Below are 113,029 nucleotides of genomic sequence, written 5' to 3'. Positions count from 1 at the left end.
CGTTCGCAGGCGCCGACTACTACGCGGCGCCGTACGTCTCGCCCTTCTACTCGCCCTGCCTGGCCGAGAACTGCGAACCGATGCGGTCGGGCCCCAACTGGGAGATCTTCGGCAGCTGGTGGGGCCTGTCGCCCGCGCTGCTCATCCTGATCTTCCCGCTCGGCTTCCGGCTGACCTGCTACTACTACCGCAAGGCCTACTACCGGGGCTTCTGGGCCTCTCCCCCGGCCTGCGCCGTCGCCGAGCCGCACAAGAAGTACTCCGGCGAGACCCGCTTCCCGCTGATCATGCAGAACATCCACCGGTACTTCTTCTACGCCGCCGTGCCGGTCGCCGGGATCCTCACGTACGACACGGTGCTCGCCTTCCGCGACGAGCACTACGAGTGGGGCCACATGGGCCTCGGCACGCTCGTTTTCCTGGTCAACATCGTGCTGATCTGGGCGTACACCATCTCGTGCCACTCGTGCCGGCACATCATCGGCGGCCGGCTGCGGCACTTCTCCAAGCATCCCGTGCGCTACCGCCTCTGGGGCTGGGTCGGCAAGCTGAACGCCCGTCATATGCAGCTCGCGTGGGCGTCGCTGTTCAGCGTCGCGCTCGCCGACTTCTACGTCTACCTCGTCGCGTCCGGCGCCTTCGACGATCCGAGGCTGTTCTGATGGAAGGTGCTTGATGACCGAGCTCGAACGGCAGCAGTGGGACGTCGTGGTGGTGGGTGCGGGCGGCGCGGGCCTGCGCGCCGCCATCGAGGCGCGTGAGCGGGGCGCGCGTACGGCGGTGATCTGCAAGTCCCTGTTCGGCAAGGCCCACACGGTCATGGCGGAGGGCGGCATCGCCGCCTCCATGGGCAACGCGAACCCGGGCGACAACTGGCAGGTGCACTTCCGCGACACCATGCGCGGCGGGAAGTTCCTGAACCAGTGGCGGATGGCCGAGCTGCACGCCCGCGAGGCGCCCGACCGGGTCTGGGAGCTGGAGACCTGGGGCGCGCTCTTCGACCGCACCGCCGACGGCAGGATCTCGCAGCGCAACTTCGGCGGCCACGAGTACCCGCGCCTCGCCCACGTCGGCGACCGCACCGGGCTGGAACTGATCCGCACCCTCCAGCAGAAGATCGTCTCCCTCCAGCAGGAGGACAAACGGGAGCTCGGTGACTACGAGGCCGGGCTGAAGGTCTTCCAGGAGTGCACGGTGACCCGCGTCCTGAAGAAGGACGGCAGGGTCTGCGGAGTCTTCTGCTACGAGCGGGAGTCCGGCCGCTTCTTCGTCCTCGAGGCCCCCTCCGTCATCCTGGCCACGGGCGGCATCGGCAAGTCCTTCAAGGTGACCTCCAACTCCTGGGAGTACACCGGGGACGGGCACGCCCTCGCGCTGCTGGCCGGTGCCCCGCTGGTGAACATGGAGTTCGTCCAGTTCCATCCCACGGGGATGGTCTGGCCGCCCTCGGTGAAGGGCATCCTCGTCACCGAGTCGGTGCGCGGCGACGGCGGGGTGCTGCGGAACTCCGAGGGCAAGCGGTTCATGTTCGACTACGTGCCCGACGTCTTCAAGGAGAAGTACGCGCAGTCCGAGGAAGAGGGCGACCGCTGGTACGAGGACCCTGACAACAACCGGCGTCCCCCCGAGCTGCTGCCGCGCGACGAGGTCGCGCGGGCGATCAACTCCGAGGTCAAGGCCGGCCGCGGCTCCCCGCACGGCGGCGTGTTCCTCGACGTGTCCACCCGGATGCCGGCGGACGTGATCCGGCGCAGGCTGCCTTCGATGTACCACCAGTTCAAGGAACTCGCGGACGTGGACATCACGGCGGAGGCCATGGAGGTCGGGCCCACCTGCCACTACGTGATGGGCGGCATCGCCGTCGAGTCCGACACCGCGGGCGCGCTCGGCGTCCCCGGGCTGTTCGCCGCCGGAGAGGTGGCGGGCGGTATGCACGGCTCCAACCGCCTCGGCGGCAACTCCCTCTCCGACCTCCTCGTCTTCGGACGCCGGGCCGGGCTCCACGCGGCCGAGTACGCCCAGCGGCTCCCCGCACGGCCGGCGGTCGAAGAGGCACAGATCGACGCCGCGGCGGCGGAGGCGCTGCGCCCCTTCAGCGCCGAGGGTCCGGAGGCTGGGACGACGCCCGAGAACCCGTACACGCTCCACCAGGAGCTTCAGCAGACGATGAACGACCTGGTCGGCATCATCCGCCGGGCCGGCGAGATGGAACAGGCCCTGACGAAGCTCGCCGAACTGCGCGAACGGGCGAGCCGCGCCGGGGTCGAGGGGCACCGGCAGTTCAACCCCGGCTGGCACCTGTCCCTGGACCTGCGGAACATGCTGCTGGTCAGCGAGTGCATCGCGCGGGCCGCCCTGGAGCGGACCGAGAGCCGCGGCGGCCACACCCGGGAGGACTGCCCCGGCATGGACCGCGAATGGCGCCGGGTGAACCTGGTGTGCCGGCTCCGGCAGGAGGCCGACGCCACCCCGGCCGCCGGAGCCACCGGCAGGATCCGGCTCGAGCGGAGGACGACCGAGCCCATCCGTGCCGACCTGCTCGCCCTGTTCGAGAAGGAAGAGCTGATCAAGTACCTCGCCGAGGAGGAGCTGACCGAGTGAGCGCCTACCAAGCCCGCTTCAAGGTCTGGCGGGGCGACCGGAGCGGCGGCGGCCTCGAGGACTTCACCGTCGAGGTCAACGACGGAGAGGTCGTCCTCGACATCATCCACCGCCTCCAGGCCACCCAGGCGTCCGACCTCGCGGTCCGCTGGAACTGCAAGGCCGGCAAGTGCGGTTCCTGCAGCGCCGAGATCAACGGCCGGCCCCGGCTGATGTGCATGACCCGGATGTCCGTCTTCACGAGGGACGAGACGATCACGGTCACACCGCTGCGGGCGTTCCCCGTGGTGCGGGACCTGGTCACCGACGTCTCGTTCAACTACGAGAAGGCCAGGGAGATCCCGTCGTTCGTGCCGCCCCCGGGTGTCGCGGCCGGCGAGTACCGGATGCAGCAGATGGACGTGGAGCGGTCGCAGGAGTTCCGCAAGTGCATCGAGTGCTTCCTGTGCCAGGACACCTGCCATGTGGTGCGCGACCACGAGGAGAACAAGGAGGCGTTCGCCGGCCCGCGGTTCCTGATGCGCATCGCCGAACTGGACATGCATCCGCTGGACTCGGCCGCCGGGACGGGACTGGACCGCAGGACGACGGCACAGGACGAACACGGACTGGGCTACTGCAACATCACCAAGTGCTGCACGGAGGTCTGCCCCGAAGGCATCAAGATCACGGACAACGCGCTGATCCCGATGAAGGAACGGGCCGCGGACCGCAAGTACGACCCGCTGGTGTGGCTGGGGAACAAGATCAGGCGCCGGGAGGGCTGACGTCCGCGCGGCGCGGGAGCCGGCGCGGGTCCCGCGCCGGCTCCCTGGCTGTCAGCACCACCCTTCGCGGTAGGCCTTCCAGTCGCCCTCCTCCGCCGCGAAGTCCACATACAGCGCGACACCGAAAGCCTTCCTGTCGCGGTCCGTGCGCCCGAGCCCCAGCCGGGTGCCGCGCACCGCGGCCGCGACCGTCTCGGCGTTCTCGTGGTGGCCGAGATCGTCCTCGTGGAAGAACGGCAGCCCCATCAGCAGGTCGGTGCCCGGGGGCGTCACCTCGAGCGCGAGGGCGGTCTGCTGCGCGACGTAACCGCCGTACATGCCCTCCAGCGGCATCCACGTGTCGTACGACATGACGGCTATCTGGTCGACCCGCCACGCGACCTCACCGAAGAACTTCTGCGACCACCACTTCTCCCGGCCGGTGACCGCCGCGTTCACACGGTGCGCGGCGGGCAGGGGGTCGATCTGGTGGGCCGCTACCGACAACTGCGCCTTGCGGTCGCGCGTCAGCTCGCGCAGCGCGTCGAGCAGGGACAGGTAGTCGCGGTCGCCCGAGAGCAGCGGCTCCAGGTCGAAGTGGACCCCCTCGAACCCGGCGTCGAGGATCTGCCGGGCGGAGCCCACCACCGCGTCGCGGGACCGTTCGTCCAGGCGCAGTCCGTCGGGTCCGTCGTTGGCGAGCACGTCGCCCAGCCACGCCTGGACCCGGATGCCCGGCATCTCGCGGTGCACGGCGTCCATGAGCCACCGGGCACGGGGGTAGCGGTCGGCGGGCAGGGTGCCGTCGTGCTCGAGGGGGCCGGCGTGCACGTACAGGTCCTTGATGCCGGTGCCGCGGATCCGCTCGGCGAAGGCCCTGACGTCGGCGTCCTTACGGCCGTCCACCCAGGCGTGGCCGAGCCAGATCGCGTCCTTGCCGCGGGTGCGGGTGCCGTCCTGGAGGTCCCCCGCGTAGTTGATGCGCAGAGCCACCGCACCGGCGAGCGGCGGGACGAGCAGGACCAGCGCCAGGGCGAGGGCGATCCTCCTCGGCCACTTCAGCCGCGGACTCCGCCATGCCCGTACGAACGCGCCCGCCCTGTGCTTCGACCGTGCGGCCGTTCCCGTTCCCTCGTTGAAGCCCATGGGATGCAGGACTGATCACCGGGTACCCGCGGTTCCTGACGGCGTCCGGTCGCGGCGGAACAGGGGCGGACTTAGCCTCCGAAATGTGATGCGAACAGCCGCCCGGATCCTCGTCGCCGTGCTCACGGCGGCATGGTGGCTGGTCACGCCCGCCGCCGGAGGAGCCACGGCGGACGACCCCGTCGACCTCTCCCGGCAGGGACAGATCACCGACCGCACAGAGGCCCTGGGCGACCGCGAGGGACAGGTGTCCCGGGCGCTCGACCGCCTGTACGACGAACAGCGGCTCCAGTTGTTCGTCGTCTACGTCAGCGACTTCTCCGGCCGCTCCGCGCAGGACTGGACGGCGCAGACCGCCGCGAAGAACGGGCTGGGCACGAGCGACGTCCTGCTGGCCGTCGCCACCCGCGACCGGCAGTACGCCTACTGGGTCGACGCCGCCTCCCGCCTCACCGACGCACAGCTCGCCGAGGTCGCCCGGACGGCGGTGGAGCCCGCGCTGCGGGAGAACGACTGGGCGGGCGCCGCGATCGGCGCGGCCGACGGCTACGGTGCGGTGCTGTCCGGCGAACCCGTCCCCACGGTGAACATCACGCCCGGCGAGGCCGAGCCCGGCGGCGGGGGCGCGGGTACCGGCGCGGGCGACCTCGTGCTCCCGATCGCGGTCGTCGGCGGCGCCGCCGCCCTCGCCGCGTACACCTACACGAAACGCAAGCGGCGCACGGCCACCCGCACCACTCCGCGGGGCGGCCAGGAGGGCTGGGGCACGCCGGAGCAGCCACCGCTCCCTGAGCTGGACGCCAGGGCCAAGGCGGCGCTGGTGGAGACCGACGACGCGGTGCGCACCAGCCAGGAGGAACTCGGGTTCGCCACGGCCCAGTTCGGCGAGGAGGCGGCGAAGCCGTTCCAGGAGGCCGTGGCGCACGCACGGCAGGAGCTGACCGCCGCGTTCAGGCTGCGCCAGCAGCTGGACGACGCCTACCCGGAGGACGACCCCACCCGCCGCAGGATGCTCGAAGAGATCCTCGCCCGCTGCTCGGAGGCCGATCGCCGGCTCGACGCCGAGGCCGAGGACTTCGACCGGCTGCGCGCCCTGGAACGCAACGCGCCGCAGGCGCTGGACACGGCGGAGGCCGCCTACCAGGACGTGAACGGCCGTGTCGTCAGCGCGGAGGCCACGCTGGGCGTGATGCGCGAGCGGTACGCGCCGACGGCGGCGGCCCCCGTCACGAACGACGTGGAACAGGCGAAGGACCGGCTCGAGTTCGCGGCGACCGCCCTGGACCGGGCCCGGCAGGCCGTCGGGGCAGACGACAACGGGTCCGCCGCGGTCCAGGTGCGGGCCGCGGAAGGAGCCGTTGCCCAGGCCGCCCGCCTGATCGAGGCCGTCGACCGCCGGGCGCGGGATCTGGCGGAAGCGGCCGGAAAGCTGCCGAGCGCGCTGACCGAGACGGAAACCGATCTGGCGGAGGCACGCGGACTGCTCAAGGGGACGGAGGAGGGCACGTCGACCGCCGGGCTCCAGGGGCGGATCGCCCGCGCGGAGACGGTCGCCGCGGAGGTGCGCACGGCGACGGAGTCCGGGCGGTACGACCCCATCGACGCACTGCGCCGGGTCGAGGAGGCCGACGCCGCCCTGGACGAGGCGCTGGCCGGGATCCGGGAACAGGAGCAGGGGACGCGGCGCGCGCGGGCGCTGCTGGAGCGGGCCCTGCTCGGCGCGCGCTCCGGTATCGGGGCCGCCGCCGACTACATCACCACGCACCGCGGCGCCGTCGGCAGCGAGGCCAGGACCCGGCTGGCGGAGGCCCAGCGCCGGCTGGAGCGGGCGGAGACCCTGGCCGACGCGGACGGTACGGGCGGGAACGGCATCGGCGGTGATCCCCAGGCGGCCCTGGCCGAGGCACAGCGGGCGGACTGGCTGGCGCAGCAGGCGCAGAGCCTCGCGGAGAACGACGTGCGCGACTTCCGGAACCCGTTCGGGCCGGGCGGTATGCCAGGGACCCGGGGCCCCGGAGGCGGGCTCGGGGGCGCGGTGCTCGGCGGGATCCTTCTCGGCGGGATGCTCGGCGGGGGAAGGGGCGGCGGCCCGGGGGGAGGGTTCGGCGGGGGCTTCGGCGGGGGGCCCGGCAGCTTCGGCGGTGGTGGCACGCGGGGCCGGATGGGCGGTGGCCGTTTCTGAGGTCGGCCGGCCGGAGGCGTGTACGCCGGCCCGTATTCCGTTTGGCGTTCAAGGAGCCGTTCAAGGAGCAGTGGCATGACCAAGCAGACCGTTCTCGGGCGGGTCACCCAGCTGGCCAGGGCGAACATCAACGCACTGCTGGACCAGGCGGAGGACCCGCAGAAGATGCTCGACCAGCTGATCCGCGACTACACGAACAACATCGTGGAGGCGGAGCAGGCGGTGGCGAGCACCATCGGCAACCTGCGCCTCATGGAACAGGACCACCAGGAGGACGTCGAGGCCGCCCGGGAATGGGGCACCAAGGCGCTGGCGGCCAGCAGGAAGGCGGACGAGCTCCGCGGGGCGGGACGGACGGCGGACGCCGACAAGTTCGACAACCTCGCGAAGGTCGCCCTCGGCAGACAACTCCGGTCCGAGCAGGAGGCGAAGACCGCGGAGCCGACGATCGCCTCCCAGACGGCGGTCGTCGACAAACTCAAGTCGGGCCTGGAACAGATGAAGGCGAAGCTGGAGCAGCTCCGGGCGAAGCGGGACGAGCTGGTGGCCAGGGCGAAGTCCGCGGAAGCGCAGAACCGGATGATGGACGCCGTGAAGAGCATCGACGTGCTCGACCCGACGAGCGAACTCCACCGCTTCGAGGACAAGGTCCGACGGGAGGAGGCGAGGGCGCTCGGGAAGCAGGAACTGGCGGCGTCGTCGCTGGACGCGCAGTTCGAGCAGCTGGAGAGCGTGGGGGAGGAAGCGGAGATCGAGGCGAGGTTGGCGGCGCTGAAGTCCGCGTAGGGGGTGGGCGGGGGGTGGCCGCCGCGCGGGGCCGTTTCCCCACCCCGCCCCTTCCCGGAACCGGGGGGCTCTGCCCCCGGACCCCCGCGCCTCAATCGCCGGCGGGGCTGACTTCGCGGAGCGAAATCCAGCCCGCCTGGGGGCACCTCCCACGGCCGCCAGGCCGTAGGGGGAGCTTGAGGGCACCGCGCGCACGCCTCCTCAGAACATGCTCAGCAACTGCTCCACCGTCGGCTCCGCCGACCCCTCGCCGTCCGGGAGGGCCAGTTCGAACCACACCGTCTTGCCGCGCGGCGTCCGCCGGGAGCCCCACGCCGCGCTCAGGAGTCCGACGAGTTGGAGGCCGCGGCCGCCCTCGTCGGTGTCGCGGGCACGGCGGCGGCGGGGCTGGACGAGGCCGGCGTCCCAGACCTCGCAGACCAGGGTCCGGTCCCTGAGCAGCCGCAGCCGGATCTCGCCCTCGCCGTAGCGCAGGGCGTTGGTGACCAGTTCGCTGACGAGGAGTTCGACCGTGTCGACGAGGGCCTCGAGGTCCCACGCGGTCAGCTGGGCGCGGGCCAGCTCCCGGGCCCGGCCCACGGAACGGGGTTCGCGGGGCAGTCGCCAGTCGCCCACGGCCTCCGTCGGCAGACCCTGTATACGGGCCATCAGCAGGGCGATGTCGTCCTCGCCGTGCCGGGTGTCGAGGGCGCCGAGCACGTGGTCGCAGACGTCCTCGAGGGGGCGTACGGGATCGGCGAGGGCGGCTCGGAAGGCGCGCAGGCCTTCTTCGAGCGGGTGGTCGCGGGACTCGACCAGACCGTCGGTGTAGAGGGCGAGGAGGGATCCCTCCGGTACTTCGATCTCGACCTCCTCGAAGGGTTCGCCCCCCACGCCGAGCGGCATGCCCGGCGGCACGTCGAGCAGCAGGGCCTCTTCGCCCGGTTCGACCAGAACGGGCGGCAGATGGCCCGCGTTGGCGAAGGTGCAGCGTCGCGTGACCGGGTCGTACACGGCGTACACACAGGTCGCGAGGTACACCTCGGAAAGGTCCGCGTCGCGGGAGGTGTGGGCCACGCGGGAGGGGACCTGGGCTCCGCCCGAGGTGCGGCCGCCCTTGGCGGGGCTGCCGAGCCCGCGGGCGATCTCGTCGAGCGCGGAGAGCACTTCGGCGGGCTCCAGATCGAGCAGTGCCAAGGTCCTTACGGCGGTGCGCAGTTCACCCATGGCGACGGCGGCCCGCAGTCCGCGGCCCATCACGTCCCCGACGACCAGGGCGGTGCGGTGGCCGGGGAGTTCTATGACGTCGAACCAGTCGCCGCCGACTTCGGTGGCGGTGGTGCCGGGCAGATAACGGCACGCGATGTCGAGACCGGCCGCCTCCGGGTCGCCGGGGGGCAGCAGACTGCGCTGGAGGATGAGGGCGCGTTCGTGCTCCCTGCGGTACAGGCGGGCGTTGTCGATGCAGACGGCGGCTCGGGCCGCGAGTTCGACCGCGAGGGCCCGGTCCCGCTCCCCGAAGGGCTCGCTGCCCTTGGTGCGGGAGAACTGCACCAGTCCGACGACGGTGTCGTGCGCCACCATCGGTACGGCCAGCGTCGACTGGACGAGGCTGCCCTCCTCGCCGGGGATCGACCGGACGGCGGCCGTGCGCAGGGCGCCGGCGCACGGCGAGTTGAACGGGTAGCGGTGGACCTCGCCGACCGCCGCGGAGGCGCTGCCTTCGGGCGCGCAGCCCGGGGTGGTCATCAGCGGGGCGTCGGACACCGCGCTGGCGAAGGCGACCCTGCGCAGTTCGGCGCTGCCTCCTCCGAAACCTTCGGACCGGGCGGAGCCCCACTGGCCGGGCGGGGCCTCGTCGCCGGTGAGCAGTCCTTGGTACAGGTCGACGGAGGCGAGGTCGCAGAAACCGGGGACGGCGACGTCGAGGAGTTCGCGGGCGGTGGTCTCCAGGTCGAGGGAGTTGCCGATCCGGGCGCTCGCCTCGTTGAGGAGGGCGAGGTTCCGGCGGGCGTTCGCCGCTTCGCGGGCCGCGATGTGACGTCGTGTGACATCCGTGCCGACCCCGGCGACCCCGACGGGCCGGCCCGATCCGCCGTGCACCCGGTAGAGGTTGATCGACCAGTGCCGGCGGTCGGTGCTGCCGGGAGCCGTGCCGACGATCTGGAGGTCGGTGACCGGTTCGCCCGTCTCCAGGACCCTGCGCAGGGAGGCGTTCATCCGCTCCGCCTCGGGGCGGGAGAGGTAGTCGTGGACGGTGCGGCCGCGGTGGTCCTCCGCGGCGCCGCCGAAGACGGTGGCGAAACGCTGGTTGGCGCGCTGCACGGTGAGGTCGGTACCGAAGAGCAGGAACCCGAAAGGAGATTGGCCGAAAATGGCCTGCGACGCGGCGAGGTCCGTCTCTATCCGGCGCAGCGCGCGGACGTCGAGGACGATACAGAGCGCGCCCTGTTCGCCCTGGGCCGTCTCACTGGGCATCACATAGACCTCGGCGAGACCGTGCGCCCGGCTGCCCCCCGGCATCCGGAAGGGGACGAGTCCGGTCCACTCCTTGCCGTCGAGGATCTCGGCCAGTCTGCGGCGTCCTCGGGGCCGGAGCTCCGCGGGCATGAAGACCTCGACCGGGTCCTTGCCCCTGGCCTCGTCGGCAGTGATGCCGAACAGGTCCACGGCCCGGTCGCTCCACTGCTCGACCAGACCGTCGTGGCCGATCGAGAAGGAGGCCACCTTGATGTAGTCATAGATCGAGCCAGGCGGGCTGCTCTGCCATACGACATCGCTCGCCGTCTCAGGTATTTCGCTCACGCGACCGTCCCCTCCAGCTCACCGCACCGGACCGGCCATGACCGCAGTATTCAGCACTACGGCTCCCACCGACACGGCGTTCACGATCACAGAGCGGTCTCGTTCGTTTTGAGCCGACTCCGGCGTGATCGTCGTCCCTGAAGACTTCTAACCAGTGAGAGCCAGCTCGAACCACACGGTCTTACCGGTCCTGCCCCGGCGGGTGCCCCAGCGAACGGCGGAACAGGCCACTAGTTGCAGCCCCCGTCCGCTCTCGTCCTCACTGCGCGCCGGCCTTTTCACGGGCGGATCCGGAAGGGGATCGGAGACCTCCACCAGCAGGACCGGGGCCGCGCCGGACGGGTCCCGGCGGCTCATGCGAAGGTTGATCGGGCCAGGGGTGTAGCGCTGGGAATTGGTCACCAGCTCACTGACCAGGAGCACCGTCAGATCGCCGACGGCGGCGTCGATTCCCCACAGCCGGAGGGTGTCGCGGACCGCGTGCCGGGCCGCGCGCACCACGTTCGGTTCGGCCGGAAAAGTCCACTCGGCGCATTCGCCTCGGGTGCCGATCACGCCGATCACTTCCCCGGATCACCAGCGGAACCACGTCCTGTTTCAGGGGGTTAATCAGCCCATACCCTATTTGTCGCTCTCATTACCGCCCAGGGACCGCAATGGCCGCACCCGTTGCACCGGGGCGGCGGGCCCTTCAGCGGTGCGCGCCTCCCCCGGTCCCCCGGTCCGGGCGCGCCGGTGGCGGGCGCAGGCGGCGACCGCGGGCACGTCCTGGTCGAGCCAGTCGACGGCGTCGAGCTCGTCGGGCGCGAGCCAGCGCAGGGCGTCGTGGTCCTGGAGCGGCCTGGGGTCACCGGACAGCAGCCGGACCGTCCACACCTGGAGCACATAACCCGCTCGCAGCGGCCACTCGCCGGGGACCCGGTCCACCGGCTCCGTCTCGATGCCCAGCTCCTCGCGCAGTTCTCGCACGAGTGCCTGCTCGGGACTCTCCCCCGGCTCCAGCTTGCCGCCGGGCAGCTCCCAGCGGCCGGCCAGTTCGGCGGGAGCGCTGCGCCGCGCGGCGAGGAGCCGCCCCTCGTCGTACACGGCTCCGGCCACGACCACCACGCGATCAGTCATGCGGCGGAGCGTACTGGGCCCGAGCACCAAGGTGTGCGCTCCGGCGGCGCCGTCAGCGAGCTGTCCGGCCGACCCGTTCGACCCAGTAGAGCCGCTGGTGGCCGCGTCCGTCGAGCGCGTCCGCGATCTTCTGCGCCTCCGCCTCGGTCGCGTACCGGCCGACGCGGTAGCAGTTGCCGTTGCCGTCCTGCCGTATGACGAGCCAGGGCAGGACAGCACCGCTGTCGGTCATCGCGCCCCTCCCTCGGTCGGCCCGCTTGTCCGTAACGATCGCCAGGAAACCGCAGTACGCATATGCCCAACCCTACGCCTGACGTTCACTGAGCGGATACGGGTTTTCACAAAGAGACAGGAAGAGGGGCGCATCCGACTGGATACGCCCCTCCGCCTCCGCACCGGAGTCGATGCGGCGCCCGGGCGGGCGCCGCAGAAAGGTCACCTCACAGGCAGGTGATACGCGATGCGGTAGCGGTCCGCGGGCACGACGACGTCGGCGGTCTCCACCGCACGGCCCGAGGCGTAATACGTGCGTTCGACGACCATCACCACATGACCGGGGACGCCGCCGAGGGCCAGCAACTCCTCAGCGAGGCCGGGCCGGGCGCCGACCTCTTCCACCACGTTGTCCACCACGATGTCGATGGCGGCCATCCGCTCGACCACTCCGCAGCCGCCGAGCGGGCCCTCCTCGGGCAGCATGACCGGCGTGCGGCCGGTGACCTCGAGCGGCTCCCAGGAGGTGGAGAGCATCATCGCCTCCCCCGCGTCCCGGAAGACATAGCGCGTGCGCATGACGCGGGCGCCGAGCTCGATGCCCAGCCGCGCGGCCACCTCCGGAGTCGCCGCCTCCTGCTCGCTGCTGGACTCCCAGGTCCCCCGGGCGCCCTCCTCCGCCTGCTCCTGACGGAACGGGCTGGCTCCCGACGGCGGCCGGAATCCGGAGCGGGCGACCCGGCGCGGCACGGGCCGCTCCCGCACATAGGTCCCCGAGCCCGAGCGGCCCTCCACGAGCCCCTCCGCCATCAGCACCTTGCGCGCCTCGAGGGCGACCGTGTCCGAGACGCCGTACTCCTCGCGGATGCGGGCCTGCGAGGGGAGACGGGTGTGCGGCGGCAGCGAGCCGTTCACGATCTTCTCGCGGAGATCGCTCGCAACGCGCAGGTAGGCGGGCTGCTCACCGAATGTCACTGGCCACTCCCCAACAGGTTGACAGACCGCAACAGAGTCGCAACCGTCGGTTGCCGACCGCAAGCATGGGCCAACGTTTCACCCGAAGTGATGATTTGCGGCTGAGCAGAGGTTTACCGCGAGTACGAGCCGTTCGGCGGCGGTACCCCTTGACCGCAATGGTCCATACCAATACGTTCCTGCGCACACGACACCGTTCTCGGAACCCGTTTCCGGCACGCGCACAGGAATGAGCCCGATGCGTCGAAGAACCTTTGTCCGGACGGCCGTTGCCGTCTGCTCGCTCTCGCTCGTCGCCACCCTCGCCCCCGCCGCCGTCGCCGGCCCGCCCGGGAGCGAGGACAGGGGCAGCGGCCACAGCCACCACAAGCAGTCGTACAAACGTGTCGGCTACTTCACCCAATGGGGCGTCTACGGCCGGGACTTCCAGGTCAAGGACATGGACACCAGCGGCCAGGCCGCCAGACTCACCCACATCAACTACGCCTTCGGCAACGTGAACGCCGAAGGCAGATGCTTCACCGGGAACGTCCCCGGCGAGGCCGACGCCTGGGCGGACTACGTCAGGCCGCTGGAGGCCCAGGACTCGGTCGACGGCGTCGCCGACACCGCGGAGCAGCCGCTCGCCGGCAACTTCAACCAGCTGCGCGAGCTCAAGGCCGAACACCCCGGCCTCAAAGTGATGATCTCGCTGGGCGGCTGGAGCTGGTCCACCCACTTCTCCGACGCTGCCCGGACGCCCGAGTCGCGCAAGGCGCTCGTCTCCTCCTGCATCGACCTCTACATCAAGGGCAATCTGCCGGCCGACGGAGCACGCGGCGGCGAAGGCGCGGCGGCCGGCCTGTTCGACGGCATCGACCTCGACTGGGAGTGGCCCGGCTCCGAGGGCGACGCCGACACCGTGTACCGGCCGGAGGACAAGCAGAACTTCACGGCGCTGGTGCACGAGTTCCGCACCCAGCTGGACGCGTACGCCAAGTCCCGGCACCAGGCCGAGGGCGGCAGGCGCAAGCACTACGAGCTGTCGGCCTTCGTGCCGACCGCGCCGGCCAAGATCGACGCCGGCTTCGAGGTCCGCAAGATCATGCGGGACTTCGACTTCGTCAATCTCCAGGGCTACGACTTCCACGTCTCGGGCGAGAAGACCACCGCCCAGCAGTCGGCGCTGTACGCCCGCGGGGACTTCAGCGTCGACCAGACGGTCCGCGACTGGCTGCGGCGCGGCGCGCCGGCACGCAAGCTGGTGGTCGGCATGCCCTTCTACGGGCAGGGGTGGACCGGAGTGACCGGCGGAGGCGACGGCATGGGCCGTCCGGCGGCCGCACCGGCCCCGGCGACCTGGGCGGCCGGCTACGAGGACTACAAGGCCCTCAAGAAGCTCGCGGACTCCGGTGCCTACAAGGTCCACCGCGACCGGCGCAACGGGCACGCGTGGCTCTTCGACGGCACGACCCTGTGGACGTACGACGATCCCGCCGTGCTGCGCGCCAAGACCTCGTACATCCGCGACCGCGGCCTCGGCGGCGCGATGTTCTGGTCGCTCGACGGTGACACCGCCGACGGCGAACTGACGGCCGCGGTCGACGGCGGGCTGAGCCGCCGCTGATCCGGGCGGCCCCGTACGGATCCGGGTCCGTACGGGGCCGCACCCGGCCCGGGACAGGCGCCGCGGGGCGGGTCGGGGCGCTCACGCGCCGGTCGCGTACTCCTCCTCCGGCGGCGGGGTGGTGCTCAGGCCGAGGGCGTCCCGGGCGGCGATCCGCGCCTCGGTGGTCAGCGCCCCCTCCGCGGCCGTCACATGCGCCCAGAAGGCGTCCTCGTCCGCGGCCTTCGCGGCCGCGGCCCATTCTTTGCCGGACGCCTCGAACTGCCTGGCTCTCGCCGACAGCGAAGGTGACGCCCCCTCGGGCCAGGAGCGGCCGCGCAGCGCCGTCGCCTGCTCGGCCAGGACGGTGGACATCTCCTGGGCCCAACTCCGGTACGGCGTCGGGTCGTCGGCGAACTCCGCGTCCGGCTCCTCGTGGGCCGCGCTCTCCACGGCGTGCTCGGCGTTGATGTAGGAAAGCTGGTCGGGGTCGTGGGTCTCGGGGCCCACGCGGAGCGACCTGGTCAGCCCGTCGCCCGTGAGCGCGCAGGTGACCTCGCGGTCGCCGCGCGCCCAGCTCTCCCTGGTGGGGATGTAGTAGTACATCTCCACGTCGTCCGGGAACGCCCAGGAGTCCGGGACGTACGCGTCGTTGAGATCGAGGCAGCGATCCTCCGCGAACGCCTCCCCCGCCGGGCTGCCGGGTGCCGGGTCGGACCGCTGGAACCGGTAGGTCCCGGTCACCTCGGCGTCGTGCCGCTCGCCGCAGGGCACGACGTCGATGTTCACGACCTCCCGCTCCAGGTCGCCTCCCGGCACGTTGAAGCACTCGCCCTTGCGCAGGTTCTGGGTGCTCTTGGAGCGGGAGGCGCCCTCGACGCCGTCGCGGAACCCGTTCCAGGCATCGCCTGCCGCACCCGTCACCACCATGAGCAGGACGAGCAGCGTGCTGATCGACGACAGGACGATGCCGGCGATCGCCATCCCCTTGCCGCGGCCGCCCTTGCGGCTGATCTGCCCCAGCGCGACGGCGCCGAGGACCAGTCCGAGCGGCGGCAGACAGCAGACGACGCCGACGACCAGCGAGGTGATGGCGAGGCCGTTCACGGGCTCTGGCCGCGGGGGCGGCGGGTACGGCAACGGCTGCTGGTACGACGGGTGTTGCGGGTAGGGCGGCCCGCCCTGGGCGGATGGCTCCACGGTGCGGGTGCTCCTCGTCGGTCGGGTGTTCGCGCACACCGATGTGAACAGGCGCGCGAATGATACGACGCGGCACCGACACCGCCGTGAATGGCCGTGACACGGCGAAGGGGCGGCCGCTCACGCGACCGCCCCTCGACTGCTCAGCCTGTTACCGGCTCATGGCCTCGCGGCGCATGAGCTGTTCGGGCTCGATTCACTCAGAACTGGAGCGCCCAGGAGTCGATCTTCCCGGTGTCGTACGACGCGTTGTCGCTGACCCGCAGCTTCCAGGTGCCGTTGGCCACCTCGGACGACGCGTTCACCGTGTAGGTGGTGATCACGTTGTCCAGGCTGCCGCCGGACCCGTACGCCTTGAGGTTGTACACGGAACCGTCGGGAGCGACCAGGTCGATCCGCAGGTCACCGATGTAGGTGTGCTTGATGTCGACCGGCACGCGAAGGCTGGTCGGCGCGTTGCCGGCGACACCGCTGACGGTGATCGGCGACTCGACGGTGGAGCGGTCGCTGATCGTGTAGTCCGTGAGGTTCTCGAACCGGTCGCCGGTGGGCGGCTCGGTGCTGCCGCCGTCGCCGACGAAGAGAAGACGGTTCGGCGAGCCGGTGCCCGGGCTGGTCACGACACCGCTGGTGGCGGCGGTGGTCAGGGCCGTGGACACCTGGGCCGGGGTCGCGGTCTTGTTCTGCGCCAGGTACAGCGCCGCGGCGCCGGCGACGTGCGGGGTGGCCATCGACGTGCCGGAGATGGTGTTCGTCGCCGTGTCACCGGTGTTCCACGCCGACTTGATCGACGAGCCGGGGGCGAAGATGTCCAGCACGCTGCCGTAGTTGGAGAAGCTGGAGCGGGCGTCGGAGCTGGTGGTGGAGCCGACGGTGATGGCCTCCGCGACGCGCGCGGGCGAGTAGTTGGAGGCGTTGGAACCGTCGTTGCCCGCCGCCACCGCGTAAGTGACCCCGGAGGCGATGGAGTTGCGCACGGCGGTGTCGAGGGCCGTGTCGATGCCGCCGCCGAGGCTCATGTTGGCCACAGCCGGCTTGACGGCGTTCCGCGTCACCCAGTCGATACCGGCGACGACCTGAGCGGTGGTGCCGGAGCCGGCGTTGTTGAGCACGCGGACGCCGACGATCTTGGCCTTCTTGGCCACACCGTAGGAGGAGCCCGCGACGGTACCGGCGACGTGGGTGCCGTGGCCGTTGCCGTCCTGCGCCGTGTTGTCGTTGTCGATGGCGTCGTAGCCGTTGAAGGCGCGGCCACCGAAATCGCTGTGGGTGATGCGCACACCGGTGTCGATGATGTACGCGGTGACCCCCTCACCGGCGGTGTCGGGGTAGGTGTAGCTCTGGTTGAGCGGCAGCGCCTTCTGGTCGATCCGGTCGAGGCCCCACGAGGGCGGGCTCGGCTGGGTGCCGGAGATCGTGAAGACACGGTTCTGCACGACGGACTCGACGGCCGGGTCCGCGGCGAACTTCTTCGCCTGCGCCTCGGAGACCTTGACGGCGTAACCGTTCAGTGCGGCGTTGTACGTCTTCTCGATCTTCGCGCCGTACTTCGCCGCAAGGCGCTTGCCCGCCCTGGAACCGGCGTCACCCGCGGACTCCTCGAGGGTGACGATGTAGCTGCCCTCGATGGCACCCGGCGCCCCCGCGTTCTCGATGACGCCCGTGGGCGCCGGCAGGGCGGCGGAGGCCGGAAGGGCGGAGACCGTGCCGAGTGCGAGCGCGGCGACGGATATGGCGCTGGCCGCGGCGAGTCTTCGCCGCGAGTCACGCATCACAGACATGTGAGGGGTCCTCCTCATTGGTGGTGCGTTGCTTGTGGGGGATTGCGACAGGAGCATGCCAACGACGTGGCCCCAAATCCGCGTCATGTGCGTACGCCTGCCGAGCGAAAGATTGACCGATCCATAGGAATCCCACAAGAGGCCCGACCGCCAGGTAACAAGCGCGCCACACAACTGACATGCTGGCGAACCATGACGATGTACCGCTGCCCCCACTGCGGAATCAGTTCGCCGGTCGATTCTGCCACCTGGTGCTGCCCGGACTGCCGCGGGCCCTGGGACCTGGACTTCCTTGCCGCGCCGGTCCCCCTCACCGAGCTCTCCGGCCGGGTGAACTCACTGTGGCGTTACGCGGAGGCGCTGCCGCTGACCGCCCCCGTCATCTCCCTCGGGGAGGGCCGCACCCCGCTCGTCCCACTCACCGCCACCGTCTCGGTGAAGCTCGACTTCCTCACGCCGACCCTGTCCTTCAAGGACCGCGGCGCGGTGATCCTGGCCGAGCTCGCCCGGCGCCTGCCCGGAGAGCCGCGCCGCGTGATCGCCGACAGCAGCGGCAACGCGGGGACGGCCGTCGCCGCGTACTGCGCGCGGGCCGGACTGGACTGCACGGTCTTCGTCCCCGAGGACACCTCCGCCAAGAAGGTCGAGCAGATCCGGGCACACGGCGCACGGCTGGAACTCGTCCCCGGCGACCGGGAGGCCACGGCCGAGGCGGCCCGCGCGGCGGCGGGCGGCGAAGGGGTCTTCTACGCGAGCCATGTGTACAACCCCTACTTCCTGCACGGCACCAAGACGTACGTGTACGAGCTGTGGGAGGACCTCGGCGGCCGGCTGCCGGAGGCGATCGTCGTCCCCGTCGGCAACGGCACGCTGCTGCTGGGCGCGGCCCAGGCGCTGACCGAGCTCCACTCGCACGGCCTGATCGACTCCCGCCCGGCGCTGATCGCCGTTCAGGCGGAGGCCGTCTCGCCGCTGGCCGCGGCGTTCCACGCGGGCGCCGACGACCTGTTGGAGCGCTCCCCCGCCCGCCCGACGCTCGCCGAGGGCATCGCCATCCCGAACCCGCCGCGGGCACGGCAGATCCTGCGGGCGGTACGGGAGTGGGGCGGGACGTTCCTGACCGTCACGGAGGACGAGATCCGGCAGGCCCAACGCGACCTCGCGGGGCGGGGTCTGTTCGTCGAGTCGACGGGTGTGGCCTGCTGGGCGGCGGCCGGCGGCTGGACCGATCGCACGGCGGTCGTGCCGCTGTGCGGAGCGGGGCTGAAGACGGGGACGGCCCCGGCCTGAAGCGGTCCGTGACCGGTTGACATCGAGCGCGCTCCAAGTGATGCAATCCGGGCGCTGGAGCGATACACGACCGGACCGGGGGACCCCATGAACGAGAAGACCACGCACGGCGGCGCCACTCACGTCACGCTCATCACCGGCGGCGGCAGCGGGATCGGCGCCGCGGCGGCCCGCCTGCTCCTCGGCCGCGGCCACCGCGTGGCGGTCACCGGCCGGAACCCGGAGCGGCTGCGGCAGTTCGCCGACGAACTGGACTCGCCCGGGGGACTGCTCCTGCTGCCGGGCGACGCGTCCGACCACAAGTCGGTCCAGGCCGCCGTGGACGCGACCGTCGAGAGGTTCGGCCGGCTCGACGCCGTCGTGGCGAACGCGGGCTTCGCCACGCACGACACGCTCGCGGACGGCGATCCGGAGGGGTGGCGGGAAATGGTGCTCACCAACGTCCTCGGACCGGCGCTGCTGATCCGGGCCTCGCTGCCCGCGCTGAAGGAGACACGCGGCCGGATCGTCCTGATCGGCAGCGTGGCGGGCTTCCAGAACACCCCGGGCAACATCTACGGCGCGACGAAGTGGGCCGTCACCGGCCTCGCGGAGAACACTCGCCGGATGGTGACGGCCGACGGTGTGGGCGTCACCCTCGTCGCGCCCGGTCGTGTCGAGACCCCGTTCTGGGACGGTCTCGGCGCCCTGCCTGAAGGGCACCTGCTGACGGCCGGCCAGATCGCGGACTCCATCGTGTGGGCGATCGGGCAGCCGGAGGGCGTCGACATCAACACCGTGATCATTCGCCCTGTCGGGCAACCGGTCTGACCTACGGGCCTCCGGGCCGGCCGCTGGTCATCGAGCTCCCGGCCCGCCGTACGGCGCTACGATCGGCCGGTCGGCGAAGGGGGCGGGAATGCGCGGCATTTCACGGCGGGCCGTGCTGGTTCTGGGGATGGGGGCTGTCGCCTCCGCCTGCTCAGGACCGGACCCGCAGGACGGTGTGGACGAGGGGCCGCTGCGTACGGAGACGGAGCCGCTGGAGAAGAGGTTCGCGCTCCTCGGGCCGTTGAGCGACGCGCACTGGCTCGGCTACGACCGGGTGAAGAACAACGACGGCAGGTCGGTGCCCGGTCCGTCCGACATCCGGCTCGTCGGCTTCGCCCGGCTCGCGGACGGCAAGGCGGCCGAGCTGACGTCGGTCGCGGAGCGCGGGTTCGGGCCGGAGCCGCTGGGTGAACTGCCGGAGCGGCTGGCCGCGTTCGTGCCGAAGGACGCCCGGTGGCAGCACAGCGATGCCTTCGACGACGAGATGACCGGCGGCACGTACTCCGGCCGTTTCCTGCTGTCGCCGGCCACGGGCACGGTCTGTTTCGACGTGCTGAACGTGCCGTAGGCGGCGGCCCCGCGCCACGGAGGAGTGGCGTGGCCGGGCCGTGGGCCGGGCGCCGGTCAGTCCGAAGGCTTCCCGAGCGGCACGCCTGCCGGCTCGGCGTCACCAGCCGGCTCGGCCCTACTCCCCGGCTCGGCCTCACCCGGCGGCAGGCCCGCGAGACGTCGCTGCTCGTCCTCCACGATCCGGCGCGCCAGCGATCCGACCGAAATGTCGACCGCGTCCGGCGTGGCCTCCGCGACGTCGCTGCGACGGGCGTAGGCGTCGAACAGGCGGGACTTGCTCTCCAGGATGTCCAGCATCCGCTGGTCGACGCTGTCCGCGGCGAGCAGCCGGTGGACCTGTACGGCGCGGACCTGGCCCATCCGGTGGGCGCGGGCGACCGCCTGATGCTCCATCGTGGGTTTGACCTGCGGTTCGCAGATGATGACGACCGATGCCGCCTGGAGGTTGAGCCCCACACCACCGGCCTCGATCTGCGCGAGCAGCACCGCGTGGCCGGGCGCGGCCGTGAATTCGTCCACGAGTTGCTGACGGCGGGCGGCGGGCACGCTTCCCGAGACGGGGCCGAACACGCCGCCGTCCAGAGCCGCCTCCACCGTGGCGAGCACATCGCGGAAGTACGAGAAGACCACCACTTTGAGTCCGTTGACCGCGGCGTCGTCCACCAGCTCGCGCAGCCGCTCCAGCTTCGCCGACCTCTCGGGACGCGCGTACGCGGCCCTTCGCATCGCCATGAAGTTGCCGCTCGCCACGGCCTCCCGGTACGCCTCCGCGTCGTCCGCGCTGAACTCCTCCCACTCCTCCACCTGGAGCAGCGAGGGCAGTTCGGTGAGCACGTCCTGCTGGTTGCGGCGCAGATAGGCCGGGGCCACCGCCCGGCGGAAGGCCTGGGAGCCGGCGACCGCGTCGCTGCCCTGGATCTCGGGCAGCAGCGCCGGCTGGAGGTGGCGGACGAGGTTGCGGAACTCCTCGACCCGGTTCTCCATCGGCGTGCCGGTGAGGAACAGGACCCGCTCGCACCGCTCCGCCCAGCGGGCGACGGCCTTCGACCTGCGGGCGTCCGGGTTCTTCACGTAGTGGGCCTCGTCGACGACGAGCATGCCCGGCGCGGAGCCGTCGGGTACGGCCATGCCGTGCAGGGCGTCGAAGGTCGTGACGGCGATACCACCCCGCTCCTGCCAGTCGGCGTACGCGTCGGCGCGGTCCGGCCCGTGCACCGTCACGGGGCGCAGTGTGCTGCGCGACCTGATCTCGCGTGCCCAGTTGATGAGGACGCTCGCCGGGCACACCACCACGAAGTGCGTCTGCCCCTGGGCGGCGAGGTGGGCGAGTGCGGCGATGGCCTGGACGGTCTTGCCGAGTCCCATCTCGTCGCCGAGGATCACGCGGCGCTGGGCGAGCGCGAAGCGGGCGCCGAAAGCCTGGTAGCCGCGGAGCGACACGCGGCGGTGGGTGTCGTCGAGTCGCTGCCCGCGTACCCGCTCCGCGAGTTCGGCGGGCAGGAAGCCCTCCGCGGTCTCCGGGTCGGTTCCCCGGCCGGAGACCTCTGCGAGCAGGCTGTAGTACTCCGCCGACCTGAGCTCGAAGTCGACCCAGGCGGCGGCCTCCGACGCGGGGTCCCTGAGCAGATCGACCGACGCCTGCCCGAGCAGCAGTGGCACGCCGGCGCCCACCGCCTCCGCGGTCAGCTCCTGCACGCGGGCCAGCGCGGCGAGCGCCCGCTCCCGCCGGTCCCGGCCGGTGAGCATCATGCGCAGCCGCCCGCCGGCCGGCCGAGCCGCTGACAGCGGCTCGGCCAGCTGCTTCTCCAGCCGCTCCGCGGCGTCCAGGGCACGTCGCAGTCCCGGTCCGGCCTCCACCAGGCGGTGCAGGGCGACGACGAGTGCGGTGGTGCGCGGTTCCGGCCGGTCCACGTCGATCCGTACGGCGACGGTCTCCGCCACGGCGTCCGCGATCTGCCCCGCGGCGGCGATGGCCTGGTCGGCGGTCTGCGCGCCGACGCCGGAGACCTGGCGCAGCTCGTACCGTCCCGCCGCGTGCACCTGACGCACCGTGCCGTATCCGGCCGCTTCGAGGGCGCCGAGCCGCAGCCGTCCTTCGGTGACGTCCTTGAGCCGGCTCACGGGAATGGAGCCGAGCTCCTTGTCCACCAGCTCGGTGCGGATCGGGTCGAGTGCCCCGGTCACGTCCGCCAGCGCGCGGCGGTGGTCCGAGCGGACCGCCCGTGCCGCGTCGAGCAGCCGGCCGGCCTCCGCGAGCAGTTCCCTGGCGTCCCGTCCGGCGCGCGCCACCGGCGTCCCCCGACCTTCACCGCGTGCTGCCATGACGCCCCTCATGTGCCTGCCGCCCCGACGTGCGAACTCTCCCGCGCGTCGCCTGCCCTCCGCCACTCACAGTGGCCAAGCGGCCAGCAAATCACCCGGGCCGTAGGCGGCGTCGAGCCCCGGACAGTCGACTCCGCTGCGCGAGACCGCCGCGACCGGAACAGGCTCGCCGGTGAGGGCGGCCCGGTGTCGATGGAGAGCTGCCAGGTCGTGCCGGTCGAAGGGCGACTGCTCCAGCCACTTGATGGAGCCGACGAAGAGCAGATCCTTGGCGATGGGAGCGCGGTCCGCCCCGACGATGTCGATCTCGACGTCATTGGTGCGGGTCCAGTAGCCGCCCACTGCGGGGGCAGCGGGCAGCCGGTCGTCGGGCAGTATCCGCGCCAGGGCCTCGCGGACAAGGGGCTCGACGGCTCGGCCGCGCCAGCTGGTCCAGTTCTCCCGGATGCGCGCCAGGGTCAGATCGCCCCGCCCCCTCTCGATCTCCTCCATGGACGGACCGAGCAGGTGCAGCCAGAACCGCAGGTAGGGATCTGTCACCCGGTAGCGACGGTCCTTCGACGGACGCAGCGATACGGGCAGCTCCGCGGCGACGATCCGCTTGTCCGTGAGCAGTTCCAACGCCCGCTGCAGCGGCGTGGCCCCGATCCCGCCGGCCGCGCGGGCGATGTTGGTGAAGGTCCGCTCGCCACTGCCGATCGCCGCGAGCACCGTACGCGCCTGAGCCTGCGGCGGGAACTCCGCGGCGAGCGAGCGTTCGGCCGATACCAGCAGGGCGGAGACCGGATCGTTCAGCGCCTCGCCCAGGAAGTCCCACAGCCCTGCGCCGTGCGGCCACTCCGCGCAGATCAGCGGCAGCCCGCCGGTGACCAGCGCGGCGTCGAAGGCTTCGGCCGGATCCAGTCCCAGCATCCGCCCGACCTCGGCGGGATTCAGCGGCCCGAGCACCATCTCCCGGCCGCGCTGGTGGAAGGGGCGTCCATAGCTGTTCAGCGCCTCCATCATCGACAGATCCGAGCCGATGAGGACCAGCAGCACGGGCTTGGTCTCCAGCACACGGTCCCAGGCCCGCTGCAGCATGCCCTCGAATGCCCCGCCGGTATCCATCAGATACGGGACCTCGTCGATGACCAGCACACTCGCCCGGTCGGCGGGCAGCGCCGCGGCCAGCACATCGAACGCCGCGTCCCAGCTCTCCGGCCGCGCGGCGGCCACCAGGTGCGCCAGCGGCAGCGTCGACGCCTGGGCGTCCCGGGCCAGCCGGGCCAGATCATCCGCCGGGGACGCACCGGTCGCCGCGTAGAACAAGAACGGGGCTCCGGAGCGCTCCGCGAACCGCTCGACGAGTCGCGACTTGCCCACCCGGCGCCGCCCGCGCAGCATCACGCACCGACCGGGCCGCTCCCCTCCGACCTGCGTCGCCACTTTCTGCAGCTCGCGCTCCAACGTCGCGAGCTCCTGCCGACGGCCTACGAAATCCGCCACGGCTGTCGACCTCCACGCATGACACTAACATCGATGTTACTAACATTAAGATTAGCAGGGGCCCGTCACGCTGCGGGCTCGGTTGGGTCGGGGGCCGCCGCGTGGACGGGCCGGTCCGGGCCCTACGGAAGACGGCACGGGCATCCCGTGTGAGGCGGCGGCCCGCCGGACCCAGCACGGGAAACGGCGAGTGGCCGGCTCCCGGAGGAGCCGGCCACTCGCAAATCACGTTGCCTCAGACGTTGAAGCGGAACTCCACCACGTCGCCGTCCTGCATCACGTAGTCCTTGCCCTCCATGCGCGCCTTGCCCTTCGCGCGGGCCTCGGCGACCGAGCCGGTCTCGACCAGGTCGGCGAACGAGATGACCTCGGCCTTGATGAAGCCCTTCTGGAAGTCGGTGTGGATCACGCCGGCCGCCTCGGGGGCCGTGGCGCCCTTCTTGATGGTCCAGGCGCGGGTCTCCTTGGGGCCTGCCGTGAGGTAGGTCTGCAGGCCCAGGGTGTCGAAGCCGACGCGGCCGAGGGTCGCGAGGCCCGGCTCCTCCTGGCCCATGGACTGGAGGAGCTCGAGCGCCTCGTCGTCTTCCAGTTCGATCAGCTCGGACTCGATCTTCGCGTTGAGGAAGATCGCCTCCGCCGGGGCGACCAGGGCGCGCTGCTCGTTCTTGAAGTCCTCGTCCACGAGCTCGTCCTCGTCGACGTTGAAGACGTAGAGGAAGGGCTTCGTGGTCAGCAGGTGCAGCTCGTGGAGCAGGTCGCCCTGCTCGGTGCCCTTGGTGATGCCCGCGGAGAACAGCGTCTGGCCGGACTCGAGGATCTTCTGCGCGGACTCGACCGCGGCGAGGACGGCGACCTTGTCCTTCTGGAGGCGGGACTCCTTCGTCAGGCGCGGGACCGCCTTCTCCACCGACTGGAGGTCCGCGAGGATCAGCTCGGTGTTGATCGTCTCGATGTCGTCCTTCGGCGAGACCTTGCCGTCGACGTGCACGACGTTCTCGTCCTTGAAGGCACGGATGACCTGGCAGATCGCGTCCGACTCGCGGATGTTCGCCAGGAACTTGTTGCCCAGGCCCTCGCCCTCGCTCGCGCCGCGCACGATGCCCGCGATGTCGACGAAGTCGACCGTCGCGGGGAGGACGCGCTGCGAACCGAAGATCTCCGCGAGCACGGCGAGGCGGGAGTCGGGGACGCCGACGACGCCCACGTTCGGCTCGATGGTGGCGAACGGGTAGTTGGCCGCCAGCACGTCGTTCTTGGTCAGGGCGTTGAACAGGGTCGACTTGCCGACATTCGGCAGACCGACGATTCCGATCGTGAGCGACACGTTGGCGACTTCCTGACGTGGAGGGTGATGACTGGCGGGGCCTTGCGGCCCGCGGTGAGTGGGGCCGATCCACCAGTTTACGGGCGCGGCGGACGGACCAGCGACGGCCTTCCGCGGTCCTCGGGGGCCCACCCGGAGTCGAACGCAGCCCCAAGGTCGTCCAAAGGGCGTGTCTAGTGACGGTTTCGTACCTCTTGGCGACCTAGTTTGTGCGGGTGGAGCAGCACAGGACAGGTCGCCCCCAGCCGCGGCAGCAGCCGCCGGCTCCCCTCCCGGCACCGGGCACGCTCGCCGACGCCACCGTGTATCCGGTGCCGGCCCGCCCGCCGCGCCCGGTTCCTCCCCTGGTGCTCGCGCTGCGCCGGCTGCCGAACCCCCGGCTGACCGGTCTCGGCGCGGGCCTGTTCGCCGCCGCCACATTGCTGGCGCTGGGCGCTCTCGACGAGTTGCTGTTCGACGGTTCCGCGATCTTCTACGGGCTGCTGTTCCTGCCCGTGAGCGCGCTCACCGCGCTGTGGGTACGGGAGGCCGACCTGGTCAGCGCGCCGATCATCGTGCCGATCGCGTTCACCGTCGGGATCGTGCCGCTCTCCGGCGGCAGCGGCGGGTTCGGCGGGCAGACGATGGCGGTGGTGACGGCGCTCGCCGTGCACGCGGGATGGCTGTACGGCGGAACGCTGGTCGCCGGGGTGATCACCTGCGTACGGAAGGTGCGGACCATGACGCGGCGGCACCGCCGCGGGCGCGGGCCCAAGGGCCCGACGGGCCCCGCCCGCCGCGGCTGAGGCCCGCTCGCACGTTCCTCACCACGGCCGGGGCCCGGCCCCGGGTACGGCTCACTTGCCGGCGGCCGCCATCGCCGCGCCCACGATTCCCGCGTTGTTCTGCAGTTCCGCCGGAACCATCTCGGCGCGCACGCCCTCGATCAGCGGCAGGAACTTGTCGGCCTTGCGGCTCACCCCGCCGCCGATGATGAACAGCTCCGGGGAGAACAGCATCTCCACGTGTGCCAGATACTTCTGCACCCGCCGCGCCCAGTGCTGCCAGGTGAGGTCGGCGTCCTCCTTGGCCTTCGTCGAGGCGCGCTTCTCCGCGTCGTGGCCGCCCAGCTCGAGGTGGCCCAGCTCGGTGTTCGGGACCAGCCGGCCGTCGACGAAGAGCGCGCTGCCAATGCCGGTGCCGAACGTGAGCATGATGACGGTGCCCTTACGGCCGCGCCCGGCCCCGAAGGTCATCTCCGCCACACCGGCCGCGTCCGCGTCGTTCAGGATCGTGACGGGCAGACCGCCGAGGCGGCCGCTGAGGAGCGAGGCCGCGTCCTTGTCGACCCAGCCCTTGTCCACGTTGGCCGCGGTGCGTGTGACGCCGCTGGTGACCACGCCGGGGAAGGTGATGCCGACCGGGCCGGTCCAGCCGAAGTGGCCGACCACCTCCGCGACGCCGTCGGCGACGGCGTCCGGCGTCGACGGGTGCGGTGTCAGGACCTTGTGGCGCTCCTGCGCCAGATCGCCGCGGTCCAGATCCACGGGAGCGCCCTTGATCCCGGACCCGCCGATGTCAACTCCGAAGACGTTCATGGACACAACGTTAAGGGGCGGAGCTGACGGTCACTGCCCTGACGGGTCGGCCGACATCGCGGCGGCCTCGGCGCGCAGGTCCCTGCGGAGCTCCTTCGGCAGCGAGAAGGTGATCGACTCCTCGGCCGCCTTCACGATCTCGACGTCCTCGAAGCCGCGCTGCGACAGCCACTCCAGCACGCCCTCGACCAGCACCTCCGGCACGGACGCGCCCGAGGTGACACCGACGGTGGAGACACCGTCCAGCCAGGCCTCGTCGATCTCGTCGGCGAAGTCGACGAGATGAGCGTCGCGGGCGCCGGCGCCGAGGGCGACCTCGACGAGGCGGACCGAGTTCGACGAGTTCTTCGAGCCGACGACGATGACCAGGTCGGCCTCCGCGCCCATCTGCTTGACGGCGATCTGGCGGTTCTGCGTGGCGTAGCAGATGTCGTCGCTGGGCGGCGAGATCAGACCGGGGAACTTGGTCTTCAGGGCGTCGACCGTCTCCATCGTCTCGTCGACGGAGAGGGTGGTCTGGGACAGCCAGACGACCTTGTCGGGGTTGCGGACCTCGACGTTCGCCACGTCTTCCGGGCCGTCGACCAGGGTGATGTGGTCGGGCGCCTCACCGGACGTGCCGATGACCTCTTCATGGCCCTCGTGGCCGATCAGGAGGATGTCGTAGTCCTCCTGGGCGAACCGCACGGCCTCCTTGTGGACCTTGGTGACCAGCGGGCACGTCGCGTCGATCGTCGCGAGCTTGCGCTCCGCCGCCTCCTCGTGGACGGTCGGGGCCACTCCGTGCGCCGAGAACATCACGATGGATCCCTCGGGAACCTCCGCCGTCTCGTCGACGAAGATCGCACCCTTCTTCTCGAGCGTCTGTACGACGTACTTGTTGTGGACGATCTCGTGGCGGACGTAGATGGGCGACCCGTACTGCTCCAGGGCCTTCTCCACGGCGATCACGGCACGGTCCACACCTGCGCAGTAGCCGCGGGGAGCGGCGAGGAGGACGCGTCGGGCAGGAGGCGTAGCAGTCATGTGCCCCATCGTAAGGGCCACGCGGTGAAGGCTCGGATCGGACACCGGCAGCAGACCGCCGGTACCCGCGTGGGTGTTTTCCACTCCTGCGGTGAACGCGCACGGGAGTTCAGTCGGTGACATCGGGAACGTCCAGGCGGTCCGGGAGTGTCAGGGGCGGCGCGGGAGCGGGGGCGGGTGCGGTGGTGGTCACGTCAGGCCTTCCTGTTCGGATGAGCGGAAGCGGGCAAGGAGCGCCGGGGTTCAACCCCGATCGGAAGTGGGTTCAACCCCGATCGGAAGTGAGGGAGTGGTCCGTGTGCGGTGATGGAGTCGCTGCCGCGCCGACGCGACCGCGCAGCAGGTGGATGCCGGTTCCGGCGGCGGCGAGCAGAGCGATGAGGGCCGCAGCGACGAGGGCGCGGCGGTAACCGTGGGCCAGGGCGGCGGGTCCAGGGGTGGCCCGGTCGACGGCGGGGTTCGCGAGGGTGGTGAGGACCGCGAGCCCGAGGCCGCCTCCGACCTGCCGCGAGGTGTTGATCAGTCCGCCCGCGATGCCGGCGTGCCGGGGCTCCACCTCGGCGATGCCCAGCGCCGTCAGGGGCACGAAGGCAAGGCCCAGGCCCGCGCCGATCAGTACGGACGGGCCGAGCAGGTCGGTGAGGAGAGCGCCGTCGACCGGCAGCCGCGCGAGCCAGAGCAGCCCGGTCGCGAGCGTGATCAGGCCGGGCAGGAGCGTGCCCCGCAGCCGCCCCGCACCCCAGGACGCCGCCATGAGGGCCGCGGCGAGCGGGACTTGGGTGAGACCTGCTTCGAGGGGCGAGTAGCCGAGGACCTTCTGCTGGTAGAGCGGGAGGAAGAAGAACGTGGCGACCCACACCGCTCCGAGCAGCAGCATCAGGAGGTTGCCCGTCACCGCCGAACGGTTGCGCAGCAGCGCCGGGGGCAGCAGCGGGTCCCTCGCGCGTCGCTCGATCGGCATCAGCGCGAGAAGCAGCAGCACTCCTGCTGCCGGAACGACGAAGTCCGGCAACGGCGTCTCGCCCCTGGCGCCCAGGCCGTGGACGAGGAGAGTCAGGCCGGCCGTCACGACGAGCGCGCCGGGCACATCGAGGCGTGCGGTGCGCCGCCGTTCGCTCCGGGCCAGGAGAAGAGGGGTGGCCACGAGGCCGGGAAGGGCGACGAGGGCACTGACGGCGAAGACCGCCCACCAGCCCAGGGCACTGGTGAGCACTCCCCCGAGCAGGACACCTGCGGCTCCGCCCGCTGCGGAGGCTGCTCCCCAGATACCCAGGGCCCTTCCACGGCCGGGCCCCGCAGGCCGGTGGGCCAGCAGGATCGCCAGGCCGGCCGGTGACAGCAGGGCTGCTCCGATGCCCTGGACCGCACGGGCCGCGACGAGCGGTCCGGCACCAGAGGGAACGCTCGCGGCGACGGAGCCGGCCGCGAAGACGAGAAGACCCGCCAGGAAGGCGGTGCGGTGGCCGAGCACATCGGTCAGGCGGCCGCCGACGGGCAGGAGGGCCCCGAAGGCGATGAGGTAGGCGTTGACGATCCAGGCCATACCTGTCGGCGTCAGGCGGAGGTCCTGCCCGAGAGCGGGCAGTGCGACGTTCACGATGGAGGTGTTGAGCACGACGAGGAACTGCGCACCGGCCAGCAGGAAGAGGACGGCGCCCGGGCGGTGCGGGGGCGGTGCGGGCGTCTGGATGGACATGATGCCTTTCGGGGCTGGTTCGGGCGGGTCACGGCCCCGACGGGGGCATGGCGCTACGGGCCGTCCGGGGTGACGGCCGGGCCGCCGGCGGGCGGCGGGCGGCGGGCGGCGGGCGAGGCGGCCCTTGAGGCCGGTGGCGAGGGCCTGCGGCACGGGCCGAGGGCGGACACCGATGGCGGGGGGCGCTGTTCACCAGGTGCTCACTGCCGCTGCCGGGCCGCTCGCATCGGGCAGGGCACGGCCCGCCGGGGGCGGGCCGAGGGCCGGGCCGGCAGCCAGGAGCCCGGTCGCGCCCGCGGTCAGGGGCGCGTGCCGCCCTTGGCGGGCTCGGGGTGGCGCCGCTCCTCGGCCCGCTGCTTGAGGTTGTGCAGCCAGTGGTCCAGAGAGGCGTCCAGCGCTCCCTGGAGGTAGGCGGTATCGGCCGTGACGGGGTCGCCGGTCCAGGATTCCTCGGTGTGGACGTGGACTCCGTCCTCGGTCCGGGTGAAGGTCCACACATGGACGGCCGTGATGCCGTGGGCGGGCCCGCCCCAGACGATCCGGCGCCCGGGCTGCACCTGCTTGACCGTCGAGGTGATGTTGTCGAGGCCCTCGGTGGACCACACCCACGAGGAACCCGGACGCAACGGTCCCGGGGTCTGCTTGACCGAGGAGCTGACACCCGGCTGCCAGTCGGGCCACCCCTCGACGTCCGTCTGGATGCGCCACACGCGGTCCAGCGGCGCGTGGATGACGATGTCGTCACGGGTGATCACCGGGGCCGTCTCGTCGATCCCGACCGGCGCGGGTCCGCCGCTCCCGAGGGCCAGAGGCAGCGCGGCAAGGAGCGCGGTGGCGAAGGCAAGCATGATGGTTCCTCCAACAGGTCAAGGGATGAGGCCGGGCATGAGCCCGGACACGGTGTGGTCGATCACTCACTTGTCACGCCTGCGAGCGCGTCGACTGAAGAGCGCCGAAGCAGAACGCGGGAAACGCCTGGAGAATAACGAGGGGCACCGATAGCCAGCCGCCCCTTCGGATGTGAGTAGTCAACCACTCCCTTTCTCGTGACGTCAACCACTCCCCCACCAAGGCGCCGGCGCACGCCACCACGGCCGACGATTGACACGGAAAAGCATGAGTGATTGAGTACTCACATGAAGACGGAGCGGCGCCAACTGTCCACAGCCGAAGAACGCCGGGAGACGGTGCTGCGCACCGCCATCGGGGCCTTCGCGGCCCGGGGGTACTTCGGGACCACCACCACGGAGGTGGGCAAGGCCGCCGGCATCTCGCAGGCCTACGTCTACCGCCTCTTCCCGAACAAGGAAGCCCTGTTCACCGCGGTCGTCGAGCACTGCTTCGTCAAGGTCCGCGCAGCGCTTGAAGGCGGCGCAGCGAACGCGGGGAGCAGCTCACCCGAAGCCGTACTCACCTCGATGGGTGACGCCTACGCCCGGCTGATCAGCGACAACGACCTCATGCTCGTTCAGCTGCACGCCCAGGCCGCCGCGGTCTCCGAGCCGGCGATCAGGGAGGCGGTCCGGGCCGGTTACGCCCGCACGGTCGAGTACGTCCGCAGCGCGTCGGGAGGCAGCGAGCAGCAGGTGCAGCAGTTCTTCGCCACCGGCATGCTCTGCCACCTCCTGGTCTCCATCGACGCCGAGGCGATCTCCGCACCCTGGACCCGCACCCTGACCGCCGGGATCACGCACTACTGACACGCCCCCTCGACAGGCGGCCGCATGCCGGCAGACCCAGCGGCCGCCCATTTTTTTCGCCCCACCTAGTGAGTGTTCAACCACACACATCAGCCTGCCTCTACAGGCCCTCCTCCGAGATCGAGGTTCAATCATGGCTGCCAAGCCCTATCTGACCGGTCACTACGCCCCCGTCGCCGACGAGATCACCGCCACCGAACTGACCGTGGAAGGCACACTGCCGCCCGAACTGACCGGTCGCCTGATCCGCAACAGCCACAACCCCAAGCCGGGTATCACCCCCACCCACTGGTTCAAGGGCAGCGGCATGGTGCACGGCGTCCGGCTGAACCGGGGCCGCGCCGAGTGGTACCGCAACCGGTGGGTCCACACCCCCGCCCTGGACGGTGCCCCCTACATGACGGACCGGGGACCCGACCTGACGGCCAGTACGGCCGGAACGCACGTCATCGAACACGGCGGACGGCTCCTCGCCCTCTCGGAGGCGGCGCTGCCCTTCGAGTTGACGGCGGACCTGGAGACGGTGGGCGCCTACGACTTCGGCGGCAGGCTCACCTCCGCCATGACCGCCCATCCCAAGGAGGACCCGGCCACCGGCGAGCTGCACTTCTTCGCCTCCTCCCCGTTCCCTCCGTTCCTGATCCACCATGTCGCCTCCGCCGACGGCCAGGTGCTGGACAGTCAGGAGGTGCCCGGCGCGAGCGCCGCGCTGAAGCACGACTTCGCGATCACCGAGCACCACGTGGTCTTCCTGGAGGGTTCGGTCACCTTCGACCCCGCCGAACACTCCGGAATTCCGTACAGCTGGAGCGACGCGCACGCCTCGCGGATCGGGGTCATGCCGCGCGGGGCGGGCGGCGCACGGCAGATCCGCTGGTTCGAGATCGACCAGGGGTACGGCATGCACTTCGCCAACGCCTACGAGGACGCCCGCGGGCACATCGTCGTCGAAGGCCCCACGGTGGGTCGCGAGGGCTGGCAGCGCTCCTGGAACTGGTGGGTCGGCGCCGCCGACCGCGGCGCCGAGCCGAACTCCGGCTCCCGCAGCCGCCGGTGGACCATCGATCTGGCCGCCGGCACCGTCGAGGAGCAGCAGACCGACGACCTGACGGTGGAGTTCCCCACCATCAACGACAACTTCACCGGAAGCGAGCACCGCTTCCAGTACGCGCTGTCGTTCCCCGACGACCTCGGGATCGGCAACCACACCCTGGTGAAGTACGACCGCACCACCGGCGCCCGTCAGCTGCTGCCGTTCGGCACCGGTCAACTGCCCAGCGAGGCGGTGTTCGTGCAGGCGGAAGGCACCGAGGGTGAGGACGAGGGGTACCTGCTGACCGTCGTGAGCGACCTGAACGCCGACGCGTCCAAGATGATCGTCCTCGACGCCTCCGACCTCACTGTGCCCCCGGTCGCCACGATCCATCTCCCACGGCGGGTGCCGGCGATGATCCACGGCTCGTGGATCCCCGACACCGCCCTCTGACGGGCGCCCGGACGTCCGGCACCACCACCGCCACTCCCCTGCCTTCCCGTCTCGCCGCACCACAACAAGCCATCAGCCACCGTTCATTCGTGATGAGGAGCATTTCCATGACCGACTCCCAAGGCCGCACCACCGCCGCGCTTTCCCGGCCCCGGGCAACAGCGGTCTCCCCGCTCGCGCCGTCGACCGTCAACGAAGCGGTGCTGCCCGGGGTCGTCGACCCGGACGGCATCCAGGTGCGTACCCGGCCCGCCCGGCCGGCCGGCCCCGGGCAGGTGGTGCTGGCGATGGAGGCCGCCGGGGTCTCCTTCGCCGAGCAGCAGATGCGCCGCGGCAAGTACTACGACCAGCCGCCCTTCCCCTTCGTCCCCGGCTACGACCTCGTCGGGCGGGCCGTCGACGCGGGAGAGGGCGTACCGGGCGACCTGCTGGGGCGGCGCTTCGCGGTCCTGACCAAGACCGGTGCCTGGGCCAGCCACGTCACCGTCGACGCCGGTGACGTGATCGAGGTACCCGAGTCGGTCGCCTCCGCCGATGCGGAGACCTTCGTGGTCAACGGCATCACCGCCTGGCAGATGCTCCACCGCCTCGCGGGGATCCGGACCGGACAGACCGTCCTCGTGCACGGCGCGAACGGCGGCGTCGGCTCCACCCTCGTGCAACTCGCCCGCATCGCCGGCGTCCGGGTCGTCGGCACGGCCTCGGCCAAGCACCACGACGCCGTGCGGGCGCTGGGCGCCACTCCGGTCGACTACCGGGCGCCCGACCTGGACGAACAGCTGCGCGCACACGCTCCGCGGGGGTACGACGCGGTGTTCGACCACGTGGGCGGCGAGGGCATCGTCGCTTCCTACCGCCTGCTCGCCGCCAAGGGCACCCTCGTCTCCTACGGCACCGCCTCGACCCGCGACGTCCAAGGCTCCTCGAAGGCCCCGGTCCTCAAGCTGTTCGCCCGCCTGATGCTCTGGAACGCGCTGCCCAACGGCAAGAGCGCCCACTTCTACAACATCTGGGCCGGCCGGCGCAGGCTCGACACCTTCCGCGCCGCGCTGCGCGGCGACCTGACCCAGGTCTTCCAGCTGCTCGCCGACGGCGCTCTCACCCCGCAGGTCGCCGCCCGCGTCCCGCTCGCCGAGGTCGGCGAAGCGGTGCGGCTGGCCGAATCCGGCACCGTGGTCGGCAAGGTCGTCCTGGTGCCGTAGGCGGCCGGCGGCGAAGAACGGGGCGGCACCGGCATCCAGCGTGCTTCGGACCGGTCCCCGCTCGCGGAGTGTGACGTACGTCTCGGGAACCCCGCTCGATGGATCGACAGCTGACTGAGGTGACAACAACCATGCGCGCGCGCATTCGAGCGGGGGATCCACAGGCCTTCGCGGAGCTCTTCGACCAATACGCGAAAACCGTCTACAACCACGCCTACCGGCTGACCGCCGACTGGTCGGCCGCCGAGGACATCGTCTCGGCGACGTTCATGGAAGCCTGGCGCGGCCGCGGGCGCCTCGAGGCGGAAGGCGGGAGCGTACGCCCGTGGCTGCTGGGCATCGCCACCAACCTCGTGCGCGCACAGTCGCGCAGCAACCGGCGTTACAAGGCGGCCGCCACCGCGGCCGCCCGCGCCACGGGCGCCGGGCAAGAGGCGGCGGTGGCCGATCACGCCGAGGAAGTCGCCGGCCGCCTGGACGACCGTCACCGCCTGGCCGCCACCGCGAGCGCACTCGCCGAACTGCGGCGCACCGAACGGGAAGTGCTGAGCCTGTGCCTGTGGCAGGGCCTGGACTACGCCACCGCGGCACAGGTCCTCGGCGTCCCGGTGGGCACGGTGCGCTCCCGGCTCTCCCGGGCCCGCAAGAAGCTGCGGAAACTCGCCGACGCACAACTCCCCGGCGCCTTTCGGGAACCCCGGCCGGTGAATCGACAGACAAGAGGGGACCGCACGATCGCGGCCCGGCCCGCACAGGAAGGAACCCGGTGAACATGCGTCAGTCCCGTCCGAGTCACTCCCGCCTCACGCCTGATGAATGGCTCGAGAGCGAGCAGCTGCTCTCCCCCGAGGAAGCCGACCTCCCCGCAGGCCGCCATGCCTTTCACAAGGAAGCTCTCATGGCCTTCATCCAGCAGGACGCCCGATCCACGACCGCCGCCTCCGCCGCTCCCCCGTCCGCGGCGCCGGTGCGCCGCAGGCTTCTGCGCCCTCTGATCGTCCTGCCCGTCGCCGCGTGCTCGCTGGCCCTCGTGGCCGCGGGCGTCCTCACCTTCACCGCAGGCGGCGAGGCCGGCGACGGATCGGCCGCCGGGCCGGCGCTCACCGCCACGGTCGGTGCGGGCACGAGCGCGGGCGTCCCGCAGCTCCTGGACCGGATCTCCCTCGCCTCCGCCGAGAGCCCGCAGGTCGAGGTCCGGGCGGGCCAGTACGTGTACGTCGAGAGCAAGGTCGCCACCACCTACGAGAAGACGGTCGGCGACAAGACGACTCTCGCCAGCGACGGGATCCACCGCCGCCAGGTGTGGAACTCCACCGACGGCACCAAGGGCTGGCTGATCGACCCGGCCGTCTCCCCGCCCGGCGGCGAGAAGCTCGACCGGACCAACGAGAAGGGCGAGAGCGAACCGGCCCGCCTCAACGCGCCCACCTACGACTACCTCGCCACCCTGCCCACCGACCCCGACACTCTCCTGGCGAAGATCTACAAGGAGACCAAGGGCATGGGCAACAGCCCCGACCAGCAAGCCTTCACCACCATCGGCGATCTGCTGCACGAGTCCCTGCCGCCCGCCGAGCTGAACACCGCCCTGTACAAGGCAGCCGCCAAGATCCCCGGCGTCGTCCACGTCGAGGACGCCGCCGACGCGATCGGCCGCCGCGGGGTTGCCGTCGCGCGCCTGGACGAGACGTCCGGCGCCCGCACCGAATGGATCTTCGACGCCAAGACCTTCACCTACCTCGGCGAGCGCACGATCCAGGTCCGCCCCGACGGCGGCGACTCCGGCCTCATCAAGCCCGGCACCGTGATCTACACCGAGGCCGTCACACTCCGCCAGGTCGTCGACGAGCTCAAGGAGACCCCCTCCTCCGGCGCGTGAAAGGTGTTCTTGATCCCCGGCCGTGACGCGGGTGCGGCCGGGGATCCGGTCGTGCTCGAAGGCTGCGGGTGACCGGCTTCTCGTACGGCGCACGGTAAGCGGGTCAGGAACACGACCGACGCGAACGCCCCTGCCGTCGGGGGCTTCTCCACCGGCACCGCGCTGCCGATGACAGCGGGGAGGAACAAGAACGCCGGCCGAGCGGGAGAGAACCCCATGAGACGAGCCACCACCCAGGAACCCCGCCCCGGAAAGGTGCCCGGCGGCAGCGAGCTGCGGCGCACACTCGGGTTCCGCGACCTGGTCGTCTACGGGCTCCTGTTCATAGCGCCCATGGCGCCCGTCGGCGTGTTCGGCACCCTCGACGCCAAGTCGGGCGGCGCGGTCGCCCTCGTCTACGCCGTCGCCACCCTCGCCATGGCCTTCACCGCCGTGAGCTACGCGCAGCTGCACGCGAGCGTGGTGGGCTGGTTCGTGGTCCGGCGGCAGGACGGCCCCCGGACCGGCTGCGGCATCTGCTGGTGCCGGTGCTGGGCGCGGGCGTGCTGATCGCGGTGATCGTGGAGGCGGCGGCGTCGGCGCAGGTCGTGGGCGTCGTGTGGCTGGCGATCGGGCTGGTCGTGCTGGCGTTGCAGCGGCGGCGGCGCGAAACGCTGTCCGGCGGGCAGCGCTAGGGCTCCGGGCGCGGCGCCCCCGGCGCAGGAGCAGGAGCCCGACGGTCCGGTCCGGGGGCGCCGGAGTTGTCCGACGCGGCCGTTACGCTCGGCGCATGGCTATCGACACGTCCGCGGAATCCCCTCTGCCGGTCGGCGAGGTGTCACGGCTCATCGGCGGCTGGATCGACCGGCTCGGGGCGGTCTGGGTGGAGGGACAGATCACCCAGCTGTCGCGGCGTCCGGGCGCCGGTGTCGTCTTCCTGACTCTGCGCGACCCGTCGTACGACATCTCGGTGGGCGTCACCTGCTTCCGGCAGGTCTTCGACGCCGTCGCCGACGTGGTGGCCGAGGGCGCCCGGGTCGTCGTGCACGCCAAGCCGGAGTGGTACGCGCCGAGGGGGCAGCTGTCGCTGCGGGCGGTCGAGATAAGGCCGGTCGGCATCGGTGAACTGCTGGCCAGGCTGGAGCAGTTGAAGCGGTCGCTCGGCGCGGAGGGGCTGTTCGCGCCGGACCGCAAGAAGGCCCTGCCGTTCCTGCCGCACCGGGTGGGACTGGTCTGCGGCCGGGCGTCCGCCGCCGAGCGGGACGTGCTGGAGAACGCGCGCAGGCGCTGGCCGCACGTCCAATTCGAGGTGCGCAACGTGGCCGTGCAGGGGGTGCACGCCGTGGCGCAGGTGGTCCAGGCAGTGAAGGAGCTGGACGCGCTGGACGACGTGGACGTGATCATCGTGGCGCGCGGCGGGGGCAGCGTGGAGGACCTGCTGCCCTTCTCCGACGAGCAGTTGGTGCGCGCGGTGGCGGCGTGCTCGACGCCGGTCGTGTCGGCGATCGGTCACGAGCCCGACTCACCGCTGCTCGACCTGGTCGCCGACCTGCGCGCCTCCACGCCGACCGACGCGGCGAAGAAGGTCGTCCCGGACGTGGGCGAGGAGCTGGTCCGGGTGCGGCAGCTGCGGGACCGGGCGCTGCGCACCGTGCAGGGGCTGCTGGACAGGGAGGAGCGCGGTCTCGCGCACGCGCTGGCCAGGCCGTGCATGGAGCATCCGCAGCGGATGGTGGACGAGCGCGCGGCCGAGGTCGACGCCCTGGTCGCCCGGAGCCGGCGCGTCCTCGGCCATCTGCTGGACCGCGCGGACTCGGAGCTGTCCCACACCCGGGCGCGGGTCGTCTCGCTGTCGCCCGCCGCGACGCTGGAGCGGGGTTACGCGGTGCTCCAGCGCGCCGACGGGGCGGTGGTGCGCTCGCCGGACGAGGTGACCGCGGGGGACCCGCTGCGGGCGCGCGTCGCGGAGGGCGAGTTCCCGGTGCGGGTCGGCGAGTGACGCCCGCGGTGTGCGCCGGTTCTGTTGTCGTAACTCCTACATAGGGTGGATCGCATGGCTGCCAAGACGGAAGAGGCCGCGCTCGGTTACGAGCAGGCCCGTGACGAGCTGATCGAGGTCGTGCGCCGGCTGGAGGCCGGCGGCACCACGCTCGAGGAGTCGCTGGCGCTGTGGGAGCGCGGCGAGGAGCTGGCGAAGGTGTGCCGTCACTGGCTCGAAGGCGCTCGGGCGCGCCTGGACGCGGCGCTGGCGAAGCCGGAGGAGGACGGGGCGGCCGACGGCGGGTGAGCGCGCCGCCGGCGGTGCGTGGGCGTGCCGGGGAGACGGACGCGGGCCGCCGACGTTGCGTGACCGTGCCGGGGAGACCGACACGGGGCCGCCCTGGGCGCGTGGGCGCCACCGGGAGACGGACGCGGGGCCGCCGTCGGCGCGTGGGCGGACGCGCATGCGCCCTCGGCGCGTTTCGGCTTCGCCGGGGAGACGGAACGCAGGGCCGCCGGGACCGCGGGCGGGTGAGCGGTCGCCGAGGCGGCATGGGACGGCGGAGACCGACGCAGGGCTGCCGTCAGCGTGCCGGCGCCACAGGGAGACGGACGGACGGCCGCTCTCGGCGCGTCGGCTTCGCCGGGAGGCCGAGGCAGGGCCGCCGGGACCGCGGGCGGATGAGGGGCCGCTGGGGCGCGCCGTCGCAGACGGGCGCGGGTCGGGGGAAGCGCGCGGCGGCGGGTGTGAGGGCCGCCGAGGCAGCGCAGGACGGCAGAGGCGGACGCCGGGCCCCCCTCGGCGGGTGGCGGACGCAGTGCCGCCCGGGTCGAGGCGAGGTGCCGCCGTGCCAGTGTGAGGACGGTCACATTCCGCATGTAGTTGAAATTTAATTCAACCCGGCGCGGTTGGCAGCCCCCGTAAGGCTTTTTCACGCACGCGGAAGGTACGCCCCATGTCCCTCGTTCTTGACCCCGTCGCCCAGGACCTCCTCTTCCGTGAGGCCCGTACGGCCAACACGTTCACCGACGAGCCGGTGACCGAGGAGCAGGTCCAGGCGATCTACGACCTGGTCAAGTTCGGCCCGACCGCCTTCAACCAGAGCCCGCTGCGCGTGGTGCTGGTCCGCTCCGCCGAGGCCCGTGAACGCCTCGTCGGCCACATGGCGGAGGGCAACCAGGCGAAGACCGCTTCCGCCCCGCTGGTCGCGATCCTGGCGGCCGACAACGAGTTCCACGAGGAGCTTCCGTCGCTGCTGCCGCACTTCCCGCAGGCCAAGGACATGTTCTTCAGCGAGCGCCCGGTCCGTGAGCAGGCCGCCGGCCTGAACGCCGCCCTCCAGGCCGCGTACTTCATCGTCGGCGTCCGCGCCGCCGGCCTGGCCGCCGGCCCGATGACGGGCTACGACGCCGCCGGCATCCAGAAGGAGTTCCTGGACGACGACCACACCCCGCTGATGGTCGTGAACATCGGCAAGCCGGGTGACGACGCCTGGTTCCCGCGCTCCCCGCGCCTGTCGTACGAGGACGTCGTCACCACCGTCTGAGCGACGCGTCCCACGGGCCCGCAGCGGCACACGCGGCCCCGCACGCACACGAAGGCCGCCGCACCCACACGGGTGCGGCGGCCTTCGCCGTACGGGACGGGCCCGCGGCGCGGGTTCCCAGGTGTCAGGAGCCGGCGGAGGGCTTGGCCGACGGGGTGGGCGACGCCGTGCCGGCGGGCTCCCCGGCCTTGAGGGCCGCGGCCATCTCGGCGAGCCGCTCGGGCCCCGCCGTGCCGGTGACAACGGTCGTCGCGCGGTCGTCGGTCAGCACCAGGGCGTCGTACTTCGGACCGTCCCAGAACTGCCAGGTCCGTCCGGCCACCTGCTGGGTCCGCTCCGTCTTGACGGCCTCGTGCGTGACCTCACGGACGTACTTGTCGGCAGGCCGGGCCGTGGACTGCTCCACCGCCACATACTGGTCCCGGGGGTCGAGGAAGCCGAGGTGCCAGGCGTGGGCCTTGTCCCGCTCGAACGTCACCGAGGTGGCCCGCCACCCCTTGTCCAGCCCGTCGGGCGCCGCCACCGGGTACGGGGCCGCGCGCTGCGCCGTCACCAGTTCGACGCGGTAGTCGACCGTCCTGATCGGGTCGGCGTTCTCGTCGTGGGGAACGAGCATGTAGATGCCCGCCACGACGACACCGATCACCGCCATGGACTGGAACATGCCCCGGATCGTCTGCTTGCCTCGCATACCTGCCACGTCCACCATGTTCGCATCCGGCAGGTCTGCTCATCCGTGGGCCCCTCTGCTCAATATGTCGACGTACCGATAGAGTCGCCCCACCCTCTTTATTTACGGCCGTCGTCGTACAGAAAGGTGCGCTCCGATGACCGAGAATCATCTGCCGTCCCAGCTCGAGGTCTCCCCCGAGGCCCCCGACCGCAACCTCGCCCTGGAGCTCGTCCGGGTCACCGAGGCCGCCGCCATGGCCGCCGGCCGCTGGGTCGGGCGTGGTGAGAAGAACGGCGCCGACGGCGCCGCGGTCAAGGCCATGCGGACCCTCGTCTCCACCGTCTCGATGAACGGCGTCGTCGTCATCGGAGAAGGCGAGAAGGACGAGGCCCCGATGCTGTTCAACGGCGAGCGGATCGGCGACGGGACCGGCGCCGAGTGCGACATCGCCGTCGACCCGATCGACGGCACCACGCTGACGGCCAAGGGCATGCCCAACGCCATCGCCGTCCTCGCCGCCGCCGATCGCGGCACCATGTTCGACCCGTCCGCCGTCTTCTACATGGACAAGCTGGTCACCGGCCCCGAGGCCGCCGACTACGTCGACATCAACGCCCCCGTGTCCGTCAACATCCGGCGGGTCGCCAAGGCGAAGCACTCCTCGCCCGAGGACGTCACGGTCGTCATCCTCGACCGTCCCCGGCACGAGGGGATCGTCAGGGAGATCCGCGAGACCGGCGCGCGGATCAAGTTCATCTCGGACGGCGACGTCGCCGGTTCGATCATGGCCGTCAAGGAGGGCACCGGCGTCGACCTGCTGCTGGGCATCGGCGGTACGCCCGAGGGCATCATCTCGGCGTGTGCCATCAAGTGCCTGGGCGGCGTGATCCAGGGCAAGCTGTGGCCGAAGGACGACGACGAGCGCCGGCGCGCGATCGACGCGGGCCACGACCTGGACCGCGTCCTGAGCACCGACGACCTGGTCTCCGGCGAGAACGTGTTCTTCGTCGCCACCGGCATCACGGACGGCGAGCTGCTGCGCGGCGTCCGCTACCGCGCGGAGACCGCGATCACCCAGTCCCTGGTGATGCGTTCCAAGTCGGGCACCATCCGGCAGATCGACTCCACCCACCGGCTGTCGAAGCTCCGGGCGTACAGCCAGATCGACTTCGACCGCGCGCAGTAGCCCCCAGGGCCGGCAGCGCCGGCCCGGGTGCGGAGCAGCAAACGGAAGGGGCGCCCTATGTGCGGGGGCGCCCCGTTTCCGTGCCGTCTTCCAGGTCAGGCCGCTGAGGCCGACTTCTTCACCTCGACGTCGCGGCGCCTGCGACGGGCCAGCACCACGCGGCGCTCCGCCGCGGTGAGGCCGCCCCACACGCCGTACGGCTCGGGCTGGAGCAGTGCGTGCTCCCGGCACTCCACCATCACCGGGCAGCGGGCGCAGACCCTCTTCGCCGCCTCCTCACGCGACAGCCGCTCGGCCGTCGGCTCCTTGGAGGGCGCGAAGAACAGTCCCGCCTCGTCCCGGCGGCACACCGCCTCCGCGTGCCAGGGACCTGCCTGGTCCTCCCGGGCAGGAATGCGCTGGTGCGGCACGGCGGCCACCTGCAGGGACTGATGCGGCAGTTGCAGCACGGTCTACTCCTGACGACGGGATTCGCGAGCGAGAGACGATGCAGCAGTCCCTACCCGCTGTGCGCACGCCTATGCACTGAGTGGCACTGAGTTCCGACGCACGGAATTGCGGATCGGCGCGTGAGGCGCGAAAGCGCCCCCGGCGCCGGGCCGCGCCCGGCCGTGTCCGCCCGTCGTGCGCGGCCCCGTCAGTGCAGGTGCTTGCGGAGCCGGTCGTGGAGGTCGGAGATCCGCCGGCCGCGCTTCGGCTTCGCCTCGACGTTGCCGAAAATCGTGTAGCCGTTGACGACGACCACCGGCGCCTCGGGATCGGCGGCCTCCAGCGTCACGACCTCGAAGTTCCCGAAGATGCCGGTCCCGCTGCCGCGCAGGGAGATGTTCTCGGGGACGCGCACCTCGACGTTGCCGAAGATCGAGGTCGCGTTGATCACCGACAGGCGCTGTCCGTAGAGCGCCTCGGTGAGGTCGATCTCGATGTTCCCGAAGAGCGAGAAGGCGTTCGTCCTGCGGCCCACGCGCCAACGGCCCTTGCGGGTCGAGCTGGAGAAGACGGCGACGAGGTTCTCGGCCGGGCCGCCCGGGTCCTCCGAGTCGTCGTGGACGTGAGCGGCGGCCGCGTCGGGCCGCCGGCCGGCGGCGGGCAGGTCCCGGACGATCGGTTCCAGCTCGCCCACGGTCTTGGCCCGGTAGACCGCGTCGATGCGCTCCGAATGCTCCTCGGCGTCCAGCCGGCCCTCGGCCAGGGCGTCGCGGAGGATGTCCGCGATCCGGTCGCGGTCGGCGTCGGAGGCACGGATGGCGCCGCCCGGGTCCGGCGGGACGGCCGGCTTCTGGGGCTGCCCGCGGCCGGAGGCCGCTGAATCATGCTTGTCGAGGTCCACGGCACCAGCCTAGCGAAACGCGATAGATCGCGACTAGTGGCCCACGCCGTTCCGGCCTAGGCGGCCACCCGCCCGGACGCGAGCCGTCACGGGAGCCGACGCCGGAGGTCTGGCGGAAACCGGCCTGGCGGGAACCCGCCGCGCGTTCCGGAGTTTCCGCCGGATCCGCCTCTGGCAGTGTCCCGGACGGAGCCCGCCGTACACAGGACCGCCGGATGCCGGCGTGCGAGGGGGCGAGCCGTCGGGCCCCTCGGTGTGAGCACCGGGCAGGGCGGGTCACGAGGAGGCGGGGCGATGCTCGAAAGTCTGGGACTCGACGCCGTGCAGGAGCAGGTCTACGTCTGCCTGCTCAGAGCTCCGGCAGCCGACGCCACGGCCGTGGCGGCCCGCACCGGGATCGCCGCCGACAAGGTGGTCCCGGCACTCGCCCGGCTGGAGGCGGAGGGGCTGGTGACCCGGCGCCCGGGCCGGCCCGACGGCTACCACGCGGCGCCGCCCGACGTCACGTTGAACCTGATGGTGCTTCAACGTATGGACGAGGTGCGCCGGGTGCAGCTCGCCGTCGAACGCCTCGCCGCCGAGCACCGCGCACACGGACAGGGCGGCTCGGGCGCCGAGCCGGTGGAGGCCCTGGAAGGGGCCGCCGCCATAGCGGACCGCTACCGCCAGATCCAGCGCGGCGCCAAGGAGGTGTCCAGCCTGGTCGCCGGCCCGGCCGTGGTGGTGACCGCCTCGGACAACACCGGGCAACGGGACGCGCTGCGGGCCGGGGTGCGTTACCGGGCGGCGTACGAGCGGGCCACGCTCGAACTCGACAGCGCGGACAACCCGTTGCTGCTGGAGGAGTGGGCCGCCCTGGGCGAGGAGATGCGCGTCACGCCGGCGGTCCCGCTGAAGCTGGTCATCGCCGACCGGCGGATCGCCCTGGCGCTCCCTCGCCGGCAGGCGCCGGGGGCGCCGGTCGGGCTCGTGGTGCGCACCGGCATCATCCTGGAGGCCCTCAACTGGCTCTTCGACCGGATCTGGGAGACGGCCCTGCCGGTGCCCGCGGCCATGGCAGCCGTGCCGGAAGGGCCGCTGTCGGCGTCCGACCGGCGACTGCTGTCACTGCTGCTGACGGGCTGCACCGACCAGGCCATCGCCTCCCAGTGGGGCGTGAGCATGCGCACGGTGCAGCGGCGCGTACAGCGCCTCATCGCTCTGGCAGGGGTGCAGACACGCCTCCAACTGGGCTGGCAGGCCGCCCGTCTTGGCTGGATCGAGCCGTAGGCCCGGGACGCCGGAGAGGGGGCGCGCGACGGCGTGCGACCCGGCCCCACGAGGCGGTGGGGACGACGCCGGACGGGCTGTCGCATTTGCGACAGGACGCCAACGCGACAGCCGCGAGGGCTGATGAAAGGCAGTCATCACCTGCCAGTGTGACGGCCGTTCACAGCCCTCGAGTGCTGAAGGATGCCCATGTCCCGTCCCCGCTCCACCGCCACGAACCACAGAGCCGGGCGCAGCGCCGTCGCGATCGCGACGGCGCTGCTCGCCGCCGGGAGCTTCGCCCTGACCGCTCTGCCCGCGCAGGCGACCCCTGCCGCCGCCGAGCCCGACGTGTCCGCCGCCGCGACGCGGTCCGCCGACAAGCTCGGCAGCCACGACCGCGCGCTCCTCGCGACCTACCGCAAGCAGCACCTCGCCCGCACCACCATGAAGAACGCCGACCGGGCGGTCCCGGACTTCGCGACACTGCTGATCGCCGTCCGGGACGGCCGGACCGCCGAGGCGGAGGGAGCGCTCGCGGCCCTCGGGATCGAGAGCGCCCGTACCGAGTCGGCCGTCGGCTACATCAAGGCCAACGTGCCGTTCGGCATGGTGGACCGGGTCGCCGCGATCGAGGACGTCGTCGCCGTCGACGTGGACGAGCTGCTGAGGATCGACGAGGTCCGCCCGGACGGGTCGGACGCCGTGGCCACCGCGGCCGGGCAGGGTCCGGAGGCGCCCTCCGCGAAGACCCCCGACAGCAACGCCTACATGCCCACCCGGGAGACCGGCTCCGCTCAGTTCAAGGAGGGCAACCCCTCCTACGACGGCCGCGGCGTCACCATCGGCATCATGGACACCGGAGTCGATCCGACCCATCCGGCGCTCGCGACCACCACCACCGGGGAGCGCAAACTCGTCGACACGGTCGCCGGGACCGACCCGCGGAACTTGATCGACCTGCTCTTCGACGCGACCTGGCAGAACCTGTCGGCGACGGCCAAGGTGTCGGGGCCGGTCTTCACCGACCAGGTCCGCGGCGAGACGTGGAAGGCGCCGGACTCGGCCGACCTGCGCATCGGCCTGCGTCCGATCCAGCTGCCCCAGGGAGCCACCGTCGTACCGACGCTGGTCCGCGAGTCGGACTCCGCGGTGTGGGTCGACACCGACCTCGACCACGACTTCACCGACGAGGAACTGCTGCGTCCGTACAAGGACAAGCAGCAGATCGCCCACTTCGGGACCGATGACCCGTCGACGCCGGTCAACGAGCGGATACCGTTCACCGTCCAGGTCAGGAACGACTTCTTCCCCGGCACGGTCAGCGTCAACGTGAACGTCATCACCGAGGCGCACGGCACCCATGTCGCGGGCATCACGGCGGCCAACGGCATGTTCGGCGGCCGGGCGGACGGCCAGGCGCCCGGTGCCAAGCTGGTCTCGATGCGTGCGTGCCACTCCTTCGGGTGCTCCAGCGCCGCGCTTACCGACGGCATGATCGATCTCGCCACGAAGCACGGTGTCGACGTGATCAACATGTCCATCGGCTCCTCGCCCGAGTTCAACGACGGGCAGAGCGCCCGTGCCCTCGTCTACAACCGGCTGATCGACGAGTCCGGGGTCCAGCTCTTCATCTCCGCCGGCAACTCGGGTGCCGGTGCGAACACGGTCGGCGATCCGACGGCCGCCGACAAGGTCGTCAGCGTCGGCGCGTCCGTCTCCCGGGCGACGTGGTGGGCGAACTACGGATCGCAGGTGCGTGACGAGCTGGGCGTCTTCCCGTTCTCGTCGCGCGGACCGCGTGAGGACGGCGGCTTCAAGCCCGACCTGACCGCTCCCGGCGCGGCCGTGTCCACCGTCCCCGACTGGCTGCCCAACTCGTCCGTCCCCGAGACCGGCTACACCCTGCCCGTCGGCTACTCGATGATGAACGGGACCTCGATGGCGTCCCCGCAGGCCGCCGGCGCGGCGGCCCTGCTGCTGTCGGCCGCGAAGCAGCGTGACGTCAGCGCCACCCCGGCCGAGCTCCGCAGCGCTCTCTACTCGTCGGCCCGTTACAACGACGAGGTTCCAGCCGTCGCCCAGGGCCGCGGCGGCCTCGACGTCCCGGGCGCGTGGAGGTTCCTCTCCGGCGAGGACACCGCGGTCGAGGCGGTGAGCGTCGTCGCACCCGTGTGCACTCCGCTCTCCGGCAGGCTGCTCACCCCGCACACCGGCAGCGGCGTGTTCAACAGCTGCGCCCCGGGCAGCGGCGGCCAGGGCATCGGCGAGTCCCGCACCTACGACGTGACCGTCCACCGGACCTCCGGACCTGACCGGAAGATTCCGTACCTGCTCTCCCTGACCGGGAACGACGGCACCTTCTCCACTCCGCGCACGGTCCTCCTCGGCCTCGACGAGCCGACCGTGGTCCGGGTCACCGCCGAGCCGGCCACGCAGGGCGTCCACAGCGCGGTCCTGACCATCGACAACCCGGCGACCGAGGCGGTCGAACAGGCCGCGATGCTGGCCGTCGAGGCGGCGACGCCGCTGGCGGCGGGCAGCACGTACGAGGTGACCGGCGTCGCCGAGCGCAACGGCACGGTCCACTACACGGTCGCCGTACCGGCGGGCACCACGGCGCTGACGGTGAAGCTGGACGGCCTCGCCGACGGCAGCCAGACCCGCTGGTGGGCGTTCCGGCCGACCGGCGTCAGCGGCGAGTCCGCCGCGCCCGGCTCCCTGTCCTGCTACTCGGGGTACCTCGACGGAAACGGCTGTGACCCGTCCACCCGCACGTACAAGGCCCCGGCAGCGGGCGTCTGGGAACTGGTCGTGGAGTCCCGGCGCACGTCCCCGCTCCTCGACAACCCGTACCGGCTGACGGCGACCGTGACCCAGTAGCGCCATCGCTTGCCTCGCCCGCGCGGCCCCGGTCCCGGCCATGATCCCGGCCAGTGAGCCTTACCTCACAGGATCGGGTCCGCGCGGGCGTCTTACATTGGATGGCGCTGCCAACGAAGGCACGCTGCTGTCTGCGAAATGAGGAATGGGCGAAATGCCGGAGTTCGCGTATACGGATCTGCTGCCGCTCGGCGAGGACACCACGCCGTACCGCCTGGTGACGGCCGAGGGAGTCTCCACCTTCGAGGCCGACGGCCGCACGTTCCTCAAGGTCGAGCCGGAGGCGCTGCGCAAGCTGGCCTCCGAGGCGATCCACGACATCCAGCACTTCCTGCGCCCGGCCCACCTCGCGCAGCTGCGGCGGATCATCGACGACCCGGAGGCGTCGTCGAACGACAAGTTCGTCGCGCTCGACCTGCTGAAGAACGCGAACATCGCCGCCGCCGGCGTGCTCCCGATGTGCCAGGACACCGGCACCGCGATCGTCATGGGCAAGCGCGGCCAGAACGTGCTCACCGAGGGCGGCGACGAGGAGGCCCTGTCGCGCGGCATCTACGACGCGTACACCGAGCTGAACCTCCGTTACTCGCAGATGGCCCCGATCACCATGTGGGAGGAGAAGAACACCGGCTCCAACCTCCCGGCGCAGATCGAGCTGTACGCGACCGACGGCGGCGCCTACAAGTTCCTCTTCATGGCCAAGGGCGGCGGCAGCGCCAACAAGTCCTTCCTCTACCAGGAGACCAAGGCGGTCCTCAACGAGGCCTCCATGATGAAGTTCCTGGAGGAGAAGATCCGCTCGCTCGGCACGGCCGCCTGCCCGCCGTACCACCTGGCGATCGTCGTCGGCGGCACCAGTGCCGAGTTCGCGCTGAAGACCGCGAAGTACGCGTCCGCGCACTACCTGGACGAGCTGCCGTCCGAGGGGTCGGAGCTCGGCCACGGCTTCCGTGACGAGGAGCTGGAGAAGAAGGTCTTCGAGCTCACCCAGAAGATCGGCATCGGCGCGCAGTTCGGCGGCAAGTACTTCTGCCACGACGTGCGCGTGGTGCGCCTGCCGCGGCACGGCGCCTCGCTGCCCGTCGCCATCGCCGTCTCCTGCTCCGCCGACCGCCAGGCCGTCGCCAAGATCACGGCGGAGGGCGTCTTCCTGGAGCAGCTGGAGACCGACCCGGCGCGCTTCCTGCCGGACACGACGGACGAGCACCTGGACGAGGCCGGTGACGTCGTGAAGATCGACCTCAACCGTCCGATGGACGAGATGCTGGCCGAGCTCTCCAAGTACCCGGTCAAGACCCGCCTTTCGCTGACCGGTCCGCTCGTCGTCGCCCGCGACATCGCGCACGCGAAGATCAAGGAGCGCCTCGACGCGGGTGAGGAGATGCCGCAGTACCTGAAGGACCACCCGGTCTACTACGCGGGTCCCGCGAAGACCCCCGAGGGTTACGCCTCCGGCTCCTTCGGACCGACGACGGCCGGCCGGATGGACTCCTACGTCGAGCAGTTCCAGGCGGCCGGCGGCTCCAAGATCATGCTGGCCAAGGGCAACCGCTCCAAGCAGGTCACCGACGCGTGCGGCACGCACGGCGGCTTCTACCTCGGCTCCATCGGCGGCCCGGCGGCGCGGCTCGCGCAGGACTGCATCAAGAAGGTCGAGGTCGTCGAGTACGAGGAGCTCGGCATGGAGGCCGTCTGGAAGATCGAGGTCGAGGACTTCCCGGCGTTCATCGTCGTGGACGACAAGGGCAACGACTTCTTCCAGGACCCGGCGCCCGCTCCGACGTTCACGTCCATCCCGGTGCGCGGCCCGGGCTTGGCGTAGCTCCGCATACGACGGCTCGGCCCCTCCCGCAGGCTGCGGGAGGGGCCGAGCCGTCCGGGCAGCCGCGTTCTCCGCCCGGGTGACGGCCGGGGAGGCGCCGAACGAGAACGCGGCAAGGCCCGGCAGCCACGTCGCTCTCTGCTTGTCAGGCGGCCGGGCGCTCCTCGTGGTCCCGGTCCGCGACGGTCAGCCTGCACCCGCCGTCCTCGCAGGTGCGCCGGAGACGGCCCCGCGAGACGGTCTGCATCAGGCCGAGGGTCCAGCACATCGGGCAACCGCGCAGTGCCAGTACCCCGACCGGCAGGAGCAGCAGGCTGACCGGGCCGGCGGTCGGGAGGAACGCCACCGAGCCGATCAGGCTACCGAAGCCGATCAGGCCCCGGACGAGGTGGCGGGGCAGGGACGAACTGGAGAAGTCAGGGCCGTCGGCCTCGGTCGTCGTCATGGGTGTCTCCAGGCGGAGGTTCGGGTCTGGCACGGAGGGACTGCTGCACCGCACCGCGGGCGCGGTGCAGACGCGATTTCATCGCTGCGGTACTGAGGCCGAGCGCCTCGGCGGCCATTCGCCCGCTGTAGCCCTGGATGTCCCGCATGATCAGCACGCGTCGCTGCTCGGCCGGCAGGGCGGCGACGGCGGCCGCCACCCTGCCCGCCTCGATGCGCTGGAGAGCCATTTCCTCGGCCGAGCGCACGGTGGCCTCGGGCAGGGGCGCATGGGCCCGCATCGTCCGTGCGCGCCGCAGACATTCGTTGCGGACGATGCGAAACATCCATGACGCCAACGCGCCGGACGCCCTGAGCATCCCGATCTTGCGATACAGGATGATCAGGGCCTCCTGTGCCGCGTCCTCGGCATCCTCGGGTGTGGCGCAGAGCGAGCGGGCGAATCGCTGCACGTTCGGGTGCGAACCCGACACCAGGGCGGTGATCGCGTCGACGTCGCCGCGCTGGGCGGCGACGATCAACTGTTCAGCGGGCCAGGACGAGTCAGCCACGGGCTTGCTTTCGCTTGCGCAGGGCGAAGTAGCCGCACGTGCAGAGCAGCACGGCTCCGGCGGCGACGGCGATTCCTATGATCATGAAGACCTCCCGATCCTGTACCGACGTTCGTCGGCACATATAGGAGGCACGGGCCCGCCGAAAGGATTCGGCCTGCGCCCGGAAAAGTTGATCGCGCCGGTAGGGCCTCAGCTTCAGTACAGGGCGCCAGCGGGTCAAGGGCGCTTCTCGGGCGGGGCCTTGGCCGGGATGTGGCAGTCGCAGGCGCACACCAGGTGCCGCACCCCGGGTACGCCGCTGCCGCAGGGCACGTGATCGCGGCAGCGGTCGTGACGGCCGACGATGCAGCGCGGCGACCGGAACGCGGGCTCGGGCGCCGCCTCGCCGGTCACCGTTCCTCCTCCGGCCGCCCCAGCGCGTTCGCCAGAGCGCGGGCGAGCAGGGAGACACTGACGGCGTCGGCGACCTCCGGGGTCACCCACCAGGCGTCCCCCGCCCGGTCGTGATGCGGACCGTCGTGTCCCGCGGCCAGGACGCAGACCGATCCGCCGCACACCGGCCGCACCACGGCCGCGACGGCGAACACCGACCGCCGCGCCCCGCAGCGGCCCGCCACACCCCGGCTCACCAGGCACCGCCGGCGGCATGGATGTTCCGCTGGTCGATGTCCACCCCGACGGTGGCCGGCCACAATGCCCGCCGCCGCCTGCGCTGCGCGGCCGGGCAGGAGTACGCCTCGACATAGGGGCGGGCGAGCGGCGACCGGGCGCCGTCGAGGAACGTGGACTGCTCGCGGGCGTACGGTGACCGCCGCCGGGCGGGGACGCGAGTCGGGCGGGATGCCGGGCCGTTCAGTCGGCGGCGCTGCGCCGCCGGCGCCTCCCGGTGCCTGCCGGTGGGCGGCAGCGTCAGCATCAGCAGCCGGAGAAGGGCGGGGATCAGGACCCGGCCCAGTGCGTGCGCGATAGGGTTCCGCACGTCATCAACTCCCTTGAAGTTGGTGGCCATGCCCCGGGACCGGTCGCACGGTCGCCGGGGTCTTCACTTGGCTGAAGCTACTCCGCCATGCAGTCCTCTGTATACAAGTACAGAGGGATCCACCCATACGTGGAGATGAACAGCGCTCTACGTTGGACATATGAGCGATACTTCCGAGTCGGGCACGTCCTTGGATCCGAGAAGCGCCACGCCTCTCTACGTTCAGCTGGCCAATGCGATCGCCCAGCAGATCGCCTCGGGCGCCCTCGCACCCGACCGTCCCATCCCGTCCGAGAATCGCCTGGCGGAGGAGTACGGCGTCGCTCGTCTCACCGCTCGCCGCGCGACGCAGGAACTCCGGGAGCGTGGGCTCGTCGTCACAGTGCGAGGCAAGGGCTCCTTCGTCACCCCCGACGCAGGAAAGAACGGCACCGCGTCCGACGCGTAGCGCCGTCCGCGGTGCCGTGCTCCCCGGTCAGGCGAAGCGCTGGTTCACCGAGCCGTCGCAAGCCCGGAGCCGGACCGGCTCGTTCGCCGCGCCGTGGGTCAGGCAGACCCCGGTCGCGGACGCCGGCCGGATCGTGGCTCCGTCGCGGACGAACTTCTGGTTGGGGCCGCCGTGGCAGTCCCAGACGGCCAGGGCCGTGCCCGGTCGGTAGTCACCGGCGGGCACATCCAGGCAGCGGTCCTGGGACAGCTCCGTGTGGACGGTGCCACGGGCGGAGTCGTGCCACCAGCCCTGGTTACGGCCGCCGTGACAGTCCCAGCCGAGCACACCGGTGCCGTTCGCGCTCGTGGCGCCGTCGACGTCCAGGCAGTCGCCGGTCGCCTCGTTCCGCAGCGGCTTGAAGGCGTCGTCCCAGGCGTACGGGACCAGGGCCGGCTTCCCCGTCGAGTCGACGTCCGCGCAGCTCGCCTCCCGCAGACCGGAGTCGTAGAGCTGGGTCAGGCAGGACGCGAAGGCGGCGTGCCCGCGGATGTTGGGGTGGAAGGACTGCCGCACGGAGTTGGCGTCCGGGGGGAAGTGCCCGAGGTCGATGTACAGGCCGCGGGCCCAGGGGTCCTGGTAGCAGACCTCATGGCCGTGGAAGAGGCGGGAGTTGTCGAGGTACACGGCCCCGGTCGCGCGTGCGGCCTCACGCATGCCGCGCTGGAAGGCGGGGACGGCGGCGTTGCGGCCCCACACGGTGTCGGAGTCGTAACCCATCCCGCCGCAGGCCAGTTTGCCCGGGAAGTCGGGGTTGTCACGGAAGTCGGGTCCGATCGGGCTCGGGTAGCCCATGACGACCAGCTTGTAGTCGCCGTCCCGGTATCCGGCGTCGCGCATCACGGTGCGCAGGTCGCGCACGGTCTGCTCGACCTTGGGGACGAGACCGTCGACGCGGGCCTGCCAGCCCGGTGCGTACTTGGGCTCGCAGGGCCCTTGCAGCAGGATGTAGCGGGTGACGCAGTCGGTCATGACGGGACCGAACTGGAGGTCGTCGTTGGCGCCGGCGACCAGTAACACCATCTTGACGCGGGTGTTGCGGGCCTTGACGGCGAGGTTGTCACTCTGGACCAGCTCGTCGGCGTACTGCTTGCTGCCGCCGATGCGGATGTTGGGAGTGGACGCACCGGAGCAGGACACGTTGTACGTCACGTCGGCGGGGATTCCGGTGCGGTGGATGGCGGCGTCCGGCGAGCGGTGGCACCAGTTGTCGGGCCCGTTCGTACCGGGCTCGTAGGTGCCGGTGCCCTCGCCGGAGATCTCGCTGTCGCCGAGCGAGACGAGGGAGGACCTGCGTTCGGCCGGCGGACGCTCCGCGGGGCTGCCGTAGAGGGCGGTCGCCTCGGCGGCCCGGACGGCCTCGAGTTCGGGCGGCAGGGGTACGGTCGCGGAGCCGGCGGGCTCCGCTGCCGCGGGAGCGGCCACCGCCAGGCCGCTCAGAACGGTGACGAGCGCGGCGGCGGCCGCCATGGTGCGACGGAGTCGAAGTCTGGGAACGGTGCCTTTCATTGCGCCTCCCCGGGTTGTGGTTACCCGGGGTATTTACTGGCGGGTAGCGCAGTTGGGAATAGGCAGAACAAGACAAGTGCTCAACTTTTTCAGGAGGTACGACACGATGAGCGACGCCGACGAGTACCGGACCGAGCACGATTCGATGGGTGAGGTGCGGGTTCCCGTGCACGCCAAGTGGCGGGCGCAGACCCAGCGGGCCGTGGAGAACTTCCCCGTCTCCGGTCAGCGTCTGGAGCGTTCGCACATCGAGGCGCTGGCCCGTATCAAGGCCGCCGCCGCCCAGGTCAACGCCCAACTCGGCGTGCTGGACAAGGATGTCGCGGAGGCGATCGCCGCCGCCGCGGCCGAGGTCGCGGAGGGGCGCTGGGACGAGCACTTCCCGGTCGATGTCTTCCAGACCGGCTCCGGCACCTCCTCCAACATGAACACCAACGAGGTCGTGGCCACCCTCGCCACCGAACGCCTCGGCCGCGATGTGCACCCCAACGACCATGTGAACGCGTCCCAGTCGTCCAACGACGTCTTCCCCTCCTCCATCCACATCGCGGCGACCGCGGCCGTCACCCGCGACCTGATCCCCGCCCTGGACCACCTCGCCTCCTCCCTGGAGCGGAAGGCCACCGAGTTCGCGACGGTCGTCAAGGCGGGCCGTACGCATCTGATGGACGCGACGCCCGTCACCCTCGGCCAGGAGTTCGGCGGCTACGCGGCCCAGGTCCGGTACGGGATCGAACGGCTGAAGGCCTCGCTGCCCCGCCTCGCGGAACTGCCCCTGGGCGGCACGGCGGTGGGCACCGGGATCAACACCCCGCCCGGCTTCTCCGCCGCCGTCATCGCCGAGGTGGCCCGCGCGACCGGGCTGCCCCTGACGGAGGCGCGCGACCACTTCGAGGCGCAGGGGGCCCGCGACGGCCTGGTGGAGACCTCGGGGCAGCTCCGTACGGTCGCGGTCTCGCTCACCAAGATCTGCAACGACCTGCGCTGGATGGCTTCGGGGCCGCGCACCGGTCTCGCCGAGATCGCCCTCCCCGACCTCCAGCCCGGCTCATCGATCATGCCGGGCAAGGTGAACCCGGTGATCCCCGAGGCGGTTCTGATGGTGGCCGCTCAGGTCACCGGCAACGACGCGACCGTCGCGACGGCCGGCGCGGCCGGCAACTTCGAGCTCAACGTCATGCTGCCGGTGATCGCCAAGAACCTGCTGGAATCGGTCAGACTTCTGGCCAACGCCTCGCGCCTGCTGGCGGACCGCACCGTCGACGGCATCACGGCCGACGCGGAACGGGCCCGCGAGTACGCCGAGTCCTCCCCGTCGGTCGTCACCCCGCTCAACAAGTACATCGGCTACGAGGAGGCGGCGAAGGTCGCCAAGAAGTCGCTCGCGGAACGCCGGACTATCCGTGAAGTGGTGCTCGAGTCCGGCTATGTGGAGCGGGGAGACCTGACCGTGGAGCAGCTGGACGAGGCACTTGACGTGCTGCGCATGACCCACCCGTGACGCCATGGCCGTGACACGGCCCGTGACACGCCTCGCAGCGTTGCCCGTTCCGTACTCCTAAGATCTGCTCATGACAGGCACGGGAGGCCCGGCACACGGAACGGGCAGGACGGAACCGCACAGGACCGACGCGGAGAGCCCCGCGCGCTGGGAGCCGGGGGACCACATCCTGTGGCGCTACCGCGGGCATTCCCCGGGCCGCGCCGGCCGCTCGTTCCACATCTGCCGGCCCGTGACCGTCGTCCAGGACACCGACGAGCTGCTCGCCGTCTGGATGGCCCCCGGCACCGAGTGCGTGAAGCCGGTGATCGCGGACGGCACCCCGGTGCACGAGGAGCCGCTCGCCACCCGCTACACCGCGCCCCGCGCCACCGCCCGCACCCGCTGGAGCGGCAACGGCGTGCTGAAGCTGGCGCAGCCCGGTCTGCCCTGGTCGGTATGGCTGTTCTGGGAGCACGACTGGCAGTTCCGCAGCTGGTACGTCAACCTCGAGGAGCCCCGTACCCGCTGGTCGGGCGGCGTCGACTCGGAGGACCACTACCTCGACATCTCCGTCTACCCCGACCGCAGTTGGCTGTGGCGGGACGAGGACGAGTTCGAACAGGCGCAGCGCGTCGGCCTGATGGACGCGCGGACGGCGAGGGGCGTACGGGAGGCGGGCCGGGCGGCGGTCGAGGTGATCCGCGCCTGGGGTGCGCCGTTCTCCGACGGCTGGGAGGGCTGGCGGCCCGACCCCACCTGGCACGTACCGGCCCTTCCGGCCGACTGGGACCGGCTGCCGGCGCGACAGGCGGCCTGATCCGGGCGCTCCGGCCGGTTCCCGACGGGAACGCGCTCCGGCGTATACGACCTCGTGAGACTCTTGATGCGCCCCCTGGGGGCAAACGTAGGATCGTCGTCCGCAAGGCTGCGCCGTACGAGGGAGCAGGAGCGCAGGGCCCGACCGTTCAGTCATTCAGCAGTCACAGAGCGTCCAGTCACCGAGCGTCTCGCAAGAGGCAGCACGAGTCACTCACCACAGGGGGTTGAGCTGTGCCGGAAGCCCGCCACCCTGTCGACGTCACCCCCAGAGCGGGTATACCGCCCCATGAGGCGATTGCAGCGCACCACCGGCCCGGATGGACGGAATCCCACGCGTGACGGAGCATCCCACCTCCCACGAAGGCCGGCAGCCCCTGGCTGCCCGGTCCCAGGAACGCACCCGGCCGCGGGCGCAGGCGGCCGGGGCATCACCCGCGCCCGCCGGGCCGCCGCCCAAGCCTCAGCCCCAGCCCCAGCCGCAGGTGCACACGGCGCCGCTGCAGGCCCAGGACATCGCGGGGACCGCGAGACGGGAGGGCGACCGGCTGCGGTTCGTAGGAGCCGCCACCCGGCGGATCGCGCGCGGCATCGACCTGGACGAGATCGTCCTCGGTCTGTGCCGGGCCACCGTGCCGACGTTCTCCGACGCGATCCTGGTCTACCTCCGCGACCCGCTGCCGGTCGGCGACGAACGGCCGGTGTCCCCGTTCGTGCTGCGGCTCCGGCGCACCGACAGGCTGCGCTCCAGCGCCGACGACACGGACCAGGCCGGCGTCGGCGCCATGCCGCTGCTCGACGCCGGGAGCGAGCCCACACCCGCCGCCGAGCTCTGTGAGGTCCGGTCCGGGGGAGCCCTCTCCGAAGTGCTGCGGGGCGTGCGGCCCGTCTTCGGCGACTCGGCCGCGGCCCGCGCCGCACTGCCCGAGCTGCTCGGCGACGGACGTTCCGTACCGACCGGCCATCGCGCGATACTCGCGCCGCTGCGCGGTCGCCGCCGGGTGATCGGCGCCGCCGTCTTCCTGCGCCGCCCCGACCGGCCCGCCTTCGAGCCGAACGACCTGCTGGTCGCCGCGCAGCTGGCGACCCACACGGCGCTCGGCATCGACAAGGCGGTGCTGTACGGCCGCGAGGCGTACATCGCCGACGAGCTCCAGCGCACGATGCTGCCCGACTCGCTGCCCCAGCCGACCGGCGTACGGCTCGCCTCCCGCTATCTCCCGGCGGCCGAGACCGCACGCGTGGGCGGCGACTGGTACGACGCCATCCCGCTTCCCGGCAGCCGCGTGGCGCTGGTCGTCGGTGACGTCATGGGCCACTCGATGACCTCCGCCGCGATCATGGGCCAGCTGCGGACGACCGCGCAGACCCTGGCCGGCCTCGACCTGCCGCCCCAGGAGGTCCTGCACCACCTGGACGAACAGGCCCAGCGCCTCGGCACCGACCGCATGGCCACCTGCCTCTACGCGGTGTACGACCCCGTCTCGCACCGGATCACCATCGCCAACGCCGGTCACCCGCCGCCCATCCTGCTGCACCTGGGCGGGCGCGCCGAGGTGCTGCGCGTGCCGCCCGGCGCCCCCATCGGCGTCGGCGGTGTCGACTTCGAGGCCGTGGAGCTTGACGCCCCGGCCGGCGCGACGCTGCTGCTCTACACCGACGGGCTGGTCGAATCGCGGCTGCGTGACGTGTGGACGGGCATCGAGCAGCTGCGGGAGCGGCTCGCGGACACCGCGCAGCTCACCGGCCCCGACCACTCGCCGCCGCTGGAGGCCCTCTGCGACGACGTGCTCGACATGCTGGGCCCCGGTGACCGCGACGACGACATCGCCCTGCTCGCGGCCCGCTTCGACGGGATCGCGCCGAGCGACGTGGCGTACTGGTTCCTCGAGCCGGAGGACGCGGCCCCGGGCAGGGCCCGCCGTCTCGCCCGGCGCGCACTGGCCCGCTGGGGCCTCGAGGAGCTGTCCGACTCGGTGGAGCTGCTGGTCAGCGAGGTCGTCACCAATGCCGTGCGGTACGCGGAGCGGCCGGTGACCTTGCGGCTGCTGCGCACCGATGTGCTGCGCTGCGAGGTCGGCGACGACTCGCCGCAGCTGCCCCGCCAGCGGCGGGCACGGGACACGGACGAGGGCGGACGCGGTCTGTTCCTGGTGAACCGGCTCGCGAGGCGCTGGGGCGCGACCCGGCTGTCGACCGGCAAGGTCGTCTGGTTCGAGCTGCCCACGCGGGCCTGACAGACATACGCAGGCGCCCGCACCCCGAGGCCGGGGTGCGGGCGCCTGCGTCGTGTCCGGGCCCGTCAGGGCTGGGGCGGGCGGCGGTCGGTGTCCTTGTCCGGGTCGCCGTCACCCGGCTCGACGGGAGGCGTGAACGTCCCTGTCGGCGGTGTGATCGTCGTCGTCGGCGTCGGGAACTCGTCCGTCGGCGTCGGGTCCGCCGTACCGGTGTCCGTGGGCGTGGGAGTGGGGTCCTCGGTCTCCGTCTCCGTCTCCGTGGGGGTCGGGGTCGGGTCCTCGGTCTCCGTCTCCGTCTCCGTCGGGGTCGGGTCCGGGCTCGCGATCTCCGCGACGTCGAGGTCGAACTCGGCGTCGGAGCCGCCGTTCAGCGCGCCGAGCGTGTAGTCGGCCCAGATCCTGGCGGGGAAGCCACCGCCGTTGGCGCGGCCGGCCTGTGCGGTGCCCGTGAGGGACACCTGGCCGCCGCCCTCCTTGGGCGACTCGCCGAACAGGGCCACCACGGTGGTGAGTTCGGGGGTGTAGCCCGCGAACCAGGCTGACCGGTTCTTCTCCGAGGTGCCCGTCTTGCCCGCCGCTTCGTAGAAGCTCGACCTCGCGGCGATGCCGGAGCCGTTCTTCACCACGCCCGTGAGGCCCGCGGTGACCGTGTCGGCCGTCTCACGGCTGATCACCTGGCTGCCGATCGGGTCCTGGACCTCGAACTCGCGGTCCTTGTGCTCGGCCTTGCCGACGATCGTCGGGGTGACCTTCTTGCCGTGGTTGTCGAGGGTGGCGTAGACGCCGGCCATGTCCCAGGTGGAGGCCCCCATCACGCCCAGCGAGATCGAGGGACGCTCGGGGAAGTTGACGTCCGGCATGCCCAGGTCGAGCGCCGTCTCCTTCACCTTGTCCAGGCCGACGTCGACGGCCATCTGCGCGAAGGCGGAGTTGATGGACCTGTTCAGCGACGTCTGGACGCTGACGGGGCCGTAGCTCTTGTCGAGGTCGTTCTGCGGGTTGAACGGGGTGTCGCTGCCCTCGACCGGGCGCTTGCTGGTGCCGTCGTAGACCGTGTTGAGGCCGATCGGGTCGCCGTCCTGGGTCTCGGAGCCGTTCTCCAGGGCGGAGGCGAACACGACAGGCTTGAAGGTGGAGGCGGGCTGGTAGTCGCGGCGGGTGGCGTTCGACAGCCAGTGCTCGGTGGCGTCCACGCCGCCGTAGAGGGCGACGACCTTGCCGGTCTTCGGATCGACGGAGGTGGCGCCGGCCTGCACGGTGGCGTCCACGGTGTTGCCCTTGCGGTCGAGTTCGTCCTCGAGCTGCTTCTTGACCGCGCTCTCCAGCTCCTTCTGGCGCTTGGAGTCGATGTTCAGGGTGATCGTCCAGCCGCCGGCGTCGAGGTCGGCCTTGTCGATGCCCTGGCGGGACAGCTCCTGCTTGGCGGCGTCGACGATGTACCCGGCCTGGCCGCTCAGGCCCGCCGCCGCCTTCGGGGCCTGCGGGACGGGGAACTTCAGGCTGTCGCGGGCGCTCTTGTCGAGCCAGCTCTCCTCGACCATGTTGTTGAGCACGTAGCTCCAGCGGTTGGTGACCGTCTCCTTGGTCTCGTCGGAGGCGACGGCCCAGTCGTAACTGCTGGGGGCCTGGACGAGAGCCGCCAGGTAGGCACCCTGGGCGACGTTCAGCTTCTCGGCGTCGACGCCGTAGTACGCCTGGGAGGCGGCCTGGATGCCGTACGCGCCACGGCCGAAGTAGCTGGTGTTGAGGTAACCGGCGAGGATCTCGCTCTTCTCCTTCTTCCGGTCCACCTTGAGCGAGATCACCAGCTCCTTGAGCTTGCGGCTGACCGTCCGGTCCTGGTTCAGGTAGTAGTTCTTGACGTACTGCTGGGTGATGGTCGAGCCACCCTGCTTGCCCTGCCCGGTGAGGGTGTTCTTCAGACCGCGGAGCGTGCCCTTGATGTCGACGCCCGAGTCCTGGAAGAAGGTCTTGTTCTCGGCGGCGACGAAGGCGTACTGGACGTCCTGGGGAATCTTGTCCAGGCCGACGATCTCCCGGTTGACCTCGCCGGTACGGGCCAGGACCTTGCCGTCGCTGTACTTGTAGACGTTGCTCTGCAGCTTGGCCTCTGCGTTGGCCTCGGGGACCGGGACGAGCAGGTAGGCCACGAAGAACACGCCCATCGCCAGCAGGCAGAGGCCCAGGAACGTGCCGAGCATCTTCTTGAACGTGAAGAAGCGGCGTATGCCCGAGGGCCTGGTTTTTCTCGCCCGGCGCGCACCGCGCTGCCGGGCCTGTCGCGCTTCCGCTCGGCCCATCGCTCCGTCGCTCCCGCTCTGTCGGCCAGCCGGCTCACTCGTCCGGCGTTCTGGTCACCGGTGTCTGCCCGGAATCAGCTCAGAAAGCTAACACCGGTCACCCAGACAAAGAGGAGCTGATCCCCCCTTTTCCGGACGTGAGAATGAGCACCCCGTCTCAAGGAACCGACTCACGAAAGGGCCGCAAGGTTGCCACATGCGTTAAAGTGATATCAGTTTGCTAGATCGACGACGAACCGGCGTACGGCACTGCCGTGCGCGGAAACGGGGACGACCATGCCCGCCACCTCCAGCCACGACGCAGCCTCCGGCGTCAGGAACGCCGCGGCCGACACACCGGAAGTACCGGAGATGCCCCAGCCGCGGGTGCGTGAGTTCGCGGCCCACAGCATCGGGGGCGGCCTGGCGCTGCTGCTCGGCCTCCTCGGGCTGGCGGTGGGGGCGGCGCTCGTCGTCGCCGCCACGGCGTCCGACTCGGCCGGCACCAAGGCCGTACTGATCACCGGCGGCATCGTGATCGGCATCGCCGCGTTCCTCGCCATGTGCGGCCTGAACATGGTCGCCCCGGGCGAGGCACGCGTCGTCCAGCTCTTCGGCCGCTACCGGGGCACGATCCGCACGGACGGACTGCGGTGGGTCAACCCGCTCACGTCCCGGACCAAGATCTCCACCCGGGTGCGCAACCACGAGACGGCCGTACTGAAGGTCAACGACGCGTACGGCAACCCGATCGAGCTCGCCGCGGTGGTCGTGTGGAAGGTCGAGGACACCGCCCAGGCGATGTTCGAGGTCGACGACTTCCTCGAGTTCGTCTCCACCCAGACCGAGGCCGCGGTCCGCCACATCGCCATCGAGTACCCCTACGACGCCCACGACGAGGAGGGCCTCTCGCTGCGCGGCAACGCGGAGGAGATCACGGAGAAGCTCGCCGTGGAACTGCACGCACGCGTCGAGGCGGCCGGTGTCCACATCATCGAGTCCCGCTTCACCCACCTCGCCTACGCACCCGAGATCGCCTCCGCGATGCTCCAGCGCCAGCAGGCCGGCGCGGTCGTGGCCGCACGGCGTCAGATCGTCGACGGCGCGGTCGGTATGGTCGAGGCGGCCCTCGCCCGCATCGCCGAGCAGGGCATCGTCGAGCTGGACTCCGAGCGCAAGGCGGCCATGGTCTCCAACCTGATGGTGGTGCTGTGCGGCGACCGCGCGGCCCAGCCGGTCCTCAACACGGGCACGCTCTACCAGTGACGCCGCCCTCCGAACGCAAGCAGGTGCTCCTGCGGCTCGACCCGGCGGTGTACGAGGCACTCGCCAGGTGGGCCGGGGACGAGCTGCGCAGCGCGAACGCGCAGATCGAGTTCCTGCTGAGACGCGCGCTGGCGGACGCCGGCCGGCTGCCCTCTTCCACGGGCCCCATCGCCCGGCGCGGCCGGCCGCCCAAGGCGCAGCCGGGGGCGTCGGGGGACGCCGGGAGCGGGGCGCCGTAGCAGCCCGGACGGGAGCGGGAGCATCCGCTCCCGTCCGGGCCTTCCCTGGCGTCGGCAGGCCGGGGAAACCCGAGGAACCCCCGCTATACACACTGCGTATACACCCTGAGTACAGTGACCCTCATGTCCATCGGTCACACTCTCCTCGGCCTCCTCGAGGCCGGCCCCCGCCACGGCTACGACCTGAAGCGGGCCTTCGACGAGCGGTTCGGGCAGGACCGCCCGCTGCACTACGGACAGGTCTACTCGACCATGTCCCGGCTCCTGAAGAACGGTCTCGTCGAGGTCGACGGCGTCGAGTCCGGCGGCGGGCCGGAGCGGAAGCGGTACGCCATCACCGACGCCGGGATCACCGATGTCGAGCAGTGGCTCGCCCAGCCCGAGAAGCCCGAGCCGTACCTTCAGTCGACGCTCTACACCAAGGTCGTCATCGCCCTGCTCACCGGCCGCAGCGCCGCCGAACTGCTCGACGGCCAGCGCGCGGAGCATCTGCGGCTGATGCGGGTCCTCACCGACCGCAAGCGCCGCGGCGACCTCGCCGACCAACTGATCTGCGACCACGCCCTGTTCCACCTGGAAGCCGACCTCCGGTGGCTGGAACTGACCGCCGCGCGCCTCGACCGGCTCGCCTCGGAGGTCCGTGCGTGATCCCCGCCGGTTCCCTGCTCGTCGCCGACGGCCTGCGCAAGGCCTTCGGGTCCACCACCGCCCTCGACGACGCCTCGTTCTCCATCCATCCCGGCGAGGTCGTCGCCGTCATGGGACCGTCCGGCTCCGGCAAGTCGACCCTGCTGCACTGCCTCGCCGGCATCGTCCGGCCCGACGCCGGCTCCGTCACCTACGCGGGCCGCGAGATCACCGGCCTGCCGGACGCGGAACGCAGCGCGCTGCGCCGCTCGGACTTCGGGTTCGTGTTCCAGTTCGGCCAGTTGGTCCCGGAGTTGAGCTGCGTCGAGAACGTGGCACTGCCGCTGCGGCTCGGCGGCGTGAAGCGCAAGGAGGCCGAGCGCACGGCGCGGGAATGGCTGGAACGGCTCGAGGTCGGGGACACCGCGCGCAAGCGGCCCGGCGACATCTCCGGCGGCCAGGGGCAGCGGGTCGCGGTGGCCCGCGCGCTCGTCGCCTCGCCCAAGGTGGTCTTCGCCGACGAACCCACGGGCGCCCTGGACTCGCTCAACGGCGAGCGGGTGATGTCGCTGCTCACCGAAACGGCCCGCCGGCAGAACACGGCCGTCGTGCTCGTCACGCACGAGACCCGCGTCGCCGCCTACTCGGACCGGGAGGTCGTCGTGCGCGACGGCAGGGCACACGATCCCGAGCGGGTCGCATGAGCACGACACGGCACGAGCCGCGCCCCGTGCGCGCGGCACCGGTGCCGCGCCCCGCGCAGCGTGCGCACCGCGGGCCGGCCGCGCGGCTGCGGGACCTCGCCATGGGCATCCGGTTCGCCGTCTCCGGCGGCCGTGAGGGCCTGACCCGTACCGCGCTGACCGCTCTCGGAGTGGGGCTCGGCGTCGGGCTGCTGCTCGTCGCCGCGTCCGTGCCCCAAATGATGGACGCCCGGGACAGCCGTACCGCCGCCAGGACCGCCGTCGGACCGGGACTGGGCAAGCACGTGCCGGTCTCCGCGACGAGCCTGGTCACCGCGCCGGCCGACACCGACTACCGCACGCAGACCGTCGGCGGCGAGATCCTGCGGCCGGACGGCGCGGATCCGGCGCTGCCGCCTGGCCTCGACCGTGCCCCGGCGGCCGGCGAGATGTACGTCTCCCCCGCCCTCGCCGAACTCCTGGCCTCCCCCGAGGGACGGCTGCTGAAGGAACGCCTGCACCACCGCACGGTGGGCCTGATCGGCGACGCCGGGCTTCTCGATCCGGGCGAACTGCGCTTCTACGCGGGCAGTTCCACCCTGACCACGGAAACCGGCGGTGTGCGGGTCGAGCGCTACGGCACCCGGGGCGGCGGGGACCCGATGGCCCCCGTGCTCATCGTCGTCGTCGTGCTGGCGTGCGTGGTGCTGCTCGTACCGGTGACCGTCTTCGTCGCGACCGCCGTCCGCTTCGGCGGCGAACAGCGCGACCGGCGGCTCGCCGCCCTGCGCCTGGTGGGCGCGGACGCCCGGACGACCCGCTGGATCGCTGCCGGGGAGGCGCTGTTCGGCGCAGTGCTCGGACTGGCCGTCGGAGCCGGCGCGTTCGCCGCAGGCCGGCTGATCGCCGGCTCCGTACGGGTGTGGGACCTGAGCGCCTTCCCCTCCGACGTCGTACCGGTGCCCTGGCTCGGCGCGCTGATCCTTCTGGCCGTGCCGGTCGTGTCGGTGGTGGTGACGCTGCTGGCGATGCGCGCCGTGACGGTCGAACCGCTCGGTGTCGTACGGCGGTCGGCGCCGCGCCGCGGCCGCCTGTGGTGGCGGCTGCTGATGCTGCCCGCGGGACTGGCCGTGCTCCTGGCGACCGGCACCGTCCGCCAGGACCCGGAGGTCGTCGAACCGTGGCCCGTCGCGGCGGGGACGCTGCTGGTGCTGTTCTCGCTGACCGCGCTGCTCCCCTGGCTCGTCGACGCCGTCGTCCGGCGGCTCGGCCGCGGTCCGGTGGCCTGGCAGCTCGCCGTGCGCCGGCTCCAGCTGGGCAGCGCCTCCGCGACCAGGGCGGTGGGCGGCATCACGGTCGCGGTGGCGGGAGCGATCGCGCTGCAGATGGTGTTCGCCGCGGTGCACGACGACTTCAACCGGGTGACCGGACAGGACTCCGAGCGGGCTCAGCTGACGGTCTCCGCCGAGTTCCCGAGCGGTGAACTGGCCCGCGAGATGATCAGGGAGTTCCGCGCCACGGAAGGCGTGCGGGGCGTGATCGGCACGGTGGAGGCGTACGTGGTGTCCCCGGAGCCCGTCGCCGAGGGGGACATCCGGCCGACGACCACGCTGACGGTCGGAGACTGCCCCACCCTGCGGGAACTGGCCCGGATCCGCTCCTGCGGGGACGGCGACACGTTCGTCGTGCACAGCACCCGTGACGAGCCGCCGTCCGACTGGATCGACAGGACCGCCCGGAAGGGCAGGCCGGTGAACCTGAACAGCGACACTCAGTTCGACGGCTCCGCGCCGATGCTGTGGACCCTGCCGGGGCGGTCACCCACGGTGATGGCGCGCCCCGACCCGGTGGGCGAGGAGCACACCGGCATCTTCGCGACACCGGGCGCCGTGGACGTCTCCGCGCTCCCCGGCGCCCGGACCACGGCGCAGGTGCAGATCGACGAGAGCGTGCCGGACGCGAGGGAGTTCGTGCGCAACGCCGCGGCGCGGATCGACGCCCCGGTACAGGTCCGCACCATCCACAAGATCGAACGGGACCGGCAGTACGAGAGTGTCCGGACCGGGCTGCTGGCCGCCGCCACCGCGACGATGGGGCTGATCGCCGCGTCGATGGCGGTGGCCCAGATCGAGCAGCTCAGGGACCGCAGGCGGCTGCTGGCGGTCCTGGTCGCCTTCGGCACCGGCCGCTCCACACTGGCCTGGTCGGTCCTCCTGCAGACGGCCGTCCTGGTGGTGCTCGGCACGGCGATGGCGGTCGGGGCCGGTATAGGGCTGGGTGCGGCGATGCTGCGGATGATCGGGAAGCCGGTCACGCACTGGGGGTCGTTCCTCCCGGTGGCCGGCATGGGCGCGGGCCTGATCCTCGTGGTGACGCTGCTGAGCCTGCCGGTGCTGGTCCGCCTGATGCGCCCGGGTGGCCTCCGGACGGAGTGACGCCCGCCCGGTGCGGGTCGTCCCTCAGGGCGCGACCCGCACCTGGATCCGTTCCTCACGGCGCGGCCCGCACCCGGTCCGTCCTCAGGGCGCTACCCGCACCGGCAGGACGCCCATCGCCTCCCGCAGCGCCTCTGCGAACTCCTCGAACTCGCCGCCCCGGGCTGCGCCCGACCGCATCGCCAGCGCGATCCGGCGTGACGGCGCGGGATCGGCGAACCAGCCGGTCTGGAGGCGGCCCGCGCGGCCGGTCTCCACATCGACGGCCGTCCGCGGCAGCAGGGTCACCCCGAGGCCGCCCGCGACCAGCTGGACGAGCGTGGCGAGGCCCGCGGCGGTCGTGGTCACGGGGCCGCCCTCGGTGCGGCCCGCCTCGCGGCAGATGTCGAGGGCCTGGTCCCGCAGACAGTGCCCCTCGTCGAGGAGGAGCAGATGCAGCTCGCGCAGCGCCTCGCGCGGAATGTCCTGGCGGCCGCCGAGCCAGTGGTCCTCGGGGGTGACCAGGACGAAGTCCTCGTCGAACAGCGGAAGTTCGGTGACTCCGGGCACTCCGAGCGGCACGGCGAGCAGCAACAGGTCCAGCCGCCCCGCACCGAGCCCCTCCAGCAGTGACGAGGTCTGCTCCTCGTGCACCTGGAGATCCAGCTCCGGGTACCGCTCATGGACCAGCTTCAGCACGGTCGGCAGCAGATACGGTGCGACCGTCGGGATCACGCCCAGCCGGAGCACGCCCGTGAACGGCGCCCTCACCGCCTCCGCCTCGTCCATGAGGGCGCCGACGGCCTCCAGCACGGCCCTGGCCCGGACCGCGAGCCTCTCCCCGGCCGGGGAGAGGAGCACCTTGCGCGTCGTACGCTCGAGGAGCTGGACACCGAGTGCCTCCTCGAGCGCCGAGACGGCGCCGGACAGTGCGGGCTGACTCGTCCCGATTGCCGCCGCCGCGTCCCGGAAGTGCAGATGCTCGGCCACGGCCGCGAAGGCGCGCAGCTGTGCGAGGCTCGGCTGTTTGCCCCTGTTTGTTATGGCCACTGATAAGTTCCTCCGATCGCGATGACCGAGTCTAGCTATTTCCGCGATCAATGCACTCTGTGCCACTATCAAGATCCGTCCAACCCCACCGGATGCCCCCAAAAAGGGAAATCCTGTTTGCAAGGAGAGCGCGTGCTCACTGTCGGTGACCAGTTCCCCACGTTCGAGCTGACCGCCTGCGTCTCGCTGGAGAGCGGCAAGGAGTTCGAGCAGATCAACCACAAGTCCTACGAGGGCAAGTGGAAGGTCGTGTTCGCGTGGCCCAAGGACTTCACCTTCGTCTGCCCGACCGAGATCGCCGCGTTCGGCAAGCTGAACGACGAGTTCGCCGACCGTGATGCCCAGATCCTCGGCTTCTCCGGCGACTCCGAGTTCGTCCACCACGCCTGGCGCAAGGACCACGCCGACCTGCGTGACCTGCCCTTCCCGATGATGGCCGACTCGAAGCACGAGCTGATGCGCGACCTCGGCATCGAGGGCGAGGACGGCTTCGCGCAGCGCGCCGTCTTCATCGTCGACCCGAACAACGAGATCCAGTTCACCATGGTGACCGCCGGTTCCGTCGGCCGTAACCCCAAGGAGGTCCTGCGGGTGCTGGACGCCCTGCAGACCGACGAGCTGTGCCCGTGCAACTGGACCAAGGGCGAGAACACCCTCGACCCCGTCGCGCTGCTGTCGGGCGAGTGATCCGCCATGGCTCTCGATGAACTGAAGGCCGCCGTACCGGACTACGCCAAGGACCTGAAGCTGAACCTCGGCTCGGTCATCGGCAACAGCGAGCTCCCCCAGCAGCAGCTGTGGGGCACCGTGCTGGCCTGCGCGATCGCCTCGCGTTCGCCGCGGGTGCTGCGTGAGCTGGAGCCGGAGGCGAAGGCCAACCTCAAGCCCGAGGCGTACGCCGCCGCCAAGTCGGCCGCCGCGGTCATGGCGATGAACAACGTCTTCTACCGGACCCGGCACCTGCTGTCGGACCCGGAGTACGGGACGCTCCGTGCCGGTCTGCGGATGAACGTCATCGGCAACCCCGGTGTGGAGAAGGTCGACTTCGAGCTGTGGTCGCTCGCCGTCTCCGCCATCAACGGCTGCGGCCAGTGCCTCGACTCGCACGAGCAGGTGCTGCGCAAGGCCGGAGTGGACCGCGAGACGATCCAGGAGGCCTTCAAGATCGCCGCGGTGATCCAGGCCGTGGGTACGACGCTGGACGCAGAGGCCGTCATGGCCGAGTAGTCCTCGCGCACACGCGGAAGGGCCCTGCCGACCGGAAACGGTCGGCAGGGCCCTTCCGCGTGCCGTCAGCTCTTCAGCCGGGCCATCAGCGCCCTCATGTCCTCGATCATCAGCGGCTCGAAGTCGCTCACGTCGGTGAGCGGCTCGCCGGTTTCCGCGTCCCAGTCGCTGCTGGTCGACATGGAGAGCACCGCCTGGCCGTCCAGCACCTCCAGAGTGATGCCGCCGCTGTCCCGGACGACGAAGGCCAGTTCACCGAGACCGTCGACGCGACGCAGTGCCGTCGTGTCGTCCACCGCCGCGTCGTCCACGGCCGAGTCGTCGACGGCCGTGTCCTCGACGGCTGAGTGCCGGGCCGCCATCATGCCCTCGAACTCGGGGCCGGGGTCGGTCTTCTTGTGCAGGGTGTACCCCACGGAGACGCTCGGCAGCGAGCCCAGCTCGTTCCCGTCCTCGTCGGTCGGGAGTTCGTACCCCTGCGGCGTCATCTCGATGTAGCACGACACGTCGTCGAGGCTCTCGTGCGCACTGCGCCATGCCGAGCCCCGGTCCACCCGCTCGCCGATCGCGGCCGTCAGCGCGCTCAATTCCGCGTCCAGGCACAGGTTCCGGCTCGCGCGGTATCCCCCGAGGTCCGGTTCCGCGCTGGAGTACGCGTACAGGCCGCCCGCCCACACCGCCGACGCGACGACCGCACCGCCGATTGCCCACAGCCAGCCGGGACGGGCGCGGCGCGGACCGCCGGGGCCCTGGTCCTCCGTCACCACGTCATCGGCGGCGACGCGTTGTCCGGGGAGCTCGGCCGCGCCGAAGTACCCCTCCGGCACGAGCTCCGGTTCCGAGATCACTCCTGCTCCTCGGGTGTGCGGCCCTGCGCCGGCGGGGACTCCTCCGCGGCGGCCGTCGCCGCCGCCGCGTCGAGGGACGTCGAGCCGTGCGGCGGCGGGGAGTGGCGCAGCGCCTGTTCCCTGCCGTACACCCGCAGATAGCCGACGACCGTGTTGGTCACGGCGACGAGCGGGACCGCCACGACCGCGCCGCCGATGCCGGCGGTCAGACCGCCGCAGGCCACGGCGAGCACCACGGCGAGCGGGTGCACCCGCACCGCGCGGCCCAGGATGAACGGCTGCAGCACATGGCCCTCGAGCTGCTGGACGGCGAGGACGACGACCAGCACCATGAGCGCCGTGAACACGCCCTGGGTGACCAGCGCGACGACCACCGCGAGAGCGCCGGAGACCACCGCGCCGACCAGGGGGATGAAGGCGAAGAGGAAGATGAACACGGCGAGCGGCACGGCCAGCGGCACGTCGAGGAAGTAGATCCCGAGGCCGATGAAGATCGCGTCGATCAGTGCCACTATCACCGTGCCGCGGACATACGCGGTCAGGGTGCGCCAGGCACGCGGTCCGGCACCGGCGACCCCCGGCCGCGCCTGCGCGGGGACGAGTTTGAGCACCCACTCCCAGATGCGCCTGCCGTCGTACAGCAGGAACAGCGTGGAGAACATCGCCAGCAGTATCCCGGTGAGCACCTCGACCATCACGCTCACACCCTGGAGACCGGCCGAGGTGATCTCCTCGGTGTTGGTGCCGATGGTGTCGCTGAGGTTCTCCGCGATGTCGTTGATCTGACTCTCCGTCACATGGAACGGGCTGTCGAGGAGCCAGCGCTTCAGCTCGTCGATGCCGTCCCGGACACGGTCGGAGAGGTTGTCCAGGTTGTCCATCACCTGCCACACCACGAACCAGCCGACCAGGCCCATGATGACGAAGCCGAGGATCGCCGTCACGGCGGTGGCGAAGCCCCGCGGGAGGCCCAGTCTGCACAGCCGGGCGACGGTCGGCTGAAGCATCGCGGTGACGAGCAGGGACGCCACGAACGCCAGCACCACCAGCTGCACGGCGCTGATCGCCCGCATCAACACCCAGAGGGTGCCCGCCAGTACGAGCAGCCGCCAGCCCGCCTCCGCCGCGACGCGCATCCCCCAGGGGATGGCGGCGACCGGGTCGGGCCTCGCGGGCACGGCCGGCGCGTAGGCCGGCGGCGGGGGAACGCTCTCGGGGAGCCGCGGCGCCCCGGGCAGCTCGTCGTCGGCGTCCGGGGCGCCCTCGTTGCGGCGCTCCTCCAGGCGCTCTCCCATCCGGGTCAGCCCGGCACCCACCCGGCCGAGCCATCCTGGAACCTTCGACATGATGCTTCCTCTTTCCCCCGCCCACTCTCCCCCTGAGCCCTCAAGGCACGGGCGTCCCCGACCGGGGAGTACCGGATTGAGACCGTACACGCACGGAGCCCCTCACCGTAGGACGGTGAGGGGCTCCGAAAAGTTGAGCGACCGGCGGGCCGGAGGCCGACTAGTACCAGTGGTTGGCCTGCCAGAACGACCAGGCGCCGCACGGGCTGCCGTAGCGGCTGTCCATGTAGTTCAGGCCCCACTTGATCTGGGTGGCCGGGTTGGTCTGCCAGTCCGCGCCCGCGGTCGACATCTTGGAGCCCGGCAGTGCCTGGACGAGGCCGTACGCACCGGAAGACGGGTTCTGCGCGCGGTAGTTCCAGCTGGACTCGTGGTCCACGATGTTGCTGAAGCACTGGAACTGGTCGGCGGGCACCATCTGGCGCGCCATCGCCTGGACCTCGGCGATGGTGTAGGACGCCTGGGCGGAGAAGCTCGACGCGTCGCGGACGGCGTCGCGGTTGGCGCGGGCCTCCGCGGCCGCGGCCTCCTCGCGCTCCTTCTTCGCCTTCTCCTCGGCGGCTTCCTTCTTCGCCTTGGCGGTTTCGGCCGCCTGGATGCGTGCCGATTCCTCGGCGGACTTCTTCGCAGCCGCGTCCGCGGCAGCGGCCTGTGCATCGGCCTGCTGCGTCAGGGACGACACCTGGATCTGGGCCTGCTCGCCCATGGGAATGTCCGCGAGGAGCGTCGTGTCGGCGGCAGCCGCCTCGAGGTTGTCGCCCGAGGTCTGGGTGTTGCCCGACGCGACGCCGACGACGGCGCCGACGGTGGTGACCGCAGTAGCCGAAGCCACTGCGAATCCCCGGACCGAGATCCGGCTCACACGGTTTCCTTCCAGCATCGCCCGCACAGGTGACCCCGCGAGCGAAATCTTGCCCCTGACGCTGGCCTCCCCACTGATCGGGTCACGGGAGGCGCGGGCCCGGTGGGCAACTCCCCAGGGGAGCTGCCGCATTGTGCTCGCGGGCGGCATGCGACTGACATGTCTTGAATTGTGTGTTGCTGTGCACCAACTGTGGTGCGGATGTGTCGCATGCGGGGCCTGACGGAAGCAAGACTCTGCCGCAGGGCGAGGCCGCAAGGCAATTCTTCGTTGCGTGTGAAAGCTCACACCCCGTTTGAGCCAGGGCTTTTGAAGGAATCGGCGGACAGCACGACGCCGCCCGGCTACGCTCTTGCGCTTCGCCGGGCGGCGTCAAGTGACTTGCCCTATATGCCGGACAGGCCCCTGGGACCTATCGGATCAGATGTGCCCGTCCTCCAGCATTTCGGTCACCAGGGCGGCGATCTGTGAACGCTCCGAGCGGGTGAGGGTGACATGCGCGAACAGCGGATGCCCCTTCAGTTTCTCCACCACGGCGACCACTCCGTCGTAGCGGCCGACCCGGAGGTTGTCCCGCTGGGCCACGTCATGCGTGAGGACGACCCGGGAATTCGCCCCGATACGGGACAGAACCGTCAGCAGGACGTTCCGTTCCAGCGACTGGGCCTCGTCGACGATGACGAACGCGTCATGAAGGGAACGGCCCCGGATGTGCGTCAGCGGCAGGACCTCCAGCATGCCGCGGTTCAGGACCTCCTCGATGACCTCACGGCCAGCGACGGCGGACAGCGTGTCGAAGACCGCCTGCGCCCACGGGCTCATCTTCTCGGCCTCGGTGCCCGGCAGATAGCCGAGCTCCTGCCCGCCCACCGCGTAGAGCGGTCTGAAGACCATCACCTTCTGGTGCTGCCTGCGCTCGAGGACCGCTTCGAGGCCCGCGCACAGCGCCAGTGCCGACTTGCCGGTGCCGGCCCGGCCGCCGAGCGAGACGATGCCGACCTCCTGGTCGAGGAGCAGATCCAGGGCGATGCGCTGCTCGGCGCTGCGACCGTGGATTCCGAACACCTCGCGGTCGCCCCGCACCAGGCGGACGTTGCCCTCGGCGGTGACCCGCCCCAGCGCCTTGCCGCGCTCGGACTGCAGCACCAGACCGGTGTGCACGGGCAGATCCGCCGCCTCCGGTACGTACAGCGTCTCCTCCCCGTACAGGAGGTCGACCTGCTCCGCCGTCAGGGGCAGGTCGGTCATGCCCGTCCAGCCCGTGTCGGTGATGGCGAGCTCCGCTCGGTACTCCTCCGCGAGCAGGCCGACCGACGACGCCTTGATGCGCAGCGGCAGATCCTTGGAGACGACCGTGACGTCGTACCCCTCCGCCTGGAGGTTGCGCGCGACGGCCAGAATCCGTGAGTCGTTGTCCCCCAGCCTGAAACCGGCCGGCAGTACGCCGGGATCCGAGTGGTTGAGCTCGACACGCAGCGTGCCACCGAGGTCCCCGATGGGCAGCGGAGAGTCGAGGCGGCCGTACCGGACCCGGAAGTCGTCCAGCAGGCGCAGCGCCTGGCGGGCGAAGTAACCGAGCTCCGGATGGTGCCTCTTGGCCTCCAGCTCCGTCACCACGACGACGGGGAGCACGACCTCGTGCTCGTCGAAGCGGCTCATGGCTTTCGGGTCCGCCAGCAGGACGCTGGTGTCGAGAACGTAGGTGCGCCGGTCGTTCATACGGCGCTTTGTGCTGTTCACCACGGAAGGACGTACCCCCTCGGACGAGGTCGGGGTGCGACGGCGTCGCGGGCCATGGGTCCTCCCGCCGGAGCGGGGGACGGGCCGGGCTCAGGCCACGATGCGCGGGCCGAGCGCCGGCCCTCCGCGTGGTCCGCACCGCTGGTGCAGTCCTTCGTGTGCAAAGGGCCTCCCGGGTGGGCGGCGTGAGCCGCTCACTGAGATCCGACGTTCGTGGATCGGACGTCGACCTGCAAGAGGTATGCCCTCGAACAACTCCGGCCATGCCAGGAGGCCGGGCGTCCGCCGGATGAACGTGCGGTGACGAGGCGCGTCGAGGGGGCGCGTGGCTGCCGCGCCGCGCCGGGCCGACGACGTGACGGCTCCGGGCGGAAGGTGAAAGGGGCCGGGGCGGGGCCCGGTTCAGGCAGAGGCTGCAGGTCAGGCAGAGGCGCCCGGTTCAGGGAGACGCTGCCGGGTCGGGCAGAGGCGGCGGTCAGGCGCCGTAGCGGCGGTGACGAGCCGCGTAGTCGCGCAGTGCGCGCAGGAAGTCGACCTTACGGAACGCCGGCCAGAAGACTTCGCAGAAGTAGTACTCGGAGTGCGCGCTCTGCCAGAGCATGAACCCGGAGAGCCGCTGCTCCCCGCTGGTGCGGATCACCAGGTCGGGATCCGGCTGGCCACGGGTGTACAGGTGCTCGGAGATGTGCTCGACGTCGACGATCTCGGCGAGCTCCTCGAAGCTCGTGCCCTTCTCCGCATGCTCCAGCAGCAGCGAACGGACCGCGTCCGCGATCTCCTGGCGGCCGCCGTAGCCGACGGCGACGTTGACCAGTATTCCCTTCACGTCCGCCGTGGCCTGCTCGGCCTCCTTCAGCACCCGCTGCGTGTGGTCGGGCAGCAGGTCCAGGGTGCCCACGTGGTGCACCCGCCAGCGCCCGTCGGCGGCGAGGTTGCGCACCGTGTTCTCGATGATGCCGAGAAGCGGCTTGAGCTCCTCTTCGGGGCGGTCGAAGTTGTCCGTGGACAGGAGCCACAGGGTGACGACCTCGACATCGGTCTCCGCGCACCAGCCGAGCAGCTCGGAGATCTTGTCGGCGCCGGCCTGGTGCCCCTGTGCGGCCGTGCCGCCGGAGGCCTTCGCCCAGCGGCGGTTGCCGTCGAGGATGACACCGATGTGCTTGGGCACCTGGGCATGGTCGAGGCGGCCTTCCACCCGGCGCGCGTAGAGCCTGTACACCAGGTCGCGCAGGTTCACAGTTCTTACACCCCTCCATGCGGCAGTCCCCGAAGGCGCAACCCTACTGCGGGCCGGGCACGGCGGCCCAACCCGGTGTGTCACAAGTCCGTGATAAGGAGGGAAGCGTGACTGATTCCCCTTATTACCTCGCCGACGCCGACCGCTACGCGTCCATGGAGTACCGCCGCAGCGGCCGCTCCGGCCTCAAGCTGCCCGCGCTGTCCCTGGGCCTCTGGCACAACTTCGGCGACGACCGCACGCTGAGCTCGCAGCGCACGATCCTGCGCCGCGCGTTCGACCTGGGCGTCACCCACTTCGACCTCGCGAACAACTACGGACCGCCGCCCGGGTCCGCCGAGCTGAACTTCGGCAAGATCTTCGCGCAGGACTTCGCCCGCTACCGGGACGAGATCGTCGTCTCCACCAAGGCCGGCTATCTCATGCACCCCGGGCCGTACGGCGAGTGGGGTTCGCGCAAGTATCTGCTGTCGTCGCTGGACGCCTCCCTGAAGCGGATGGGCCTCGACCACGTCGACATCTTCTACTCCCACCGCTTCGACCCGGAGACTCCGCTCGAGGAGACGATGGGAGCGCTCGCATCCGCCGTGCAGCAGGGCAAGGCGCTGTACGTGGGCGTGTCCTCCTACAACGCGGAGCAGACCGCGGAGGCGGCCGGGCTGCTGAAGGAAATGGGTGTCCCCGCGCTCATCCACCAGCCCTCGTACTCGATGATCAACCGCTGGATCGAGGACGACGAGCTGCTGGACACCCTGGAGGACGCCGGTATGGGCTGCATCTCCTTCGTGCCGCTCGCGCAGGGGCTGCTCACCGGCAAGTACCTGAAGGGCATCCCGGAGGGCTCGCGCGCCACCCAGGGCAAGTCGCTCGACCCGAACCTGCTGTCCGACGAGGTGGTGCGACGGCTGCGCGGCCTCAACGACATCGCCGCGCGCCGTGGCCAGTCGCTGGCCCAGCTGGCGATCTCGTGGGTGCTGCGCGACCCGCGGATGACGTCCGCGCTCATCGGCGCGTCCAGCGTGCAGCAGCTCGAAGAGAACGTCGCCGCGCTGGCCGGGGCGCCTCTGACGCAGGCGGAGCTGGAGGAGATCGACACCTTCGCGGTGGACACGAAGGGCACGAACATCTGGGCCGACCGGGGCTGACCCGCCGGGAGGAAACATAAAACGGGCCGGTCCGTGGGGGGGATACGGACCGGCCCGAGGGGGGGTTTCCACCATAACCCTTCGTAAGTGGTGCGCGGTGCCACGCCATGCCGAAGTGGCGCCGGAATTCGCCGGGGAAGGTGCGGGGCCGTGCGGCAGCGCTCCGGGAGCGGCCGGGGCCGTACCTCCCACGGGGGACCCCGGCCGTGAGGCGCCGCATTGACGAACGGACCCGCGTGCGGTCGAGCGATCGAACGGGACGGGCCCCATCGGGCAAATGAGGACAGCATCTGACCTGTATGGGTCCTAGCGTCGCCGGTATGACGAAGAAGACCGCCGATGTGACATGGCCGCAGGCGAACGCCCGGCGGCTGGCCCGTCAGGGGCTGGCCGCTCCCGGGTCCCCGGGCCTCACCTCCCCCGCGGCCGTCGCCGGCGCGATGCTCGGGGCCCACGCGCAGGTGCTGTCCGCCGGGGAGCTGTCCCTCGCCCTGCGGCTGGCACCCGGCGCCACCCGGGCGGACGTGCGCCACGCACTGTGGACGGACCGGACACTGGTGAAGACGTACGGCCCGCGCGGCACCGTCCATCTGCTGCCCACGGCGGACCTGCCGATGTGGACGGGCGCCCTGTCGGCGGTGCCCGCCGGGAGGAACCCGTGGCCGGACGGCGTACGGATGACACCGGAGCAGACCGACGAGGTCGTCGCGGCAGTCCGTGACGCGCTGGCCGGCGAGCCGCTCACCGTCGACGAACTGACGGAGGCGATCGTCGACCGCACCGGGCCGTGGGCGGGCGAGCGGGTGATGGACGCCTTCCAGGACAAGTGGCCGCGCTGGCGGCAGATCACGCACACGGCCGCGCATCGCGGCGCGCTCGCCTTCGGCCCGAACCGTGGCCGCAACGTCACCTACACCAGCCCCGGAGTCACGCCGATGGACGGGCGGGACGCTCTGCCCGAACTCATGCACCGCTATCTGCGCGCGTACGGGCCCGCCACCCCCGCGGACTTCGCCCGGTGGTTCGGAGCGCCGCCCGCCTGGGCGGGCGGGCTCTTCACGGACCTGGCGGCCGGGCGGCGGATCGCGGAGGTCACCTTCGAGGGCGCCCCCGGGTGGGTCGCCCGGGGCGACGCCGCGTTCCCGGACCAGGAGCCGGCGCGGGGCGTGCGCCTCCTGCCCTACTTCGACGCGTACGCCATCGCCTGCCGGCCACGGGACCGGCTGTTCCCGGGGGCGGCTCGCACCCGGGCGCTGGCCGGGGGCCAGGCCGGCAACTACCCGGTGGTGCTGGTGGACGGGGTCGTGGCCGGAGTCTGGCACCAGCGCCGCTCGGGCCGACGCCTCGCGGTGACGGTGGAACCGGTCGGCGAGGCGCTGGAGCGGGCGGGGGCACGCGATGAACTGGCCCGGGAGGTCGAGCGGGTGGGCGCGGCCCTGGAGGGCCGCGCCCAGCTGACCGTCGGCACCGTGGCGGTCGGGCCGCACGCGTGACGCGCCGCCCTCCTCGTCAGGTCAGCTCATGGCCGGTCGTGCTGTCGACGTTGCCGGGAAGCTCGCCCTCGTGCCGGTCACCGGTCGAGCTGGTACCGGACGGCTCGAACATCAGGACGGAGCCGCCGGTCGAGGTGGGCCGGTGCTCGGTGCCCTTGGGTACGACGAAGGTGTCGCCCTTGCGCAACTCCACGGTGGACTCGGTGCCGTCGGCCGCGCGCAGCGCGATGTCGAACCGCCCGTCGAGGACGAGGAAGAACTCGTCCGTGTCCTCGTGCACGTGCCACACATGGTCGCCCAGGGTGTGCGCGATGCGGACGTCGTAGTCGTTCATACGGGCGACGATGCGCGGACTGTAGACGTCGTCGAAGGAGGCGAGGGCTTCGGTGATGTTGACGGGCTTCTTCGCGATGGCATCCATGGGCCGATTCTGCGCGCCGACGGGCCGCCGTGTCGCGCGTATTCGCAGCGGCTCAGACGGCCGCGAGCGCCCCCAGGACGACACCGGCCAGCGCCCCCGCGATCATGAACGGCCCGAAGGCGATCGTGCTCCGGCGGCTCGCGCGGCGCAGGGCGACCAGCCCGAGCCCGTACAGCGAGCCGAACAGGAAGCCGGCGAACGCGCCCGCGAAGAGCACGCCCCAGCCGTACCAGCCGAGCACGACCCCGAGCGCGAGCGCGAGTTTCACGTCCCCGAACCCCATGCCGCCGGGGTGAATCAGGAACAGCACGAAGTACGCGCCGCCCAGCACGAGTCCGCCCAGCAGGGCCGTGGCCCACGCCCCGCCGGCCCGCGGCAACAGCCCGGCCACCCCCAGCAGGGCGGCGGCCGCGCCGGCCAGCGGCAGCGTCAGCCGGTCCGGCAGCCGGCGCACCCTCAGGTCGACCAGGGCCAGCAGCACGGCGAACGGCGCCAGCACCAGCCAGGCCGCCAGCTCCGGCCGTGCGCCCGTCGCCGCGGCGAGAACGGCGCAGGCCGCCGCGGTGACGAGCGGTGCCGCGAGCCGCGCCGGGACGGGAGCCGCGCAGCAGGCGCCACCGAGCCACCCGCGCCCCGGCCCCGCAAACACGTGCCCCGCCGGGCAGGCGTCCCGCCATGGCTCGCCCGCCCCCACGGACAGCCGGTACGCCGCCCGCGGGCACAGCAGGCCGGTGCCCGCACCCCACAGGGCGGCGACGACGATCAGCGCTGCGTCCACGCCCCGAGCGTAAGCCGGACGCGACTACGGTGGAGGCCATGCGACGAGGACGCCGATGGCGTGACGGAACAGGGACGTTGACGGTCGACGGCCGTCCCGTCGCCGAGGTCGAGATAGCCGCCACGTACCGGGCCCGGCGCCGCGGCCTCCTCGGCCGCGACGGCATCGAGGGCGCGATGCTCCTGACCCCCTGCGGCAGCGTCCACTCGGTGGGGATGCGCTTCACCATCGACGTGGCCTACCTCGACCGTGACCTGCGCGTCCTCATTGTCCGCACCATGCCCCCCGGCCGCGTGGGCCTGCCGCGACCGCGGGCCCGCCATGTGCTCGAGGCGGCGGCGGGGGCGGCGGCGAAGTGGGGGGTACGGCGGGGCGTCACGCTCACGATCACCGTTCCGTCCTGACGCGCCCGGCACCGTAGGGGCGTTCACCTGCCCGGTGCTCGGACGGTACGCGCGGCGCGGAGACGCAGCACTGAGCGTGACCGTCTCACTCCCTGGGGAACGACACCTCGACGCGGCGGTTCTTCCGGCGGCCCTCCTCCGACGTGTTGCTCGCGATCGGATAGTCCTCGCCGTAGCCCCGGATCTCGTACGTGATCCCCTCGGCGCTCAACTGCTGTGACAGCACGCTGTGCACGGCGTCGGCGCGCTCCTTCGACAGCTTGTCGCCGTGCGCCTCGGTGCCGAGGTCGTCCGTGAAGCCGAACACACGGATCTTCTTGGCGTTCTGCTTCTTGATCTCGGCGGCGATCGCCGAGATGCGGGACGTGGCCTCGCCGGAGAGCTTGGCGCTGTCCTTCCCGAAGAGGACCTCGGCCTGGAGGGCCAACGTGATGTCCGAGTTCGTCTCCTCGCGGCGCTCCTCACCGCTGATGTCCTCGACGACGGACTTGATGTCGATGACCTTCGGGTCGGCCAGCGTCGCGCCCTCGGGGAGCTTCAGGTCCGAGTCGTTGGCGTCGACCTTCACGGGCGCCTCGGCAGGCGGCGCCGCGTAGGGGCCGTCGTCGGCGAAGGCGCTGCCGCCGGCGAGAAGGCCGGCGGAAAGCGCACCGGCGAGGACGACGGCGGTCACGGTTGTCCTGGTCGCGGGGCGCATCAGGACAACTCGATCGTGGTGCTGGGGAAACCGGGGAACTGGAGGGCGAGTTGTGTGGTGCCCGCCGGTGGCGCGGGGAACTGGGCAAAGAAGGTGAGGGAGTCGCCGGGCTCCATACGCGTGCGGTATGCGTAGGTGGTGAGGGGTCGGTTGTCCGTGTCGCGCAGCACGTAGTACCGCTTCTTACCGGCCGAGTCAACAAGGGTCATGCCGGCAAACGAGCGACCGGTAGCTGCGACGGACTGCTCCAAGCCGCTCCACTGGACGGGGGTGGTGAACTGTTCCGCCCCGGTGTTCTTAATGACGCCGTCCAGGGTCAAAAAGCCGCCCTCGTCCCTTCGTGCCGAGAACACGGACATCTCCACCCCCTTGTCGCCCTTGACCGTTGCGATGGGCTCGCTCGATGTACTGGGTGCCGACTCCGGTGCCGAACTGGCCTTGTCCTCACCCTTGGATCCGGTGGGTGCTGATGACGACGAACCCTTCGGGTTCGCCTCGTCGCCGCCACCGCCACAGGCCGACAGAGTGAGGATCAAGGCGGACGACAGCACAGCTGCCGCAGCCCGGCGCCTGTTCCTCATATGCCGCTTGCTCATCAATCCTGTTCCTTTGCGTTCATCGGCTCAGTCCTCGGCCAGTCGGACGGTGAAAAGGTCTGCCATGTCGGGCAGCAAATCGGGCTCTTCGGGGTCGATGACCCACTCGTCGGAGTCACAGAGCAGCTTGCCCGGTAAGGGCTTCTGCTCGTCGGCATCGTCTCCTTCGCCGGGTTGCGTGGGCACGCTCTCCCCAGGCGTAAAGGTGCAGCGTGGTTCCACGACGGCGGTGGCACGTGCCGTGGCGTGCTTGCTGCCGGTTCCCTCGATGATGCTGTCGCCCATCGACTCCCCGGACTCGACGTTGACGGTGAAGCCCCATCGGCCGTCGCTCAGCGGCGTGCAGCTGCCGGCCACGGCTTCGTTCCGGGCAGCGAAGTCGGCCGCACGCGCGCAGCCGTCCGGGGTGTCTGTCGGCAACCGGCCGTCGAGGATGAGCTCCAGGTCTTCGATGAGGGCCGTCAATTCAAGCTGGTCCCTGGAATCCTGGGCCGCTGCCAGTGCGGCGGCGTCGGCCGCGGTCTGCGTGCCGTTGCGGGTCACATCGGCTTGGCCGAATGCCAGGTACACAAGGACGAGAAAGAGAAGGCCGACCACGGCTGCCATGTAGAGCGGGGTCGCCTGGCCGTCATCGTCCGGCCCAGGAAAGCTCAGCCGCCGCCACCGCCGAGAACCGAATTGATTTTCTCGGTGAACGTGTTCGCGATCTCGGCGCCCATGTTCGTGTTCAGCAGCAGCACCACGATCGCCACCACCAGAATCGTGATCCCGACGTACTCGATCGACCCCTGCCCCCGATCGTCGCGGAGTCCGTCCCGGCGGAGTCCGATCGCAGCCGCGACCTTGTGCAGGCCGAAGTCCCTCATGGCGTACCCCTCGTTCCCCTTCGACGGACCGCTGGTTCATGTCGGTCCGGCCTCCCTCGCCGCTGATCACTCCATGGAGTCTCCCGGCTACGCCGGGCCTCCGAGGAGAATCTCCCACATTCGCTTGCGTGAGCGAAGACCGTTGGTCGAATCGCTCGTGAACCGTTCACCGTGGCAACCTCACCCGTCAGCCTCCGAAGATCGCGCCGAAGTCCACGTCGGCCGCGTAGTAGAAGCCCGCCACGATCAGGATCATCGTGCCGGGCAGCATGAAGCTCGTGACGATCAGCGTCGCCTTCGGGACCGCCTTCGCCGCCTTCCGTCTCGCGTTCTGGGCGTCCGTCCTGCGCATGTCGTTGGCGATCTGGATCAGGGTGTCGACGATGGGGGCGCCCAGTTCCTCGCCCTGCTGGAGCGCCGAGACGAACATGGAGACCTGCTCCGACTCGTTGCGGCGGCGCAGCTGTTCAAAGGCCTCGCGCCGGCCCATGCCCATGTCCATCTGCCGGAGCGTGATGCGCAGTTCGTCCGACCAGGGGCCCTCGTACTTCTCCGCGACGCGCTCCAGGGCCTGGCGGAAGCCGAGGCCGGCGGAGACGACGACGGCCAGTACGTCGAGGAAGTCCGGCAGGGTGCGTTCGATGTCGTCCCGGCGGCGGGCGATGGCCGCCCGGAGCAGGACGTCCGTCCAGAACAGGCCGTAGAGCAGGAACAGGACGGCGAGGACGACCTGCCCGTTCATGAGCATCCCGAAGGCGACGAGCCCGCCGAGGACCCCGTAGACGGCGCGGCGGGCCGCGTACCGGTCGACCGTCAGGCCGCCGGGGTTGCCGGCCATGTCGAGCCTGCGGCGGACGCGGTCGACGTGGCGCGGGCCCATCAGGCGCTGGACCGAGGGGGCCCAGCGCATGCCGAGGCGGTCGATGGCCATGCCCGGATAGCTGGTGCGGGTGGCGCCGACCTCCAGAGCGATGGCGAGGTCGCCGGGGAGCTTGGCCTCCGCCCGGTACATGCGTATGCCGAGGAAGACGCCGACGACGGCGACGCCGGTCACGGCGGCCAGGGCCAGTCCGAGCATGTGGGTCTCCTCCCTTCTGGTCAGGTCTCAGATGCGGACGCGGGTGAGCCGGTTGATGAGGATGAAGCCGAGTGCGTACAGCCCGGCCGCGACCAGTACGGCGACGCGGCCCCCGAGTGCGCCGGTCATGTCCTCCAGTGCCCCGTCCCGCATGCCGTTGATGACGAGCAGGAAGCCGAGGCCGAGCACCGGGACGGCCACCGCCGTGACCTTGACCTGCGAGAGGAGGGTGGTGACTTCCCGCCGGGTCTCCTTGCGTTCCTCCAGGGTCTCGGTGAGGTTGCGCAGTGAGGTGACGATGGTGCCGCCCGCACGGTTGGACAGGATCAGGGTGGACACGAGCACGGTGAGTTCGCGTGACGGGAGGCGTTCGACGAGGTCGCCGAGCGCGTCGTCGAGGGAGCGGCCGAGCGCCAGTTGGTCGGCGACGCGGCGCAGCTCCTCTCGCGCCGGGTCGTCGAGCTCCTCCACGGCCATGCCGATCGCGGTGCGCAGGGCGAGCCCGGCCTGGGTGGCGTTGGCGAGCACCCGGGTGAGTTCGGGGAGCTGGCTGATGAACGCCTCGGTGCGTTTGGCCCGCTGCCAGTTCAAAAAGCCGTTCGCGCCCCAGACGCCGATCAGGACGGCGAGCAGGCCGAAGAAGGGCGCGAAGACCGAGCCGACGACGAAGTAGAGCGCCAGCAGGGCGGCGACGACGTAGACGGCGTACTCCCCGGCGGTCAGTTCCAGGCCGGTCGCGGAGATGTTCCGCTCGATGCGCCGGCCGAGCCGGGTGCCGCGCAGCCTGCGGTCCACTCCCGCGAAGCGGCGCCGGCGGCCGCTCTCGAGGGCGAGCGGTCCGGACTGCGACATGCGGTCGACGAGGGCCTGGCGTTGTGCCTGGCCCACCGACCAGGAGCGCACGCCGAGGACGGCGAGTACGCAGCCGAGCAGCGTGACGCCGAGGGTCACCAGGGGCAGGTTCATCGCGGGCGGTGCCCTTCCGGTGAGTGGCCGGTGCGTGGGTCGGGCACCGGGCTCAGGCCCGGTGGCACCCGGGTGGCGAGTTCCAGTTGCGACTCGCCGACGCCGAAGGCGGGCGGGATCGCCTCGCCCGCCATGTAGAGGCGTTCCGCGACCCGCCGGGGCAGCGGGAAGTACCGGAACCTGCCGTGCACGCGCCCGTCCCCGGCCGGCGGTTCCGCCTCGAACCGGCAGACGGTGACGAAGCGGTAGTCCTCGCGGCCGTACGAGTCGACGACGGCGATCTCGGTGATCCGGCGTGCCCCGTCCGCGTGCCGGGTGAGCTGGACGATGACGTCGACGGCGCTGTTGATCTGGTCGTGGATGGCCACGAACGGGAGCTCGACCTCGGACATGGAGCTCAGCGTCTGGAGCCGCATCAGCGCGTCCTCCGCGCTGTTGGCGTGGACGGTGGCGAGCGAGCCGTCGTGGCCGGTCGACATGGCCTGGAGCATGTCGAGGGTCTCCCCGCCGCGGGGAGTTGCGTACGAGGTCGCGGATGGTGATGCGGCCCTTGCCCTCGACGTTGGCGGGGCGGGACTCCAGGGTGATCACATGGGTCTGCTGGAGCCGGAGTTCGGCGGAGTCCTCGATGGTGACGATGCGTTCGCCGTCCGGGATGAGGCCGGACAGCGCGTTGAGGAGGGTGGTCTTGCCGGTGCCGGTCGCGCCGGAGACGATCACGTTGAACTTGGCGCGCACCAGGCCCGCGAGCAGCATCAGGATGTGCTCGTCGAGGGACCCGAGGCCGATCATCTCCTGGAGGGTGAAGGCGCGCGGGAAGCGGCGGATGGTCAGCACCGGGCCGGTCAGGGAGAGCGGCGGGATGATGACGTTGACGCGCTCACCGCTGGGGAGCCGGGCGTCGACCATGGGGTTCGCCTCGTCGACGCGGCGGTTGACGGTGGAGACGATGCGCTCGATGGTCTGCATCAGCTGCTCGGTGGAGGAGAACCGCAACGGCAGCTGCTCGAGCCGGCCGTCGCGTTCGACGAAAACCTGCTCGGGGCCGTTCACCATGATCTCGCTGATGGACGCGTCCTCGAGGAGCGGTTCGAGGATGCCGAGGCCGAGCGCCTCGTCGACGACCCGCCTGATGAGGTGGGAGCGCTCGCCGGTCGACAGGACGGGGCCCTCGCGGCTGATGATGTGGCCGAGTACGCGCTCCAGGCGGACGCGGCGTTCGGCGGCGGCGAGGGTGGACATCTCCGCGAGGTCGATCTCCTCGAGGAGCTTGGCCCGGTAGACACCGACGAGCCGGCTCTCCTCGCTCTGGCCGTTCGCCGGCTCGGGGCCGTCGATGCGCTGGATGCGTGCGCGCAGGCTCATCGTGTCGACTCCCTGTCGAGGGGCATGGTGGCGGACTTGGTGACGGTGCCGAAGCTGATGCCGGGGACCACGCCGGGAATGGTGACCGTCACGTCGGCGGTGACCGCGTCGCCGTCCTGGCCGGTGGCGACGGAGGCGTCGAGCCAGGAGCTGAGCGCCTGCTGCCCCGCGGCCTGGGGACTGGTCGTCGCCTCGTCCTGCGCGGCCACCCGCGCCGCCGCGCGGGCCGCGGTGCCGGCCTGCTGGGCCGCGTACACGGCGAGGCCCACCTGCACCGCGATCGTCATCACGAAGAGCAGCAGGAACAGCCAGCCGCCGTATTCGACGGCGCTCTGGCCGCGGTCGTCCCGGAGGTCCCGGCGTCTCATGGCTCGGCCCTCCACTCGGCCGCCGCGCCAGCCCGGCCCTTGACCGTGATCGGGAGGTTGACGCCGGGGAAAAGCAGCGGCACCTCCAAGGAGACCTCGGCCTTGTACAGGTCGCCGTCCGGCCCGCACGTGACGGCCGCCGACCAGCCGCCGGTCAGGTCCTCCTCCGCGGCCGCCGCGCAGGCCGCCGCGCCGCCGCCCTCCGCCCGCGTCCCCGCGGCCACCGCCTTGTCCGCCGCGTTGCCCGCGAGCACGAACGTGTAGCCGACGAGTGCCGACTGCCACAGGACGGCCAGTGTCACCAGGATGATCGGCACCATGCCGGTGAACTCGATCACCGACTGGCCGCGGTCGTCCCGTATGCGCGGGGCGGGCGTCTTCATTTCGTGCGCCCGTGCCGGCGTCCGGCCCCGAAGCGGCTCTGCTTCGTGTCCCCCTGCACGTCCTTGACCAGCCCGAGCTCGCCCGCGAGGGCCCACATGGCCTGCTTGACGGAGGATTTGGCCTCGAGGTCCTGCATACGGCCCGCGTCGACGGCGCCCTGGAGCTCCTTGAAATTGGCGGGGATCGCCGTGCGCGCCACCCTCGTGGAGGTGATCTTCGAGACGAGCTGCGGCTGGATCTCCGTGGTCCGCGTGTGGCGGTTCACGACGGTGATCGTCTCCTCCGCCTTGCGGATCTGGAGCCGGTCCCAGAGCCGCACCATCCGCTTGGTGGCCCGTACGGTCACCACGTCCGGCAGCGTCAGCAGCAGAGTGGTGTCGGCCGACTCGATGGCGGCGGCGTTGGCGGTGTTGACCTGGGTGCCGCAGTCGACGACCACCGTCTCGTAACGCTGCCGCAGGGCGCCGAGGGTCTGCCGGACGAGGCGGTCACTGATGTCCTCCGCGCGTTCGCCCTCCGCGGGGGCGAGGAGGAGGGCCACGCCCGTCTCGTGGTTGAAGACGGCGTCCTGGAGGACCCGCGCGCCGATGTCCCGGATGGCGGCGAGGTCCACGATGGAGCGACGGAACTGGACGTCCAGGTACGAGGCGACATCACCGCCCTGGAGGTCGAGGTCGACGAGGGCGACGGAGTGACCGGAGGCCGCCGACGCCAGGGCGAGCTGGATCGCCGTGACGGTCGTGCCGACGCCGCCCTTGGCACCGCTCACGGTGACGACGGTGCCGCCCGGGCCACCGAACGCCGCCTCGGGACCGTGGCCGAGGTGCCGGCGTACGCCCGCAGCCCAGCCGGCCGCGGCCTGGACGCGCTGCGCCAGTTCCTCGTACACGAGAGGAAGGGCGACGAGGCCGCGGGCGCCGGAGTCCATGGCCGCCGAGTACAGGCCGGGGCTTGTGTCGGCGGTGACGAGCACGACGCCGACGGCCGGGAAGCGCAGGGCGACGTCCCGGATCAGCTCGAGGGCGGGCAGCGGCCCGATGCGTTCGTGGACCAGGACGACTTCCGGGAGTTCGTCGAGCGACTCGGCGGCGAGCCGGGCCAGCATGTCGACGAGCGAGGTGGAGTCGCCGACCGGCGGTGCCGGTTCCGCGTCGGGGAGCCGGCCCAGCAGGCTCACGACGGACCGGGCGGCGTCGGGGTCGCCGACGGCGGGGAGGATACGCGTCGTCATCCGGCCCTCACTTGTTCTTGTCTTCTGAGAGGTCGTAGCTGCCGTCGCCGGGCCGCAGGGTGGTGGGGCTCCCGTCGGGCAGCAGGGCCAGGCGCACATGTTCGGCGAAGGACTCGGCGTAGGCGACGCGCTGGGCATCGGCCGTGTTCAGCGCGAAGGTGATGGGCACCGCCTCGCGGGGGGTGTTGGTACGGTCGCCGCTCCTGCGTTCGAGGGCGGTGAGCTCCCCGACGTCGATGACCTTGGCGTTCGCGACGATGAGCCGGGACTGGTCGGTGCCGGAGTCGTCCTGCGCGGCGAAGGTGGCGAAGATGTTGACCAGGTTCCCCGGCCGGATCTTTCCGGCCACGCCGGTCGCCGCGTCGATCATGATGGCGATCTCCTGCTGGCCGCTCTCCAGCGCCGGCTTCTGCACGATCATGTCGCTCTGGAGCAGTGATCCGCTGCGCAGTTCCGTCACGGCGATCTTGCCACGCAGTACGCCGAGGTCGGTCACCGCGCTCCGGGACAGCCAGCGTTCGGGTATCGAGACCTTCTCGAACTGCCCTGCGTCGAGCGGCGTGTAGGGGGCTATGTCGCTCTTGACGCGGTAGGCGGTGGTCTCGGGTCCGACCTTCGAGTTCACGTCGGCGATCACGGTGAGCACGCCGGCGAACGCGGCGATGCCGCAGACGACCGAGAGCAGAATCAGGAGAACGCCGCGGCGCTGCCGTGAATTCATGGGTGGGACGACCTCGTTCGATGACGTGGGACGAATGGGGCGGACGGTGCGGGTGCAACAGGCACGGCGAGGGCGGTCGGTGCGGTGGGCGACGCGGCCGGGGCGGCCGCCGGGGTGGTGGTCACGGCAGGCAGCCGGTCGTGGCCGTTCATGACCCCGCGGTCAGCGCCCTGGTCGCCCCGGTGCGGCTCGAGGCGGCCGTGAGCGGGGCGGAGCAGAAGCCGCAGCGGTCACCGATGAGTTGGATGCCGCACCATGTGCACACCTCTCGCCGTACGGATGAGACCAGTTGGTAGAGGACCGAGATGTCGGGGAGGAACGCGGCGAACTCGATCAGCCGTCCCGTCCCCCACCAGCGCGCCGACTCCTCGGGCAGCGGAACCTCGTGGAGCTGCTGCACGCGCCAGGCCGGGGCGAGGGTGCCGGTCACCCACTCCGACTGGAGCTGCCCTCTGGCGAGGATCAGCTGGGTGGCGAAGTCGGGCCCTGCCAGGTGGCCGCCCCCGCCGACCTTGACCATCTGGGGCCGGGGGCCGGCCAGCACACCGAACTGGGTGCCCGGCATCCACGACCTGGCGTGGGAGGTGAGGCTCACCGGGATGCGGTCGAGCCTGGCGACGGAGCCGAGCAGGGCGCCGGCGTAGATGTAGTGGGAGAGCAGCCGGGCGGCGGAGGCGATGACCCCGGCGCCGAAGTCGCAGATCGACAGCTGCCTCAGCTGCCGGGCGAGTACGGCGACGCCGAGCGGCGGCAGGTCAAGCTTGAGAAGGGCGATGCGGTCGCTCTCCAGCACGGCGCGGACCGTGTGCAGCCGGCGCTGGTGGGCGGCGGGGAGCGAGGCGGGGTAGAGGCCGACGACGTAACCGTGCTGCTCGAGCAGGACGCTCATGTCGCTGAGTGCGGCGTCGAGGGGCACCTCGTCCGGCGGGTGGAGCAGGGCGGCGGTGGGCGTCTGTTGATCGGTGGGCGGTAGCACCAGGTCGGCGCTGGTGACTGCTATTGCGGTCGGCACGCTCGTTCCCCGTTCAGCTCCGGACACCGGGGTGTCCGGCGGCCGCAGATCCCTACTGCTCCGTGCTCCTGCTGCTGGTGCTCGCTACTCCGTGTTCCTGCATGAGCACTCTAGCCACCACCACCCGGGCAGTGAACACCGTTCCGGGGACCAATCACTGCCAGAGGTCTTGACAACCTGATTGGTCTGGACCAGTTTTTACGCCCAACGGTGGCCACCGTCCGCAAGCCCCATCCCCACCCCCCAACTCCCCCACCGGAGGCCGCAAGTGGACCGCACCACACGCTCACGGAGATGGCCGGGTCCGTCCTGGAACCGCCCGGCGCGATCCGGCAGGAGGGCCCTGGGCGCCGGCCTGGCGCTCGCGGTCGGCACCGGGCTGACGCTCATGGGCACCGCCGGGACCGCGCAGGCCGCCGACGTCAACGTCGCGAAGAACGCCGGCTTCGAGTCGGGCCTCACCAACTGGTCCTGCTCCGGCGGCAGCGGCGCCGCCGTCTCCTCCCCGGTGCACAGCGGTGCCTCCGCGCTGAAGGCGACGCCCGCCGGCCAGGACAACGCCAAGTGCTCGCAGAGCGTCGCGGTCCGGCCGAACTCGACGTACTCGCTGAGCGCGTGGGTGCAGGGCAGCTACGTGTACCTGGGGGCGAGCGGCACCGGGACGACGGACGTGTCCACCTGGACCCCGGGCGGCAGCAACTGGACGAAGCTCACCACGTCCTTCACCACGGGCGCCAACACCACGTCGGTGACCGTCTACACCCACGGCTGGTACGGCCAGGCCGCCTACTACGCCGACGACGTGAGCGTCTTCGGCCCCGACGGCGGTGGCGGCACCGACCCGGACCCGGTGGTCCCGTCGGCGCCCGCGGCGCCCACGGTCGGCGCGGTGACGTCTTCCTCCGTGGCCCTCAGCTGGGGCGCGGTCTCCGGCGCGACCGGCTACAACGTCTACCGCGACGGCGCCAGGGTCCAGTCCGTCTCCGGTACGTCGGCGACGGTGACCGGCCTCTCCGCGGACACCTCGTACCAGTTCCAGGTCACGGCCACGAACTCGGCGGGCGAATCGGCCAAGTCGGCCGCGGTCACCGGCAGGACCGGCCCGACGGGCGGCAACCCGGGCAACCCCGCGGTGCCGAAGCACGCGCTGACGGGCTACTGGCAGAACTTCAACAACGGCGCCACCGTGCAGAAGCTGCGCGACGTGCAGGCGCAGTACGACATCATCGCGGTGTCGTTCGCCGACTCCACCACCACACCGGGCCAGATCGTCTTCAACCTCGACCCGGCCGTGGGATACGCCTCCGTCGCCGACTTCAAGGCGGACATCGCCGCGAAGAAGGCCGCGGGCAAGTCCGTGATCATCTCGGTCGGCGGCGAGAAGGGCAACGTCACCATCAACAGTGACGCGTCCGCCACGGCCTTCGCGAACAGCGCCTACGCGCTGATGCAGGAGTACGGCTTCAGCGGGGTCGACATCGACCTGGAGCACGGCATCAACTCGACGTACCTGACCAAGGCGCTGCGCCAGCTGTCGCAGAAGGCGGGTTCGTCGCTGGTGCTGACGATGGCGCCGCAGACCATCGACATGCAGAACACCGGCACGGAGTACTTCAAGACCGCGCTGGCCGTGAAGGACATCCTCACCGTCGTCAACATGCAGTACTACAACAGCGGCTCGATGCTCGGCTGCGACGGCAAGGTGTACTCGCAGGGATCGGTCGACTTCCTGACCGCACTGGCCTGCATCCAGCTCGAGGGCGGCCTCGACGCCTCCCAGGTCGGCCTCGGCGTCCCGGCCTCCACCCGCGGCGCGGGAAGCGGCTACGTCGACCCGTCGATCGTGAAGAACGCGCTCGACTGCCTCACCCGCGGCACGAACTGCGGTTCGTTCAAGCCCGCGAAGACCTACCCCGCTCTGCGGGGCGCGATGACCTGGTCCACCAACTGGGACGCGACGGCGGGCAACGCCTGGTCCAACGCGGTCGGACCGCACGTCCACAACCTGCCGTAACCCTTGGTCCCCGTACCGGGCCGTACCGCCGCTCCCCCGGCGGTACGGCCCGGTCGGTGCTCACCGCCTCCGTGCGGACGCGTACGTCACCAGGGCAGTTCCCGCACCTGCTGGACGCACAGCACGACGAACAGCAGGCCCGCCGCGGCCAGCATCACGTTGCTGAGAATGCCGTTGCGCCACTCGGCGGGAGTGCGTGAGGAGTTGAGCAGCCAGATCAGGGTGAGCGCCAGGAACGGCATGAAGAACGCGCCCAGCACGCCGTAGGCGACGACGAGGCCGAACGGCTGGTCCAGGAAGAGCAGCGTGATCGGCGGGAACGTCAACCAGAGCAGATACGCCCTGAACGGCAGCGAGCGCTCCTTACGGCCGGCCGCCACCTCCTCGACCGTGCCCTTGTCGACGGGAACGCCCTTGCGGTCCAGCTGGAGCCGCTCGACGAAGTCGGCGAACATCAGGCTGACGCCGTGCCACACGCCGATCAGGGACGAGAACGAGGTGGCGAAGAAGCCGACCAGGAACAGCTTGGCCGTCACCGCGCCGTACTTGTCCTCCAGGATCGCCCCGAGGTCGATCAGCCCCCTGTCGCCCTTGGTGAGGGCGAGGTGCGAGGCGTGCAGCAGTTCGGCGCCGACGATGAGCATCGCGACGACGAAGACGCCGGTGGTGATGTAGGCGACCCGGTTGTCCAGGCGCATGACCTTCATCCAGCCGGTGTTGGTCCAGCCCTTGGCGTTGACCCAGTAGCCGTACGCGGCCATGGTGATCGTGCCGCCGACACCGCCGATCAGACCGAGGGTGTAGAGCAGCGACCCGTCGGGCAGCACCGGGGCCAGGCCCGCGAACGCGGCGCCGATGTCCGGCGTGACGCGGATCGCGACGTACACCACGACCACGAACATGATGCCGATGAGCACCGTCATGACCTTCTCGAAGACGGCGTACCGGTTGAACCAGACGAAGACCAGGCCGATCAGGCCCGTGAGGACCGCCCACGCCTTGAGGCCCGGGCCGTCCGGGAACAGGGCGACGATGGGCAGCGCGCTGGAGGACATCGCGGTGGCCCCGTAGACGAACCCCCAGACGACCACGTAGATGGCGAAGTAGACGGTGGTCCACTTCCCGAGGGACCGCCAGCCCTCGAAGAGGGTGCGCCCGGTCGCCAGGTGCCAGCGTCCGCACGCCTCGGCCAGCGAGATCTTGACGACGCAGCCGATGACGGCGGCCCACATCAGTGTGTATCCGAACTTGCTGCCCGCGATGAGCGTCGCGACCAGGTCTCCGGCCCCGACGCCGGTCGCCGCGACGACGATCCCGGGCCCGATGTACTTCCAGCTCGACTTGCGCGGTACGGACAGGGTCCCGTCCGCGTCCTGCTCGGTGGTGCCTGCCATGGCACAGCCGCCTTCCACTCGTCCCAGGTGATCGCTGTCACCAAAGCGCCGCGCGGGTGATCGCGCAAGGGGCAGTGCCGATCCGGCGGTTGCGAGGAACGGCCGAAGGTCTCCTTGACCCGAGCATGTCACGCCGACACGATGTGCTCGAACACCGGCACAGACCCGCACGTCGCACCTGAGCACCCCCCACAACTCCCCACCCAGGAGACAGCATGCGACTTCGCATACGTGCGAACCGGAGGAAGGCCGCCACCCTCGCGGCCGCCCTCGCGCTCGCGGTGGCCGCGCCCATCAGCGCCGGCGCCGCACCGTCACCGGACCGGCCGGCACCCGCCGCCGCCGAGGACGAGCAGATCAGGCAGTACCGGATCCACGGTCCCGACACCGTCGCCGACCGCACCGCCATCGCCCGCACCGGTGTGTCGATCGACGAGGCCGACGACCACACGGTCGTGGTCAGCGCCACCGCCGCGGAGGCACGGCGGCTGCGCGCCCTCGGACACACCCTCGATGCACTGCCCGCGCCGCCGCGGCACCGCACGGCGGCGGACGTGAAGCCGTTCGACTTCCCGTCGGCCGACTCCCGCTACCACAACTACGCGGAGATGACGGCCGCGATCAACCAGCGCGTGGCACAGCACCCGGACATCATGAGCAAGCGAGTCATCGGCAAGAGCTACCAGGGCCGGGACATCGTCGCCATCAAGATCAGCGACAACGTGGCCACGGACGAGAACGAGCCGGAGGTCCTCTTCACCCACCACCAGCACGCCCGCGAGCACCTCACCGTCGAAATGGCGCTCTACCTGCTGCGCGAGTTCGGCGAGGACTACGGCAGCGACTCCCGGATCACGGGCGCCGTGAACGGCCGCGAGATCTGGATCGTCCCGGACCTCAACCCGGACGGCGGCGAGTACGACATCGCCACCGGTTCCTACCGCAGCTGGCGCAAGAACCGGCAGCCCAACTCCGGCTCCTCGTACGTCGGCACGGACATGAACCGCAACTGGAACTACAAGTGGGGCTGCTGCGGCGGATCCTCGGGCTCGACCAGCTCGGAGACCTACCGCGGCAGGGCCGCCGAGTCCGCCCCCGAGGTGAAGGTCGTCGCCGACTTCGTCCGCAGCCGCGTGGTCGGCGGCAAGCAGCAGATCGCGACGGGCATCGACTTCCACACGTACAGCGAGCTGGTGCTCTGGCCGTTCGGCTGGACCAACGCCGACACCGCCCCCGGCATGACCCAGGACGACCGGGACGCCTTCGCCGCGGTCGGACGGAAGATGGCCGCGAGCAACGGCTACACCGCGGAGCAGTCGAGCGACCTCTACATCACCGACGGTTCGATCGACGACTGGCTGTGGGGCAGTCAGAAGATCTTCGGGTACACCTTCGAGATGTACCCGGCCGGCTTCGGCGGCGGCGGCTTCTACCCGCCCGACGAGGTGATCGAGCGCGAGACGAGCCGCAACCGCGACGCGGTGCTCCAACTGCTGGAGAACTCGGACTGCATGTACCGCTCCATCGGCAAGGAGCAGCAGTACTGCGCCTGACCGTTCGAGGACCGGTGCCGCGCGGGACGCCTCCCGCGCGGCACCGGCACGTCCGGGCACGAGTCCGTCCGGGGAGCGCAATCCCCCCGGACCCGCGAAAGGCAATCTTTCCAAAAGCGTCACAGGTGCTGCGCACCGCCTCCTGGAGCCGCCGTTAGCGTTGCTCGCCGACCGGCCCAAGCACGCTCACGTGAACAGGTCGCCGATGTCCTTGGCGGCGTAGTCAGCACAGGAAGAAGCACATGGACTACTGCTCCTCATGCCGTCGGCACCTCAACGGCGCCCTGGTGTGCCCCGGCTGCGGCGCGTACGCCCCCGACATAGCCCCGCCCGCGCACCCCGCGGGGGCCACGGCGGCAACGGCCGCCACGACCTGGGAGCCGTACGGGGCGGAGGAGTTCCCCGCCCGGCCGGAGGCCGCCCCGGTCACCGGCGGAGACAGCGCGACGGCCGCCGGCACGTCCACCGGACAGGGCCGTGCCGCCCGGCGGCGGCAACTGGCCCGCTGGAAGAAGAACAAGCGGCGGGCCGCCGCGGGCACGGCGCTCGCGATCGTCGGCGGCGCGCTGACGATCGCCGCGCTGCCCACCGACTCCGGGAAGGGCGGCGCGAGCGCGGCCGCCGCACCGGACCCGGTGGTCCCCGACGAGGCCCGGAAGAGCCGGCCCGTCGCGGCCCCCGCAGAACCGGGAGAACGCGCCACGAGGTCTCCCGAGCCACGGCCGTCCGAGACCGCCGCCTCCGCCCCGCGGACCGCGCCGGCTTCGTCGGCCCCCACCGCGGCGCCCGACCGGGCCGTGCCGGCGCACACCGTGTCCGCCGCCCCCGAGGCCCCGCAGGCCCGTCCGACCAAGGCCCCCGCCTCGCCGGTCACCGAGCCGGCGACCACGGCGCCCACCGTACGGCCGACCCCCACCGCGCCCGCCACATCGGGCTCCGGGGCCGACGAGCCGCAGACCCGGCCGGCCGACACGGCGACGACCTCCCCGACCCAGGTGTGCCTGCTCGTCCTCTGCCTCGGCTGACCCGGAGCCCTCCGCCGGGCGTCACATGCCGGGGCTGCCGCCTCGGTAGTGACCGAGCGTCAGGGCGAGCTGCTGCGACCACTCCCGGAGCTTCTTCTGACGGCCGGCGCCGACCCGGCACTCATGGAACACACCGTTCCGGTGCGTCACTCCGACCAGCAGGCACAGACCGCGGACGGTGTGGTGGACGGCGTGGACGTCCTGCCAGGCGAAGTCGGTGACGACGTCCCGCTGGTCGAAAGAGACACCCACCGCGTCGACGAGAACCGCGTTGTCCGCGTCGGCGGCGACGAACTCGGGCCCCTGGGGCGCCGCCGGGTAGGCGGGCGGGGCCGGCGGACTCCCGGGGTAGGCGGGCGGAGCAGCCGGGTACGCGGCCGGGGCCGGCGGGCCCGCGGGATACGCGGGCGCCACCGGCGGGAACCCCGGCCGGGCCTGCGTCAGCGGGACCGTCGCGTGCGGCCGGTCCGGGTCCCATCCGGGGAGCAGGGCCGCCATCGCCCGGCGCAGCTCGTCCTCGGAACGGACGTCGTACAGCGGCATCAGCTCGGGGCCGGACCCGAACTGCCAGACGGCGCCGGTCCGCTTCACGACGAGGTCGGGCCCGTTGCCGTACGTCATCGCGGACGTGTCCCCGTCCAGGTACGCGTCCGGCTGGGTGCTGACCGAATAGGCGTACCCGATGTCAGTGATCCGCCGCTCGGCATGCCGTGGGCCGTACCTGCCGCGGACCCAGTCACGCACCTGTTCGTATGTCAGCACGCGCCGACTCTAGTCCCGGCGGCGCGGCGACGGCGAAGCCCGTCCTCGAGGCACCTGTCCGAGAGCCTCCGCACAGGAGGACAAGGAGGGCCGGCCGGCCGAACAGGCCCTCGTCCAGGGCAGGTTGGTTGAACTGTCGGATGCGGTGACGCACACTTCTGCTGTCGCGACGGGGGGAGCGGTGCCATGACGGGGATCGACGACGGGGTGCGGCTTCTGCCGCTGAGCGGTGACGATCCGCAGCGGCTGGGCCGCTACCGGCTGCTGCACCGGCTCGCGTCCGGCGGTATGGGCCGTGTCTATCTGGCACGGGGCCCCGCTCAGAAGCTCGTCGCCGTCAAGACGCTCCTCGCCGAGGGCACCGTCAGCGATGTCGACCGGCGCCGGTTCGAGCGGGAGGTGCGGCTCGCCCAGCGCATCGACAGCGACCACACGGCCAAGGTCATCGACGCCGACCCGGCGGCCGAGCGGCCCTGGATGGCGATCGAGTACATCGCCGCGCCCTCGCTCGCCGAACTGGTGTCACGAGCCGGTACGCTGCCCGCCTCCGCCGTCCGATGGGTCGCGGCCGGCACCGCGCACGCGCTCGTCGCCCTGCACCGGGAGGAGATCGTCCATCGGGACGTCAAACCGCAGAACATCCTGCTGCCGTTGGACGGCCCGCGCCTGATCGACTTCGGCATCTCCCACGCCAACGACATCACCCGCACCACCCTGACGCTCGGCACCATCGCCTTCACCTCGCCCGAGCAGGCGCGCGGCGAACCGTCGACCACAGCCTCCGACGTGTACTCGCTGGGCGCCACCCTCTTCCATCTCACGGTCGGCCGCCCGCCCTACCCGGAGGGCGAGGACACCCTGCGGCTGCTGGTGAGGGTGCAGCGGGGCGAACTCGACGCGACCGGGCTCGGCAAGGAGCTGAAGCCGCTGATCCTGCCCTGCCTCGCGGCGGACCCGGCCGAGCGGCCGAGCCCGCAGGACGTGCTGGAGCTGTTCCTGGCGGAGCTGGAGCGCCGGCCGACGTCGACGAGCGGAGCCCGCTGGCTGCCGCCGCGGTGGACCTCGATCATCAGGGCCTACGAGCAGCAGGGCGATGAACTGCGCCGCGGCGGTGAGGACACGGCAGCCCTCTCGCCCGCACCGCCCGACGCCCCGACCGTCGACCAGCGCACCCGTGCCGTGCCCCCTCCGGACGCGACCCGCGTCTACACGCAGACCCGCGAGGCACGGCTGCAGCGTGCGGAAAGGGCGCGGGCGGACCGGGAGGCACGGGCCGCCCGGACACGGGAGGCGGGCGCCCGGGCAGCGGCGGAGGCCCGCGGGCGGCAGACCCGCGGTGCGGCGGCTCCCGCCCGGGCCACGAGCGGGCGCACGGTCCCGGCGCCTGCCGGGAACCCGCCCGCTGGGAACGCCCCCGGTGCCTCCAAGGGCACCGGCCTCGTTTCCTTCTTCGGCCGGGTGGTCCTCGGCATCATCGGGGTCGTCTTCTTCTTCAACTACATCGCGCCCGCCATGTTCGACAACTCAGGGAGCGGCTCGGGGACGTCGGGCTCCCCCTCGTACCGCTACACACCACCGCCCACGCCCACCCGTACCGCGAGCGCGGAGGACCGCGTCTTCGCCGCGGTGCGCGGCGGCGACTGCCTCAGCGCGTACAACAACGGCGGTGGATGGAGCACCCCGCTGCCGGTCCGGGTCGATTGCGACGCCGGGGACGCGTACGTGCGCGTCGACTCGGTCACCGACTCGGTGAGCGACTGCCCCAGAGGGCCGGGCCGGCACCTGTGGGCGCGCTTCCTGCAGGCCGACCTGAAGAGCCGGGTGCTCTGCGTGAGCCGTCAATTCCGCAAAGGCCAGTGCTTCGTGGCCGAGCGGTCCGGCGACAACATCACGGACGCCGAGGTGATGGGCATCTGGAACTGCAGCGCCGACAAGGTGCCCAAGGGGTACAACGAGGTGCTCCAGATCACCGGCTACTACAAGAAGACGTCCAACTGCCGCGAGGGCGCCTACGACCGGAACATCTACTGGTCGTGGGACGTCGACGACGGCAGGAGCACGATCTGCGTGACAAGCGCCTGACCCCGGCACACAGGCGGGGCCGGACGGCCGGACGCGCGTCTGTCCGCACGTCCGCCGGCTCCGGCCCCGCCTTTCCGTTGCCGGCTAGACGACCAGACTCAGCGCCGCGGCGACAGCGAAGCCCGCCACCGACAGCACCGACTCGAGGACCGTCCACGACTTGAGCGTGTCCCGTTCCGAGATGCCGAAGTACTTGGCGACGATCCAGAATCCGCCGTCGTTGACGTGCGAGGCGAAGATCGAGCCCGCCGAGATCGCCATGATGACGAGCGCGAGGAACGCCTGCGAGTGGCCGCCGTTCTCGACGAGGGGCAGCACTATGCCGGCCGTGGTGACGATCGCGACCGTCGCCGAGCCCTGCGCCACACGCAGCACCAGGGAGATCAGGTAGGCGAGCACGATGATCGGCAGGCCGACGTCGTTGAAGGTGTCGGAAAGGGCCTGCGCGACACCGCTCGCCTTCAGGACCGCGCCGAACACACCGCCCGCGCCGACGACGAGCAGGATGTTGCCGACCGGCTTGAGGGACTGTGTGGACACCGACTCGAGCGACTTGCGCGACCAGCCGCGCCGGATGCCGAGCAGCCAGTACGCCATGACCAGCGCGATCGTCAGGGCGACGAACGGGTTGCCGAAGAACTCGACGACCGAGCGGAGCGTGGACTCCTCGAGCGCGATGGAGGAGAACGTCGCGGCGAGGATCAGCACCAGCGGCGTACCGATGATGGCGAGGACGGTCCCGAGCGCGACCGGCGCCTCCTGCGGCTGCCGGCCCGTCGCCGCCTGCTCGGCGGCGACGGCGGCCTTGGCGTCCTCCGCGGCCTCCAGCATGTCCTGCGGGACCTCGACGAACAGCCGCTTGCCGATCCATGCGGCGTAGCCCCAGGCGGCGATGACGGCGGGGATGCCGACCACGATGCCCATGAGGATGACCCAGCCGAGGGAGACGTCGAACAGGCCGGCGGCGGCGACCGGACCGGGGTGCGGCGGGAGGAAGGCGTGGGTCATCGACAGACCGGCCAGCAGCGGCATGGCGTAGAGGATGATCGACTTGCCGGAGCGCTTGGCGGCCGCGTAGACGATCGGCGCGAGGACGAAGATGCCGACGTCGAAGAAGACCGGGATACCGAAGATCAGGCCGGTGAGACCCATGGCGAGCGGTGCCCGCTTCTCGCCGAAGAGATTCAGCAGGCGGGACGACAACACCTCGGCCCCGCCGCTGACTTCGAGGATCGCGCCGAGCATCGTGCCCAGACCGATGATGATGGCGACGTGGCCGAGGATGCCGCCCATGCCGGACTCGATGACCGAGACGGCCGCGGACTTCTGCACCGTGCCGAAGAGTTCGGTGACCGAAAGGCCCGCCGCGAGGCCGACGGATATGGAGACGGCGAGCAGCGCGACGAACGGCTGCAGCCGGACCTTGATGATCAGGACGAGCAGCAGCGCGATACCGAGCGCGGCGACGGTCAGCAGACCGGCGGTGCCGTCGATGAGGGTGAGCAGTCCGCCTGTGTGCGGTGTGGGTGGCGGGGGTGCGTCAGCGGCGAGGAACATGGGAGCGTCCGTTCAGGGGATTTCAGGCGGATCCAGGCGCTTTCTGCCTGTTTTCGGCAAGGGGGGAGCGCGGCACGGCGCTCCGGGGAGCAGCGCCGTGCCGTGGTGCGGCGGGGGGTTCAGGAAGATCAGCCCAGGACGGCCAGGGCGTCGATCTCGATGAGCAGGCCGGCGGGGAGGCCGACGTAGACGGTCGTGCGGGCGGCGGGGGCGACCGTCAGATCCTTGAAGTACTCGTTGTAGATCTCGTTCATCTCGGCGAAGTGCGCCGTGTCCGTGAGGTAGACGCGGATCATCATCACGTCGTCCCAGCTCGCGCCGCCCTCCTCGAGGATCGCCTTGACGTTGGCGAAGGTCTGGAGGGTCTGCTCACGCAGGGTGGGGCCGGCGGGGGTGGGGGCCTTGCCCTCCTCGGCCGGCAGGAAGCCGACCTGACCGGCGACCTGGAGGATGTTGCCCTTGCGCACGCCGTGGGAGAACTTGGCGGGCGGCGCGGTGTGGGTGCTCGGGGTGAGGGCGGTCTTCTCGGTCATGGGCGTTCTTCCTGTCGGGGTGCTTGTCCTGAGTACTCCCGGCTGATGGCGTCGGCGGTGCGGCGCACCAGCGGGAGGAGGGTGAGGAGTTCGTCGGCCGTGACGACGACGTTCGGTGCGGACACCGACATGGCTGCGACGACCCGGCCGTCCGCACCGCGGATGGGGGCCCCGATGCAGTTGATGGACTCCTCGTGGCCACCCAGGTCGGTGGCCCAGCCCTGTTCGCGCACGGTCGCCAGCTCCTTGAGGAAGGCGCCGGCGTTCGGGATCGAACGGGACGTGTACATGGGGAAGTCGAGCTTCTCGGCGAGTGCGCGCCGCTCGGCCTCCGGCAGATCGGCCAGCAGCAGCTTCGCCACGGCCGCGACGGTGATCGCGACGGGCTTGCCGATACGGGAGTACATCCGCACCGGGTAGCGGCTCTCGACCTTGTCGATGTAGAGGACCTCGCTCTCCTCGTACACGGCGAGATGGACGGTGTGCCCGATCTGCTCGTTGAGGGCGACGAGATGCGGATGGGCGATCTCGCGTACGTCGAGGTTCTCCACGGCCTCCTGCGCCAGCGCGAACAGGCGGGCGCCGAGGCGGTAGCGCTGGTCCTGCTGACGGTGGACGAGGCCGTGCTCGTGGAGGGTGCGCAGCAGCCGCAGCGCGGTGGACTTGTGCACGCCGAGGCGGTCGGCGACCTGCCCGAGGTCGGCCGGCCCCTCCGCGAGCAGCGGAAGGATGCTCAGCGCACGGTCGACGGTCTGGCTCATGGTGTACGTACCTCCTGGTCCTCCCCCGTCCACCCGGGGCCGAGGTGCAGTCTCCCCCAGGCCTCGTCGTCCAGGGCGACGAGCCTGTCGGCGTGACCGGCGGCGGGCGGCGGCGCCAGGTCCCCGGGGACGGTGAGTGCGGCCGCGGCCCACAGGTGCCCGTGCCGCAGGCGCTGCCGCGCCGTGAGCCCGCGGAGCGTGGCGGACAGGAACCCGGCGGCGAAGGCGTCACCGGCGCCCACGGGGGCGGTGACGGTGACGCGGGGGGCCGGGACGGTGGTGACGACGTCGGTGCCGGGGTCTGTGCCGACGCCGGGCTCCATGCCGGCGGCAGGCTCCGTGCCGGTGCCGAGGGCGGGGAGCCGCTCCGGGCGACGGGTGAAGGACACCGCTCCCGCCGCGCCGCGCTTCACGACCACCACCGACGGCTGCGGCAGCGCCGCGCGGATCGCGTCCGCGCCCCGCACACCCCACGCCTCCTCCGCCTCGTCCTCACCGACGAACACGATGTCCGCCCCGCGGGCCAGCTCCAGCAGGACGTCCGCGGCGGACGGATCGCGCCACAGTCCGGGCCGGTGGTTCACGTCGAAGGAGACGAGCGGGCCGCCGTCGCGCCGGGCCGCGAGGTCGCGCATCAGGGCGAGGCAGTCGGGCGAGAGGGCCGCCGTGATGCCGGAGAGGTGCAGCACGCGGCCGGACCGCACCGCGCCGGACGGCACGGTGTGCGGGGACATCGCCGACGCGGCCGAGCCCGCCCGGTAGTAGACGACCTCGTGCGCGTCCGTCGCCCGGTCGGTCGCCGTACGGAAGTAGACGCCCGTCGGGCGTTCCCGATCGCGGGCCACCGCCGAGGTGTCCACCCCGTAGGCGGCGATCGCCGACACGAGGTGGTCGCCGAAGCCGTCGGCGCCGACCCGGCCGACCCAGCGCGTGCGGTGTCCCGCCGCGGCGAGCGCGCATGCCACATTGGACTCGGCGCCCCCGATGCCGCGGACGAAGGACGGCACATCGGCGAGACGCCCTGCCTGAGTGGGCAGGAACGTGACCATGGACTCGCCGAGGCAGACGACGTCCACGGGTCCGTGCACGCTCGCGGTCATGATCGCGTGGGCTCCTCGCTGGGTCGGTCGCCGGGCCCATTGACCCCGCGTCGGCTCGGATGTTAGACAGCCTCAAGCGAAATACGCAATGGGCGTTGCACATACTGCAACGCGATGGAGGAGGGCTCCCATGGCTGCCGACAACGCCGTCGCACGGCTCGCCTACGAACCGGCCGATCACCGGTTCAAGGCGCTCCCGCCCGACGCCGAAGGGCTCACCGTCGGGGAGTTGGCGGCCTCCCGCCGCAATCTCTTCACCGGCGGCTTCACCACCCCCGTCCTCGCGCTCTCCGCCGAGTCCGTCGAGCACAACCTCGCCCTGCTCGAGACGTACTCGGAGCGCCACGGCCTCGCCTTCGCCCCGCACGGCAAGACCTCGATGTCCCCGCAGCTCTTCGCACGCCAGCTGGAGCGCGGCGCCTGGGGCATCACCGCGGCCGTCCCCCACCAGGCCCGGGTCTACCGCGCCTACGGGATCCGGCGGATCTTCCTCGCCAACGAGGTCGTCGACGCGGCGGCCCTGCGCTGGATCGCCGGCGAGCTCGACACCGACCCGGCCTTCCGCCTCATCTGCTACGTCGACTCCGTCCGCGGCGTCGAGCTCATGGACGAGGCCCTGCGGGGCGTCTCGCGCCCCCTCGACGTCGTGGTCGAACTCGGCGCCGGCGACGGCGCCCGCACCGGAGCCCGTACGGAGGCGGACTGCGCCGCGGTCGCCGACGCGGTGGCGGCCACCGGGACGCTGCGCCTGGTCGGCGTGGCCGGTTACGAGGGCGAGGTCCCCAAGGCCGACGGCGACCGGGTACGCGCCTGGCTGCGGCGGCTGGTGGCGATCGCCGCGGACTTCGACGGCTCGGGCCGTTTCGCCGGCACCGACGAGATCGTGATCAGCGCGGGCGGCAGCGCGTGGTTCGACGCGGTCGCCGATGTCTTCGCCGAGATCCCCGAACTGTCCCGCCCCGTGCTGAAGCTGCTGCGCTCCGGCGCGTACGTCTCGCACGACGACGGCCACTACCGGCACCTCACGCCCTTCAACCGGGTCCCCGAGGAAGGCGCGCTCCGGCCCGCGTTCCGCCTGTGGGCCCAGGTCGTCTCCCGGCCCGCCCCCGACCAGGCCTTCGTCAACGCGGGCAAGCGGGACGCGGCGTACGACCTGGACCTCCCGAACGCCCAGGTCGTCCGCGACGCCCGCACCGGCGACATCCGCCCCGCCGACGGCATCACCGTCACCGGCCTCTCCGACCAGCACGGCTGGCTCGCCACCACCCCGGAGGCGGACCTGGAGGTCGGCGACTGGGTGGGGATGGGGCTGTCGCATCCGTGCACGTCGTTCGACAAGTGGCAGCTGATTCCGGTGGTGGAGGGGGACGGCACGGTGACGGACTTCATCCGCACGTTCTTCTGACCTGCGGGGCCGTTCCCCCACCCCGCCCCTTCCCCAAACCGGGGCAAGCCCCGGCCCCCGTACCGCCCTGCGTGCGGCGTACCGCGCTTCGCGCGGTGCCCTCGAACTCCCCCTACGGCCTGGCGGCCGTGGGAGGTGCCCCCAGGCGGGCTGAAGTTGCCTGCCAACTTCAGCCTCGCCGGCGTTTGAGGCGCGGGGGTCCGGGGGCAGAGCCCCCGAAACACCGCGCGGAGCGCGGTGGCGGGTCCGGGCGGAGCCCGGTTTCGGGAAGGGGCGGGTAGGGGAAGACGCCCGCCGCAGGCGCCACCCGCACCCCCCGCCGCGCCCCCCGAAAGGCACCCCCATGCACCTCGTCATCCGCGACGCCCGCGTCATCGACGGCACCGGCGGTGCCTCCTTCCGCGCCGACGTCGGCATCCGCGACGGCCGTATCGCCGAGATACGCAAAGAGGGCACCGGCCCCCGCCCCACCGCCCCCCGCGTCCTCGACGCGGACGGCCTCGCCCTCGCCCCCGGCTTCATCGACATGCACGCGCACTCCGATCTGGCGCTGCTGCGCGACCCCGACCATTCCGCGAAGGCAGCCCAGGGCGTGACCCTCGAGGTGCTCGGGCAGGACGGACTGTCGTACGCGCCCGTCGACGACGACACCCTCGCCGCGGTGCGCAAGGCCATCACCGGCTGGAACGGCGACGGCTCCGACATCGACTTCGACTGGCGGTCGGTCGGCGAGTACCTGGACCGTCTCGACCGGAACTTCGGCGGCCAGGGCATCGCGGTGAACGCCGCGTACCTGATCCCGCAGGGCACCGTGCGCATGTACGCGATGGGCTGGGATGACCGCCCCGCCACCGACGCGGAGCTCACCCGCATGAAGCAGTTGGTGGCCGAGGGCATGGCGCAGGGCGCGGTCGGCATGTCGTCCGGTCTGACGTACACGCCGGGGATGTACGCGAACGACTCGGAGCTGGCGGAGCTGTGCCGGGTCGTGGCCCAGTACGACGGCTACTACTGCCCTCATCACCGCTCCTACGGCGCCGGTGCGCTCCAGGCGTACGAGGAGATGGTGAACCTGACCCGCGAGGCGGGATGTGCCCTGCATCTCGCGCACGCCACCATGAACTTCGGTGTGAACAAGGGCAAGGCGCCCGATCTGCTCGCGCTGCTGGACGACGCGCTGGACGGCGGCGCGGACATCTCCCTGGACACCTATCCGTACACCCCCGGCTGCACCACGCTCGTGGCGATGCTGCCGAGCTGGGCGGGCGAGGGCGGCCCCGACGCCGTGCTGGCGCGGCTGCGGGACGACGCCACGGCCGAAAGGATCCGGCACCACCTGGAGGTCGTCGGGTCCGACGGCTGTCACGGCGTACCGATCGAGTGGGACACCATCGAGATCTCCGGAGTGAGCGACCCGGCTGTCGCGGGCCACGTCGGCCGGACGATCCAGCAGTCTGCCGACGAGCGCGGCGAGGCACCTTGGACGACCGCCCGGCGGCTGCTGATCGAGGACCGGCTCGGTTCGACGATCCTCCAGCACGTCGGCCACGAGGAGAACGTGCGTCAGATCATGCGCCACCGGGTCCACACCGGCGGGAGCGACGGCATCCTCCAGGGTGACAAGCCGCATCCGCGGGCCTACGGCACGTTCCCGCAGTACCTCGGCCGGTACGCGCGCGAGCTGGGCATCCTGTCGTTGGAGGAGACCGTCGCCCATCTGACGTCCCGCCCGGCCGCCCGGCTGAGGCTGCCCGACCGGGGTCTGGTCCGTGAGGGGTACCGCGCCGACCTGGTGCTGTTCGACCCGGGCACGGTGGCGGCGGGTTCGACCTTCGAGGAGCCGCGCACGCTGCCCGTCGGCATCCCGCACGTACTGATCGACGGCCGGTTCGTCGTCGAGGACGGTGTCCGCACCGACGTGCTCGCCGGCCGCGCCGTACGCCGTACGCCCCGACTCGCGGGCTAGCGCACGCCCCGCGGCCGGTACTGGATGCTGATGCGCGGCCCGACGGGGCGCGCCGTCTTGAGGACGGCGTGCTCCCAGGTCCGCTGGCACGAGCCGCCCATCACGATCAGATCGCCGTGGCCGAGCGCCTTGCGCACCTGTGCGCCGCCGCCCCGCCGGGGCCGGAGCGCCAGCTCGCGCGGTGCGCCGACGGAGAGGATGGCTACCATCGTGTCCTCGTGCGAGCCGCGTCCGATGGTGTCCCCGTGCCAGGCGACGCTGTCCCGGCCGTCCCGGTAGTAGCAGAGGCCGGCGGTGCGGAACGGCTCGCCGAGCTCCTCGGCGTAGTGCCGCGAGAGGGCGTCCCGCCCCTCCTCAAGGACGGGATGCGGGAACGGGTCGTCCTCCCCGTAGTGGGCGAGGAGCCTCGGCACGTCGACCACCCGCTCGTACATCTGCCGTCGTTCCGCCCGCCAGGGCACGGTGCCGACGAGCTCGTCGAACAGGGCGTCCGCCCCGGAGAGCCAACCGGGCAGGACGTCGATCCAGGCGCCGTCACCGAGCACGGTGCGCCGGGTGTCGCCGAGCGGACCGAGACGGATCTCGTCGGTCTGGTCGAAGAGGGATCCCTGGAGATGTGCTGCCATGTCTCTCACGGTACCTCCGAAACCGAACAAACGATCGAGGATCGGCCTCGGGCGCTGTTCCCGCCCGGGCGGCCGGTCGGATCGAGCGACAAGTTTGATTTTGATCCGTTACCGCCCCGTCGGTTCCGGCGTTGAACGGAATGTGCTGGTCGCAAACCTGCGGCCCACTCTCGTCCTGCAAGGAGAAGTTGATGTCGCGTATCGCGAAGGCAGCCGCCGTAGTCGCCGGCACCGGTGCCATCCTGGCCGGCGGCGCCGGCATGGCTGCCGCCGACGCCGGAGCGCACGGTGGCGCTGCCGGTTCCCCCGGTGTCGTGTCCGGCAACGCGGTCCAGGTGCCCCTGCACGTGCCGGTCAACGTCTGCGGCAACACCGTGAACGTCATCGCCCTGCTCAACCCGACCTTCGGCAACCCGTGCGCGATCGTCGACGGTGGCGACCACGGCGCCTACGGCGGCTGACCACACCGACCGCTGCGGCCTCCCCTTCACCACTCCGGGGGAGGCCGCAGTCATGCCCGCCCCGGAAGGGCGGCGTACCTGCCGGGGCCCGCCGCCAGTGCGGGACGTCCCGTCAGGCGTACCGGTAGAAGCGTGTGTGGTCCATGAGCGCCGATGGCCTGACGTCCCACGGCGGCATCGGCTCGTCGGCCGAGAAGACCCGCCCGTACTGCGGATCGGACCGCTCGAGCCTCTTGTCCGGCAGATAGCGGGATCCCGGGTGCGCCTTCTGCCAGCGCGTCCACAGCAGGTCCATGTACGCGTGGTGGAGCCAGAAGACCGGGTCGTCGGGAGAGGTGGCGCTCATCATCAGGCCGCCGACCCATCGGTGGACCCGGTTGTGCAGGCGCCAGCGTTCGGAGCCGCCGGCGCTCCAGCCCTCCATCCGGTTGCGGAAACCGCGGGGCACCGTGGAGTCCCACGGTGCGGCGTCGTAGAGCTGATCGTCCAACGCCTGCGCCACCTCGGCCTTCGTCGGCAGTGACACCGGGTTGCCCGGTCGGCCCAGGTCGCGGGTGAGGAAATGGCCTTCGGAGATCCGGGCGTCGATCCGCCAGTCACCGTTGATGTGGGCGAAGGGGCCGGTCATGACCTGCCGGTCGCCGCGGCGTCCTGTGCCGCCCATGAGATCGTCGGCCCACAGCGACGAAGCGGGCGAGTTGTCCGTCGTCCAGTCCCAGTACGGGACGGACACACCGGGGTCGACCTGCTGCAGCGCCCGCTCGAACTCCAGCAGGAACCTGCGGTGCCAGGGGAAGAACGACGGCGTCATGTGGGCGGGACGGGGACGGTCCTCCGCGTCGGTGACGTAGTACTCGCCGTGCATCCTGACGAACTCGTCGTACCGGCCGGAGCGCTTGAGCTCAAGCAGCGCCCCCACCAGCCGCCGCTTCTCCGAACGGGTCAGGTTCCGCTGGTTCTTGCGGGTGTACACGGGCTGCCGGCCCTCCCTGTTCAGGCACTGTGCATGGCGGTCATGGGGGTCAAGGAGAGCTGGGCGTCGCCCAGTTCGTCGACGGCCGCGCGGGCCACGTCCCGCAGCGTCGGGAACGACTCGTAGTGGTTGACCAGGCTCAGGTACGTACCGTCGGCGCGCCGCATGACATGCAGCGGCCGGCCGTCGATACGGACCTCCACGCTCGGTGCCGGCCGGGCGCGCCCGGTGGGCCGGCCGGAGCGGACCCGGTCGGCGGCCTCCCCGTCCACGTACGGGTCCTCGTCGTCGGCGGGGACCATCACGGTGGCGCTGCCCTGGATGTGCCGGCCCTGGTACGTCTCGGCGAACCGCTCCAGCGACCGGGACGTCGCCGCCCTGTTCCCACCGGACTTTCCGGTGTCCCCGGTGTCCCCGCCGCGCCTGGCGAGGAGCGGCAGCAGCGCCCCGGCCGTGCCGGCGACGGCCCCGACGGTGAAGAGGGCCCGCAGTACCAGCCGGCGGGCGGGAGATCCACCGCCCGTCACCACTCCGCCGTGGGTGGCGCCCTTCGTGCCCGTGCTCATGGCATCGCCCCTCCCGTCGGTGTCCTCACGCGATGACCGCTGCCGCCCGCGACGTACCGCGACGCCGTGTCGACAGCGGTTCTCGTGGGACAACGACGCCGCCGTCAAAGGGTTGCTCCCCCACCCGAGGGAGCAGACCGTGTCCGTCAGCGGAACAGCAGGGTGCCGGCCGGCGCGGCCTGGAGCACCGGCGCGACCAGCGCGGCATCCGGCAGAGTGGGCTCGGGCAGACCGAACGCGCCGGTGGGGGCGGTCACGGGCGCGCCGAGCGACGCACCGGGGCTCGCCACCTTCACGTCCGACTCCTGGGCGAGCACCTCCGCGACGCCGAGGTTGCCCTCGCCGAGCGGGTTCTCCACCGGGACCTCCAGCAGGGTCCGGGGCAGTTCGCTGCTGAGGGGCACCGAAGGCAACGTGTCCTGCGGCACCAGGGTCCCGGTCACGTGCCGCGGCCCCTCCGGCGCGCCGGGCACGGGGACCGGCACACCGGTGCGCAGGTCCGGCGTCTCGACCGGTACCGCCGTCTCCAGGCTCTCGAGCGGCAGGACGACCGGCACGGACGTCCCGGCGACCGCGGGCGCGGCCGCCACGGCCGAGCCCATACATGCCAGTACCGCCGCCAGAGTTCCCCGGGTGGTCAACTTCATCGCTGTGTACGTCCCCTCATGTGCCGAACGGAGTCTCCGTCGTCCTGTCACAACGATCCGGACGGGCGGACCCGTGCAAATTCCGCCCGTCCGCAGCAATGTCGGGACGCATGCTGACGCCGCGATGGGCCAGCATGTGGCCCCGAGCACCTGGAGGTTGCCGTGGTGAGGACGATTCCCGGCCGGGCCGCTGACCGGCCCGCCGCACACGCTCCCGAGACCGATCTGTCCGACCCGTCGTTCTGGCGGCTGCCGCGACCCGCACGGCTCGCCGCCTTCGCCGAGCTCCGCGCACGCGACACCCCCGTGCGGTTCGGGGACCGGCCCGGCTTCTACGCGCTGGTCCGGCACGCCGATGTGGCGGAGGCGAGCAGGCGCCCGCGTGACTTCGCCAGCGCGCCGGGCGTCACCACCCCGGAACCGGCCTCCTGGGCCAAGGCGGTCTTCGGGAACTCCATGGTCAACATGGACGGTGCGGAACATGCCACGCTGCGCCGGATCGTGGCCCGTTCGTTCACGCCGAGACTGCTGGCCGCCACCGAGGACAACGTCCGCGAGGTCGCCCGGCGCATCGTCGGCGAGATGCTGGCGGGCCGTCCGCGGGACTTCGTCCCTTCGGTCGCCTCACGCATGCCCTTCGAGGTGATCTGCGACCTGATGGGCGTCCCCGGCGAGGCCCGCGCCGAGATCGCGGCCCGTATCGACCAGGCCTCCGAGAACGTGGGCGTGCAGCGCGGCCTGCGGTCCCGGCTGCGGATGCCCGGACGCGGACTGCGCGCCCTGGCCCATATGCAGCTGGTGATGGCGGGCCTGGCCCGTGAGCGGCGCCGCAGGCCCACGGGGGATCTCGTCTCCGCCCTGGTGTGCGCGGACGTGGACGGCCAGGCGCTGAACTCCCGGCAACTGGGCGCGTTCTTCTCGCTGCTGCTGGTCGCGGGCGTGGAGACGACGCGCAACGCGATCGCGCACGGGCTGTCGCTGCTCAGCGAACACCCCGAGCAGCGAGCCCTGTTGGAGTCGGACTTCGACGGGTACGCGGACGGCGCCGTGGAGGAGATCGTCCGTCACTCGACGCCGATCATCCAGTTCCGCCGCACGGTGGCCGCCGAGTGCGAGCTCGGCGGCCGCGACTTCCGTCCCGGCGAGAAGGTGGTGCTGTTCTACGCGTCGGCCAACCGTGACGAGGCCGTCTTCGACGATCCGGACGTCTTCGACATCACCCGCAGCCCCAACCCGCACCTGGGGTACGGGGGCGGCGGTCCGCACTACTGCCTCGGCGCGCACCTGGCCAGGCAGGAGATGAAGGCCCTGTTCCACGAACTGCTCACCAGGACCGGCGGCCTCCGGACGGTCGGCGCGCCGTGCCTGGTCGACTCCAGCTTCGACAATCGCGTCCGGTCGCTCCGCTTCGCGTTCGACGCTCCCTGACCCGAGGGGCCCGGGCGGGAGTCTCCGGACGCGGACCTTCTGCCCAGAGGCCCGGTGTCAGCGGCGCAGCCGCGACACCGGCAGCAGTACGTGTGCCGAGCTGGTGAGGGTGGTCTCGTCGCCGAGGAAGGACTGGAAGGCCTCGTCGCTGACGGGCACGCCCGGCGTCCCCTCGGGCCACGGGCGGCTCGCGATCATGAAGTGGACGTGGCCGCGCCGGTCCGCGGCGGCCAGCCACTCCGACGGCGCCGGGCACTGGGCCTTCAGGTAGGGCATGTTGACGACGGCCTGGCCGCCTTCGACCAGCAGCTGGATCGGGTGCGAGCCGTCGTGCGTGTGGTCGTGCATCTCGTCGCCGACGGTCAGCCCGAGCTCCGCGATCATCGCCAGGGCCTCCTCCTCCCCCGCGGCCGGCCCGTCGCTGCCGTCGCCGAGGGAGTAGGTGAGCAGATAGGGCGTGTCATGCCCCTGAGCGGGATCCCCGGTCCAGGCGAGCAGGGAGAGCGTGCCCAGCCGGCTGCGGTTCACGGCGGATCGGGGGGTGTTCGCTGTGGTCATGGATCGGCACCCTAGTGGCGGGCACGCCGACTCCCGGCCCTCGTTCACCTGGACGGGGGAACCGGACGGCAAAGTGCCGTTCCCCGCCCTCGACGCGAGGCCGCCGCCGTTTTTCCTCACAGCCGCCAGGTGTGCCGCTCGCCGCCGACCGTGCAGTCGAGCGCCACGGCGCGGCTGCCGAAGGGCACTTCGAACACCAGCCATCCGTCGGCGTGTTCGCCGACGGTCAGCGTCCGTACCTTCAGCGGGGAGCCGGTGGTGAGCTCCCCCGAGCGGACGGCCGGGTGGCGCTTGCCGCGGTGGTCGACGACCCATGTCCTGCCGAGGGGCGACTCGTGGGCCGTGCCGCCGACATTGGCCAGGCTCAGCTCCACACCGACCCAGCGGTGTCCGGCGGCGGGCCGGGGCGCGGTCCCCTTCGCCACGGCTGGGTCGACGAACGCGCGCAGTGAGACCTGGAGATGCTCGCCGAACCGTGCGCCGCCGATGTCGGCGGTGTCGCCGATGCCGGCGGCGGCCGTCCGCGCCCCGGCGGACGCCCTGGGGGCCGGCTCCGCACCGGCGCCGCCGGTGCTCTGGCATGCGGTGAGGCCCAGGAGGAGTGCCGGCACCAGCACGGTCGCCATGTGTCGCATCGATCCCCTTTTCCGCAGCGCGCGTTGATGCGTATCTTCGGCTCCGCCAGGGGTGATCGGCCGCGGCGCGCCCCGAGTCGTACGGGTGAATCTCACTGCCGCGGGCGACCGGCTCGAAAGGCCGTTCCACCCGTCCCCCACCACCGGGCCCGGGCAGTGACTTCGGCCCCGGCCGCGCGTTTGCGGTCATATGGCAAGGATTACCGCGCCGGCTCGATGGCAGCGCGTCCAGACGAGTACGGATCCGACGGCCGCGCCGACGGGCAGCAGTCCCATCTATGACCAGCTGGCGCGTGAGTGGACGGCCGCCGGCCGCACCATGCCGGGCCGGCCGGACGGGGAGTGGACCAGGCTCAGCCTCTTCCCGCCCCCGCCCGTCCCGGAAGAGCCGGCCGCCAGGTCCGCTTCCCCGCAGTCCCGCAGGGGCTGGCTCTACGACCGGCACCCGGCCTGAGCGCACCGCCCCGGTCCTGCCGTCAGGCGTGTCATCGGCGCAGCCGGTGCCGCACACCGGCGACGAGCCGGTCGGCCGTGAACGCCGTGCCGTACACGAACCGCATGGCGGGGCCGAACGTCGGCGCGGTCAGCAGACCGGCGAAGAACAGCCCGGGGCAGCTCGACTCGAACCGGGGGGTCAGCGCCGGCGCCCGGCCGGTGCCCGCCCTGCGCAGCGCCTGCCGGAGGCCGGGGTCGAGCAGGCCCAGCCGGTCCAGGTCCGGGACGAAGCCGGTCGCCGCGACAACATGGCCGGTGTCGAGCGAACGGGTCCCACCGCCGGGCATGTTCAGCTCCAGCCGCACCCGGCCGTCGTCGCGCACCGTGGCCCGGCGGAGGCTGTGCCCGAGCAGTTCGGGCACCCGCTGTTCGTAGCGTTCGCGGAGCCACCAGGCGCCTGCCGGTCCGAGCGCGCCGGCCGTCAGGCGTTCCCGCAGGCCGGCGGGCAGCCGGCCGACCGCCCCGGGCAGTTGCGACCACGCCCAGGTGGTCCAGCCGCTGCCGAGACCGCTGAGCGGGGTGCGCAGGGTGCTCAGCCGTCCGCGCTGCTGCGGCAGGGGCACGGTGTTCCACCGGATCCGGTCCGTGCGGGCCACCAGTTGCGGCCGTGCCCCGTGCTCGGCGAGCAGGACCGCCGTCTCCAGCGCCGCCTGGCCGGCTCCGACGACGGTGACGTCGAGGTCGCCGAACCCTCTCGGGTCCAAGTGGCCGCTGCTGTGCGAACAGAGGGCCGGGGGCAGCGACGCGAGCGGCTCGGGCACGCGTCGGAAGGGCATGATGCCGACGGCGAGCGCCACCGTCCGCGCCTCGACGCCGTCGCCGTCCGCCGTCTCCACCCGGAAGCAGCGGGCCGACGGGACGACCCGGGTGACGGTCCGTTCCTCGACGGGCGGCGCCGCGTGCTCGGCGAACCACATGCCGTACCCGGAGAAGTCGGCGATCGGGAGCGGACGGCCGTGCGCCGCCTCGAAGCCCCGGACGGCGGCGTAGTCGGCGAGGGTGTACTTGGCGCCCGGGTCCGACAGGTCGGAGGCCCAGGGCTCGGACTTGAGGAACATCCCTTCCGGCATGTGGTCCCGCCAGGACGCCATGGTTCTGCCGAACACCCGCAGGCTCATCCCCGCCGCGGCGGCGTGTGCCGCGACGGAGAGCCCGTACGGGCCGGCGCCGATCACTGCCAAGTCGTACATGATGCGGTTCCCGCTCCTTCTGGTGTGGCCTCTGGTCCGGCGATGGAAGGTGATGTCCGCTGCCGCGGCAGTGGTCGCAGGCGGTCCGTGCCCTTGACGAGGCCGCGTCGCAGCCAGGCGGCGGCCATGGCGAGGAACGGCAGCAGGTCGTCACGGGCGAACCAGGCGGTCTCGACCCCGCGGTGCGCGGCGCCGGCCCGTCCGGGGGCCGGGTGCCGGCGACCGGCGACCGCGGAGAGCAGCGCGTAGTTCTCCGCCACGAAGACCCGCCCCGGCCGGCCGGTGGCCCGTGGCACCTCGCTGCCCGTGAGGTCCAGGTAGAGGGACCGCACGACGTCGAGCCCGTCCTCGTCGGTGAAGAGCCGGAACTGCGCGCCGGGCCGCGGGTTGACGTCGAGGAGCCGGTAGGCGCCGCCCGCCGGGTCACGCCGGAAGTCGAGGTCGAGGATCCCCCGGTACCCGGAGTGCGCCACCAGTTTGAGGGCCGCCGCCCGTACCTCGTCGTTGTGCTGCCAGCTGCCTTTCGCGGTCAGCCCGGCCCCGGGCGGCCAGGCGAGCTCCTTGCGGCCGGTGCCGCCGAGCAGCAGGTCGGACCGCCGGGAGAAGTAGCCGTGGAAGAACCAGTCGCAGTACGGCCCTTCGGGCAGCAGACGCTGGAGCACCAGCCTGCTGCCGGCCTGTCCGGTGCGCTCGAACAGGCGCTGCACCGCGCGGGGCGAGGTGACGAGGCTGGTGCTGCGCAGGCCCGTCCGCGGGTCCAGCAGCCACGGCCGGCTCCACTTGGCGACCAGCGGCAGCCCGAGCTGCCGTACCGCGGCGGCGGCCTCGGCGGCGGTCTTCGGCACGACCGTTTCCGGGTGCGCGATCCCGGCCCGCTCGCACAGCCGTACCAGTTCGGCCTTGTCGGCGAGTGCCGCCGTGGCGTCGGCGGACTGGTCGGGGAAGAGGAACCGCGGCGCGAGGAGGGGGGCGTTGGCGGCGATGCTGACGGCGCCGAGGTCGTCCATGGCGATGAGCACGGCGGGTCGGCCGATCCGGTCGGACACGTCGAGCAGCAGGCCGACGAAGTCCTCCGGGCGGAGTTCGCCCGGAGGTCTGACATGGGCCCGGTGCAGATAGCGAGACCGGGCGACCGGGCTGCGGGCCGACTCGACCACGGCATGCACCTCCACACCGGCGCGGCCCAGCGATCTGACGGCTCCTAGGGTGCCGTGGTGAAAGGGATTCCGGTCGAGCCGGAGCACGAGAGCGGGCACTCCCGTGTCGATGATCGGCATTCGAGTCATATCTTTCACCTGGATGGTCCTGACGCGAGCGCGCCTCTTCGCTAATGGCCTACCGACTCCTCTTCGGGCAGCCCGTTCGTACGACTTTCTGCCTACGGTCGTTGCATCCCGGAACGGGCCCCACAGAGGAGGAATTCATGCCACAAAGGCGCCGTCTCATCCGCACGGGCATCGGAACGGTCACCGCCGGTCTCCTTGTCTCCAGCGCTGTTTCCGGAATATCGACCGCGGGTGCGGCCCCCCGAGCGAACGACGGTCCTGATTCTCCGGAGAAGCCACCGGTGGCCGTGGGGGCCTATCTCCACTACGGTCCGCCCGGTGTCGAGCGCATGGCCGAACTGTCCCGGTGGCTCGGCGGGCGGGAGTTGAAGGTCGCTCACACGTACCTCCCGGGCGACCGCTGGGCCAACATCGAGGGCCGGCCCGAGTTCCTGCGTCCGTGGGCCGACTGGCGGCGCGGCGCCGAGGACCGGATGTTCGTGCTCAACGTCCCGATGCTGGAGCGCAGCGAGGCGCGGCTGCCGGACGGCGCGGTCAGGGCGCTGCTGACCGCCGGGGCGCAGGGCAGCTTCGACAAGCACTTCCGCACCCTCGCGTCCCGGTTGGTCGAGGCAGGTGTCCCGGACACGGTGATCGTCCTCGGCTGGGAGATGAACGGCACGACGTACACGCACCGTTGCGCGCCGGACCCCGAGGCATGGAAGGCGTACTGGAACCGCATCGTCACGGCCATGCGTTCCGTCCCCGGGCAGGAGTTCCGATTCGACTTCGCCCCGAATCGCGGTCAGGACGCCATTCCCTGGACCGAGTGCTATCCCGGTGACGACGTGGTCGACATCATCGGGATGGACTCGTACGACCAGCCTCCGGGCGGGACGTTCGACGAACAGGTGAATGCTCCGTACGGATTGCGGAAGCAGGTCGAGTTCGCCGCGGCGCACAAAAAGGCGATCTCGTATCCGGAGTGGGGGCTTTTCCGGAACGGCGACAATCCCGAGTACATGCGCCGCATGCTCGAATGGATCGACCGTCACAAGCCGCTCTACCAGACGATCACAGACTACTGCCCGCACGGGGTGTGGCAGTGCGAAGACAATCCGCAGTCCTCGAAAGTGTTCCGCTCGAAGATGTATGCGAAGCCCGGTCCCGCGGAGCCCTCGCCCGCCGAACCCGGCCCTGTCGAGCCGGCGCCTGTCGAGCCCGGCCCGGTCGAACCGGGTCCCGTCGGGCCCGATCCCTCGGAGCCCGGGCCGCTGGAGCCGCCCGCCGAACCGTCACCGGCGCAGCCCTCACCACCGGACGGCACCGACCCCGGTGTGCCGCTCCCGTCGCCGCTGCCGGACGACGTCGTGACGAACCCCGTCGACTGGTGCGTCCCCATGGATCTCGGGGACTGGATCGCCGAGTGGGTGGGAGGCCGGCAGTTCTGTGTCGAGTTCCCGTGGCCGCTCGGGCAGCCGGGCTTCTGACTCGGAAGCCGGCCGACGGTACGGCCGGGGCGTTCGCGCCCCGGCGCACCGCGGACCGCGGTCCTCGGGACGGACGAACGGCGGCCCGGGGCGTGTCAGCGCCTCGCGCCCGCCGCCCGCCGGCTGTTGAGCCGGTCGCGCCACTCGCGCGCGGCGGGCAGCCGCGTCCGCACCGCCCCGGCGGCCCGGTCGCGCAGCCGGGCGCGTGTCTCGTGCAGCCGCAGCAGGGGCTCCAGAGAAGCCGGGGCGAGCAGCAGCCGCTGGTTGGTGACGGTCTCCGGCCGCCAGTGGTTCTTGTACGGCTCCGCCCCCCGCAGCAGGCTGAGCACGCCCCGCCCCTCGTCGGCCGCCTGCTGCGCGTCGTGGCGCAGCAGCATGGTCGCCACGTCGGCCTTGCGGTCCCGCAGCACGGGGTCCGCCCCGTACAGATAGCCGCCCGCCATGCTGCCCGAGCGCAGGGTGAGCGCGGCCGCGACGACCTCGCCCTCCATCCGGAACTCCGTCAGGACGGCCTCCCCGCGGCGGGCCATCGCCCGGGTCGCGCGCACCAGATGGGCG

Annotated in this window: 106 protein-coding genes and 2 pseudogenes (2 of these 108 only partly in view); 47 read left to right on the top strand and 61 right to left on the bottom strand. The window is 71.4% G+C overall.

The annotated features are described in order from the left end of the window. The 3 genes in view from ACTMTU_RS15260 to ACTMTU_RS15250 are tightly spaced (at most 13 nt apart) and all read left to right on the top strand, a layout consistent with a single transcriptional unit that may run on beyond the window. On the top strand, positions 1-662 hold the 3' portion of the coding sequence (locus tag ACTMTU_RS15260) for a hypothetical protein (RefSeq protein ID WP_441264018.1). It extends 160 nt beyond the left edge of the window; 662 of the gene's 822 nt are visible here — the last part of the coding sequence; the start codon falls outside the window, past its left edge; it ends in the stop codon at positions 660-662. A gap of 13 nt (positions 663-675) precedes the next feature. After that, the gene (locus ACTMTU_RS15255) at positions 676-2,601 is read left to right on the top strand and encodes a fumarate reductase/succinate dehydrogenase flavoprotein subunit (protein ID WP_441264017.1); all 1,926 of its coding nucleotides are present in this window, start codon (positions 676-678) and stop codon (positions 2,599-2,601) included. Then, a complete protein-coding gene (locus ACTMTU_RS15250; RefSeq protein WP_441264016.1) occupies positions 2,598-3,368 on the top strand; it encodes a succinate dehydrogenase/fumarate reductase iron-sulfur subunit in 771 nt (256 codons plus the stop codon). Before ACTMTU_RS15255 ends, ACTMTU_RS15250 begins: the two co-directional genes overlap by 4 nt. Before the next feature lie 51 nt (positions 3,369-3,419). Here the strand turns inward: ACTMTU_RS15250 and ACTMTU_RS15245 are convergent, their stop codons facing one another. Beyond that, positions 3,420-4,493: a hypothetical protein gene (locus tag ACTMTU_RS15245; protein ID WP_441264015.1), complete on the bottom strand. Its 1,074-nt coding sequence runs from the start codon at positions 4,491-4,493 to the stop codon at positions 3,420-3,422. Between the two features lie 88 nt (positions 4,494-4,581). On the opposite strand from ACTMTU_RS15245, the gene ACTMTU_RS15240 reads away from it, so the two are divergent. Together ACTMTU_RS15240 and ACTMTU_RS15235 are read left to right on the top strand one after the other, a co-directional pair. Then, a complete protein-coding gene (locus ACTMTU_RS15240) occupies positions 4,582-6,675 on the top strand; it encodes a TPM domain-containing protein (RefSeq protein WP_441264231.1) in 2,094 nt (697 codons plus the stop codon). Between the two features lie 75 nt (positions 6,676-6,750). Continuing rightward, positions 6,751-7,461, top strand: coding sequence for a PspA/IM30 family protein (locus ACTMTU_RS15235; protein WP_441264014.1), 711 nt, complete (start codon positions 6,751-6,753; stop codon positions 7,459-7,461). Positions 7,462-7,662: 201 nt separating this feature from the next. On the opposite strand, the gene ACTMTU_RS15230 is transcribed toward ACTMTU_RS15235, so the two are convergent. The 5 genes from ACTMTU_RS15230 to ACTMTU_RS15210 all read right to left on the bottom strand — a co-directional run bounded on the left by ACTMTU_RS15230 (position 7,663) and on the right by ACTMTU_RS15210 (position 12,552). Next, a complete protein-coding gene (locus tag ACTMTU_RS15230) occupies positions 7,663-10,245 on the bottom strand; it encodes a SpoIIE family protein phosphatase (RefSeq protein ID WP_441264013.1) in 2,583 nt (860 codons plus the stop codon). A gap of 147 nt (positions 10,246-10,392) precedes the next feature. Then, on the bottom strand, positions 10,393-10,809 hold the full coding sequence (locus tag ACTMTU_RS15225; protein WP_441264012.1) for an ATP-binding protein: 417 nt from the start codon (positions 10,807-10,809) through the stop codon (positions 10,393-10,395). A 57-nt stretch (positions 10,810-10,866) separates the two neighbouring features. Beyond that, the gene (locus ACTMTU_RS15220; RefSeq protein WP_441264011.1) at positions 10,867-11,364 is read right to left on the bottom strand and encodes a (deoxy)nucleoside triphosphate pyrophosphohydrolase; all 498 of its coding nucleotides are present in this window, start codon (positions 11,362-11,364) and stop codon (positions 10,867-10,869) included. A 52-nt stretch (positions 11,365-11,416) separates the two neighbouring features. Beyond that, positions 11,417-11,596 (bottom strand): hypothetical protein, encoded by a 180-nt coding sequence (locus ACTMTU_RS15215; protein WP_005312482.1) that lies wholly within the window; start codon positions 11,594-11,596, stop codon positions 11,417-11,419. A gap of 203 nt (positions 11,597-11,799) precedes the next feature. Then, positions 11,800-12,552 (bottom strand): GntR family transcriptional regulator, encoded by a 753-nt coding sequence (locus tag ACTMTU_RS15210; protein ID WP_441264010.1) that lies wholly within the window; start codon positions 12,550-12,552, stop codon positions 11,800-11,802. A 238-nt stretch (positions 12,553-12,790) separates the two neighbouring features. Here ACTMTU_RS15210 and ACTMTU_RS15205 point away from each other — a divergent pair, with 238 nt between their 5' ends. Beyond that, positions 12,791-14,158 carry a glycoside hydrolase family 18 protein gene (locus tag ACTMTU_RS15205; RefSeq protein WP_441264009.1) on the top strand — a complete coding sequence of 456 codons (1,368 nt, stop codon included), beginning with the start codon at positions 12,791-12,793 and terminating at the stop codon, positions 14,156-14,158. 81 nt (positions 14,159-14,239) lie between these two features. Here the strand turns inward: ACTMTU_RS15205 and ACTMTU_RS15200 are convergent, their stop codons facing one another. Together ACTMTU_RS15200 and ACTMTU_RS15195 are read right to left on the bottom strand one after the other, a co-directional pair. Then, positions 14,240-15,337, bottom strand: coding sequence for a DUF4190 domain-containing protein (locus tag ACTMTU_RS15200; protein WP_441264008.1), 1,098 nt, complete (start codon positions 15,335-15,337; stop codon positions 14,240-14,242). Between the two features lie 200 nt (positions 15,338-15,537). Further along, positions 15,538-17,118 (bottom strand): S8 family peptidase, encoded by a 1,581-nt coding sequence (locus ACTMTU_RS15195; protein ID WP_441264007.1) that lies wholly within the window; start codon positions 17,116-17,118, stop codon positions 15,538-15,540. 192 nt (positions 17,119-17,310) lie between these two features. Between ACTMTU_RS15195 and ACTMTU_RS15190 the strand changes: the two genes are divergently transcribed. The 3 genes from ACTMTU_RS15190 (at position 17,311) to ACTMTU_RS15180 (ending at position 19,786) form a co-directional block, all read left to right on the top strand. Next, positions 17,311-18,408: a threonine synthase gene (locus tag ACTMTU_RS15190; RefSeq protein ID WP_441264006.1), complete on the top strand. Its 1,098-nt coding sequence runs from the start codon at positions 17,311-17,313 to the stop codon at positions 18,406-18,408. 87 nt (positions 18,409-18,495) lie between these two features. Then, positions 18,496-19,218 (top strand): SDR family oxidoreductase, encoded by a 723-nt coding sequence (locus tag ACTMTU_RS15185; RefSeq protein WP_441264005.1) that lies wholly within the window; start codon positions 18,496-18,498, stop codon positions 19,216-19,218. Positions 19,219-19,306: 88 nt separating this feature from the next. Continuing rightward, on the top strand, positions 19,307-19,786 hold the full coding sequence (locus ACTMTU_RS15180; RefSeq protein ID WP_441264004.1) for a hypothetical protein: 480 nt from the start codon (positions 19,307-19,309) through the stop codon (positions 19,784-19,786). Positions 19,787-19,842: 56 nt separating this feature from the next. Here ACTMTU_RS15180 and ACTMTU_RS15175 read toward each other — a convergent pair whose 3' ends face one another. From ACTMTU_RS15175 to ychF, 3 genes are all read right to left on the bottom strand, one after another. Beyond that, positions 19,843-22,110 carry a DEAD/DEAH box helicase gene (locus ACTMTU_RS15175; protein WP_441264003.1) on the bottom strand — a complete coding sequence of 756 codons (2,268 nt, stop codon included), beginning with the start codon at positions 22,108-22,110 and terminating at the stop codon, positions 19,843-19,845. A 66-nt stretch (positions 22,111-22,176) separates the two neighbouring features. Then, a complete protein-coding gene (locus ACTMTU_RS15170) occupies positions 22,177-23,595 on the bottom strand; it encodes an ATP-binding protein (protein WP_441264002.1) in 1,419 nt (472 codons plus the stop codon). Between the two features lie 235 nt (positions 23,596-23,830). Continuing rightward, a complete protein-coding gene (ychF, locus tag ACTMTU_RS15165; protein WP_441264001.1) occupies positions 23,831-24,919 on the bottom strand; it encodes a redox-regulated ATPase YchF in 1,089 nt (362 codons plus the stop codon). Positions 24,920-25,134: 215 nt separating this feature from the next. On the opposite strand from ychF, the gene ACTMTU_RS15160 reads away from it, so the two are divergent. Then, positions 25,135-25,704 carry a DUF6542 domain-containing protein gene (locus tag ACTMTU_RS15160; RefSeq protein ID WP_441264000.1) on the top strand — a complete coding sequence of 190 codons (570 nt, stop codon included), beginning with the start codon at positions 25,135-25,137 and terminating at the stop codon, positions 25,702-25,704. A 51-nt stretch (positions 25,705-25,755) separates the two neighbouring features. Here ACTMTU_RS15160 and ppgK read toward each other — a convergent pair whose 3' ends face one another. From ppgK to ACTMTU_RS15140, 4 genes are all read right to left on the bottom strand, one after another. Beyond that, positions 25,756-26,496 (bottom strand): polyphosphate--glucose phosphotransferase, encoded by a 741-nt coding sequence (ppgK, locus tag ACTMTU_RS15155; protein WP_441263999.1) that lies wholly within the window; start codon positions 26,494-26,496, stop codon positions 25,756-25,758. Positions 26,497-26,526: 30 nt separating this feature from the next. Further along, complete coding sequence (locus tag ACTMTU_RS15150) at positions 26,527-27,531, bottom strand: 4-hydroxy-3-methylbut-2-enyl diphosphate reductase (protein ID WP_441264230.1); 1,005 nt, start codon at positions 27,529-27,531, stop codon at positions 26,527-26,529. A 256-nt stretch (positions 27,532-27,787) separates the two neighbouring features. After that, a complete protein-coding gene (locus ACTMTU_RS15145) occupies positions 27,788-29,218 on the bottom strand; it encodes an MFS transporter (protein WP_441263998.1) in 1,431 nt (476 codons plus the stop codon). A 299-nt stretch (positions 29,219-29,517) separates the two neighbouring features. Next, complete coding sequence (locus tag ACTMTU_RS15140; protein ID WP_441263997.1) at positions 29,518-30,066, bottom strand: SRPBCC family protein; 549 nt, start codon at positions 30,064-30,066, stop codon at positions 29,518-29,520. Between the two features lie 288 nt (positions 30,067-30,354). On the opposite strand from ACTMTU_RS15140, the gene ACTMTU_RS15135 reads away from it, so the two are divergent. The 10 genes and pseudogenes from ACTMTU_RS15135 (at position 30,355) to ACTMTU_RS15090 (ending at position 38,991) form a co-directional block, all read left to right on the top strand. Beyond that, positions 30,355-30,918, top strand: coding sequence for a TetR/AcrR family transcriptional regulator (locus ACTMTU_RS15135; protein WP_441263996.1), 564 nt, complete (start codon positions 30,355-30,357; stop codon positions 30,916-30,918). A 133-nt stretch (positions 30,919-31,051) separates the two neighbouring features. Further along, the gene (locus ACTMTU_RS15130; protein WP_441263995.1) at positions 31,052-32,404 is read left to right on the top strand and encodes a carotenoid oxygenase family protein; all 1,353 of its coding nucleotides are present in this window, start codon (positions 31,052-31,054) and stop codon (positions 32,402-32,404) included. Between the two features lie 107 nt (positions 32,405-32,511). Further along, on the top strand, positions 32,512-33,606 hold the full coding sequence (locus ACTMTU_RS15125) for a medium chain dehydrogenase/reductase family protein (protein WP_441263994.1): 1,095 nt from the start codon (positions 32,512-32,514) through the stop codon (positions 33,604-33,606). A 131-nt stretch (positions 33,607-33,737) separates the two neighbouring features. Further along, positions 33,738-34,376: an RNA polymerase sigma factor gene (locus ACTMTU_RS15120; RefSeq protein WP_441263993.1), complete on the top strand. Its 639-nt coding sequence runs from the start codon at positions 33,738-33,740 to the stop codon at positions 34,374-34,376. Positions 34,377-34,378: 2 nt separating this feature from the next. After that, positions 34,379-35,485 (top strand): CU044_5270 family protein, encoded by a 1,107-nt coding sequence (locus tag ACTMTU_RS15115; RefSeq protein ID WP_441263992.1) that lies wholly within the window; start codon positions 34,379-34,381, stop codon positions 35,483-35,485. 216 nt (positions 35,486-35,701) lie between these two features. Beyond that, positions 35,702-35,935 (top strand): annotated as a pseudogene (locus ACTMTU_RS15110) (amino acid permease); the annotation flags it as partial. Between the two features lie 92 nt (positions 35,936-36,027). Then, the gene (locus tag ACTMTU_RS15105; protein WP_441263991.1) at positions 36,028-36,159 is read left to right on the top strand and encodes a hypothetical protein; all 132 of its coding nucleotides are present in this window, start codon (positions 36,028-36,030) and stop codon (positions 36,157-36,159) included. Between the two features lie 95 nt (positions 36,160-36,254). Next, a complete protein-coding gene (gene xseA, locus ACTMTU_RS15100) occupies positions 36,255-37,463 on the top strand; it encodes an exodeoxyribonuclease VII large subunit (RefSeq protein ID WP_441263990.1) in 1,209 nt (402 codons plus the stop codon). Positions 37,464-37,517: 54 nt separating this feature from the next. Continuing rightward, complete coding sequence (locus tag ACTMTU_RS15095) at positions 37,518-37,751, top strand: exodeoxyribonuclease VII small subunit (protein WP_356623254.1); 234 nt, start codon at positions 37,518-37,520, stop codon at positions 37,749-37,751. A 649-nt stretch (positions 37,752-38,400) separates the two neighbouring features. Beyond that, positions 38,401-38,991 carry a malonic semialdehyde reductase gene (locus ACTMTU_RS15090; protein ID WP_005312557.1) on the top strand — a complete coding sequence of 197 codons (591 nt, stop codon included), beginning with the start codon at positions 38,401-38,403 and terminating at the stop codon, positions 38,989-38,991. 124 nt (positions 38,992-39,115) lie between these two features. Here ACTMTU_RS15090 and ACTMTU_RS15085 read toward each other — a convergent pair whose 3' ends face one another. Beyond that, complete coding sequence (locus tag ACTMTU_RS15085; RefSeq protein WP_441264229.1) at positions 39,116-39,682, bottom strand: DUF4245 domain-containing protein; 567 nt, start codon at positions 39,680-39,682, stop codon at positions 39,116-39,118. 136 nt (positions 39,683-39,818) lie between these two features. Here ACTMTU_RS15085 and glpX point away from each other — a divergent pair, with 136 nt between their 5' ends. After that, a complete protein-coding gene (gene glpX, locus ACTMTU_RS15080) occupies positions 39,819-40,850 on the top strand; it encodes a class II fructose-bisphosphatase (RefSeq protein WP_441263989.1) in 1,032 nt (343 codons plus the stop codon). A 95-nt stretch (positions 40,851-40,945) separates the two neighbouring features. Here glpX and ACTMTU_RS15075 read toward each other — a convergent pair whose 3' ends face one another. Together ACTMTU_RS15075 and ACTMTU_RS15070 are read right to left on the bottom strand one after the other, a co-directional pair. Next, positions 40,946-41,299, bottom strand: a complete 354-nt coding sequence (locus ACTMTU_RS15075) for a WhiB family transcriptional regulator (protein ID WP_159687804.1) — start codon at positions 41,297-41,299, stop codon at positions 40,946-40,948. 188 nt (positions 41,300-41,487) lie between these two features. Continuing rightward, the gene (locus ACTMTU_RS15070; RefSeq protein ID WP_441263988.1) at positions 41,488-42,180 is read right to left on the bottom strand and encodes a DUF1707 SHOCT-like domain-containing protein; all 693 of its coding nucleotides are present in this window, start codon (positions 42,178-42,180) and stop codon (positions 41,488-41,490) included. 294 nt (positions 42,181-42,474) lie between these two features. Here ACTMTU_RS15070 and ACTMTU_RS15065 point away from each other — a divergent pair, with 294 nt between their 5' ends. The 3 genes from ACTMTU_RS15065 (at position 42,475) to ACTMTU_RS15055 (ending at position 48,133) form a co-directional block, all read left to right on the top strand. Continuing rightward, complete coding sequence (locus tag ACTMTU_RS15065) at positions 42,475-43,449, top strand: helix-turn-helix domain-containing protein (RefSeq protein ID WP_441263987.1); 975 nt, start codon at positions 42,475-42,477, stop codon at positions 43,447-43,449. Positions 43,450-43,638: 189 nt separating this feature from the next. Next, complete coding sequence (locus ACTMTU_RS15060) at positions 43,639-46,311, top strand: S8 family serine peptidase (protein ID WP_441263986.1); 2,673 nt, start codon at positions 43,639-43,641, stop codon at positions 46,309-46,311. Between the two features lie 145 nt (positions 46,312-46,456). After that, positions 46,457-48,133, top strand: coding sequence for a fumarate hydratase (locus ACTMTU_RS15055; RefSeq protein WP_441263985.1), 1,677 nt, complete (start codon positions 46,457-46,459; stop codon positions 48,131-48,133). Between the two features lie 145 nt (positions 48,134-48,278). Here ACTMTU_RS15055 and ACTMTU_RS15050 read toward each other — a convergent pair whose 3' ends face one another. The 6 genes from ACTMTU_RS15050 to ACTMTU_RS15025 form a co-directional block, all read right to left on the bottom strand. Next, entirely contained in the window at positions 48,279-48,578 is a 300-nt protein-coding gene (locus tag ACTMTU_RS15050) for a hypothetical protein (protein ID WP_441263984.1), read from the bottom strand. Then, positions 48,550-49,128: an RNA polymerase sigma factor gene (locus ACTMTU_RS15045; RefSeq protein ID WP_441263983.1), complete on the bottom strand. Its 579-nt coding sequence runs from the start codon at positions 49,126-49,128 to the stop codon at positions 48,550-48,552. Before ACTMTU_RS15045 ends, ACTMTU_RS15050 begins: the two co-directional genes overlap by 29 nt. Continuing rightward, entirely contained in the window at positions 49,121-49,213 is a 93-nt protein-coding gene (locus ACTMTU_RS15040) for an LPXTG cell wall anchor domain-containing protein (protein ID WP_441263982.1), read from the bottom strand. Before ACTMTU_RS15040 ends, ACTMTU_RS15045 begins: the two co-directional genes overlap by 8 nt. 134 nt (positions 49,214-49,347) lie before the next feature. Beyond that, on the bottom strand, positions 49,348-49,524 hold the full coding sequence (locus ACTMTU_RS15035) for a hypothetical protein (protein ID WP_441263981.1): 177 nt from the start codon (positions 49,522-49,524) through the stop codon (positions 49,348-49,350). After that, on the bottom strand, positions 49,521-49,760 hold the full coding sequence (locus ACTMTU_RS15030; RefSeq protein ID WP_441263980.1) for a hypothetical protein: 240 nt from the start codon (positions 49,758-49,760) through the stop codon (positions 49,521-49,523). The genes ACTMTU_RS15035 and ACTMTU_RS15030 overlap by 4 nt, the downstream gene beginning before the upstream one ends. Next, entirely contained in the window at positions 49,757-50,110 is a 354-nt protein-coding gene (locus ACTMTU_RS15025) for a hypothetical protein (RefSeq protein ID WP_441263979.1), read from the bottom strand. The genes ACTMTU_RS15030 and ACTMTU_RS15025 overlap by 4 nt, the downstream gene beginning before the upstream one ends. A 160-nt stretch (positions 50,111-50,270) precedes the next feature. Between ACTMTU_RS15025 and ACTMTU_RS15020 the strand changes: the two genes are divergently transcribed. Further along, positions 50,271-50,558 carry a GntR family transcriptional regulator gene (locus ACTMTU_RS15020; RefSeq protein ID WP_441263978.1) on the top strand — a complete coding sequence of 96 codons (288 nt, stop codon included), beginning with the start codon at positions 50,271-50,273 and terminating at the stop codon, positions 50,556-50,558. A gap of 27 nt (positions 50,559-50,585) precedes the next feature. Here ACTMTU_RS15020 and ACTMTU_RS15015 read toward each other — a convergent pair whose 3' ends face one another. Next, the gene (locus tag ACTMTU_RS15015; protein WP_441263977.1) at positions 50,586-52,106 is read right to left on the bottom strand and encodes a ricin-type beta-trefoil lectin domain protein; all 1,521 of its coding nucleotides are present in this window, start codon (positions 52,104-52,106) and stop codon (positions 50,586-50,588) included. Between the two features lie 106 nt (positions 52,107-52,212). On the opposite strand from ACTMTU_RS15015, the gene ACTMTU_RS15010 reads away from it, so the two are divergent. The 3 genes from ACTMTU_RS15010 (at position 52,213) to ACTMTU_RS15000 (ending at position 56,642) form a co-directional block, all read left to right on the top strand. Beyond that, entirely contained in the window at positions 52,213-53,607 is a 1,395-nt protein-coding gene (locus tag ACTMTU_RS15010) for a class II fumarate hydratase (RefSeq protein ID WP_441263976.1), read from the top strand. A gap of 70 nt (positions 53,608-53,677) precedes the next feature. Next, on the top strand, positions 53,678-54,406 hold the full coding sequence (gene fomD, locus ACTMTU_RS15005) for a cytidylyl-2-hydroxypropylphosphonate hydrolase (protein WP_441263975.1): 729 nt from the start codon (positions 53,678-53,680) through the stop codon (positions 54,404-54,406). Positions 54,407-54,743: 337 nt separating this feature from the next. Then, positions 54,744-56,642: a SpoIIE family protein phosphatase gene (locus ACTMTU_RS15000; protein WP_441263974.1), complete on the top strand. Its 1,899-nt coding sequence runs from the start codon at positions 54,744-54,746 to the stop codon at positions 56,640-56,642. A 65-nt stretch (positions 56,643-56,707) separates the two neighbouring features. Here the strand turns inward: ACTMTU_RS15000 and ACTMTU_RS14995 are convergent, their stop codons facing one another. Continuing rightward, a complete protein-coding gene (locus tag ACTMTU_RS14995) occupies positions 56,708-58,942 on the bottom strand; it encodes a transglycosylase domain-containing protein (protein WP_441263973.1) in 2,235 nt (744 codons plus the stop codon). 276 nt (positions 58,943-59,218) lie between these two features. Here ACTMTU_RS14995 and ACTMTU_RS14990 point away from each other — a divergent pair, with 276 nt between their 5' ends. The 5 genes from ACTMTU_RS14990 to ACTMTU_RS14970 all read left to right on the top strand — a co-directional run bounded on the left by ACTMTU_RS14990 (position 59,219) and on the right by ACTMTU_RS14970 (position 64,171). Beyond that, positions 59,219-60,187, top strand: coding sequence for an SPFH domain-containing protein (locus tag ACTMTU_RS14990; protein WP_441263972.1), 969 nt, complete (start codon positions 59,219-59,221; stop codon positions 60,185-60,187). Then, positions 60,133-60,426, top strand: coding sequence for a hypothetical protein (locus ACTMTU_RS14985; RefSeq protein WP_441263971.1), 294 nt, complete (start codon positions 60,133-60,135; stop codon positions 60,424-60,426). Before ACTMTU_RS14990 ends, ACTMTU_RS14985 begins: the two co-directional genes overlap by 55 nt. Before the next feature lie 123 nt (positions 60,427-60,549). Beyond that, complete coding sequence (locus tag ACTMTU_RS14980; RefSeq protein ID WP_441263970.1) at positions 60,550-61,074, top strand: PadR family transcriptional regulator; 525 nt, start codon at positions 60,550-60,552, stop codon at positions 61,072-61,074. Further along, complete coding sequence (locus ACTMTU_RS14975; protein WP_441263969.1) at positions 61,071-61,757, top strand: ABC transporter ATP-binding protein; 687 nt, start codon at positions 61,071-61,073, stop codon at positions 61,755-61,757. The genes ACTMTU_RS14980 and ACTMTU_RS14975 overlap by 4 nt, the downstream gene beginning before the upstream one ends. Continuing rightward, entirely contained in the window at positions 61,754-64,171 is a 2,418-nt protein-coding gene (locus ACTMTU_RS14970; RefSeq protein WP_441263968.1) for an FtsX-like permease family protein, read from the top strand. The genes ACTMTU_RS14975 and ACTMTU_RS14970 overlap by 4 nt, the downstream gene beginning before the upstream one ends. Positions 64,172-64,255: 84 nt before the next feature. Here ACTMTU_RS14970 and ACTMTU_RS14965 read toward each other — a convergent pair whose 3' ends face one another. Next, positions 64,256-65,200 (bottom strand): LysR substrate-binding domain-containing protein, encoded by a 945-nt coding sequence (locus ACTMTU_RS14965; protein ID WP_441263967.1) that lies wholly within the window; start codon positions 65,198-65,200, stop codon positions 64,256-64,258. Between the two features lie 132 nt (positions 65,201-65,332). Between ACTMTU_RS14965 and ACTMTU_RS14960 the strand changes: the two genes are divergently transcribed. Together ACTMTU_RS14960 and ACTMTU_RS14955 are read left to right on the top strand one after the other, a co-directional pair. Beyond that, a complete protein-coding gene (locus ACTMTU_RS14960) occupies positions 65,333-65,887 on the top strand; it encodes a peroxiredoxin (protein ID WP_037773847.1) in 555 nt (184 codons plus the stop codon). Positions 65,888-65,893: 6 nt separating this feature from the next. Continuing rightward, positions 65,894-66,427, top strand: a complete 534-nt coding sequence (locus tag ACTMTU_RS14955; RefSeq protein WP_441263966.1) for an alkyl hydroperoxide reductase — start codon at positions 65,894-65,896, stop codon at positions 66,425-66,427. Between the two features lie 65 nt (positions 66,428-66,492). On the opposite strand, the gene ACTMTU_RS14950 is transcribed toward ACTMTU_RS14955, so the two are convergent. From ACTMTU_RS14950 to ACTMTU_RS14930, 5 genes are all read right to left on the bottom strand, one after another. Further along, complete coding sequence (locus ACTMTU_RS14950; protein ID WP_441263965.1) at positions 66,493-67,275, bottom strand: hypothetical protein; 783 nt, start codon at positions 67,273-67,275, stop codon at positions 66,493-66,495. Then, entirely contained in the window at positions 67,272-68,621 is a 1,350-nt protein-coding gene (locus tag ACTMTU_RS14945; protein ID WP_441263964.1) for an AI-2E family transporter, read from the bottom strand. The genes ACTMTU_RS14950 and ACTMTU_RS14945 overlap by 4 nt, the downstream gene beginning before the upstream one ends. A gap of 160 nt (positions 68,622-68,781) precedes the next feature. Further along, positions 68,782-69,483 carry a transglycosylase SLT domain-containing protein gene (locus tag ACTMTU_RS14940; RefSeq protein WP_441263963.1) on the bottom strand — a complete coding sequence of 234 codons (702 nt, stop codon included), beginning with the start codon at positions 69,481-69,483 and terminating at the stop codon, positions 68,782-68,784. Between the two features lie 420 nt (positions 69,484-69,903). Then, on the bottom strand, positions 69,904-71,226 hold the full coding sequence (locus ACTMTU_RS14935) for a PhoH family protein (protein WP_356623312.1): 1,323 nt from the start codon (positions 71,224-71,226) through the stop codon (positions 69,904-69,906). A gap of 472 nt (positions 71,227-71,698) precedes the next feature. Further along, the gene (locus ACTMTU_RS14930; protein WP_005312639.1) at positions 71,699-72,460 is read right to left on the bottom strand and encodes an isoprenyl transferase; all 762 of its coding nucleotides are present in this window, start codon (positions 72,458-72,460) and stop codon (positions 71,699-71,701) included. 107 nt (positions 72,461-72,567) lie between these two features. On the opposite strand from ACTMTU_RS14930, the gene mgrA reads away from it, so the two are divergent. After that, on the top strand, positions 72,568-73,605 hold the full coding sequence (mgrA, locus tag ACTMTU_RS14925) for an L-glyceraldehyde 3-phosphate reductase (RefSeq protein ID WP_441263962.1): 1,038 nt from the start codon (positions 72,568-72,570) through the stop codon (positions 73,603-73,605). 320 nt (positions 73,606-73,925) lie between these two features. Further along, positions 73,926-75,098: a winged helix DNA-binding domain-containing protein gene (locus ACTMTU_RS14920; protein ID WP_441263961.1), complete on the top strand. Its 1,173-nt coding sequence runs from the start codon at positions 73,926-73,928 to the stop codon at positions 75,096-75,098. Between the two features lie 16 nt (positions 75,099-75,114). Here the strand turns inward: ACTMTU_RS14920 and ACTMTU_RS14915 are convergent, their stop codons facing one another. Both ACTMTU_RS14915 and ACTMTU_RS14910 read right to left on the bottom strand, forming a co-directional pair. Then, the gene (locus ACTMTU_RS14915) at positions 75,115-75,519 is read right to left on the bottom strand and encodes a cupin domain-containing protein (RefSeq protein WP_441263960.1); all 405 of its coding nucleotides are present in this window, start codon (positions 75,517-75,519) and stop codon (positions 75,115-75,117) included. A 52-nt stretch (positions 75,520-75,571) separates the two neighbouring features. Beyond that, entirely contained in the window at positions 75,572-76,297 is a 726-nt protein-coding gene (locus ACTMTU_RS14910) for a prepilin peptidase (RefSeq protein WP_441263959.1), read from the bottom strand. 38 nt (positions 76,298-76,335) lie between these two features. Between ACTMTU_RS14910 and ACTMTU_RS14905 the strand changes: the two genes are divergently transcribed. Then, entirely contained in the window at positions 76,336-76,701 is a 366-nt protein-coding gene (locus ACTMTU_RS14905) for a DUF192 domain-containing protein (RefSeq protein ID WP_441263958.1), read from the top strand. 85 nt (positions 76,702-76,786) lie between these two features. Here the strand turns inward: ACTMTU_RS14905 and ACTMTU_RS14900 are convergent, their stop codons facing one another. The 12 genes and pseudogenes from ACTMTU_RS14900 to ACTMTU_RS14845 form a co-directional block, all read right to left on the bottom strand. Next, positions 76,787-77,398: an OmpA family protein gene (locus ACTMTU_RS14900; protein ID WP_441263957.1), complete on the bottom strand. Its 612-nt coding sequence runs from the start codon at positions 77,396-77,398 to the stop codon at positions 76,787-76,789. After that, positions 77,398-77,994 carry a hypothetical protein gene (locus tag ACTMTU_RS14895; protein ID WP_441263956.1) on the bottom strand — a complete coding sequence of 199 codons (597 nt, stop codon included), beginning with the start codon at positions 77,992-77,994 and terminating at the stop codon, positions 77,398-77,400. The genes ACTMTU_RS14900 and ACTMTU_RS14895 overlap by 1 nt, the downstream gene beginning before the upstream one ends. A 27-nt stretch (positions 77,995-78,021) precedes the next feature. Beyond that, positions 78,022-78,648 carry a pilus assembly protein TadG-related protein gene (locus ACTMTU_RS14890; RefSeq protein ID WP_441264228.1) on the bottom strand — a complete coding sequence of 209 codons (627 nt, stop codon included), beginning with the start codon at positions 78,646-78,648 and terminating at the stop codon, positions 78,022-78,024. Further along, on the bottom strand, positions 78,645-78,860 hold the full coding sequence (locus ACTMTU_RS14885) for a hypothetical protein (protein WP_441264227.1): 216 nt from the start codon (positions 78,858-78,860) through the stop codon (positions 78,645-78,647). Before ACTMTU_RS14885 ends, ACTMTU_RS14890 begins: the two co-directional genes overlap by 4 nt. Positions 78,861-79,047: 187 nt before the next feature. After that, complete coding sequence (locus ACTMTU_RS14880) at positions 79,048-79,938, bottom strand: DUF5936 domain-containing protein (protein ID WP_441263955.1); 891 nt, start codon at positions 79,936-79,938, stop codon at positions 79,048-79,050. A gap of 27 nt (positions 79,939-79,965) precedes the next feature. Beyond that, on the bottom strand, positions 79,966-80,790 hold the full coding sequence (locus tag ACTMTU_RS14875; RefSeq protein WP_441264226.1) for a type II secretion system F family protein: 825 nt from the start codon (positions 80,788-80,790) through the stop codon (positions 79,966-79,968). Positions 80,791-80,900: 110 nt separating this feature from the next. After that, positions 80,901-82,269, bottom strand: a pseudogene (locus tag ACTMTU_RS14870) (CpaF family protein). Continuing rightward, positions 82,266-82,637, bottom strand: a complete 372-nt coding sequence (locus ACTMTU_RS14865; RefSeq protein WP_441263954.1) for a TadE/TadG family type IV pilus assembly protein — start codon at positions 82,635-82,637, stop codon at positions 82,266-82,268. The pseudogene ACTMTU_RS14870 and the gene ACTMTU_RS14865 overlap by 4 nt, the downstream one beginning before the upstream one ends. Beyond that, complete coding sequence (locus ACTMTU_RS14860) at positions 82,634-83,020, bottom strand: pilus assembly protein (protein WP_441263953.1); 387 nt, start codon at positions 83,018-83,020, stop codon at positions 82,634-82,636. Before ACTMTU_RS14860 ends, ACTMTU_RS14865 begins: the two co-directional genes overlap by 4 nt. Next, on the bottom strand, positions 83,017-84,252 hold the full coding sequence (locus tag ACTMTU_RS14855) for an AAA family ATPase (RefSeq protein WP_441263952.1): 1,236 nt from the start codon (positions 84,250-84,252) through the stop codon (positions 83,017-83,019). Before ACTMTU_RS14855 ends, ACTMTU_RS14860 begins: the two co-directional genes overlap by 4 nt. Before the next feature lie 7 nt (positions 84,253-84,259). After that, positions 84,260-84,973 (bottom strand): Flp pilus assembly protein CpaB, encoded by a 714-nt coding sequence (gene cpaB, locus ACTMTU_RS14850; protein WP_441263951.1) that lies wholly within the window; start codon positions 84,971-84,973, stop codon positions 84,260-84,262. A gap of 148 nt (positions 84,974-85,121) precedes the next feature. Beyond that, the gene (locus tag ACTMTU_RS14845) at positions 85,122-85,985 is read right to left on the bottom strand and encodes a hypothetical protein (RefSeq protein ID WP_441263950.1); all 864 of its coding nucleotides are present in this window, start codon (positions 85,983-85,985) and stop codon (positions 85,122-85,124) included. 268 nt (positions 85,986-86,253) lie between these two features. Between ACTMTU_RS14845 and ACTMTU_RS14840 the strand changes: the two genes are divergently transcribed. Next, positions 86,254-87,999 carry a chitinase gene (locus ACTMTU_RS14840; RefSeq protein WP_441263949.1) on the top strand — a complete coding sequence of 582 codons (1,746 nt, stop codon included), beginning with the start codon at positions 86,254-86,256 and terminating at the stop codon, positions 87,997-87,999. An 86-nt stretch (positions 88,000-88,085) separates the two neighbouring features. Here ACTMTU_RS14840 and ACTMTU_RS14835 read toward each other — a convergent pair whose 3' ends face one another. After that, complete coding sequence (locus ACTMTU_RS14835; protein WP_441263948.1) at positions 88,086-89,393, bottom strand: Nramp family divalent metal transporter; 1,308 nt, start codon at positions 89,391-89,393, stop codon at positions 88,086-88,088. 215 nt (positions 89,394-89,608) lie between these two features. On the opposite strand from ACTMTU_RS14835, the gene ACTMTU_RS14830 reads away from it, so the two are divergent. Both ACTMTU_RS14830 and ACTMTU_RS14825 read left to right on the top strand, forming a co-directional pair. Continuing rightward, on the top strand, positions 89,609-90,946 hold the full coding sequence (locus tag ACTMTU_RS14830; RefSeq protein ID WP_441263947.1) for a M14 family metallopeptidase: 1,338 nt from the start codon (positions 89,609-89,611) through the stop codon (positions 90,944-90,946). A 242-nt stretch (positions 90,947-91,188) separates the two neighbouring features. Next, positions 91,189-91,971 (top strand): SCO2400 family protein, encoded by a 783-nt coding sequence (locus tag ACTMTU_RS14825; RefSeq protein ID WP_441263946.1) that lies wholly within the window; start codon positions 91,189-91,191, stop codon positions 91,969-91,971. A gap of 21 nt (positions 91,972-91,992) precedes the next feature. Here ACTMTU_RS14825 and ACTMTU_RS14820 read toward each other — a convergent pair whose 3' ends face one another. Further along, the gene (locus ACTMTU_RS14820; RefSeq protein WP_441263945.1) at positions 91,993-92,733 is read right to left on the bottom strand and encodes a hypothetical protein; all 741 of its coding nucleotides are present in this window, start codon (positions 92,731-92,733) and stop codon (positions 91,993-91,995) included. 186 nt (positions 92,734-92,919) lie between these two features. Between ACTMTU_RS14820 and ACTMTU_RS14815 the strand changes: the two genes are divergently transcribed. Then, positions 92,920-94,815 (top strand): serine/threonine protein kinase, encoded by a 1,896-nt coding sequence (locus tag ACTMTU_RS14815; protein ID WP_441263944.1) that lies wholly within the window; start codon positions 92,920-92,922, stop codon positions 94,813-94,815. An 84-nt stretch (positions 94,816-94,899) separates the two neighbouring features. Here ACTMTU_RS14815 and ACTMTU_RS14810 read toward each other — a convergent pair whose 3' ends face one another. From ACTMTU_RS14810 to ACTMTU_RS14795, 4 genes are all read right to left on the bottom strand, one after another. After that, complete coding sequence (locus tag ACTMTU_RS14810) at positions 94,900-96,372, bottom strand: GntP family permease (RefSeq protein WP_441263943.1); 1,473 nt, start codon at positions 96,370-96,372, stop codon at positions 94,900-94,902. Positions 96,373-96,500: 128 nt separating this feature from the next. Then, a complete protein-coding gene (locus ACTMTU_RS14805) occupies positions 96,501-96,905 on the bottom strand; it encodes a RidA family protein (protein ID WP_441263942.1) in 405 nt (134 codons plus the stop codon). Then, positions 96,902-97,666 carry an IclR family transcriptional regulator gene (locus ACTMTU_RS14800; RefSeq protein ID WP_005312701.1) on the bottom strand — a complete coding sequence of 255 codons (765 nt, stop codon included), beginning with the start codon at positions 97,664-97,666 and terminating at the stop codon, positions 96,902-96,904. Before ACTMTU_RS14800 ends, ACTMTU_RS14805 begins: the two co-directional genes overlap by 4 nt. Beyond that, positions 97,663-98,766 (bottom strand): sugar kinase, encoded by a 1,104-nt coding sequence (locus ACTMTU_RS14795; RefSeq protein ID WP_441263941.1) that lies wholly within the window; start codon positions 98,764-98,766, stop codon positions 97,663-97,665. Before ACTMTU_RS14795 ends, ACTMTU_RS14800 begins: the two co-directional genes overlap by 4 nt. 130 nt (positions 98,767-98,896) lie before the next feature. On the opposite strand from ACTMTU_RS14795, the gene ACTMTU_RS14790 reads away from it, so the two are divergent. Next, positions 98,897-100,171 (top strand): amino acid deaminase, encoded by a 1,275-nt coding sequence (locus ACTMTU_RS14790; protein WP_441263940.1) that lies wholly within the window; start codon positions 98,897-98,899, stop codon positions 100,169-100,171. Positions 100,172-100,514: 343 nt separating this feature from the next. Then, positions 100,515-102,137 (top strand): N-acyl-D-amino-acid deacylase family protein, encoded by a 1,623-nt coding sequence (locus tag ACTMTU_RS14785; protein ID WP_441263939.1) that lies wholly within the window; start codon positions 100,515-100,517, stop codon positions 102,135-102,137. Here the strand turns inward: ACTMTU_RS14785 and ACTMTU_RS14780 are convergent. Then, entirely contained in the window at positions 102,134-102,763 is a 630-nt protein-coding gene (locus tag ACTMTU_RS14780) for an alpha-ketoglutarate-dependent dioxygenase AlkB (RefSeq protein WP_441263938.1), read from the bottom strand. The genes ACTMTU_RS14785 and ACTMTU_RS14780 overlap by 4 nt on opposite strands. 191 nt (positions 102,764-102,954) lie before the next feature. On the opposite strand from ACTMTU_RS14780, the gene ACTMTU_RS14775 reads away from it, so the two are divergent. Further along, positions 102,955-103,224, top strand: coding sequence for a chaplin (locus tag ACTMTU_RS14775; protein ID WP_441263937.1), 270 nt, complete (start codon positions 102,955-102,957; stop codon positions 103,222-103,224). Between the two features lie 112 nt (positions 103,225-103,336). On the opposite strand, the gene ACTMTU_RS14770 is transcribed toward ACTMTU_RS14775, so the two are convergent. The 3 genes from ACTMTU_RS14770 to ACTMTU_RS14760 all read right to left on the bottom strand — a co-directional run bounded on the left by ACTMTU_RS14770 (position 103,337) and on the right by ACTMTU_RS14760 (position 105,410). After that, entirely contained in the window at positions 103,337-104,197 is an 861-nt protein-coding gene (locus tag ACTMTU_RS14770; RefSeq protein WP_441263936.1) for a tyrosinase family protein, read from the bottom strand. Between the two features lie 20 nt (positions 104,198-104,217). Then, positions 104,218-104,763: a tyrosinase family oxidase copper chaperone gene (locus tag ACTMTU_RS14765; RefSeq protein WP_441263935.1), complete on the bottom strand. Its 546-nt coding sequence runs from the start codon at positions 104,761-104,763 to the stop codon at positions 104,218-104,220. Between the two features lie 146 nt (positions 104,764-104,909). Beyond that, entirely contained in the window at positions 104,910-105,410 is a 501-nt protein-coding gene (locus tag ACTMTU_RS14760; RefSeq protein WP_441263934.1) for a hypothetical protein, read from the bottom strand. A gap of 162 nt (positions 105,411-105,572) precedes the next feature. Between ACTMTU_RS14760 and ACTMTU_RS14755 the strand changes: the two genes are divergently transcribed. Further along, complete coding sequence (locus ACTMTU_RS14755) at positions 105,573-106,838, top strand: cytochrome P450 (protein WP_441263933.1); 1,266 nt, start codon at positions 105,573-105,575, stop codon at positions 106,836-106,838. A gap of 57 nt (positions 106,839-106,895) precedes the next feature. Here the strand turns inward: ACTMTU_RS14755 and ACTMTU_RS14750 are convergent, their stop codons facing one another. The 4 genes from ACTMTU_RS14750 to ACTMTU_RS14735 all read right to left on the bottom strand — a co-directional run bounded on the left by ACTMTU_RS14750 (position 106,896) and on the right by ACTMTU_RS14735 (position 111,002). Further along, on the bottom strand, positions 106,896-107,396 hold the full coding sequence (locus tag ACTMTU_RS14750) for a DUF5949 family protein (protein ID WP_441263932.1): 501 nt from the start codon (positions 107,394-107,396) through the stop codon (positions 106,896-106,898). 116 nt (positions 107,397-107,512) lie between these two features. Continuing rightward, on the bottom strand, positions 107,513-108,022 hold the full coding sequence (locus tag ACTMTU_RS14745) for a DUF4352 domain-containing protein (protein ID WP_441263931.1): 510 nt from the start codon (positions 108,020-108,022) through the stop codon (positions 107,513-107,515). A gap of 494 nt (positions 108,023-108,516) precedes the next feature. Beyond that, positions 108,517-109,716 carry an NAD(P)-binding domain-containing protein gene (locus ACTMTU_RS14740; RefSeq protein WP_441263930.1) on the bottom strand — a complete coding sequence of 400 codons (1,200 nt, stop codon included), beginning with the start codon at positions 109,714-109,716 and terminating at the stop codon, positions 108,517-108,519. Then, the gene (locus tag ACTMTU_RS14735) at positions 109,698-111,002 is read right to left on the bottom strand and encodes a carboxylate--amine ligase (RefSeq protein ID WP_441263929.1); all 1,305 of its coding nucleotides are present in this window, start codon (positions 111,000-111,002) and stop codon (positions 109,698-109,700) included. Before ACTMTU_RS14735 ends, ACTMTU_RS14740 begins: the two co-directional genes overlap by 19 nt. A 137-nt stretch (positions 111,003-111,139) precedes the next feature. Here ACTMTU_RS14735 and ACTMTU_RS14730 point away from each other — a divergent pair, with 137 nt between their 5' ends. Continuing rightward, positions 111,140-112,471 (top strand): glycosyl hydrolase, encoded by a 1,332-nt coding sequence (locus ACTMTU_RS14730; protein WP_441263928.1) that lies wholly within the window; start codon positions 111,140-111,142, stop codon positions 112,469-112,471. A 95-nt stretch (positions 112,472-112,566) separates the two neighbouring features. Here ACTMTU_RS14730 and ACTMTU_RS14725 read toward each other — a convergent pair whose 3' ends face one another. Beyond that, positions 112,567-113,029: the 3' end of a GNAT family N-acetyltransferase gene (locus ACTMTU_RS14725; RefSeq protein ID WP_441263927.1), read on the bottom strand. 692 nt of this gene lie beyond the right edge of the window; 463 of the gene's 1,155 nt are visible here — the last part of the coding sequence; its start codon lies off the right edge, out of view — the gene reads right to left on this strand; its stop codon occupies positions 112,567-112,569.

Source organism: Streptomyces sp. OZ13 (genome assembly GCF_052068155.1).
Taxonomy (GTDB): domain Bacteria; phylum Actinomycetota; class Actinomycetes; order Streptomycetales; family Streptomycetaceae; genus Streptomyces.
The sequence above is the reverse complement of the archived record's forward strand: the minus strand, read 5'-3'. Positions and strand labels throughout refer to the sequence as shown.

Coding starts and splice junctions, on each gene's coding strand:
- ACTMTU_RS15245 (WP_441264015.1), bottom strand. CDS start 4,493: ATGGGCTTCAACGAGGGAACGGGAACGGCCGCACGGTCGAAGCACAGG.
- ACTMTU_RS14810 (WP_441263943.1), bottom strand. CDS start 96,372: ATGTTCCTCGCCGCTGACGCACCCCCGCCACCCACACCGCACACAGGC.
- ACTMTU_RS15095 (WP_356623254.1), top strand. CDS start 37,518: ATGGCTGCCAAGACGGAAGAGGCCGCGCTCGGTTACGAGCAGGCCCGT.
- ACTMTU_RS14860 (WP_441263953.1), bottom strand. CDS start 83,020: ATGAAGACGCCCGCCCCGCGCATACGGGACGACCGCGGCCAGTCGGTG.
- ACTMTU_RS14790 (WP_441263940.1), top strand. CDS start 98,897: ATGGCTGCCGACAACGCCGTCGCACGGCTCGCCTACGAACCGGCCGAT.
- ACTMTU_RS14830 (WP_441263947.1), top strand. CDS start 89,609: ATGCGACTTCGCATACGTGCGAACCGGAGGAAGGCCGCCACCCTCGCG.
- ACTMTU_RS14795 (WP_441263941.1), bottom strand. CDS start 98,766: ATGACCGCGAGCGTGCACGGACCCGTGGACGTCGTCTGCCTCGGCGAG.
- ACTMTU_RS15130 (WP_441263995.1), top strand. CDS start 31,052: ATGGCTGCCAAGCCCTATCTGACCGGTCACTACGCCCCCGTCGCCGAC.
- ACTMTU_RS14885 (WP_441264227.1), bottom strand. CDS start 78,860: ATGAGGGACTTCGGCCTGCACAAGGTCGCGGCTGCGATCGGACTCCGC.
- ACTMTU_RS15180 (WP_441264004.1), top strand. CDS start 19,307: ATGCGCGGCATTTCACGGCGGGCCGTGCTGGTTCTGGGGATGGGGGCT.
- ACTMTU_RS14990 (WP_441263972.1), top strand. CDS start 59,219: ATGCCCGCCACCTCCAGCCACGACGCAGCCTCCGGCGTCAGGAACGCC.
- ACTMTU_RS15090 (WP_005312557.1), top strand. CDS start 38,401: ATGTCCCTCGTTCTTGACCCCGTCGCCCAGGACCTCCTCTTCCGTGAG.
- ACTMTU_RS14760 (WP_441263934.1), bottom strand. CDS start 105,410: ATGAAGTTGACCACCCGGGGAACTCTGGCGGCGGTACTGGCATGTATG.
- ACTMTU_RS14865 (WP_441263954.1), bottom strand. CDS start 82,637: ATGAGACGCCGGGACCTCCGGGACGACCGCGGCCAGAGCGCCGTCGAA.
- ACTMTU_RS15125 (WP_441263994.1), top strand. CDS start 32,512: ATGACCGACTCCCAAGGCCGCACCACCGCCGCGCTTTCCCGGCCCCGG.
- ACTMTU_RS14815 (WP_441263944.1), top strand. CDS start 92,920: ATGACGGGGATCGACGACGGGGTGCGGCTTCTGCCGCTGAGCGGTGAC.
- ACTMTU_RS15235 (WP_441264014.1), top strand. CDS start 6,751: ATGACCAAGCAGACCGTTCTCGGGCGGGTCACCCAGCTGGCCAGGGCG.
- ACTMTU_RS14825 (WP_441263946.1), top strand. CDS start 91,189: ATGGACTACTGCTCCTCATGCCGTCGGCACCTCAACGGCGCCCTGGTG.
- ACTMTU_RS15255 (WP_441264017.1), top strand. CDS start 676: ATGACCGAGCTCGAACGGCAGCAGTGGGACGTCGTGGTGGTGGGTGCG.
- ACTMTU_RS15185 (WP_441264005.1), top strand. CDS start 18,496: ATGAACGAGAAGACCACGCACGGCGGCGCCACTCACGTCACGCTCATC.
- ACTMTU_RS15220 (WP_441264011.1), bottom strand. CDS start 11,364: ATGACTGATCGCGTGGTGGTCGTGGCCGGAGCCGTGTACGACGAGGGG.
- ACTMTU_RS15175 (WP_441264003.1), bottom strand. CDS start 22,110: ATGGCAGCACGCGGTGAAGGTCGGGGGACGCCGGTGGCGCGCGCCGGA.
- ACTMTU_RS14955 (WP_441263966.1), top strand. CDS start 65,894: ATGGCTCTCGATGAACTGAAGGCCGCCGTACCGGACTACGCCAAGGAC.
- ACTMTU_RS14775 (WP_441263937.1), top strand. CDS start 102,955: ATGTCGCGTATCGCGAAGGCAGCCGCCGTAGTCGCCGGCACCGGTGCC.
- ACTMTU_RS14805 (WP_441263942.1), bottom strand. CDS start 96,905: ATGACCGAGAAGACCGCCCTCACCCCGAGCACCCACACCGCGCCGCCC.
- ACTMTU_RS15040 (WP_441263982.1), bottom strand. CDS start 49,213: ATGATCATAGGAATCGCCGTCGCCGCCGGAGCCGTGCTGCTCTGCACG.
- ACTMTU_RS15195 (WP_441264007.1), bottom strand. CDS start 17,118: ATGTCTGTGATGCGTGACTCGCGGCGAAGACTCGCCGCGGCCAGCGCC.
- ACTMTU_RS14765 (WP_441263935.1), bottom strand. CDS start 104,763: ATGAGCACGGGCACGAAGGGCGCCACCCACGGCGGAGTGGTGACGGGC.
- ACTMTU_RS15215 (WP_005312482.1), bottom strand. CDS start 11,596: ATGACCGACAGCGGTGCTGTCCTGCCCTGGCTCGTCATACGGCAGGAC.
- ACTMTU_RS14785 (WP_441263939.1), top strand. CDS start 100,515: ATGCACCTCGTCATCCGCGACGCCCGCGTCATCGACGGCACCGGCGGT.
- ACTMTU_RS14800 (WP_005312701.1), bottom strand. CDS start 97,666: ATGAGCCAGACCGTCGACCGTGCGCTGAGCATCCTTCCGCTGCTCGCG.
- ACTMTU_RS14855 (WP_441263952.1), bottom strand. CDS start 84,252: ATGACGACGCGTATCCTCCCCGCCGTCGGCGACCCCGACGCCGCCCGG.
- ACTMTU_RS14895 (WP_441263956.1), bottom strand. CDS start 77,994: ATGAGCAAGCGGCATATGAGGAACAGGCGCCGGGCTGCGGCAGCTGTG.
- ACTMTU_RS14915 (WP_441263960.1), bottom strand. CDS start 75,519: ATGGATGCCATCGCGAAGAAGCCCGTCAACATCACCGAAGCCCTCGCC.
- ACTMTU_RS14835 (WP_441263948.1), bottom strand. CDS start 89,393: ATGGCAGGCACCACCGAGCAGGACGCGGACGGGACCCTGTCCGTACCG.
- ACTMTU_RS14900 (WP_441263957.1), bottom strand. CDS start 77,398: ATGCGCCCCGCGACCAGGACAACCGTGACCGCCGTCGTCCTCGCCGGT.
- xseA (WP_441263990.1), top strand. CDS start 36,255: ATGGCTATCGACACGTCCGCGGAATCCCCTCTGCCGGTCGGCGAGGTG.
- ACTMTU_RS15050 (WP_441263984.1), bottom strand. CDS start 48,578: ATGACGACGACCGAGGCCGACGGCCCTGACTTCTCCAGTTCGTCCCTG.
- ACTMTU_RS14995 (WP_441263973.1), bottom strand. CDS start 58,942: ATGGGCCGAGCGGAAGCGCGACAGGCCCGGCAGCGCGGTGCGCGCCGG.
- ACTMTU_RS15140 (WP_441263997.1), bottom strand. CDS start 30,066: ATGCTTGCCTTCGCCACCGCGCTCCTTGCCGCGCTGCCTCTGGCCCTC.
- ACTMTU_RS14905 (WP_441263958.1), top strand. CDS start 76,336: ATGCGACGAGGACGCCGATGGCGTGACGGAACAGGGACGTTGACGGTC.
- fomD (WP_441263975.1), top strand. CDS start 53,678: ATGACAGGCACGGGAGGCCCGGCACACGGAACGGGCAGGACGGAACCG.
- ACTMTU_RS15145 (WP_441263998.1), bottom strand. CDS start 29,218: ATGTCCATCCAGACGCCCGCACCGCCCCCGCACCGCCCGGGCGCCGTC.
- ACTMTU_RS15020 (WP_441263978.1), top strand. CDS start 50,271: ATGAGCGATACTTCCGAGTCGGGCACGTCCTTGGATCCGAGAAGCGCC.
- ACTMTU_RS14745 (WP_441263931.1), bottom strand. CDS start 108,022: ATGGCGACCGTGCTGGTGCCGGCACTCCTCCTGGGCCTCACCGCATGC.
- cpaB (WP_441263951.1), bottom strand. CDS start 84,973: ATGAATTCACGGCAGCGCCGCGGCGTTCTCCTGATTCTGCTCTCGGTC.
- ACTMTU_RS14980 (WP_441263970.1), top strand. CDS start 60,550: ATGTCCATCGGTCACACTCTCCTCGGCCTCCTCGAGGCCGGCCCCCGC.
- ACTMTU_RS15120 (WP_441263993.1), top strand. CDS start 33,738: ATGCGCGCGCGCATTCGAGCGGGGGATCCACAGGCCTTCGCGGAGCTC.
- ACTMTU_RS15060 (WP_441263986.1), top strand. CDS start 43,639: ATGTCCCGTCCCCGCTCCACCGCCACGAACCACAGAGCCGGGCGCAGC.
- ACTMTU_RS15115 (WP_441263992.1), top strand. CDS start 34,379: ATGCGTCAGTCCCGTCCGAGTCACTCCCGCCTCACGCCTGATGAATGG.
- ACTMTU_RS14875 (WP_441264226.1), bottom strand. CDS start 80,790: ATGTCGCAGTCCGGACCGCTCGCCCTCGAGAGCGGCCGCCGGCGCCGC.
- ACTMTU_RS14880 (WP_441263955.1), bottom strand. CDS start 79,938: ATGCTCGGACTGGCCCTGGCCGCCGTGACCGGCGTCGCCGTCGTCGGC.
- ACTMTU_RS14735 (WP_441263929.1), bottom strand. CDS start 111,002: ATGACTCGAATGCCGATCATCGACACGGGAGTGCCCGCTCTCGTGCTC.
- ACTMTU_RS14750 (WP_441263932.1), bottom strand. CDS start 107,396: ATGACCACAGCGAACACCCCCCGATCCGCCGTGAACCGCAGCCGGCTG.
- ACTMTU_RS14780 (WP_441263938.1), bottom strand. CDS start 102,763: ATGGCAGCACATCTCCAGGGATCCCTCTTCGACCAGACCGACGAGATC.
- ACTMTU_RS14730 (WP_441263928.1), top strand. CDS start 111,140: ATGCCACAAAGGCGCCGTCTCATCCGCACGGGCATCGGAACGGTCACC.
- ACTMTU_RS15135 (WP_441263996.1), top strand. CDS start 30,355: ATGAAGACGGAGCGGCGCCAACTGTCCACAGCCGAAGAACGCCGGGAG.
- ACTMTU_RS15010 (WP_441263976.1), top strand. CDS start 52,213: ATGAGCGACGCCGACGAGTACCGGACCGAGCACGATTCGATGGGTGAG.
- ACTMTU_RS15190 (WP_441264006.1), top strand. CDS start 17,311: ATGACGATGTACCGCTGCCCCCACTGCGGAATCAGTTCGCCGGTCGAT.
- ACTMTU_RS15240 (WP_441264231.1), top strand. CDS start 4,582: ATGCGAACAGCCGCCCGGATCCTCGTCGCCGTGCTCACGGCGGCATGG.
- ppgK (WP_441263999.1), bottom strand. CDS start 26,496: ATGAACGTCTTCGGAGTTGACATCGGCGGGTCCGGGATCAAGGGCGCT.
- ACTMTU_RS14970 (WP_441263968.1), top strand. CDS start 61,754: ATGAGCACGACACGGCACGAGCCGCGCCCCGTGCGCGCGGCACCGGTG.
- ACTMTU_RS15085 (WP_441264229.1), bottom strand. CDS start 39,682: ATGCGAGGCAAGCAGACGATCCGGGGCATGTTCCAGTCCATGGCGGTG.
- ACTMTU_RS14920 (WP_441263961.1), top strand. CDS start 73,926: ATGACGAAGAAGACCGCCGATGTGACATGGCCGCAGGCGAACGCCCGG.
- ACTMTU_RS15055 (WP_441263985.1), top strand. CDS start 46,457: ATGGGCGAAATGCCGGAGTTCGCGTATACGGATCTGCTGCCGCTCGGC.
- glpX (WP_441263989.1), top strand. CDS start 39,819: ATGACCGAGAATCATCTGCCGTCCCAGCTCGAGGTCTCCCCCGAGGCC.
- ACTMTU_RS15205 (WP_441264009.1), top strand. CDS start 12,791: ATGCGTCGAAGAACCTTTGTCCGGACGGCCGTTGCCGTCTGCTCGCTC.
- ACTMTU_RS14740 (WP_441263930.1), bottom strand. CDS start 109,716: ATGTACGACTTGGCAGTGATCGGCGCCGGCCCGTACGGGCTCTCCGTC.
- ACTMTU_RS15065 (WP_441263987.1), top strand. CDS start 42,475: ATGCTCGAAAGTCTGGGACTCGACGCCGTGCAGGAGCAGGTCTACGTC.
- ACTMTU_RS15150 (WP_441264230.1), bottom strand. CDS start 27,531: ATGGGGCACATGACTGCTACGCCTCCTGCCCGACGCGTCCTCCTCGCC.
- ACTMTU_RS15015 (WP_441263977.1), bottom strand. CDS start 52,106: ATGAAAGGCACCGTTCCCAGACTTCGACTCCGTCGCACCATGGCGGCC.
- ACTMTU_RS14945 (WP_441263964.1), bottom strand. CDS start 68,621: ATGTCGAAGGTTCCAGGATGGCTCGGCCGGGTGGGTGCCGGGCTGACC.